The 115,343-nt window shown below is 46.0% G+C and carries 98 protein-coding genes (2 of these 98 only partly in view); 64 read left to right on the top strand and 34 right to left on the bottom strand.

Annotated elements, in window-relative coordinates; all coding sequences use genetic code 11:
- A protein-coding gene (locus MHH46_RS30695) for an HAD family hydrolase (protein WP_076191666.1) crosses the window boundary here: on the top strand, positions 1–243 show its final stretch. Its footprint begins 471 nt before the window's first position; the window shows 243 of its 714 coding nt (coding positions 472–714); its start codon lies beyond the left edge, outside the window; it ends in the stop codon at positions 241–243.
- A gap of 93 nt (positions 244–336) precedes the next feature.
- On the opposite strand, the gene gdhA is transcribed toward MHH46_RS30695, so the two are convergent.
- Positions 337–1,722, bottom strand: coding sequence for an NADP-specific glutamate dehydrogenase (gdhA, locus tag MHH46_RS30690; protein ID WP_036682144.1), 1,386 nt, complete (start codon positions 1,720–1,722; stop codon positions 337–339).
- Positions 1,723–1,960: 238 nt separating this feature from the next.
- Here gdhA and MHH46_RS30685 point away from each other — a divergent pair, with 238 nt between their 5' ends.
- From MHH46_RS30685 to MHH46_RS30675, 3 genes are all read left to right on the top strand, one after another.
- Positions 1,961–2,239 (top strand): hypothetical protein, encoded by a 279-nt coding sequence (locus MHH46_RS30685; protein ID WP_038573758.1) that lies wholly within the window; start codon positions 1,961–1,963, stop codon positions 2,237–2,239.
- A gap of 259 nt (positions 2,240–2,498) precedes the next feature.
- A complete protein-coding gene (locus MHH46_RS30680) occupies positions 2,499–2,699 on the top strand; it encodes a cold-shock protein (RefSeq protein ID WP_019914790.1) in 201 nt (66 codons plus the stop codon).
- A 118-nt stretch (positions 2,700–2,817) separates the two neighbouring features.
- Entirely contained in the window at positions 2,818–3,048 is a 231-nt protein-coding gene (locus MHH46_RS30675) for a cold-shock protein (RefSeq protein ID WP_036682139.1), read from the top strand.
- Between the two features lie 69 nt (positions 3,049–3,117).
- On the opposite strand, the gene MHH46_RS30670 is transcribed toward MHH46_RS30675, so the two are convergent.
- The 5 genes from MHH46_RS30670 to MHH46_RS30650 all read right to left on the bottom strand — a co-directional run bounded on the left by MHH46_RS30670 (position 3,118) and on the right by MHH46_RS30650 (position 8,219).
- Positions 3,118–3,579 (bottom strand): VOC family protein, encoded by a 462-nt coding sequence (locus MHH46_RS30670; RefSeq protein ID WP_076191669.1) that lies wholly within the window; start codon positions 3,577–3,579, stop codon positions 3,118–3,120.
- Complete coding sequence (locus tag MHH46_RS30665; protein WP_076191671.1) at positions 3,576–4,139, bottom strand: NADPH-dependent FMN reductase; 564 nt, start codon at positions 4,137–4,139, stop codon at positions 3,576–3,578. Before MHH46_RS30665 ends, MHH46_RS30670 begins: the two co-directional genes overlap by 4 nt.
- A gap of 153 nt (positions 4,140–4,292) precedes the next feature.
- Positions 4,293–4,985: a response regulator transcription factor gene (locus MHH46_RS30660; protein ID WP_076191673.1), complete on the bottom strand. Its 693-nt coding sequence runs from the start codon at positions 4,983–4,985 to the stop codon at positions 4,293–4,295.
- A 16-nt stretch (positions 4,986–5,001) separates the two neighbouring features.
- A complete protein-coding gene (locus MHH46_RS30655) occupies positions 5,002–6,675 on the bottom strand; it encodes a GAF domain-containing sensor histidine kinase (protein ID WP_076191676.1) in 1,674 nt (557 codons plus the stop codon).
- A 152-nt stretch (positions 6,676–6,827) separates the two neighbouring features.
- On the bottom strand, positions 6,828–8,219 hold the full coding sequence (locus MHH46_RS30650) for an MATE family efflux transporter (protein WP_076124068.1): 1,392 nt from the start codon (positions 8,217–8,219) through the stop codon (positions 6,828–6,830).
- 263 nt (positions 8,220–8,482) lie between these two features.
- Between MHH46_RS30650 and hxlA the strand changes: the two genes are divergently transcribed.
- The 3 genes from hxlA to MHH46_RS30635 all read left to right on the top strand — a co-directional run bounded on the left by hxlA (position 8,483) and on the right by MHH46_RS30635 (position 10,133).
- Positions 8,483–9,115 (top strand): 3-hexulose-6-phosphate synthase, encoded by a 633-nt coding sequence (gene hxlA, locus MHH46_RS30645; protein ID WP_036682127.1) that lies wholly within the window; start codon positions 8,483–8,485, stop codon positions 9,113–9,115.
- Positions 9,116–9,122: 7 nt separating this feature from the next.
- Positions 9,123–9,671: a 6-phospho-3-hexuloisomerase gene (gene hxlB, locus MHH46_RS30640; RefSeq protein WP_076191679.1), complete on the top strand. Its 549-nt coding sequence runs from the start codon at positions 9,123–9,125 to the stop codon at positions 9,669–9,671.
- An 84-nt stretch (positions 9,672–9,755) separates the two neighbouring features.
- On the top strand, positions 9,756–10,133 hold the full coding sequence (locus MHH46_RS30635; RefSeq protein WP_036682121.1) for a helix-turn-helix domain-containing protein: 378 nt from the start codon (positions 9,756–9,758) through the stop codon (positions 10,131–10,133).
- 95 nt (positions 10,134–10,228) lie between these two features.
- On the opposite strand, the gene pepT is transcribed toward MHH46_RS30635, so the two are convergent.
- The 4 genes from pepT to MHH46_RS30615 form a co-directional block, all read right to left on the bottom strand.
- Positions 10,229–11,461, bottom strand: coding sequence for a peptidase T (gene pepT / locus MHH46_RS30630; RefSeq protein ID WP_076191681.1), 1,233 nt, complete (start codon positions 11,459–11,461; stop codon positions 10,229–10,231).
- 95 nt (positions 11,462–11,556) lie between these two features.
- Positions 11,557–12,210, bottom strand: a complete 654-nt coding sequence (locus MHH46_RS30625; RefSeq protein WP_076124065.1) for a sortase — start codon at positions 12,208–12,210, stop codon at positions 11,557–11,559.
- Positions 12,211–12,246: 36 nt separating this feature from the next.
- Positions 12,247–13,257, bottom strand: coding sequence for a hypothetical protein (locus MHH46_RS30620; protein WP_076191684.1), 1,011 nt, complete (start codon positions 13,255–13,257; stop codon positions 12,247–12,249).
- Positions 13,258–13,734: 477 nt separating this feature from the next.
- Positions 13,735–14,748, bottom strand: a complete 1,014-nt coding sequence (locus MHH46_RS30615) for an LLM class flavin-dependent oxidoreductase (RefSeq protein ID WP_081383185.1) — start codon at positions 14,746–14,748, stop codon at positions 13,735–13,737.
- Between the two features lie 258 nt (positions 14,749–15,006).
- Here MHH46_RS30615 and MHH46_RS30610 point away from each other — a divergent pair, with 258 nt between their 5' ends.
- From MHH46_RS30610 to pgmB, 5 genes are all read left to right on the top strand, one after another.
- Complete coding sequence (locus MHH46_RS30610) at positions 15,007–16,011, top strand: LacI family DNA-binding transcriptional regulator (RefSeq protein WP_036682112.1); 1,005 nt, start codon at positions 15,007–15,009, stop codon at positions 16,009–16,011.
- A 335-nt stretch (positions 16,012–16,346) separates the two neighbouring features.
- Positions 16,347–17,768: an ABC transporter substrate-binding protein gene (locus MHH46_RS30605; RefSeq protein ID WP_038574978.1), complete on the top strand. Its 1,422-nt coding sequence runs from the start codon at positions 16,347–16,349 to the stop codon at positions 17,766–17,768.
- Between the two features lie 143 nt (positions 17,769–17,911).
- Complete coding sequence (locus tag MHH46_RS30600) at positions 17,912–19,030, top strand: carbohydrate ABC transporter permease (protein WP_232061475.1); 1,119 nt, start codon at positions 17,912–17,914, stop codon at positions 19,028–19,030.
- Positions 19,030–20,121, top strand: a complete 1,092-nt coding sequence (locus tag MHH46_RS30595) for a carbohydrate ABC transporter permease (RefSeq protein ID WP_076191687.1) — start codon at positions 19,030–19,032, stop codon at positions 20,119–20,121. Before MHH46_RS30600 ends, MHH46_RS30595 begins: the two co-directional genes overlap by 1 nt.
- Positions 20,122–20,167: 46 nt before the next feature.
- A complete protein-coding gene (gene pgmB / locus MHH46_RS30590; protein WP_081387821.1) occupies positions 20,168–23,173 on the top strand; it encodes a beta-phosphoglucomutase in 3,006 nt (1,001 codons plus the stop codon).
- A gap of 51 nt (positions 23,174–23,224) precedes the next feature.
- Here the strand turns inward: pgmB and MHH46_RS30585 are convergent, their stop codons facing one another.
- The 3 genes from MHH46_RS30585 to MHH46_RS30575 are packed head-to-tail and all read right to left on the bottom strand — an operon-like array spanning position 23,225 to position 26,540.
- Entirely contained in the window at positions 23,225–24,616 is a 1,392-nt protein-coding gene (locus MHH46_RS30585) for an aldehyde dehydrogenase (protein ID WP_076191690.1), read from the bottom strand.
- A gap of 40 nt (positions 24,617–24,656) precedes the next feature.
- Positions 24,657–25,631, bottom strand: coding sequence for an aldo/keto reductase (locus tag MHH46_RS30580; RefSeq protein ID WP_076191692.1), 975 nt, complete (start codon positions 25,629–25,631; stop codon positions 24,657–24,659).
- A 36-nt stretch (positions 25,632–25,667) separates the two neighbouring features.
- Positions 25,668–26,540: a LysR family transcriptional regulator gene (locus MHH46_RS30575; RefSeq protein ID WP_076191772.1), complete on the bottom strand. Its 873-nt coding sequence runs from the start codon at positions 26,538–26,540 to the stop codon at positions 25,668–25,670.
- Between the two features lie 97 nt (positions 26,541–26,637).
- Between MHH46_RS30575 and MHH46_RS30570 the strand changes: the two genes are divergently transcribed.
- Positions 26,638–27,528, top strand: coding sequence for a DMT family transporter (locus tag MHH46_RS30570; protein WP_036682097.1), 891 nt, complete (start codon positions 26,638–26,640; stop codon positions 27,526–27,528).
- Positions 27,529–27,614: 86 nt separating this feature from the next.
- Here MHH46_RS30570 and MHH46_RS30565 read toward each other — a convergent pair whose 3' ends face one another.
- Positions 27,615–28,715, bottom strand: a complete 1,101-nt coding sequence (locus MHH46_RS30565) for an aromatic acid exporter family protein (protein ID WP_052097383.1) — start codon at positions 28,713–28,715, stop codon at positions 27,615–27,617.
- A gap of 309 nt (positions 28,716–29,024) precedes the next feature.
- On the opposite strand from MHH46_RS30565, the gene MHH46_RS30560 reads away from it, so the two are divergent.
- The 7 genes from MHH46_RS30560 to MHH46_RS30530 all read left to right on the top strand — a co-directional run bounded on the left by MHH46_RS30560 (position 29,025) and on the right by MHH46_RS30530 (position 36,241).
- The gene (locus MHH46_RS30560) at positions 29,025–30,134 is read left to right on the top strand and encodes an ABC transporter ATP-binding protein (protein WP_036682445.1); all 1,110 of its coding nucleotides are present in this window, start codon (positions 29,025–29,027) and stop codon (positions 30,132–30,134) included.
- Positions 30,124–30,936, top strand: a complete 813-nt coding sequence (locus tag MHH46_RS30555; protein WP_036682096.1) for an ABC transporter permease — start codon at positions 30,124–30,126, stop codon at positions 30,934–30,936. The genes MHH46_RS30560 and MHH46_RS30555 overlap by 11 nt, the downstream gene beginning before the upstream one ends.
- A complete protein-coding gene (locus MHH46_RS30550; protein WP_076191695.1) occupies positions 30,926–31,759 on the top strand; it encodes an ABC transporter permease in 834 nt (277 codons plus the stop codon). The genes MHH46_RS30555 and MHH46_RS30550 overlap by 11 nt, the downstream gene beginning before the upstream one ends.
- On the top strand, positions 31,756–32,829 hold the full coding sequence (locus MHH46_RS30545; RefSeq protein WP_038573734.1) for a PotD/PotF family extracellular solute-binding protein: 1,074 nt from the start codon (positions 31,756–31,758) through the stop codon (positions 32,827–32,829). The genes MHH46_RS30550 and MHH46_RS30545 overlap by 4 nt, the downstream gene beginning before the upstream one ends.
- 167 nt (positions 32,830–32,996) lie before the next feature.
- Positions 32,997–33,671 carry a response regulator transcription factor gene (locus MHH46_RS30540; protein WP_076191697.1) on the top strand — a complete coding sequence of 225 codons (675 nt, stop codon included), beginning with the start codon at positions 32,997–32,999 and terminating at the stop codon, positions 33,669–33,671.
- Positions 33,668–35,035: a cell wall metabolism sensor histidine kinase WalK gene (locus MHH46_RS30535; protein WP_076191700.1), complete on the top strand. Its 1,368-nt coding sequence runs from the start codon at positions 33,668–33,670 to the stop codon at positions 35,033–35,035. The genes MHH46_RS30540 and MHH46_RS30535 overlap by 4 nt, the downstream gene beginning before the upstream one ends.
- Positions 35,036–35,260: 225 nt before the next feature.
- Complete coding sequence (locus MHH46_RS30530; protein WP_076191702.1) at positions 35,261–36,241, top strand: alpha/beta fold hydrolase; 981 nt, start codon at positions 35,261–35,263, stop codon at positions 36,239–36,241.
- A gap of 66 nt (positions 36,242–36,307) precedes the next feature.
- Here the strand turns inward: MHH46_RS30530 and MHH46_RS30525 are convergent, their stop codons facing one another.
- From MHH46_RS30525 to MHH46_RS30515, 3 genes are all read right to left on the bottom strand, one after another.
- Positions 36,308–37,129, bottom strand: a complete 822-nt coding sequence (locus MHH46_RS30525) for a class I SAM-dependent methyltransferase (RefSeq protein WP_076124053.1) — start codon at positions 37,127–37,129, stop codon at positions 36,308–36,310.
- Positions 37,130–37,286: 157 nt separating this feature from the next.
- Positions 37,287–38,138 carry a 1,4-dihydroxy-6-naphthoate synthase gene (locus tag MHH46_RS30520; RefSeq protein WP_076191704.1) on the bottom strand — a complete coding sequence of 284 codons (852 nt, stop codon included), beginning with the start codon at positions 38,136–38,138 and terminating at the stop codon, positions 37,287–37,289.
- Positions 38,138–38,833 carry a futalosine hydrolase gene (locus MHH46_RS30515; RefSeq protein WP_081383981.1) on the bottom strand — a complete coding sequence of 232 codons (696 nt, stop codon included), beginning with the start codon at positions 38,831–38,833 and terminating at the stop codon, positions 38,138–38,140. The genes MHH46_RS30520 and MHH46_RS30515 overlap by 1 nt, the downstream gene beginning before the upstream one ends.
- Positions 38,834–39,114: 281 nt before the next feature.
- On the opposite strand from MHH46_RS30515, the gene MHH46_RS30510 reads away from it, so the two are divergent.
- The 8 genes from MHH46_RS30510 to mprF all read left to right on the top strand — a co-directional run bounded on the left by MHH46_RS30510 (position 39,115) and on the right by mprF (position 47,620).
- The gene (locus MHH46_RS30510; RefSeq protein ID WP_036682080.1) at positions 39,115–39,585 is read left to right on the top strand and encodes a MarR family winged helix-turn-helix transcriptional regulator; all 471 of its coding nucleotides are present in this window, start codon (positions 39,115–39,117) and stop codon (positions 39,583–39,585) included.
- Between the two features lie 196 nt (positions 39,586–39,781).
- Positions 39,782–40,630: a neutral zinc metallopeptidase gene (locus MHH46_RS30505; RefSeq protein ID WP_076191707.1), complete on the top strand. Its 849-nt coding sequence runs from the start codon at positions 39,782–39,784 to the stop codon at positions 40,628–40,630.
- Between the two features lie 115 nt (positions 40,631–40,745).
- On the top strand, positions 40,746–41,147 hold the full coding sequence (locus tag MHH46_RS30500; RefSeq protein ID WP_036682076.1) for a DoxX family protein: 402 nt from the start codon (positions 40,746–40,748) through the stop codon (positions 41,145–41,147).
- A gap of 17 nt (positions 41,148–41,164) precedes the next feature.
- Positions 41,165–42,115, top strand: coding sequence for a ring-cleaving dioxygenase (locus MHH46_RS30495; protein WP_076179229.1), 951 nt, complete (start codon positions 41,165–41,167; stop codon positions 42,113–42,115).
- Positions 42,112–42,732 (top strand): alpha/beta hydrolase, encoded by a 621-nt coding sequence (locus MHH46_RS30490; RefSeq protein WP_076124044.1) that lies wholly within the window; start codon positions 42,112–42,114, stop codon positions 42,730–42,732. The genes MHH46_RS30495 and MHH46_RS30490 overlap by 4 nt, the downstream gene beginning before the upstream one ends.
- A 164-nt stretch (positions 42,733–42,896) precedes the next feature.
- Complete coding sequence (locus MHH46_RS30485) at positions 42,897–44,120, top strand: multidrug effflux MFS transporter (RefSeq protein ID WP_076191774.1); 1,224 nt, start codon at positions 42,897–42,899, stop codon at positions 44,118–44,120.
- 115 nt (positions 44,121–44,235) lie between these two features.
- On the top strand, positions 44,236–44,586 hold the full coding sequence (locus MHH46_RS30480; RefSeq protein WP_076099710.1) for a FlxA-like family protein: 351 nt from the start codon (positions 44,236–44,238) through the stop codon (positions 44,584–44,586).
- Between the two features lie 367 nt (positions 44,587–44,953).
- Positions 44,954–47,620 (top strand): bifunctional lysylphosphatidylglycerol flippase/synthetase MprF, encoded by a 2,667-nt coding sequence (gene mprF / locus MHH46_RS30475; protein WP_076191710.1) that lies wholly within the window; start codon positions 44,954–44,956, stop codon positions 47,618–47,620.
- 48 nt (positions 47,621–47,668) lie between these two features.
- Here the strand turns inward: mprF and MHH46_RS30470 are convergent, their stop codons facing one another.
- Together MHH46_RS30470 and MHH46_RS30465 are read right to left on the bottom strand one after the other, a co-directional pair.
- Positions 47,669–49,141: an alpha-amylase gene (locus MHH46_RS30470; RefSeq protein WP_076191713.1), complete on the bottom strand. Its 1,473-nt coding sequence runs from the start codon at positions 49,139–49,141 to the stop codon at positions 47,669–47,671.
- 141 nt (positions 49,142–49,282) lie between these two features.
- Positions 49,283–50,875 carry a histidine kinase N-terminal 7TM domain-containing protein gene (locus tag MHH46_RS30465; RefSeq protein ID WP_076191716.1) on the bottom strand — a complete coding sequence of 531 codons (1,593 nt, stop codon included), beginning with the start codon at positions 50,873–50,875 and terminating at the stop codon, positions 49,283–49,285.
- Between the two features lie 281 nt (positions 50,876–51,156).
- Between MHH46_RS30465 and MHH46_RS30460 the strand changes: the two genes are divergently transcribed.
- From MHH46_RS30460 to MHH46_RS30435, 6 genes are all read left to right on the top strand, one after another.
- On the top strand, positions 51,157–51,939 hold the full coding sequence (locus MHH46_RS30460; RefSeq protein ID WP_076179226.1) for an ABC transporter ATP-binding protein: 783 nt from the start codon (positions 51,157–51,159) through the stop codon (positions 51,937–51,939).
- A 2-nt stretch (positions 51,940–51,941) separates the two neighbouring features.
- Positions 51,942–52,754 carry an ABC transporter permease gene (locus MHH46_RS30455; RefSeq protein WP_076191718.1) on the top strand — a complete coding sequence of 271 codons (813 nt, stop codon included), beginning with the start codon at positions 51,942–51,944 and terminating at the stop codon, positions 52,752–52,754.
- Positions 52,754–53,671 carry an ABC transporter permease gene (locus MHH46_RS30450; protein WP_081387822.1) on the top strand — a complete coding sequence of 306 codons (918 nt, stop codon included), beginning with the start codon at positions 52,754–52,756 and terminating at the stop codon, positions 53,669–53,671. Before MHH46_RS30455 ends, MHH46_RS30450 begins: the two co-directional genes overlap by 1 nt.
- Positions 53,672–53,807: 136 nt before the next feature.
- Positions 53,808–54,908 (top strand): ABC transporter substrate-binding protein, encoded by a 1,101-nt coding sequence (locus MHH46_RS30445; protein WP_076191721.1) that lies wholly within the window; start codon positions 53,808–53,810, stop codon positions 54,906–54,908.
- A 104-nt stretch (positions 54,909–55,012) separates the two neighbouring features.
- Entirely contained in the window at positions 55,013–56,476 is a 1,464-nt protein-coding gene (locus MHH46_RS30440; protein WP_076191724.1) for a CoA-acylating methylmalonate-semialdehyde dehydrogenase, read from the top strand.
- Between the two features lie 31 nt (positions 56,477–56,507).
- Positions 56,508–57,866, top strand: a complete 1,359-nt coding sequence (locus MHH46_RS30435; RefSeq protein ID WP_076191726.1) for an aspartate aminotransferase family protein — start codon at positions 56,508–56,510, stop codon at positions 57,864–57,866.
- Here MHH46_RS30435 and MHH46_RS30430 read toward each other — a convergent pair.
- Positions 57,841–59,529: a PucR family transcriptional regulator gene (locus MHH46_RS30430; protein ID WP_076181983.1), complete on the bottom strand. Its 1,689-nt coding sequence runs from the start codon at positions 59,527–59,529 to the stop codon at positions 57,841–57,843. The genes MHH46_RS30435 and MHH46_RS30430 overlap by 26 nt on opposite strands.
- A gap of 318 nt (positions 59,530–59,847) precedes the next feature.
- Between MHH46_RS30430 and MHH46_RS30425 the strand changes: the two genes are divergently transcribed.
- From MHH46_RS30425 to MHH46_RS30410, 4 genes are read left to right on the top strand one after another with little or no spacing between them, the layout of a single operon-like run.
- A complete protein-coding gene (locus MHH46_RS30425) occupies positions 59,848–61,239 on the top strand; it encodes an NAD(P)-dependent oxidoreductase (protein ID WP_076191729.1) in 1,392 nt (463 codons plus the stop codon).
- 44 nt (positions 61,240–61,283) lie between these two features.
- Entirely contained in the window at positions 61,284–62,573 is a 1,290-nt protein-coding gene (gene preA / locus MHH46_RS30420) for an NAD-dependent dihydropyrimidine dehydrogenase subunit PreA (RefSeq protein ID WP_076099706.1), read from the top strand.
- A 2-nt stretch (positions 62,574–62,575) separates the two neighbouring features.
- Positions 62,576–64,003, top strand: coding sequence for a dihydropyrimidinase (hydA, locus tag MHH46_RS30415; protein WP_076179219.1), 1,428 nt, complete (start codon positions 62,576–62,578; stop codon positions 64,001–64,003).
- On the top strand, positions 64,003–64,254 hold the full coding sequence (locus MHH46_RS30410) for a hypothetical protein (RefSeq protein ID WP_076191732.1): 252 nt from the start codon (positions 64,003–64,005) through the stop codon (positions 64,252–64,254). The genes hydA and MHH46_RS30410 overlap by 1 nt, the downstream gene beginning before the upstream one ends.
- A gap of 269 nt (positions 64,255–64,523) precedes the next feature.
- On the opposite strand, the gene MHH46_RS30405 is transcribed toward MHH46_RS30410, so the two are convergent.
- A complete protein-coding gene (locus tag MHH46_RS30405; protein ID WP_076124023.1) occupies positions 64,524–65,042 on the bottom strand; it encodes a GNAT family N-acetyltransferase in 519 nt (172 codons plus the stop codon).
- Between the two features lie 181 nt (positions 65,043–65,223).
- On the opposite strand from MHH46_RS30405, the gene MHH46_RS30400 reads away from it, so the two are divergent.
- Entirely contained in the window at positions 65,224–65,841 is a 618-nt protein-coding gene (locus tag MHH46_RS30400) for a TVP38/TMEM64 family protein (protein WP_036682051.1), read from the top strand.
- A 59-nt stretch (positions 65,842–65,900) separates the two neighbouring features.
- The gene (locus MHH46_RS30395; RefSeq protein ID WP_076179216.1) at positions 65,901–66,812 is read left to right on the top strand and encodes an aldo/keto reductase; all 912 of its coding nucleotides are present in this window, start codon (positions 65,901–65,903) and stop codon (positions 66,810–66,812) included.
- 12 nt (positions 66,813–66,824) lie between these two features.
- On the opposite strand, the gene MHH46_RS30390 is transcribed toward MHH46_RS30395, so the two are convergent.
- The 4 genes from MHH46_RS30390 to MHH46_RS30375 all read right to left on the bottom strand — a co-directional run bounded on the left by MHH46_RS30390 (position 66,825) and on the right by MHH46_RS30375 (position 70,055).
- Positions 66,825–68,336: an aminotransferase class V-fold PLP-dependent enzyme gene (locus MHH46_RS30390; protein ID WP_076124020.1), complete on the bottom strand. Its 1,512-nt coding sequence runs from the start codon at positions 68,334–68,336 to the stop codon at positions 66,825–66,827.
- Between the two features lie 125 nt (positions 68,337–68,461).
- Positions 68,462–68,938 carry a DsrE/DsrF/DrsH-like family protein gene (locus tag MHH46_RS30385; RefSeq protein WP_036682046.1) on the bottom strand — a complete coding sequence of 159 codons (477 nt, stop codon included), beginning with the start codon at positions 68,936–68,938 and terminating at the stop codon, positions 68,462–68,464.
- Positions 68,939–69,059: 121 nt separating this feature from the next.
- Positions 69,060–69,377, bottom strand: a complete 318-nt coding sequence (locus MHH46_RS30380; RefSeq protein ID WP_076124017.1) for a hypothetical protein — start codon at positions 69,375–69,377, stop codon at positions 69,060–69,062.
- A 54-nt stretch (positions 69,378–69,431) separates the two neighbouring features.
- Positions 69,432–70,055: an acetate uptake transporter gene (locus MHH46_RS30375; protein ID WP_036682044.1), complete on the bottom strand. Its 624-nt coding sequence runs from the start codon at positions 70,053–70,055 to the stop codon at positions 69,432–69,434.
- Positions 70,056–70,390: 335 nt separating this feature from the next.
- Between MHH46_RS30375 and MHH46_RS30370 the strand changes: the two genes are divergently transcribed.
- The 4 genes from MHH46_RS30370 (at position 70,391) to MHH46_RS30355 (ending at position 74,271) form a co-directional block, all read left to right on the top strand.
- The gene (locus tag MHH46_RS30370) at positions 70,391–71,308 is read left to right on the top strand and encodes a prenyltransferase (protein WP_036682043.1); all 918 of its coding nucleotides are present in this window, start codon (positions 70,391–70,393) and stop codon (positions 71,306–71,308) included.
- A gap of 35 nt (positions 71,309–71,343) precedes the next feature.
- Positions 71,344–72,120, top strand: a complete 777-nt coding sequence (locus MHH46_RS30365) for a DUF6081 family protein (protein WP_256716001.1) — start codon at positions 71,344–71,346, stop codon at positions 72,118–72,120.
- A gap of 38 nt (positions 72,121–72,158) precedes the next feature.
- Entirely contained in the window at positions 72,159–73,112 is a 954-nt protein-coding gene (gene menA, locus MHH46_RS30360; RefSeq protein ID WP_076179215.1) for a 1,4-dihydroxy-2-naphthoate polyprenyltransferase, read from the top strand.
- A 163-nt stretch (positions 73,113–73,275) separates the two neighbouring features.
- Complete coding sequence (locus MHH46_RS30355; protein ID WP_076179214.1) at positions 73,276–74,271, top strand: Gfo/Idh/MocA family protein; 996 nt, start codon at positions 73,276–73,278, stop codon at positions 74,269–74,271.
- Between the two features lie 88 nt (positions 74,272–74,359).
- Here the strand turns inward: MHH46_RS30355 and MHH46_RS30350 are convergent, their stop codons facing one another.
- Positions 74,360–75,715 carry a dicarboxylate/amino acid:cation symporter gene (locus tag MHH46_RS30350; RefSeq protein WP_076179275.1) on the bottom strand — a complete coding sequence of 452 codons (1,356 nt, stop codon included), beginning with the start codon at positions 75,713–75,715 and terminating at the stop codon, positions 74,360–74,362.
- A gap of 356 nt (positions 75,716–76,071) precedes the next feature.
- On the opposite strand from MHH46_RS30350, the gene MHH46_RS30345 reads away from it, so the two are divergent.
- Complete coding sequence (locus MHH46_RS30345; protein WP_076179213.1) at positions 76,072–76,842, top strand: hypothetical protein; 771 nt, start codon at positions 76,072–76,074, stop codon at positions 76,840–76,842.
- Positions 76,843–76,915: 73 nt separating this feature from the next.
- Positions 76,916–80,644: an S-layer homology domain-containing protein gene (locus tag MHH46_RS30340; RefSeq protein ID WP_076191734.1), complete on the top strand. Its 3,729-nt coding sequence runs from the start codon at positions 76,916–76,918 to the stop codon at positions 80,642–80,644.
- Positions 80,645–80,711: 67 nt separating this feature from the next.
- On the opposite strand, the gene MHH46_RS30335 is transcribed toward MHH46_RS30340, so the two are convergent.
- On the bottom strand, positions 80,712–80,840 hold the full coding sequence (locus MHH46_RS30335) for a hypothetical protein (protein WP_256717192.1): 129 nt from the start codon (positions 80,838–80,840) through the stop codon (positions 80,712–80,714).
- Positions 80,841–81,323: 483 nt separating this feature from the next.
- On the opposite strand from MHH46_RS30335, the gene MHH46_RS30330 reads away from it, so the two are divergent.
- The 3 genes from MHH46_RS30330 to MHH46_RS30320 all read left to right on the top strand — a co-directional run bounded on the left by MHH46_RS30330 (position 81,324) and on the right by MHH46_RS30320 (position 86,030).
- The gene (locus tag MHH46_RS30330; RefSeq protein ID WP_036682032.1) at positions 81,324–82,130 is read left to right on the top strand and encodes an ABC transporter ATP-binding protein; all 807 of its coding nucleotides are present in this window, start codon (positions 81,324–81,326) and stop codon (positions 82,128–82,130) included.
- Positions 82,123–83,781, top strand: a complete 1,659-nt coding sequence (locus MHH46_RS30325) for a hypothetical protein (RefSeq protein WP_076124007.1) — start codon at positions 82,123–82,125, stop codon at positions 83,779–83,781. Before MHH46_RS30330 ends, MHH46_RS30325 begins: the two co-directional genes overlap by 8 nt.
- 233 nt (positions 83,782–84,014) lie before the next feature.
- Positions 84,015–86,030 carry an EAL domain-containing protein gene (locus MHH46_RS30320; protein WP_038573706.1) on the top strand — a complete coding sequence of 672 codons (2,016 nt, stop codon included), beginning with the start codon at positions 84,015–84,017 and terminating at the stop codon, positions 86,028–86,030.
- Positions 86,031–86,107: 77 nt separating this feature from the next.
- On the opposite strand, the gene MHH46_RS30315 is transcribed toward MHH46_RS30320, so the two are convergent.
- Positions 86,108–87,805, bottom strand: coding sequence for a methyl-accepting chemotaxis protein (locus MHH46_RS30315; protein ID WP_076124006.1), 1,698 nt, complete (start codon positions 87,803–87,805; stop codon positions 86,108–86,110).
- A 243-nt stretch (positions 87,806–88,048) separates the two neighbouring features.
- Between MHH46_RS30315 and MHH46_RS30310 the strand changes: the two genes are divergently transcribed.
- Entirely contained in the window at positions 88,049–88,480 is a 432-nt protein-coding gene (locus MHH46_RS30310) for a MarR family winged helix-turn-helix transcriptional regulator (protein ID WP_081383619.1), read from the top strand.
- 112 nt (positions 88,481–88,592) lie between these two features.
- Here the strand turns inward: MHH46_RS30310 and MHH46_RS30305 are convergent, their stop codons facing one another.
- Positions 88,593–90,458, bottom strand: a complete 1,866-nt coding sequence (locus tag MHH46_RS30305; RefSeq protein WP_076124004.1) for an LTA synthase family protein — start codon at positions 90,456–90,458, stop codon at positions 88,593–88,595.
- Between the two features lie 282 nt (positions 90,459–90,740).
- Between MHH46_RS30305 and MHH46_RS30300 the strand changes: the two genes are divergently transcribed.
- Together MHH46_RS30300 and MHH46_RS30295 are read left to right on the top strand one after the other, a co-directional pair.
- Positions 90,741–93,053, top strand: coding sequence for a helicase C-terminal domain-containing protein (locus tag MHH46_RS30300; RefSeq protein ID WP_076124003.1), 2,313 nt, complete (start codon positions 90,741–90,743; stop codon positions 93,051–93,053).
- A gap of 53 nt (positions 93,054–93,106) precedes the next feature.
- Positions 93,107–94,075: a Gfo/Idh/MocA family protein gene (locus MHH46_RS30295; RefSeq protein ID WP_076124001.1), complete on the top strand. Its 969-nt coding sequence runs from the start codon at positions 93,107–93,109 to the stop codon at positions 94,073–94,075.
- Between the two features lie 76 nt (positions 94,076–94,151).
- On the opposite strand, the gene MHH46_RS30290 is transcribed toward MHH46_RS30295, so the two are convergent.
- A complete protein-coding gene (locus tag MHH46_RS30290) occupies positions 94,152–94,835 on the bottom strand; it encodes a CidB/LrgB family autolysis modulator (protein WP_076123999.1) in 684 nt (227 codons plus the stop codon).
- Positions 94,829–95,203 carry a CidA/LrgA family protein gene (locus MHH46_RS30285; RefSeq protein WP_076123997.1) on the bottom strand — a complete coding sequence of 125 codons (375 nt, stop codon included), beginning with the start codon at positions 95,201–95,203 and terminating at the stop codon, positions 94,829–94,831. Before MHH46_RS30285 ends, MHH46_RS30290 begins: the two co-directional genes overlap by 7 nt.
- Positions 95,204–95,314: 111 nt before the next feature.
- Between MHH46_RS30285 and cidR the strand changes: the two genes are divergently transcribed.
- The 7 genes from cidR (at position 95,315) to MHH46_RS30250 (ending at position 105,076) form a co-directional block, all read left to right on the top strand.
- Positions 95,315–96,244, top strand: coding sequence for a cidABC operon transcriptional activator CidR (gene cidR, locus MHH46_RS30280; protein WP_076123996.1), 930 nt, complete (start codon positions 95,315–95,317; stop codon positions 96,242–96,244).
- A 75-nt stretch (positions 96,245–96,319) separates the two neighbouring features.
- Positions 96,320–96,628: an aspartyl-phosphate phosphatase Spo0E family protein gene (locus MHH46_RS30275; protein WP_081382514.1), complete on the top strand. Its 309-nt coding sequence runs from the start codon at positions 96,320–96,322 to the stop codon at positions 96,626–96,628.
- Between the two features lie 164 nt (positions 96,629–96,792).
- Entirely contained in the window at positions 96,793–98,193 is a 1,401-nt protein-coding gene (locus MHH46_RS30270; RefSeq protein ID WP_076123994.1) for a DNA-binding protein, read from the top strand.
- Positions 98,194–98,471: 278 nt separating this feature from the next.
- On the top strand, positions 98,472–98,993 hold the full coding sequence (locus MHH46_RS30265; protein ID WP_081383179.1) for a MarR family winged helix-turn-helix transcriptional regulator: 522 nt from the start codon (positions 98,472–98,474) through the stop codon (positions 98,991–98,993).
- The gene (locus tag MHH46_RS30260) at positions 98,986–100,746 is read left to right on the top strand and encodes an ABC transporter ATP-binding protein (protein WP_076123992.1); all 1,761 of its coding nucleotides are present in this window, start codon (positions 98,986–98,988) and stop codon (positions 100,744–100,746) included. The genes MHH46_RS30265 and MHH46_RS30260 overlap by 8 nt, the downstream gene beginning before the upstream one ends.
- The gene (locus tag MHH46_RS30255; protein WP_076123991.1) at positions 100,743–102,638 is read left to right on the top strand and encodes an ABC transporter ATP-binding protein; all 1,896 of its coding nucleotides are present in this window, start codon (positions 100,743–100,745) and stop codon (positions 102,636–102,638) included. Before MHH46_RS30260 ends, MHH46_RS30255 begins: the two co-directional genes overlap by 4 nt.
- Positions 102,639–102,850: 212 nt before the next feature.
- Positions 102,851–105,076, top strand: coding sequence for an MMPL family transporter (locus MHH46_RS30250; protein WP_076182011.1), 2,226 nt, complete (start codon positions 102,851–102,853; stop codon positions 105,074–105,076).
- Positions 105,077–105,518: 442 nt separating this feature from the next.
- On the opposite strand, the gene MHH46_RS30245 is transcribed toward MHH46_RS30250, so the two are convergent.
- The 3 genes from MHH46_RS30245 to MHH46_RS30235 all read right to left on the bottom strand — a co-directional run bounded on the left by MHH46_RS30245 (position 105,519) and on the right by MHH46_RS30235 (position 109,182).
- Positions 105,519–105,830 (bottom strand): antibiotic biosynthesis monooxygenase, encoded by a 312-nt coding sequence (locus MHH46_RS30245; protein WP_076179209.1) that lies wholly within the window; start codon positions 105,828–105,830, stop codon positions 105,519–105,521.
- A 936-nt stretch (positions 105,831–106,766) separates the two neighbouring features.
- Positions 106,767–107,486 (bottom strand): 3-ketoacyl-ACP reductase, encoded by a 720-nt coding sequence (locus tag MHH46_RS30240; RefSeq protein ID WP_036681981.1) that lies wholly within the window; start codon positions 107,484–107,486, stop codon positions 106,767–106,769.
- A gap of 148 nt (positions 107,487–107,634) precedes the next feature.
- Positions 107,635–109,182 carry an FAD-dependent oxidoreductase gene (locus tag MHH46_RS30235; RefSeq protein WP_076191737.1) on the bottom strand — a complete coding sequence of 516 codons (1,548 nt, stop codon included), beginning with the start codon at positions 109,180–109,182 and terminating at the stop codon, positions 107,635–107,637.
- A 159-nt stretch (positions 109,183–109,341) separates the two neighbouring features.
- Here MHH46_RS30235 and MHH46_RS30230 point away from each other — a divergent pair, with 159 nt between their 5' ends.
- From MHH46_RS30230 to MHH46_RS30210, 5 genes are all read left to right on the top strand, one after another.
- Positions 109,342–110,700 (top strand): spore germination protein, encoded by a 1,359-nt coding sequence (locus MHH46_RS30230; RefSeq protein WP_076123985.1) that lies wholly within the window; start codon positions 109,342–109,344, stop codon positions 110,698–110,700.
- Positions 110,700–111,800 carry a GerAB/ArcD/ProY family transporter gene (locus tag MHH46_RS30225; protein WP_076191739.1) on the top strand — a complete coding sequence of 367 codons (1,101 nt, stop codon included), beginning with the start codon at positions 110,700–110,702 and terminating at the stop codon, positions 111,798–111,800. Before MHH46_RS30230 ends, MHH46_RS30225 begins: the two co-directional genes overlap by 1 nt.
- Complete coding sequence (locus MHH46_RS30220; protein WP_076191747.1) at positions 111,797–112,894, top strand: Ger(x)C family spore germination protein; 1,098 nt, start codon at positions 111,797–111,799, stop codon at positions 112,892–112,894. The genes MHH46_RS30225 and MHH46_RS30220 overlap by 4 nt, the downstream gene beginning before the upstream one ends.
- A 91-nt stretch (positions 112,895–112,985) precedes the next feature.
- Positions 112,986–113,381: a Fur family transcriptional regulator gene (locus MHH46_RS30215; RefSeq protein ID WP_076123979.1), complete on the top strand. Its 396-nt coding sequence runs from the start codon at positions 112,986–112,988 to the stop codon at positions 113,379–113,381.
- Positions 113,382–113,601: 220 nt separating this feature from the next.
- A protein-coding gene (locus MHH46_RS30210) for a methyl-accepting chemotaxis protein (RefSeq protein ID WP_405132545.1) crosses the window boundary here: on the top strand, positions 113,602–115,343 show its 5' portion. The gene runs 271 nt beyond the window's last position; only the first 1,742 of its 2,013 coding nucleotides appear in the window; it begins with the start codon at positions 113,602–113,604; the stop codon falls past the right edge of the window.

Here is a 115,343-nt window from a genome sequence, read left to right as displayed (position 1 = left end):
GAAGCAGGAGTGAGTAAGCCGGATCCGCTATTTTATCGTTATTTAGTTGAACATTATGGAGCGAATTTGCGTTCGGCCATCATGATCGGGAATGATCCCCGTACCGATATTGCAGGGGCGCTAACGATAGGAATAGATTCCTGTTACATTCGTACGGCTTCTTCACCCCACGATACGACTGTGGAGAGTACTCAATCGATTTGGGACGGGGATTTGCGGAAGATCCCCGGATGGAACGCTTAGACACACAAAAAGTCCCCGTAACCGGATTCTTGCTGACCGGTTACGGGGACTTTTGTATGTCGGGCGTTCGTGACTAGAGCGCCGGTGATTTATTTAGATTACACCTTCAGCCAGCATAGCGTCGGCCACTTTTTTGAATCCAGCGATGTTCGCTCCTGCAACAAGGTTGCCGGACTGTCCATATTGCTCGGATGCATTTACAGATTGTTCGTAGATGGAAACCATGATTTCATGCAGCTTCGTATCTACTTCTTCAAAGCTCCAGGACAACCGCATGCTGTTTTGTGCCATTTCAAGTGCAGAGACAGCTACGCCGCCAGCATTAGCAGCTTTAGCAGGTGCGAATAGTACGCCAGCTTGTTGGAATTGATGAATAGCTTCAAGGGTGGACGGCATATTGGCACCTTCGCCTACTGCTTTTACACCATTCTCAATCAGTTTCAATGCCATGGCTTCATCAATCTCATTCTGAGTAGCACTCGGAAGGGCGATATCACAAGGAATGGTCCAAATTTGCGTGGAATCTTCAGTATACACAGCGTTAGGATGTTCATTCACATATTCACTAATCCGTTTTCTTTCGACTTCTTTCAGGCGGCGGACAGTTTCGAGGTTAATCCCATTTTCGTCATAGATATATCCGGCGGAATCACTACAAGCTACGACTTTAGCGCCTAGCTGTACAGCTTTTTCGATCGCATAGATCGCTACGTTACCAGAACCGGAAACAACAACGCGGCTTCCTTCAAAAGAAAGGCCTTTTGCTTTCAGCATCTCGTTTACGAAATAAACTGTACCGTAACCAGTAGCCTCTGTCCGAGCCTGACTTCCGCCGTAACCAATACCTTTACCAGTCAATACGCCAGCCGGATATCCTCCGCGGATCCGCTTGTATTGTCCGTACATGTAGCCGATCTCACGACCACCTACACCGATATCTCCTGCAGGAACGTCTTGGTCAGGACCGATGTAATTTTGCAATTCAGTCATGAAGCTTTGTGCAAAACGCATGATTTCGCCTTCGGATTTACCTTTAGGATCAAAGTCGGATCCGCCTTTACCTCCGCCGATGTGTTGGCCGGTAAGAGCATTTTTGAAGATTTGCTCGAAACCAAGGAATTTGATAATACTAGCATTAACGGATGGGTGAAAACGAAGTCCACCTTTGTAAGGTCCAATTGCACTGCTGAACTGTACACGATATCCACGGTTAACTCTGACCTTACCTTGATCGTCTGTCCAAGGAACACGGAACATAATCAAACGTTCTGGCTCAACCAATCTTTCCAGAATGGCATTTTCCTGATACTTAGGTTCAGCAGCGAGGATTGGAAGCAAAGATTCAAGGATTTCCTTTACGGCCTGATGAAATTCGGGCTCAAAAGGATTACGCGCAACAACCTGTGCGTATACGTCTTCGATATAACGATGTGCCTTGTTGCTGTTTGTGTCTAATTGCTGGGTAGATACAGAGCTCATGAATTCAACCGCCTTTTCTAGTATTCATTTGGTCCAACACTTTTTTTATATTTTGGCACAAGTCAATGTTCCTCACAACTGTTTTTATTAAATAACTTACTTCAAGTGGAACGTTATAGACGCTGGGATGATAAGAAAAGTGTGAATAAACCGCGGTATACTTCGCGTAATGACGCGTTAAAGCGCGAAATATGCTACAATGATTGTGTAATAATTGTAAGGAGATGAAATTTAAAAAATGAGTGACAAAGTAAATGAGCAGGAGCTAGTAAATGTATTATCTGCCAAAACCAAAGTGGATCCGCAAATCATCCGCTTAGTATTGAAGCATGAACAGACCTTTATCAATAAGGCCAAGGCGAACGCCAAGGGTGAGGTAGACATCGACAGCGATGATCTGGTCGACTATGTCACTGCCCAACGTGATGTGAAGCTGGATGAAATCACAGTAGAGACCATTCTTGATGCAGAAATGGATTACTTGATGGATAAAGGATTGGCAGGTTATATCGACTAACATGGGTGTTCGTCCGGCTCGGCTGCTGCTGTTTATAGGCAATAAGAGCCGGAGTGAAAATTAAATAGGCTTACGCATTGCTTTTAGTGATTTAGTGTGGTACAATGAAATCAATCATAAATTTAACCCTTAATTCACATATTGTAAAAGGTTATCATTTGTGCGTATGAGTCCTTTTCCAATGTGTGAATTTTTATTTGTTCGTACACTACGTAGGAATAAAAGGACATGTGTTAAATAAAATATTGGAGGTAATATCATGCAAACAGGTACAGTGAAATGGTTTAACGCAGACAAAGGATTCGGTTTTATCGAGGTTGAAGGTGGAAGCGACGTATTCGTACACTTCTCCGCAATCACAGGCGACGGATTTAAATCTTTGGACGAAGGCCAACGCGTTGAGTTCAACGTAACTCAAGGCGCTCGTGGACCACAAGCCGAAAACGTTGTAAAACTGTAGTTTAAAAATCAGGCTGCCCTTAACACAAGTTGAGGGCAGCTTTTTTTATTTTCATAGTATGAATCTGCCCCTAATAGGGTAGCGATATCGTCTCGATTCGATCCAAGGAGGGGTACTTATGTATTTTCGTAAAAAAGCACTGGAGGAACTTCCGCAAGAAGACACAGCTATTTGGTCCTGTACCAAGGAAGGTTGCACAGGTTGGATGCGCGATAATTTCGCCTTTCAATATGTACCTACCTGCTGGCAATGCAACTCTCCCATGACTAGAAGTATGAAGATACTGCCAACGCTTGTGAATACGAATGCAGACATGAAGGCCATGAAGAAGGGCATTTCGATTAAGTAATCGAAGAAGCTAATATACTCAAACAGCTGGACCCTTGGACGGGAGCAGCTGTTTTTTTGTTTGAGTATTTTATTTACTGTGCAGTAATTTCTCCCATTCCGTTAAGGTTATGTTCTCTGAAATAGGCTTCAGATGTTCAGGAACCTCTACGTGGCACATAAATTCCAAGCTGTTGCCGTCAGGGTCGTTGAAGTAGACAGAAGCATTTCCTTGATAAGCCCGGATAAAAGGCTCAACAGAAGTCCGGTTGCGGAACGGAACAGCCTCTACCCCAATCGATTCCAGCCATTGCAGTGAGTGCTTCAAGTCCTCGTAAGTGATACGGAAGGCAATATGCCGCAAGGACGGATGGTATGGGGTTTGAACCTCCTGGCCTTCCCAAAGACCAATCCAGCTCCGACCTTCCTCGATCCAGAAGAATACAGTTTCTTCATCCCGCCAAGCCATTTTCAGACCTAATTTCTCATAAAATTCGATGGATACTTCAAGATTGCTTACTGGTAAATGTGCTTCATATAGTCCTTTGATCATTGGATAGCACCTGCCGGTCTGCCGATTTTGCGGGCTAAGTTCAGGAATGCTTCTAATACTAGGTGGATGCGATCTTCGATTTCTTGCCCACCCTCGTATCCGTCGTACCCGACCTCGAACCGCTTGCGTTGCAGTCCACCGATGGAGATCCAGTCTGGTGTATTGATACCGTGCAGGTTGCGTACGATGGCTTGCAATTGAAGTAATGAGCTTATCCCTACCGCTCCCCCGGCTGAACTGGCGGATAACACAACTTTACCGTTGAAATGCGCCTGGCCTAGATGATCAATCGCATTTTTTAATACGCCACTTACCGAGCCGTGATATTCCGGAGTAACCAAGATTACTGCATCCGCTGCTAACATCTCTTGTTTAAGCTCGTTTAAATGTTCATGCTCTGTGTAAGCCTCGTCTGGTGAATAAAAGGGAATTGGGCGTTTGTAGAGATCAAACACGTTAACCTTTTCTCCTTGCTGACTAATGAAATGGGCGGCATGTTCTGCCAGCTTCGTGCTGGTTGCTTCTTTTCGATTACTGCCTGTCAGGATCATCACTTTCATCTGTATCCACTCCTATGTGAGGTCAGTTGCTATAAACCAATGATAGTTGAATCGGCCTCTGTTAACATCAGCACATGGAATGAACATACATAATAAAAACGCTCAGCCATTGTGCTGAGCGTCTAAGACTAAAGTTGTAGAGGAGTTTTGATTCTAGGCGTTATAGCCGCCTTTCAATGCGAAAATGGCAGCCTGAGTCCGATCCGCTAAGTTTAGCTTTCCGAGAACGTGGCTGACATGGGTCTTAACGGTTTTTTCGGTGATGACCAGCTTGCTGGCAATCTCTTTGTTACTCATACCGAGCGCAATCAGGTCTAATACTTCTTGCTCGCGTGGGGTAAGAAGCTCTAATCCGTTGATCGCAGCAGGTGTTGTGTTTGGGCCGTTCGGATCGGAAGTATTAAGTTCCAATTGCTCTAGTGTAGAAGTCGCCATTAGATTCATCAGTTGGCTGGCAGCCTCGGAATGTAGCTCCACTTGACCGTTATGTACCTTGCGGATCGCAACTACCAGCGCTTCTGGTTCTATATCTTTAAGCAAATAGCCTTTGATTCCTACGCGGATAGCCGGGAGTACATGATCCTGATCCGAAAAGGAGGTCAATACAATGACCTTGACCTGCGGGTAGGAGATCCTCAGCGCTTGAGCGGTCTCAATGCCGTCCATAATGGGCATATGCAAATCCATTAATATGACATCCGGGTTCAATTCAGCTGTTCTTTCCAGTGCCTCGCGGCCGTTGGAGGCCTCTCCAATAACCTTGATATCGGGTTGTGTGGAGAGAAATACTTGCAGCCCACGGCGTACCATTGCATGGTCGTCTACTAATAATAAGTTTATCGTCATTTATGATCACCCGACTTCATGTAGATTGGATGGGCAGAGGTATGGTTGCCTCAACCGTTGTGCCTTGATTTTCCACACTGTGGATATGAATACGACCGGTGAGAGCTTCTGCTCTTTCCTTCATAATATGCAGTCCAAGAGATTCATTAGTGTCTGTGTTAGAACGCCGTTTGGCCCCGCCTTTACCTTGGTCGGCAACGCTCAGTACCACCTCGGCTGCATTCAGATGCAGAGATACCTCCGCTTTAGAGGTTCCGGAATGCTTTCGTACATTATTGAGCGCTTCTTGGCCAATGCGCCACAGCCCTTCCTCCACGTTGCGGGGAAGTTCGTGAACACCACTCCGTTGCGTCTGTATCAGCAGCCCTAGCTGCTGGCCATGAGCCTGCAGCGCAGTCAATAAACCGGCTTCCAGTCCGGCAGGCCGAAGCTGCATAATTAATGCACGCATTTCTTTGAGTGCAGACTGGGATAAAGCTTGAATATCGCGGACAGCCTCAGTAGCAGGATGGGAGATATGCCCCTGCTTCAGCATACTTTCCACGCCTTTGGCGGTCATTGAGAGGGAGAAGAGGATCTGGTTCACGGAGTCGTGCAGGTCACGGGCCAGACGATTCCGCTCGTCAAGACGCGCAATTTCGCGGCGTTTCTCTCCAAGCTGAGCACTTTCCAATGTAGCGGAAATATGCTCAGCGACAGCCTCAAGTACCTCTCCATCCGCAGTTGCGGAGGCTAGTGCTTTGGGTGAGGTGATCAGTAGAATTCCTGCACCTTGTGCGGCAATCTGCCGAAAGGGCACAGCGAGCATCACAACATGCTCCGCGACAGGGTGTTCAGAACAGCAGGACTTCGTAATTTCCTGCTCTTCATCAGGGGTTAATGTCGCAAAGCGTTGTCCTTTCGCGATATCTCCTAGACGTATTTTAAAAGAATCCGAGAGCTCGAAGGGAGCTATTTCAGGCGTTATATTAGCCGCATAGGCAGCATGGACTTCGAATTGCCCTTCATATTGCCCGATAATCGCTGCAAAGGGCCAATCGAAATAGTCGCCAATCAGGGCGGCGCTTTTCTCGATCAGAATACTGGGCGAGATACATTGGTTGGCGGTTAGATTTAAAGCTGCGCTGAATTCGCCTAATTTGGCGTACAGATTCGCGCGGCGCTGCTCGGTGCTATATAACTGCATCCGTTCTATAGCACTGCCAATTTGCAAAGCCACGGATTGCAGCAAAGCCAGCTCGCTGTCGGCGTAATGTGCTTTGCCTGGTGCGGCCACATTCATAAGTCCCAAGTAACGCTCACCTGAATGCAGCGGGACGGTGGCGTGGTGGGTGATGCCCAGCGTGTCGCCCCAGTTATACTGCCTGGCGTTACTCAGCCGCTTGCAGCTTAGAATGTTAACGGCATGCTCGAGCCGACCGTCCCATAGGCGGCTTAGGCACCAGCAGCTTCCGCACTGCATTGGTTGTTTATTGTCGCGCTGTAGTGCAGGTGGCAGGCCTCGATCAGCGGCACACTCATATTCCATGTATTCTTCGCTCAGGAAGATCCAGCCTGCAGTGTTTCCGGTTAACTCAAGCAGCTTGCCCATGACTGTGTCGAGCATGGGTCTGAGCTCATTGGAACTGTTTAAAGTCTCCGCAATCGTTTTGAGCGTCAGTAACTCATGGATTCCGGTTTCCTCCGGCATGAAGTTCTCTCCTTTAGCTTTGTGAATTATGTTCTATCTATTGTAACGTAGAATGGTTCCTTCATTCTCAAATTTTATGTAATGTTGGCGTAAATAAATAGAAGGTTCCTTAAGATCTGATATGACCTTAAAGAACCCTCTGTATATACATATTAATTTACAGCTGCAGGAGTAGCGGAAGGTGTACAGTGTTCTGGAGCTTCGTGTTCGATAAGTCCATGTTTCTCCCAAGCTCGGCTCTTCCAGCGGAAATACATAATGACGGCTCTTACCCACTCATCGACCGCAGTAGCAATCCACACGCCGGCTAACCCGAGATCAAGTTGGAACACCAGGAAATAACCAAGAGGTAAGCTCATGCAGACCATGGAGATCAGTCCCATATATACAGGGAATTTGGCATCGCCCGAGGCGCGTAAAGAGTTAATGATAACCAGATTGGTTGTGCGCCCGGTTTCCAGGAAGAAGCTAAGCAATATGACCTGCGCCCCCATCCTAATGATGTTCTCATTGTCTGTGAAAAGCCCGAATAGCGGTACCCGGAAGAAAATCACCACAGCATCTATTATTACGGTAACCAGCAACGCCCACTTTACACTGGTGAATACACGCTTATAGGCTTCATCAGGTCGTCTAGCTCCCACGAGATGTCCTACAACGATGGAAGTTCCCATAGAGACAGCTACACTGAATAAATAAATATAATTGGAAATATTAAGCGCGTACTGGCGGGTAGCCATAGCTTCAGCGCCTAAATAAGTAATATACAGTGTGAATACAAGCTGGCACGACTGATAAGTGATGGATTCAAAAGCGGACGGGATGCCGATTTTGAGAATTTGCAGCACGTATTTTTTAGAAAGATGAATGTAATAGGTTACTTTCACCCGTACCTCCATCACTCTGTAGAGCAGCAGGAAGAATAGGATCAGGCAGATAAAGCGACTCATCACTGTTGAGATAGCCGCACCCTCCACACCTAACGCCGGAAGTCCGAAATGACCATAAATGAGCAGGTAGTTGCCCACCACGTGAATGATATTCATCAGCAAGGATACGACCATCGTCTGTTTGGTGAAACCGTGAGTACGGATAGTAGTCGCCAGAGCATTAATTAATGCTTGCAGAAAAATACCGCCCCCAACAATATTCATATAGGCTTTGGCGTAAATGAGGATATCCCCTTTTACATTCAGCGCAGTCAGTAGCGACCCTCCGAATATCAGCAAAAACGTACTTAGGAGAATGCCGACTAACAGGTTTAGGGTAATGGCATTGCCGGTCACTTGAGCGGCTTCCAGAGGTTTTTTGGAACCGAGATATTGGGAGACCACAATAGCTGCGCCGTTACCAATTACACTGAGGACTAAAATTGCTATCGCAATGATCTGATTCGCTGCGCCGACACCAGACACGGCATCGTCCGACACTGAACTGATCATAAAAGTATCCACACTGCCCATGAGCATAAAGAGGAATAGCTCGAGGAAAATCGGCCAGGTCAGTTTGACCAGGTTGAATTCCTGGTGATTATTTTGCTTCATTGTGCACCTTCTTATATTATGATGTACTTCCTAAAATTTCATAAACAAACTGTAATATTAGCACAGCTTTCATGGAAATGCAGTATTTTTACAGAAAAATGACAAAACGTTTTTAATTTAAGTCGAAAAGAGCCCTTTAACCGCACATTAGTATCCTCCAGGTAACTACATCACAATAAAGTGCCTACTTCCCTAAAGGGATGTAAGGAACTACAATTTGTACATGACTTACTAAAATATATTAATAAGGAGTGCAAATAAATATGAAATTACAATTAGCGTTGGATTTAGTGGACATTGCGGGAGCGAAAGAGGTTGTCTCAAAAGTTGCCGAATTTATAGATATCGTTGAAATTGGAACACCTATCGTTATAAATGAAGGGTTACATGCAGTGAAGGCAATCAAAGAGGCTTTTCCAGCTTTGACTGTGTTGGCGGATTTGAAAATCATGGACGCAGGTGGATATGAAGTGATGAAGGCTGTGGAAGCGGGCGCGGATATCGTTACTGTACTTGGTGTTTCTGATGATTCTACCATTAGAGGTGCAGTGGAGGAAGCGAAGAAAACCAATAAAGAGATTCTAGTTGATCTGATTAATGTGAAGGATATCCAAACAAGAGCGGCTGAAGTAGACGCACTTGGCGTAGACTATATCTGTGTACACTCTGGATATGACCATCAAGCGGAAGGTAAAAATTCTTTTGCAGATTTAAATGCGATTAAGAGTGTGGTTAAGCAGGCTAAAACAGCTATCGCTGGAGGGATCAAGCTAAGCACACTTCCAGAAGTGATCGCCGCGAACCCTGATCTTGTCATCGTTGGCGGAGGCATCACAGGTGAAGCGGATCAAAAGGCTGCCGCAGCAGAAATGAAACGTCTAGTTAGTCAGGCTTAAGATTACAATGAAATATGCGCAGCAAATTATAGAGGAGCTCCAGCGCTCCATATCTCAGCTTGATGAAGAAGAGACTGAGCGAATGGCTGAGCTGCTGCTTCAGTCCAACAAGATCTTCGTGGCTGGAGCGGGCAGATCTGGATTGATGGGACGGGCCTTTGCTATGCGGTTAATGCATGTTGGTAAAGAGGCTTACGTTGTAGGCGAAACGGTGACTCCGGGGATTGAACAGGGGGATGTGTTAGTCCTCGGTTCCGGTTCCGGTGAGACAAAAGGGTTGATCTCTATGGCTGAGAAAGCCAAAGGGGTAGGCGCAGAAGTTGTTGCCGTTACCATTGCGCCGGATTCGACGGTTGGACGTTTAGCGGGCTACACAGTGAAGCTGCCGGGATCTCCAAAAGATCCGGCCAGTGGAAGCTACAGCACGATCCAGCCGATGGCTTCTTTATTCGAACAGACGATGTTGGTCTTTTATGATGCTATTATTCTGCGAATGATGGAGAAGACGGGGCAGACGAATCAGCAAATGTTCGGCAAGCATGCTAATTTAGAGTGAACGTACAGAAACGAATGCCTTCCAATGAGGAGGTTATTCGTTTTTGTGTTAGTATGATAACAGGAGAGAGGAGGCGCTTTAGGTATGGCAACCGAGATTAAAGATCGCATAAACTTGAAGGAAATTAACTGTGAGAAGGAATTGACGCTTGCGGTGATCGGAGGGAAATGGAAGCTGATTATCCTCTGGCATCTAGGGCTTGAAGGGACAAAGCGATTCAGCGAGCTGAAGAAGCTAATTCCTCATATCACGCAAAAAATGTTGACCAATCAGCTTCGCGAGCTCGAAGAGGACCAGCTGGTTCTAAGAAAAGTGTACGCTGAGGTTCCGCCAAAAGTAGAGTATTCCCTGACATCATATGGCCAAAGTCTGCTTCCCGTCCTTCGATTGATGTATGATTGGGGTAAAAATTACGGAGAAAACGTGATCTGGAAGGACACGCCGCCGGAAGAAAGATGCTAATCGGATAGCCTATGAACATTAATAATCCCTGAGAGGTCTGGATCGGCCTCTACAGGGATTTTTTGGTGTTTTAAAGGAGTGATGCGGATAATGCTTTAGGCTTTCTGTTCGAATAGCTTAGCAATCTCCACGATAACATTTACCGCTTTTACCATATTGTCCGCAGACGCATATTCGAATTTGCCATGGAAATTCTCGCCTCCGGTGAAAATATTAGGTGTCGGCAAGCCCATGTAGGAAAGCTGCGAGCCATCTGTACCTCCGCGAATCGGGCGGATGATCGGTGTGATGTTAAGGTTCTCCATCGCCTCATGGGCAATATCGACGATATGACGCACTGGCTCGATTTTTTCACGCATATTGTAATATTGGTCCTTCATTTCAAGCACGATGTTCTCTTCACCATGGATGTTTTTGAATTCTTCTACGACAGCTGAGAGATATGCTTTACGTGCCTCGAATTTCTCACGGTCGAAGTCGCGGATGATATATTGCAGCTTGCTGAATTCAGGTGTGCCTTCTATAGAGCTTAGGTGATAAAAGCCTTCATAACCGTCTGTATATTCGGGCGCTTCCTCAGCAGGGAGTCTGAGATGAAGTGCCATGGCGATTTTGGCGGAATGAATCATCTTTCCTTTTGCAGTCCCAGGGTGAACATTAACGCCGTAGACTGAGATTTTGGCAGACGCAGCATTAAAGCTTTCATACTCTAATTCTCCGAGTGGACCTCCGTCTACAGTGTAAGCATAGGAAGCATTAAAAGCGGCTACGTCAAATTTATGAGGCCCGCGGCCGATTTCTTCGTCTGGTGTGAAGGCAACTCTAATCTTGCCGTGTTTGATTTCTGAATGTTGAATGAGGTAATGCATGGCGGTCATAATCTCAGCAATACCGGCTTTATTATCTGCGCCAAGCAGGGTCGTGCCGTCGGTTGTAATTAAGGTGTGGCCTTTGTATTCCGCCAGCTCCGGAAAGCTCGCTGTGGATAATACAACATTCAGCTCTTTATTCAAAAGAATATCTTGACCATCATAGTTCTCGATAATCTGTGGCTTCACATTCGTTCCGGTAAAATCAGTCGCTGTATCCAAATGGGCTAAAAAACCAATGGTCGGAACATCCTTGTCCGTATTCGCAGGGAGTGTCGCCATAACATAGCCATGCTCGTCCACCTGGACTTCCTCCATGCCGATTTCCTTAAGCTCTTCAACCAGCTTGTGGGCTAGAACCATCTGTCCCGGAGTGGATGGGCAAGTCTCATTATCTTCATTCGATTGGGTATCCATTTGTGCATACGAAATAAACCGTTCTACAACCTCTTTCTTCACCTTGGGTCATCTCCTCTTTACTATTGTATATATATAGTATCACTTTCCATATAAGGTCTCATCCCTGAGGAAGAAGATTGAGGTAATATTTAAGTTTAATGCGGCAATATTTCTTGTTTCACTAACTTCGCTGAAAGTAAATAACGGTCCGGTGCAGATCCCACATATGAAAAGGGATAACAGGTAATCAATGTGAGGATGGCCTTATCACTTGGCTTTATAGCACCACGTTCGTCCCCGTCAACAATTGTGCTGCCTGTTACTTCATAGGTAAAAGTCCCATCGGTACTTTCCAGCTCGATAAGATCTCCAGCGACGAGTTCTCCCAGATTACGGAACACTGTATCGCGGTGGCCTGCGAGCACACTGTTGCCGGTGGCACCGATAGCTGCGCTGCCTTTATAATGTCCGGCTCCCTTTTTTAGCTCGGGGCTTTCCGTGCCTTCTAGCACTGCGATCTTTTTGTTTAATTTGGGGAAACGAATCTCTCCTATGATTTCACCTTCTGAATAGGAATGAGCGGGGTGCGGCTGTTCCTTGGCTGAACTGATCATTCCCATGGGAAGAGGGATTTCTTCGGCAGAAAGGGGGCGGGCGACAGCTTCCTCCCTCTTTTTTGCCCAATCATTTAAAGCCTGTTTAGCTTCGAGCGGTGCTTTGACCACTTGTACAACCGAGTAAATCAACACAACTAAAGAGAGTATGAAGATTAGCTTCACGGCTAGCAAGACACCATTACGCTTCTTCATACTCTCTCACCTCCAGACTTATGCTGCAAAATGTGGTTATTTCTTCGATTTCAATCTGCGCATGATAATCACGCTGAGTACCGCAATGGCTAAGCTGGCAAGAATCAAGTTATACCAAGGCTCAGCGGTATTTGGAAGCTTGTTGCCAACCTCTGGTGCTCCCAGTGGAAGCTCATCATCAGGCAGGGCGATTTCATTGCTTGGCTGCGGTGTTGCACTGGTAGTTTGGCTGCCGGCACTTGGTGATGCTGTCGGCTCATTATCGCCTCCACCCAGTGGGATCGGCGCTTCAGTGACACTAATTTCATCTACTACTGGTGAAGCTGTAGGTATTGGCGATGGTGTTGGCGTCGTTGATTGCCCTGGTGTGGCAGCTGCTGTTGCCGTTGGCGAAGTAGCCGTCGTGGTTGGTGAAGCTGTTGCGGTCGGTGAAGCTTCAGGTGTAGCTGTAGCCGTGGCAGTAGGTGTCGTAGTTGGCACTACAGTAGGTGTAGCAGTCGCTGTAGGTGATGGCTCCGGTGTAGGCTGAGCTGTGGCCGTCGCTGTCGGTGAAGGACTAGGTTGAGCGGATGGCTCCGGTCCTCCAGAAGCGGAGAACTCAAAGGCTACAGTGGTGGTTTTCCCTTGATATTCGTTCCCTGCTTCCCACGGGAAAATTACATCCATTTGGATTACACTTTGTTCTCCCCCGGCAAGTGAACCGATGGCAACTCTTCCGGCAGCCTCACTCATCACCCCTGAATAGATGATTACTCCCTCTTTTTCGAGTGTCATTTGGAGAATATCGTATAATTCTGCGTCTCCAGAGATGAATTTGAAGTCCACATAGTAATTAAAACCCTCACTACCTGCGTTAATAATTGTGTATTCTGAGTTCGTTTCATCACCAGGCTGCATATTGTTCATGGTGGCTGTGCTTGTCGTATGCGAATTCACCGTAAGCTTAATGGTATCTTGCGCACTAACTCCGCCAGCATGCCAGATGACTCCTGCTAGAATAGTCAGGATATAAGCAGCTATGAAAGCCGAGCGATATTTCTTCTTCACTTTACTCGCTCCTTTCTCCTGAACCCCATATTAAATTTTGTAGACATCATTTGCGGGCTTCCGGCAAATTCTTCTCTTCTAATCGGATTTTCCATCAAACATTGTCGAAATAAGTAGTATCTCACAGAACCACTTTCTTGTGCGTATACAGGAATCTCCGTGAAAGTGGAAGGAGAGGGTAGAGATATACCGCCAATTCGTTCGTTATAGCGAATAACTAAAGTATAATCAAAATAATATCTAAACAAAAATGGGATATTACAAGGAAATCCATCATATTTGATCAAATATCAATTATATTAATGGTTTTACACCAGTTTTCTCTATTTAACTCTTTATTTTTATGTAATTCATTGTTTTTATTGTGTTTTATTGAGAACGATTATGAATGCAAAATAAAAAGGCAAGACATACATCTGGAATAGGGCTCAAACCCCGATACCAGACCTATCGTCTTGCCTTAATTATGATGATAAATTAGATTTCCTTCATAGCGTCGGCTACAATCTCATAAGAGCGTAGACGAGCGTTAGGATCATAAATTCCACCAGAAACAATCAATTCATCGGCCTGTGTCTCTTGCAGGATTTCTTGAAGCCGTTCTTTAATTGCTGCTTTATCACCAGCGAAAGAGTAACGCTGTTTCTCAAGCATGGCTGCTTTTTCTTGCATCGTCCATAGCCCCTCCATACTATCAACCGGTGGTTGTAACTTCCCCGTACGTCCGCGGATGATATTAAGGAATTGCTGCTGCTGCGAGGTAGCCAGTCGTCTTGCCTCATTCACGGTATCGGCTGCTGTAATGCCAACTCCGACCATCACATAAGGTTTGTCGAGTGCTGCTGAAGGACGGAAATTACTATGGTAGATGTGTAAAGCTTGTAGTAAATATTCTGGTGCGAAATGGCTGGCGAAAGCAAAAGGTAAACCTAGCTTCCCTGCCAGCTGAGCACTAAAACCGCTGGAGCCTAGCAGCCAGATGGGGATATTCAAGCCTTCACCAGGAACAGCACGAACCCCAGCCGGTCGTGATCCTGCACCTGCAGGATCGAAGTAGGCTCTGAGCTCACTTAACTGCTCGGGGAAGTCACTGCCGTCGCTTCCGAGACCACGGCGTAGCGCACGGGAAGCCGGTTGATCGGATCCTGGGGCTCTGCCCAGTCCTAAATCAATCCGTCCTGGATATAGGGATTCGAGGGTCCCGAATTGTTCCGCAATGACAAGTGGTGCGTGGTTGGACAACATGATGCCTCCAGAGCCTACGCGTATGCTTTTTGTGCCGCCAGCAATGTGGCCAATTAAGAGTGAGGTAGCAGAACTGGCAACACCAATCATGTTGTGATGCTCAGCAAACCAATACCGGTGATAGCCCCATGCCTCAGCATGTTGAGCTAAAGCTAAAGAGTTATGAAAAGAGTCTGCCGCTGTGCCACCCTCCACAATAGAGGCTAAGTCCAGTACGGAGAATCGAATATCGCGCTGTTGCTTCAATGTAATCCCTCCTATAATAAACGCTCAGATAGTCTAGAGCAGTATTTGTAGCTGCGAATAATGCTACTCGCCTAGTATACCATGTAATAAAACTATATACACACTTTAAGTAAGTTATACGCACTTTGTAATGATTAGATAAGGAATAAGTATGTCTTTAAAATAAAATGTAAGCGCTTTAAAAAATCTGTTGTTATTTCTTAACGGGCTTGCTATAATCACATCGAAAAGTTACCTGAAAAAAAGGAAGTTATCGTTATGAAGCCAACCATAAGAGATGTTGCCAGAATGGCGGAGGTGTCGATCAGCACCGTATCGCGGGTTATGAATGCACCGAATACGGTCGTAGAGAGCAAACGGAATCGAGTGATGGAGGCTGTAGAACGTTTGCAATATCAACCAAATGCGTTTGCACGCGGCCTGATCTACAAGAAGTCTTTTACACTGGGCCTGCTGATTCCGGATATTGAGAACCTGTATTTCGCAGGGGTTATTCGGGGAATGCAGGATGCATGCATCAAGCTCGGATACAGTTTAATGATCTGCAATACGGACCGCGACAAAGAACGGATGTTGTCTTACATCGATAACTTTCATGAGAAGCAGGTGGATGGGATCGTGTTCGCCAGTGATGTCCTTTATCCTGAGACACATGACAAATTAGTCGGTTGTAGAATTCCTTTTGTGTTGGTATCCTCGCATTCTGATGAGTACGACATTCCATCTGTGGAGGTGGATGATGAACAGGCGGCTTACGATGCGGTAAAGTTTCTGATTGATTTAGGGCATAAGGACATTGGCATGATTGGTTTTAACCATGATAACTCCGTATCTGGCCCGCCTCGTTATGAGGGTTTTGTAAGAGCATTAACAGAGTTTGGACTACAGCAGAATATTGTGAAGAGCAAATATGCCAATCACAGGTTCGAACACGCTTATCAAGCTGCGCATGAGTTGTTTACTGATTATCCCGAGCTGACCGCTGTTTTCTGTGTTGCTGATGAATTTGCAATGGGGACGATTTCTTATCTGAAGGATCGTAATATTCTAGTTCCGGGGCAGGTATCTGTGATTGGATTTGATAATTTGCGGATGTCGAGTATGTTCATTCCAAAGCTGACCACGATTGCACAGCCGATTTATGAGTTAGGGTATCGTGCGGCGGAGATGCTGCATGAATTGCTCACAACAGGTGGTGTACAGGTATTGAATGAAAAGATGGAGCATAAGCTGATTGTGCGGGAATCCACGCGGGAAAAATAAAGGCTCTTTATTTTTGTGACCTTCTTCTGAAAAGCTTTTCAGAGCCATGTATCGGTCTTAATTAAAATTTAAATGTTAGGATAGAAAATAGTATGAATTCTTATGAAAAACATCTCATTTTCCGATTGGAAACGGTTACTAATTATGATAATATAAAAAATGTAAGCGCTATTATTAAATTACATTTGTGATGGAGTTTGATTTTAGGATAATTACCTGTCTTCTGAAAAGCTTTGCAAGGAGGTGATCTGCTACAAGCTGCTAATACATGCCAGGGTGCCCGGATGATTGAATAAGATGTTATCTCTATAACCATTAAAGGGGATGTACAAAAGATGAAGAAGATCTCAGGACGTAAAAAGTCGTTGGCTTTAGTACTGTGTTTATCCTTCACAATGACGCTGAGCGCATGCGGTGGAGGCAACAATAATGCGGCGCCTACAGATCCACCGGCGGCAACAGTCAGCCCAACAGCAGATAACACCGAGAAAGCGACAAATGCACCTAGTGCTGAACCTTCGGGTTCCCCGTTAGATTTAGCGATGAAAGGTGAATATAAAGGGACTAAAGTAACCATGTTTGGACCCTTCGTAGATGCTGACCAAGTGAAATTTGAGAGCAGCATTAAAGAATTTGAAGAGAAGACAGGGATCGATATTCAATACGAGGGCTCCAAGGAGTTCGAAGCAACAATAAATATTCGGGTGGACGGCGGAAATGCTCCTGATATCGCTGACTTCCCGCAGCCGGGATTGCTGGCATCGATTGCAAAGACGGGCAAGGTTATCGATTTGACCAGTGTGCTGGATCAAGACAAATTGACGGCTAATTACAACAAGAGCTGGCTCGATATGTCTACGATGGACGGAAAAGACGGGAAGATCATGGCGGGGATTTGGAACCGCAGTAATGTAAAGAGCTTGGTATGGTATCCAAAGAAACAATTTGATGATGCAGGTTACAAGGTTCCTGAAACTTGGGATGAGCTGATGGCACTCACTGAACAAATTGCCAAGGATGGCGATCCTGCCTGGGCTATTGGCATTGAGAGTGGTGCTGCAACGGGTTGGCCAGCAACAGACTGGGTCGAAAATATAATGCTTCGTACGACTACGCCTGAGAACTACGATAAGTGGGTAAAAGGTGAACTGCCATTTACTTCACCAGAAGTAAAAAATGCTGTTGAAATCATGTCTAAAATTTGGCTTAACAAGGATTATGTTTACGGTGGTGCTAAGTCTATCGTGACGACATCCTTCGGGGATGCCCCAGCGCCAATGTTCACTGATCCGCCTAAAGCCTGGTTTAATATGCTCGGTAACTTTATTACAAGCTTCTTCCCTGAAACGGCAAAGGTTGATCAGGATTATGATTGGTTCTACTTGCCGCCAATTGATGCGCAATATGGTAAACCAGTGCTGGTTGCAGGTGATATTTACGCTATGTTCAACGATCGTCCAGAGGTTCGTGCAGTCATGGAATTCTTCACCACGGGAGAGTCGATTAAGAGCTGGGTACAATCTGGCGGCGTTATTGCTCCTATGAATGATGCTTCCCTTGATTGGTATACCTCTGAATCTGATCGCCGGATGGCGAAGTTGGTTCAAGATGCTTCCACACTGCGTTTTGATGGTTCTGATTTGATGCCAGGTAAAGTGGGCGCAGGCACCTTCTGGAAAGGGATGACCGACTATGTGAGCGGTACAGCGACACTGGATCAAGCCTTGGAACAAATCCAGTCCGGCTGGAACAACTAACCTAATATTTAAAGCGCACAGTAAAAAGAGGGGCAGTGAGAAAAGAGGATTGTCTGCCCCTCTTTTTGTTTTCTAACTAGTGAGTTCGATGCTTATGATAAGAGTTTTGCTCCGCAAAACTTATAGGAGGAGCTGGAGCTAATATGGGTGCACAATCACAGCCACAGCCACAAATGCCAACACAACCACAAGCTAGGCCAACCGTCAGCCTGAAGGCGGTAATGCTGTCCCTAGTTGTGTTATTAGCGAATATTGTTGTTAACGGCGCAATCTTTTTATTCTTCCGGGATTCCACATTAAATCCGCTGCTAACAGCGGTTCTGGCTGTCCTCTGGGGAGTTCTAGGTGTTTATCTGATTTACTATACGCTGACGTGGGCGGTTGAGCAGTACCCGGATCATATCCGGCGTAAGGTGCTGCCTTATATCTTTATTGGTCCGGCAGTGATTATTCTGGGCTGGTTACTGGTCCTGCCTGCACTGCGAACATTATATTTGAGCTTTTTTAATGCTTCTTCAGAAAAATTTGTGGGTCTGAGCAATTATGCAGCGATCTTTAGCGATCATCTGATGGCAACGGCATTGCGTAACAATTTACTTTGGGTATTCGTTGGCACGCTTGCTTGTGTAGCATTCGGGCTCTTAATTGCTATTCTTGCCGATCGCAGCAGCTATGAGAAAATCGCCAAATCGATCATCTTTATGCCGATGGCTATTTCCTTTGTAGCGGCAGGAGTCATTTGGAAATTCGTATATTACTATCAACCGGGTGACGAACAAATCGGGCTGTTGAACGCAATTGTTACTTATTTTGGGGGAGAACCCCAAGCCTGGACGAGTATGCTTCAGCCATGGAATAACTTTTTCCTCATTATTATTTTGATCTGGATGCAGACGGGATTTGCAATGGTGATTTTCTCGGCAGCAATCAAAGGGGTTCCTGACGACATTTTGGAAGCTGCACGAGTGGATGGAGCAAATGAGGTGAAGATTTTCTTTGGAATCATGATTCCATATATTTCATCAACCATTCTGACAGTGACAACGACCATTATCGTCTTTACGTTGAAAATATTTGACGTCGTCATGGTGATGACAGGAGGTCAATACGATACAGAGGTTGTTGCTACACAGTTCTACCGGCAATTCTTTATGTACCGTAATTTCGGCTACGGCTCCACGCTGGCTATTGTTCTACTGATCGCGGTGCTGCCTGTAATCATAATCAATCTACGTCAGTTCCGTAAGCAGGGGGGATTCTAATGGCTGGCAAAAAGAAGAGAAAAGGCAGCAAAACGGTTGTAAATATCGTGTTGGGTGTGATCTGTTTTATTTGGCTGCTTCCGACTCTTGGGCTATTTATTTCCTCCTTCCGTCCGGCTGCTGACATTCTGCAAACCGGATGGTGGAAAGCTTTTCCTCATCAGGAGTGGAAGGCTGGAGAGACGATTCAGCTATCCAAGGATGTGGATCTTCGGGAGCCAATTGAGGTGAACGGTAAAACTTATACAGATGATGAGCTGAAGGCTGGCGTGAAGGCAGATGGCAGCCGGCTTATGTGGGAGAATCGTAGAGCACGTACCGTAAATGAACAGATACAAGGTTGGAAGATGACACCGGATCTCACGCTGGATAACTATAATAATGTGCTTTCCGGTAAGGAATACAAGCTGAAACAGGCTGATGGTAGTGAAACGGTGCAAAAAGGCTCCGGATTGTCACAGGCCTTCTGGAATACGCTAACGATTGCTGTTCCAGCAACAGTTATTCCGGTGCTGATCGCTTCTTTTGCTGCATATGCTTTTGCCTGGCTGCGGTTTCCTGGGCGTAGAATTCTTTTTGTGATCATTATTGCAATGCTCGTCATTCCGATACAGGTTGCGCTTATTCCAGTGCTTAAGGATTATACCGCACTTGGGCTAAACGGAAGTTATCTGGGAATTTGGCTGGCGCATACGGCTTTTGGATTACCGCTGGTTACGTACTTTATGTACAACTTTATCAGTCAATTGCCGAAGGATTTGTTCGAATCGGCTTTCATGGATGGGGCAAGTCATTTCACTATATTCGGTAGGCTAATTCTGCCTCTATCAGTGCCAGCACTGGCTTCTATCGGGATCTTCCAATTCCTATGGGTGTGGAATGACTATTTAGTCTCATTGATTTTTATCGGCAATCAACCGTCTGTGCAAGTCATGTCGATGAAAATTGCCGATTTAGTAGGCTCACGAGGCAACGATTGGCATTTACTTACTTCGGCTGCATTTATCTCTATGCTGATGCCGCTCGCTATTTTTTTCCTGCTGCAAAAGTATTTCGTCAGAGGGCTTATGGGTGGGTCGGTGAAAGGTTAATGATTTAGAACCCGAATGAAACTGTGATCAGGGGGAGCTTAGAGAGATGAAGATGAAACCATACGTACATCCGACGGCGGTATATCCTTACCGGGAGTGGAGTCTTGATGAGGAAGCTTATAGTGAAGAGAACAATCAAAGAAGCGAGAGTATTTTTGCGCTTGGCAATGGATATATTGGCATGCGCGGTAATTTCGAAGAAGGTTACCACGGCAGCTCAGGCTCGTCTGTAACAGGCAATTATTTGAATGGTTTTTTTGATTCGGAGCCCATTGTATATCCAGAAGGAGCCTACGGATATCCATCCCGCAATCAAGCGATGCTGAACGTAACAGATGCCAAGATTATTGAACTGAGTATTGAAGGGCAGACCTTTCAGTTAAACAGTGGGCAAGTGCACCATTATGAACGAAAGCTGGATATGCGAAGCGGGGTTCTGCATCGGCAGGTAGATTGGGAATCTCCAGCTGGTCACCGGGTACAGCTTCATATCCGGCGGATGGTGACTTTGCAGCACAAACATCTGGCGGCGATAGATTATGAGGTTAAAGCGCTGAATTTCAGCGGAGTGCTTACCTTCACTTCGTCCATCGACGGCAAGATCCAAAAACCTAAGGTAACGGATGATCCCAGATTGGGCTCGGGAGGCAAGGAGCCCAGTCTGCTCCTGGAGGATACCGGTCATGAACCGGGACACTCCTTCTTATGGATGAAGCAGCGGACGCGGCATACCCGGTTTGCCCTATTAACAGGGGTAAGTCATAAGCTCGATTCAAGATCTGAGGGTAAAAGGACCGTGCAGCATGAGGGGCAGAAATTATCCGTGCAGTTTGTCGTCCCGGTGGAGCGTGGGGAAAGCGTCTCGCTAACCAAATATATCTCTTACCATACCTCTAAAGATTATCCAGAAGACGAACTACTTAGTAGAAGTACTGAAATATTACACTTAGCAGACCATAGCGGGTTTGAAGCGCTTGCCCAGGAACAGCAGGCTTATCTGGATCGATACTGGGCACATACGGATGTGGAGATTCATGGTGATCTTGCGCTTCAGCAGGGCATTCGCTTTAATGCTTTTCAACTGCTTCAATCCGTAGGCCGTGATGGGGTTACGAATATTGGAGCCAAGGGATTAACGGGTGAAGGATACGAAGGGCACTATTTCTGGGATACCGAGATGTATATGCTGCCCTTCTTTACGTTCACACAGCCGGAGATTAGCCGAAAGCTGCTCGAATTTCGTTATGCCACGTTAGACAAAGCACGGGAGCGTGCAGCGGTAATGTCGCAGAAGGGAGCCTTGTTCCCTTGGCGGACTATAGACGGGGCAGAGAACTCTGCGTATTTCCCGGCAGGCACGGCGCAAATGCATATTAATGCGGATATTGCGTATGCCATCAAGCAGTATGTACTGGCTACCGGAGATTATGATTTTTTGGTTACGAAGGGAGCGGAAATTTTATTCGAAACTTCCCGCTTTTGGTTGGACTTGGGGTACTTTAATCCGGCTAGGGGCGGTGTCTTTTGTATTGATGCAGTAACCGGTCCTGATGAATATACAGCTATCGTCAACAATAATGCATACACCAACTTTATGGTACAGGATCAGCTTTATTATGCACACGAGATGGCAGGGATATTATCTAAGCAGTATCCTGAGCATTTTGAACGCCTGAAGCAAAAAATCGGTCTGACTGAGCATGAGACATTAGTGTGGCTGGAAGCGGCGGACAAAATGTTTATCCCCTTTGATGAGGGACTTGGTATTTATGCTCAAGACGACACGTTTCTCTCCAAGAAAAAATGGGATTTCGAGCATACACCAGCTGACAAATATCCGCTGCTGCTCAACTACCATCCGCTGGTAATTTACCGTCATCAGGTGTTGAAACAGGCGGACTTGGTAATGGCGATGTTTCTACTGGGTGACCAATTCAGCTTGGCGGATAAGATCCGGAATTATAATTATTATGAGCCGCTGACGACGCATGATTCTTCATTGTCACCGTGTATTCACAGTATAATCTCTGCTGAGATTGGTGATTTGACGGGAGCCTATTCCTATTTTGACCGCACGGTACGGATGGACTTGGATGATATCAACCGCAACGTAAAGGATGGACTGCACACTGCTGCTATGGCAGGCTCCTGGCTGTCGATTGTGAATGGTTTTGGTGGCATGCGCTTATGCGGCGGGATGTTATCATTTAATCCTAGTGTGCCAGCGCAGTGGGAGAGCTATCGGTTTAAAATAACATGCGCTGGACAGCTATTGGATATTTTTGTGAGTGATACAGAAGTGATCTATACACTGCTGGAGGGCGAAGAGCTTGAGATTATGCATAAGGGAAACCTTATACAGTTGTCTGCACAGAAGCCGCTGAGGCTTTCGAATGTGAAGCAGCTTGAAGCTGTTATTTTCGAGCTGGACGGGATAATTACTGACACTGGAGAGTATCATTATGAGGCTTGGAAGGATCTGGCGGATGAGCTTGCGCTTTCTTTTGATCGAGAGAAGCATAAGAGTCTTAAGGGCCTAAGTCGAATGGAATCTTTAGAAGTCATTCTGGAGAGTAGTGGACTGAATTTGCCGCAACCGGTAAAGGGAATGCTCTGCAACAAAAAGAACGAGAAGTATAGACAGCTGGTTCAGCAAATGACGCCTGCTGAGCTGTATCCGGGTATCCACAGCGTGTTGTCCGATTTGCAGCAAAGAGGGATTGCTATCGGACTGGCTTCAGTGAATGAGAATGCGCTGCTGATTCTCGAACGCTTGCAGATCGGGCATTGGTTTCAGGCGGTGGCTGACCCTGGCAACTTGCGTAGAAGCAAGCCAGATCCAGAGATTCACTTGCAGGTTGCGGAGATGCTGGGCATATCCCCAGACTGCTGTGTGGCGATTGAGGATACCGAGGAAGGAATAGCCGCAATTAATGCTGCTGGTATGAGGTCAGTGGGAGCTGGAGTGGCGCTCGTAACCGGGACCGCGGATCTATGTCTGGCTTCCACCGCAGAGATAAGTGTTGAGAAATTGTTAGAGCTGTTTGCGTAGTTACCCTGATAAGCAGCAAACCTCCCGATCATGGGAGGTTTGCTGCGTTGTTTATTTCATTACTTTTCGAACCAGCTTCACTTTATTGCCATAAGGAGGATACACGATTCCGAGGTCGATCCGTGTGCCTCGCTTGACGATGCTTTTATGATGGGAGAAGACCTCAAAGCTATACTTCCCGTGATAACCCCCGATTCCAGAGTTTCCTACTCCACCAAACGGAAGATAAGTGCTCGCCACATGTGAGATCGTATCATTGATACACCCTCCCCCGAATGAGACCCGGGACAGCACCTCTTGTTCTACACTCTTATCCTCCGTAAATAGGTATAGTGCCAGTGGCTTTGGATGTTCATTAATACTCTGAATGGCCTCATCCAATTGATGATATTCCAATATTGGGAGAATCGGACCGAAGATCTCATCTTCCATAGCAGCATCCGTCCAAGTGGCAGGATAGATTAAAGTAGGCTCAATATAACGTTCTTCTGGCACGATGGTGCCGCCCATAATCACCTTGCTCTGATCTCGCGCAATGAGGTCAGCAAGTCTTTGCAGCTGGCGATCATTCACGATCCGGCCATAATCTGTATTAGGCTGTGCATCCTGACCGTAGAACTCAGTGACGTGATGTTTGAGTTTGGTAATCAATTCTTTGGCAATATCCTTGTGGACTAACAGATAATCCGGTGCAATACAGGTTTGACCCGCGTTTAGCAGCTTGCCCCAGACAATCCGTTTCGCTGCAACATCAAGATTAGCGGTCTTATCAACAATAACCGGGCTTTTCCCGCCAAGCTCCAAGGTTACAGGCACTAAATTTTTGGCTGCCGCTTCCATAACGATTTTGCCGACAGGCACACTGCCTGTAAAAAATATATAATCAAACTTGGCGTGGATCAGTAAATTAGTGGTCTCTTTTTCCCCTTGAATTACGCGGATATACTGCGGCTCGAAGGTCTCTTGAATAAGCTGTTCAACCACGGACGAGATGGCAGGTGTGCTCTCAGATGGCTTGAGGACAGCGCAGTTACCAGCGGCAATGGCGCCGATCAGGGGCTCAATCAGCAACTGAAATGGATAATTAAACGGGCCAATAATGAGCGTTGTGCCGTAAGGCTCACTTAAAATATAACTTTTTGCAGGAAATAAGTGCAGCGGCGATCGAACCTTTACAGGCTTCGCCCAACGCTTAAGATGTTTCATCATGTAGCCGATACTGTCCAGCGTAAAGCCGATTTCTGTGGCATAGGCTTCGAACTCACCTTTTCCTAAATCCTGTTGTAGTGCGGTGATGATACGTCCTTCGTATTGTTTAATAATATTCTTAAGCTTGAGCAGCTGCTGGAGACGAAAAGAAACCTCCTTAGTTACGCCGCTATTAAAAAAAATCTTATGCTCTTCAAGCATTCCTTGAATGCTGTCAGCTGTATAGGTTGTCATTAATCTTTCCTCCATCCTTGTAAGAAGTTAGAGCATACGACTATGGGAGCCGGTAAAAAGCGAACGGCTCGCGATAACGGAAGGAATCACTGGCTTCATCCAGCTTGGCCGAAGTTTCTTCATTAAGTACAAGTGAGGTACTAAGCAAATTTTGTTCCAGCTGTTCCACACGCGTAGCCCCGACAATAACCGTCGAGACGGCAGGCCGATTCATAAGCCAAGCTAAGGAGAGCGCGGTAGATGAGGTTTCCATTTCCTCAGCAATTTGACTCACTTGGCTTCCGAGCTTGATCCGGTCAGCATCAAGGAATCTTTTGAAATTAGGATCGGTATCTGCTCTGGACCCCGATGGCGCTGAGTCGCTTGTATTATATTTGCCTGTGAGAATCCCGCCAGCTAGTGGAAAGTATGGAATGATCCCTACACCTTGATCCAGGCAGAGCGAAAGGAGCTCATTCTCCGGTGTCCGGTCTGCTAAGGAGTAGCTGCACTGAATTGAAGTGTACTTGGTGAAGTTGCGTGCTTCACTAATCCCAATCGCCTTCATTAATTGCCATGCTGTATAGTTGGAGGCCCCGATATAACGGACTTTCCCCGAGGATACCATATCGTCCAAGGTTCGTAAGGTTTCTTCAAGCGGCGTATAGGGATCAAAGGTATGAATCTGGTATAGATCGATATAGTCCGTCTTAAGACGGCGAAGGCTATCTTCAAGCTCCTGCAGCAAATGGCGACGGGAGGAGCCGCTACCGTTAGGACCCTCATTTTTGACTAAACCTGCTTTAGTTGCTAGAACAGCCTCATGTCTCCTACCTTCCAAGGCCAGACCGATGATTCGCTCGGATTCTGAGCCAGCGTAAATATTAGCAGTGTCTATGAAATTAATTCCCTGATCAAGCGCAGCATGTACAATCTGAATGGAGGTCTCTTGATCCGCACGTTTGCCGAAAGCGTTCGTTCCCAGTCCTAATGCGGATACCTGTAATCCGCTATTTCCTAGTCTTTTAAAGTTCATCCTCAGCACTCCTTATCATCTATTAATTAATCCATTTTATTTTTGAGTGAAAAGATCCAGCGCTGTCTCAATGAAGAGCTTTACAGCAATTGAAGTGTCGGCAAGCGAGCTGACCGCAATTTGGATATCTCTATAAGCATCCGGCTGCAGCTCACGGGTAACCACATTTGGAGGCAGAGATAACAAGGACAGTTCAGACATCACGCCGATCGCCAGTCCCTCCTGAACCATATTAAGAGCTGTTGCAAAGTTATTAACCACATATTTTACATTCAGATGGCTATTACTTCTGCGGAATAGCTCTACAACAGGCGGTTCATATCCTGCTTTGCAAATCAACATGGGCTCGTTCGCTAATTCCTGCACACATACAATGGATCGCTTTTGCAGGGGATGGTCATCTCTAAAAACGGCAAACAATTTCTCTCTATATAATGGAATGGTTTCGAATTCTGCACTGGGAGCGAGCAATAAGCCAACATCAATTTCTTTTGAATCCAGCCATTCTCTGACTTCAGCGATAGAACCCTCCTGTAAGCTAATCGTAATATTTGGATATCTTTTAGTGATAGAGCTAATAATCTTCGGTAGAAAATGAGCCGATGCCACAGGGAAAGCTCCAATGCGGATACTTCCTTTTTCAAGACCTCTCTCCGCGTAAATCTCCTGATTGACCTTATCAAAGCCCATTAGAATTTCACGGAAAATAACAAGAATACGTTTGCCGATATCCGTAAGCATCAGGCCATTACGCCGGTCTCGAAGCAAGAGCTTCACGTCTAATTCGGCTTCGAGGGACGAGATCGCCCGGCTGACCGCAGGCTGTGTCATATTCAGTTCTACACCAGCTTTAGTAAAGCTGCCGCTTTCGGCGATTTTGACGAATAAACGAATTTGAGTATTGTTCATAACAAATATGATATGCCCCTTATGATTATTATTCATTTCATTTATGCTCTTGTTTATTGTATCATTTGTGATGAATCTACACCAAGGAAGTGAACAAATGAATCAGCAGAAGAAAAGTATGATCCTTCTTATTTTTTTGGTGATTGTATGGGGCATTAATTGGCCTATATCCAAAATCGCCTTAGACTATGCTCCACCTCTATTATTTGCAGGTATTCGAACCGTCGTAGGCGGTATTATTCTGATTCTAATTGCACTGCCCAAGGTGAAGGAGCTTCGCTTCAAGCAGCTCTGGCCGATCTATCTGATCTCGGCGGTACTTAGTATTGTGTTCTATTATGGATTTCAGACAATTGGCTTGCAGTATGTTCCGGCGGGATTGTTCTCATCGATTGTATTTTTGCAGCCTGTATTGTTAGGTATTTTTTCTTGGCTGTGGTTAGGTGAGAGCATGTACGGGCTTAAAATGGCTGGTTTGCTGCTTGGCTTTCTCGGGGTAGCCTCTCTTAGTATCGGCGGAATTAATGGGAGTATCTCCATATGGGGAATTGTGTTGGCTTTAGCCAGTGCCTTAAGCTGGGCATTAGGAACAATATATATGAAACGGAATGCTGTACGTGTGGATATGCTGTGGATGACGGCTATGCAAATCACGATCGGTGGCATCATTCTGCTACTTTCGGGATCAGCTACGGAGAAATGGTCGGATATCACCTGGAGTGGAACCTTTATTGTGGATACCTTGTTTATCGCAATCTTTGTTATTGCTCTGGGCTGGCTAATTTATTTCAAGCTGATTAACGAAGGAGAAGCAGGAAAAGTAGGTTCATTCACCTTCTTGATCCCCCTGATCTCGATAGCAACCAGCGTAGTTTTTTTGAAAGAGCAGATTACCATAAACCTTGTGATCGGATTATTGCTGATTGTCAGCAGTATTGTACTGGTAAATGTGAAGATAGGGCGTGCTGCCAAACAATCAGTCAGTTAAATTTGTTGGATGGTTGTAGTAACCAATCGTGCTAAAGGGCATTATGTCTAATAGGGATTGAACATAAAAAAAGGACACTCCCAAGCTTAGAGCTTCTGGGAGAGTCCTTTTTTAATTAAGCGTATAGCGCGTGTGATTTCAGCTGTTGAAGGCCGAGCTGCAACTACGTAAGTAGCAGAACTAGCGCGTTCCACTTCTTCGAGTACCCGGTTTAAGTGACTGAAGAGCGCTCCTAGATCACGAACTGATGACAGTGAGCACCGTCCTTGCAGTTCAGAGAAGCTGGCCGCCTGCAAGTCGCGGGCACGATGCAGACAATCTGTAAGTGAACGTTGGCATTCAGCCTTGGATAAGGTCTTGGTACCATAAACAGCTATACAATCGGCTGTTGCCTCCAGCACTTCCAGCATCCAGTCAGAATTGGCATGATGTGCTGGCAGCAAGCAAATATCGTCGGCAATTTCTTTAACATAGGAATGAATGGTCTTTAGATGTGCTGTGGCTTGTATAAGTCCCTTTAGATCACCACGACACTGATAGTGAGCAATGGTATAGAACATTTCCTTCTGTTGTTGATTGCTGGCAGACAGCAGTTTACCTGCTTGCTCCAGCATATTATTATCCTTTGATGAATCTCTTCTTATGCCTACGAGACCTTTTAAAGCATCCGAAAGTAGAAGGCTTCCATCGAGTGCCAATGCTTTTACCTTGACGAACCTGTTCGGTGGAACGATAATCATATTGATGATCAAGGCAATGAGCACACCAATAAAGGTTTCGGCGACTCTCCACAGCACGTAATCATTGTGATAAAAGGTAAGGGCCAGAACCGAGGTTACCCCCACCTGCGAAACCGCTTGGATATTCATCCGACAGGCTGTGGCAATTCCAATCCCGATGAGCAGAATTAGCAGAATGGAAAATGCACCTACATCGAAGAATTGGCCTACAATCAGGCTGACAATTCCGCCGATAATAATGCCGATCAGGCGGTAGATTCCTTTTTCAAGTGAAGCCTTCACACTGGCTTGAGTAATTAGAATGGCTGCAAGCGGTGCAAAGTATAAATATTGGTCACCATATAAACTGTGTACGGCTACCCAGGATAGTGATGCGGCAAGCGTAATTCGTATCATGTAAAGCGAGAATCCATATTTTTCAAGGCGGTCTAGTAACCCCTCGTTCATTATCATTCATCTTCTTTCGCAAAAATAAGAAAACCACACTGGCTTTTCAGTTCGTTTTCATTATAGCACCTCAAAAAGGGCAGGGAAGACTGGACTTTTTACAAACTTGTTAAGTTTATGCTTAGCATTTAACAATGTAAGCTATCGCATATAATGGTACAATCTAATATGCTATATCTATTGGAGCGTCGAAGGAGAGGGAAAATTGTCGCTTATTAGCGCTGAGCATACTCATTTCGATTGTTCTCCGCAAGATGCGGGTAAAATAGTATTGTATTACTAAGGTAAGGGAGGTTGTTAGCTATAGCTATTCAGGAAGGTACCATCATTTCATTTGAAGAAGTTACTAAGCAATATGACGACGAAGATCCGGTGTTAAAAGGAGTCAGCTTTGAGATAGAGCGCGGCAAATTCTATACACTACTTGGTCCATCTGGCTGTGGTAAAACGACTATTCTTCGATTGATCGCCGGGTTCGCTGAGCCAACGAGCGGTTCTATTTATTTAAATGGAAAAGTAATTAACCACATTCCCGCCAATGAGCGGCAGGTCAATACGGTATTTCAGGATTACGCATTGTTTCCACACCTGAACGTATTCGAGAATGTGGCTTTCGGACTGCGCATTAAGAAGCTTAAGAAGGATGTTATCACGAAGAAGGTGCAGGAAGCGCTAAGCTTCGTTAACCTTGTGGGTTATGAGCAGCGTGCGATTAACGAAATGTCCGGCGGTCAGCGCCAGCGGGTTGCCATTGCCCGGGCGATTGTGAATGAGCCACAGGTTCTACTGCTGGACGAGCCTCTATCGGCGCTAGATCTCAAGCTGCGCACTGAGATGCAGTACATACTGCGGGAAATGCAGCAGCGGTTAGGCATTACCTTTATTTTTGTAACGCATGACCAGGAAGAGGCACTCGCGATGTCCGACTGGATTTTTGTCATGAATAAGGGGAAAATCGAGCAAAGCGGCACCCCTAACGATATTTATGATGAGCCGATTAACCGTTTTGTGGCGGATTTTATTGGCGAATCGAACATTGTGCCGGGAGTTATGATCGAGGATTATCTGGTGGAGTTTAACGGCCGCCGCTTCGAATGTTTCGATGCCGGGCTTAAACCGAATGAATCCGTAGAGATTGTTATTCGTCCTGAGGATTTGGAAATTTCTACGCTGGAACAGGGTAAACTACGTGTGCGGGTTGATTCCCAGCTGTTCCGGGGCGTGCATTATGAAATCAGCTGTTATGATGAATCCGGGCATGAATGGCTTGTGCATTCTACACGTAAGGCGACTGTAGGCAGTGAAATTGGCCTTTATTTTGATCCGGAAGCGATTCATGTTATGCGTTTCGGTGAAACGGAGGAAGAATTCGACAGACGTCTGGAAGCTTATGGCGAGGTGGAGAGTCATGAAGAATAAGGGCAAATCGTACTATCTCATCCCTTATTACCTCTGGATCGCATTGTTTGTAATTGCACCGGTAGTGCTTGTCATCTATTATTCGTTATTTGATTTGGATGGTCATATTACTCTGGATAATTACGTCAGTTTCTTCACCCCTGTATATTTAAAAATGACGCTGACCTCGTTCTGGTACGCGTTTCTGATTACAGCATTCTCTTTGCTGGTTGCCTATCCGGCGGCTTATCTGTTGACGAGAACCAAACATAAGCAACTGTGGTTATTGCTGATTATTTTGCCGACATGGATTAATTTGCTGCTAAAAACCTACGCTTTTATAGGGATATTCGGGACATTTGGTCCGATCAATAATTTCTTTGATCTGCTTGGAATCGGAGAACAGCAAATTCTGTTTACGGGCTTCAGTTTTGTATTTGTATCTGTCTATATTTTTATTCCGTTTATGATCCTGCCGATATACAGCGCTTTGGAGGATTTGAATTTATCCTTGCTGGATGCGGCACGTGATTTGGGGGCTTCGGGCTGGACCACGTTTAGACGTGTTATTTTTCCGCTGACCATTTCGGGAGTACGCTCAGGCTGTATGGCAGTATTCATACCTGCGCTGTCCCTGTTTATGATCACCCGTCTGATTGCAGGCAACAGGGTCATTACGCTGGGCACCGCAATCGAGCAGCATTTCCTGGTCACTCAGGACTGGGGCATGGGTTCTACAGTTGCAGTGTTTCTGATTGCCATTATGGCGCTGTTTATGATTATCACAGGCGGATCGCGGAAAGGGGCGCGGAATGAGAAATAAAAATGGATTCTCTAACCTCTACCTAGTTCTGGTGTTCATTGTTCTGTATGCTCCTATCTTCTATTTAATGTATTATTCGTTCAACAGTGGGGGGACGATGCATAAGTTCGAGGGCTTCACGCTGGATTACTACCGTGAGGTGGTCCAAGATAAGCGCCTGATCATCATCGTAATCAATACGCTTGTGATCGCGCTGCTATCCTCGGCTATTGCGACCCTTATCGCTATTATTGGTGCGCTGGCCATTAAAAGTGTGCAGAATCGCCGCGCCAAGAACACCTTGCTGTCTCTGAATAACGTGCTGATCGTCAGTCCAGATGTCATTATTGGTGCTTCGTTCCTTATCCTGTTCACCATAGCTGGCATCAAGCTGGGTTTCGCGTCTGTTCTGTTCTCACACGTTGCATTCAGTGTGCCGATTGCCGTATTGATGATTTTGCCGCATCTACAGGAAATGAGCCCTACATTAACGGATGCAGCCCGTGATCTTGGGGCAAGCCGTAAGGATGTGCTGACTAAAGTAATTTTGCCGATTATTAAACCAGGGATATTCAGCGGATTTTTTATGGCGCTTACGTATTCACTGGATGACTTTGCGGTTACGTTCTTCGTAACAGGCAACGGTTATTCGACGTTATCGGTTGAGATATACTCTAGAGCCCGGCAAGGGGTGTCGCTATCGATTAATGCGCTGTCGACAATGATCTTCCTGTTCACCATTCTGCTTGTGGTTGGTTATTACTTCCTGACCCTTAAGAAAAATCGCCATAACACAGCAGAAGCTGTGGCGGAGCCTGTTGCAGAAGCGGGGGTGCCTAGATGAAACAGCTGATAAATGCTTTTCTGGCGATCCTTATCACGGCATTTGCGCTCATGTACTTGGGCTCTTGGATGAATTCGAGAGAGGGTTATTCAGGTGGGAACACACTGACTATCTATAACTGGGGCGACTATGTTGATCCCGATCTATTGAAGGAATTTGAAAAAGAGACCGGCTTAACAGTCATTTATCAAACCTTCGATTCCAATGAAGCTATGTTGACCAAGGTTGAGCAGGGCGGAACTACCTTTGATGTTGTAATCCCTTCGGATTATGCCATTGCTAAGATGAAAGAAGAAGATCTGCTCATCCCGCTGGATCATAGTAAGATTTCGAATCTAAAGAATATTGATTCACGCTTTATGGACCTTTCGTTTGATCCGGGTAACAAATATTCTGTGCCTTATTTCTGGGGGACCGTCGGGATTATTTTCAATCCGGAAATGACTAAAGGCATGGACTTCACCAGCTGGGATTCTCTCTGGGACAGCAGACTGCATAATAACATCTTCCTGGTGGACGGAGCCCGTGAAGTGATGGGCATGGCTTTGAACAGCCTGCATTATTCCGTTAATGACAAGGAAGAGGCACATCTGCAAGAAGCACTGACTAAGCTCAACAAGTTGTCTCCTAACGTGAAGGCGATTGTCGGTGATGAGATCAAGATGCTGCTGGCAAATGAAGAAGCTGCGGTTGGGATTGTCTGGTCCGGCGATGCTTCCGAGATCATGGACGAGAATGATAAGCTGGATTATGTAGTGCCGGAAGAAGGCTCGAACAAGTGGTTTGATAACATGGTCATCCCTCGGACAGCGAAAAATGTGGATGGAGCGCATCAGTTTATCAACTTCATGCTCCGCCCAGACGTTGCTGCTAAGAATGCAGAATATGTAGGTTATTCCACGCCTAACATTCCTGCGCTGGAGCTGCTTCCTGAGGAAACTTCTGAGGATACCCGGTTCTATCCACCTGCTGAAATTACGGACCGGCTTGAAGTATACGATAACCTTGGCAAACGGATGCTCGCTCATTATAATGAGCTGTTCCTAATGTTTAAGATGAATAAGAAGTAAGCTGACTAAAGCTAAAGCGAAACGACATTAAGAGCGTCTATACGGGTAACCGTGTTAGACGCTCTTTTTCGGTTTGATCATCGTGTAGTCTCAAGACAACAGACAGTTTAGCCGAAAGTATAATATAGTATAATAGTAAGAATGGACAACAGGAAAAGAGGAAACGAATGCCTACTATACTGGTTGCTGACGACGATGCGAACATTCGCGAACTTGTCTGTTTATTTCTCCGCAACGACGGATTCGAAACAGTTGAAGCTGTGGATGGCAAGGAAGCGCTCGCCGTATATGCTGGAACACATGTCGATCTTGTCGTGCTGGATATTATGATGCCAAATATGGATGGTTGGATGCTTTGTAAGGAGCTCCGCAGAGCTAATCCTGATCTTCCATTACTTATAGTGACTGCCAGAGGCGAAACCTGGGAGAAAGTGAAGGGCTTCGAATTAGGCACGGACGATTATTTAACTAAACCTTTCGATCCGTTAGAGCTGACGGTTCGTGTTAGGTCATTGCTGAAACGATATCGGATTGGCTCCACGCAGATGATCCAAATTGGCAATGTCATCCTTGATCGACAGACCTATAAGGTGATGAAAGGCACGGAGTCATTTGCCTTACCCCTTAAGGAGTTCGAGTTGCTGTACAAGCTTGCTGGAACCCCTGGACAAGTCTATACGCGCGAGCAGTTGATCGATCAAATTTGGGGAATTGATTATACTGGAGATGATCGGACGATTGACGTGCATATTAAACGCCTGCGTGAACGGTTTGCGACTACCCCTGATTTTCGTATTGAGACGGTGCGTGGACTTGGCTACAGGCTTGAGGTGTACGAATGATTAGATCCATATATACACGCGTTGTACTGACCTTCTTAGCCTCAGTAATCGGGGGCACAATCATTGCTTTGTTTGTTGCAACTTGGGTATTCGAAGATAAACTGAACGAGAACTCGCGAATTCCCTTATTGCATTTTGGGCAGGATATTGTCAGGGTTTACGAGACCTTCCCATTTCGTGAAGCCAACTCTTTCGTAAGTGGAATGAAGCAGCTTGATTCCTACCACATCCGAATTTTCGACGAAGCGGGTAAATTCCAATCTTACGGAACGCTTAATGGGCACAAGCCGGTCCCTGTAACTATGGAAGAAATAAAAAAAGTTCTCGCAGGAGAAGTATATCAACCTCATAACAGGAATATTTCTGCGCTTCTCCTAGGCTTACAACTGAGAACGGAAGACGGCACCAAAGCGATGTTTGTGGAGACGCTTAATCCCCCTTCCGTCACTGCCAGAAGGAACTTGGTATTAAATTTCTTGCTCTATTCATTGATAGCTGGAAGCCTCTTGATTCTGGTAGCTGCAATGTTCTTAGTCAGACCGATCAAGAAGCTAACCAAAGCGACCAGAAGAATAGCAGCTGGTGATTTTAACGTCGAGCTGAATATTAAGCAAACCGGTGAGCTAGGTACCTTGGCTCGCAGCTTTGAAGAAATGATGCACGATCTGCAGCAGCTTGAGCAGATGCGTAAGGAGTTTGTATCCAATGTGTCGCATGAGGTCCAGTCTCCGCTCACCTCAATATCTGGGTATGCGATTGCGCTCAAGCGAGTAGATCTTGCAGAACAAGAGCGAAATCGTTATCTGGATATTATTATCGCTGAAGCAGAACGGATGTCTAAAATGAGTGACAGCCTGCTGAAGCTGAGTTTATTAGAATCGCAGTCCCAACAGCTACGGCTAACTACATTCAATCTGGACGAACAGATAAGAAGAGTAATCGTAGCGATTCAGCCGCAATGGTCAGCTCGTAACATCAGCTTCGACCTTGATCTAAAGCCTATTATCCTACTGGCTGATTATGACCTGTTAAGTCAGGTATGGACCAATCTCCTTGGCAACAGCATCAAGTTTTCTAAGGATAACAGTGTAATTAACGTCAGCCTCAAACAAGATATCAACAACGTGACCGTTCGGGTAACAGACATTGGCATCGGGATTTCACTTGAGGATCAGCAACGTATATTTGAACGGTTCTTTAAGGCTGATCGATCCCACAGCCGTAAATATGGTGGCAGCGGGATGGGACTTGCCATTGTTAAACAGATCGTAACGCTTCATAAAGGGGATATCCGCGTGGAAAGCGAACCCGGCCAAGGAACGACCATCGTTGTCACCCTCCCAATTATAGCGCCGACAGAGTAATTAGCTTCCAGGCGGTGCCTTGCGAGGGCTTGAATGCATCCCGAATTTTTCATGCTACAGCAGTACAGGCAAGTTTTCTTGTCTTGTGCTGCCGTAGCATTTTTTTTACCTGTTCATTTTCAGTTCATATTGTCGTCATGAGGGGTACATCTTTGTTAGTTATGATCTCATTAGCGAAACGTTAAGGGAACTTAATAAACAGATTAAAGACAGGAGAAGATGAGGGTGACACAACAAGAGGACAAAAAAACGGGGAATGGACAGAAAAAACATAAACTGCGTAACCTGTTGCTCAAAATATTAGGAGCAATAGTGATCGTGGTCGTACTTTTTCTAGCCGTTGTCTATACAGTTAATGTGATCAGCAACAAAACAGATCAGAAAAAAATACAGCACTATGGTCAGTTAGTCCCTGTTGACGGGAAAAATATGAATGTTTTGATTCAAGGAGAAGGTAAACAGACGATCGTGCTCATACCAGGCTTTGGAACAGGAGCGCCAGCGCTTGATTTCAAGCCGTTGATTGATGAGTTATCACCATTCTACAAAGTGGTGGCGGTTGAACCGTTTGGGTATGGACTCAGTGATGAAACGAAAAAAGAACGAACTACAGAGAATATCGTTAGTGAAATTCATGAAGCCGTTCAGAATCTTAATATTGACCAATACATTCTAATGGGCCACTCGATTGGAGGTATTTACGGATTGGAATATGCGAAGAAATATCCAAACGAAGTGAGTGCTTTTGTGGGTATTGATAGTAGTGTTCCGGAACAAGGCGGTATGGATGTTAAATTTCCAATTAAAAAATTAAAGCTGCTTAAAGATTCAGGGATTATAAGATTGGGCTTGCAATTAAGCGGTGACCCTTATGATGGACTGCCATTTGATGATGAAACCAAAAAACAAATGAAATTGATTTCGCTTAAAAATATGAACAATTCCACTACCTTAAATGAAATGGAACATATTTATCCTAACTTTGTTGCCTCCAGAGGCTTAACATTCGACAAGAATCTTCCCATTATCTTCTTTATACAAGCGAATAATACTACCGTGAAAGACTGGATTCCTCTACATGAAGGGCAAGTCAAGGATTCTGTGCATGGAAAAGTAATGACATTTGAAGGCGGACATTACTTACATCATTCAAAATCCAAAGAAATCGTAGAGAACCTAAGGGTATTCATGGAGGAAGTTAAATAAAAAGAAGAAAACGCTCCGAACTCCTCATATGAGGGGGCGGGGCGTTTTTTTGGTTGTGATCGAAGATTATTTGATGCCGATTCTCATTCGGTAGCTGATCAGAACCTCTAATGTTCTGCCTTTAAAATGCTGTTCAACTGCGGCGGTGTAATCGGCGATGTCTTGCTCAAGCAAGGTAGCGTCTAGTTTCATTACGGTTTGCACTCCCCCTTGACTTAGGGTTAAACCAATATATCGCTGGGCATCGCAGGACTCTAGGTTGTGGAATACGATTTCTCTGGCAAAAGAGAAGGCTCCACTAGCTTTGATCCGTGACAAATGACCTTCTTTGTCCCATTTATGTGCTCTCTCCTCATTAGGTAAAAGCGAAGCCAGCAATTCTTCTGTTTTGGAGATCAGCTGGTTGTATCGTTCTTCTACATTTTGCTGAAGAGATAAAGGCCAATCGCAATCGTAGGCGGCAAAGACTCCGCCTTTTTTTAAGACCCGGGAGATTTCTTGCAGTGTACTTTCAGGATCCATCCAGTGGAATGATTGCGAGCAGGTAACTATGTCTACACTATCTGATGCAAGCGGAAGCTGGTTAGAGTAGCCTTGCACAAAAGTAATTGATTGGGGTGCTTCTAATCTGCTAAGTTTATCGATTGCTTTTCCCAACATATCTGGATTGGGTTCGATACCGATTACGCGTTCTGCGACATCGTTCCAGAGAAAAGTAGACAAACCCGTACCGCAGCCTATATCTGCGACGAGTGAAGGGGTGGTACCTAGGTAATCTGTTAGCAATTTGATAATCATCTCAGGGGCTTCGGGACGGTAGCGGTCATATTCATTTTGAAAGCCCAAAAAGCGGTCGATGTTTTGTTTGCTGTTTTTTTCAGGTATCATGTGATCCTCCCTCATAGATCATGTTTATAGGTCTATTGTATAATCACTGGTTCGATAAGCCAAATAATGTCTGGCTGGAAGGCTACGTAGAATAAATAAAATCCCCGGAGAACACCTTATAGGTGTGGCCGGGGATTGTTAAACTATCTGGTAAATGCTAACGAAGCAGTGCTGGATCGATTGCAGGCACAAGTCCTTCTGCCGCAGCACGATTAAGCAGGGCAGAGATTGCGGCATAGCCGTCCTCACCCAGATTCATCGAGAAGTCATTCACGTAGAGATCGATGTGGGATTTAGCCACTTCAGGAGCCAACTCTTGAGCATGGCTAAGCACATAGTCTCTGGAATCCGTTGGATGATCCCACGCATACTGAAGAGAGCTGCGAATCCAGCCGGTGATAGCATCGGCATCTAAATCACGGCGGGCAATGATAGCGCCGAGAGGAATGGGCAGTCCGGTATCGCTTTCCCACCAGCTGCCTAGATCAGTCAGCATATTAAGACCATAAGAGGCGTAAGTGAAGCGGGCTTCGTGAATTACCAGCCCTGCATCGATATGGCCATCCCGTACGGCAGGCATAATCTCATCGAAAGGCATTACGACTATTTCGCCGATGCCTCCAGTTACATTTTGTGCTGCCCATAATCGGAAAAGCAAATAAGCCGTAGAGCGTTCGCTAGGTACAGCAATCCGGCGTCCGACTAGCTTTTCTGGGCGTTTGACCGCATGGGGTCCACTTGCTGTAAGCAGCAGCGGGCCGCAGCCGCGTCCTAAAGCGCCGCCGCATGGCAGCAGTTTGTACCGCTCCAGAACCCAAGGCAGAGCAGCGTAGGAGATTTTGAGGACTTCTGGTCCTTCTCCGTCAGCAGCCAGCGTATTGGTAATATCAATGTCGGCATAGGTTACATTTAGCTTAGGTGCATTCGGGACAAGCCCGTGCGCCCAGGCATGAAATACAAAGGTATCGTTAGGGCAAGGGGAAAAAGCGATATTAAGCTCAGTTGTCATTACAGCACCTCCAGTAATATAGCGGCTGCCGCCGTTAATGCTTCCATTGCATCACCGATCTTCCAAGCGGCCCGGTCGCGGGGACCGACCGGGTTCGAGATGGCGCGGAGCTCCAGTACCGGGAGCCCCAGCGCCTGAGCGGCCACGGCAACTCCGTGGCCTTCCATCGCTTCCGCGACGGCATGGGGATGCCGCGCGAGATGGGCGGCGGCCGTCTCCGCGGTGCCGGTCGCCGTCGAGACCGTAAGCACGGTGCCCGTGCTTACGGGTAACCCGGCCGCAGCCAGCGCGGCCGAAACCGCTTGCACCGTGCCGCGGTCAGCCGGCACGGACACGCTGCCGAAGCCGAGCTCGGCAGCGCTGCGGAAGCCCTCCGGCGTCTCGGCCCCGAGGTCGGCGGCAATCATCTCGCTGGCTACAACCAGCGAGCCTAAAGGCGCCAGCCCCGGGAATCCGCCGCCGATCCCGACGCTCAATACGCAGCCGTAAGAACCGGCTGCGAGTGCCGCGGCGGTTCCCGCCGCCGCCGCTGCCGGCCCTGCGCCGGCAGCGATAACATGGAACCTGTCGCTGCCTTGCAGGCCGCGCAGGACCGCGTCACGCTCCGCGTCTACGGCTGTCACGATCAGCACGCGTCGTGCACCAGCCTGCCCCTCCATAGCTTCTTCGGTAGGGGTTGGATTGAACGAACTCATCAGGTCGCCTCCTTTAGGGTATTGAAATCGCTTACTAAAGAGTCATTCGTAAAGACAAGAATACGCCCTTTTATAGGTCAGGTCAAACTTGGGGTGATTTTTATCACTCCCTGTAAAGTGTCATAGGAAAACTTACCTGTCTCTAGACGGAAGTAACTTTTTTAGCGATGAGGTTGACAAGGAGGATGGGAAGTCGTATAGTTATCTTAACTTAAAGATATTTAATGTAAAGACAAATAAATGGATTGAATACAAGTTTGATTGAAGTGGAGGTGAAATTGATGAGTGATAAACAAGTAAATCTGCGTAATACAGAGAGTGCACCTGACGAAGAACAAGCCGCCTCACTGAAATTGTTTGTAGTCTTATCTAAGGCTTATAAGAGCCTAATGGATCATGCGGTGAAGGATATGAAGAGTTATGGCTTGGCTTCGGCTGAATTCATGGTGCTTGAAGTACTTTACCATAGAACGCGGATTCCGCTGCAACAGATCGGGGAGAAAATTCTCGTTACGAGCGGAAGCATTACCTATAATATCGACAAGTTGGAGAAAAAGGGACTGCTGAAACGTGTACCCTGTAGCGAGGATCGCCGCGTTACTTATGCGGAGATTACGGATGCAGGCCGTGAACTGTTTGATGAGATTTTCCCTCGTCATGTAGCCTCAATTCATGATTTGATGGGTGGATTAGATAAGGAAGAGAAAGTCCAGGCTATCGAATTAATGAAAAAGCTTGGCAAAGGTGTGTAGGCGCTGCGAAAATGACGAATAACTAGGCGCCTCTATAAGGTTGGAAGTAGTTCGGCTCCATCCTCATTCTCCCAACTCCAGTAAGTATAAGTGAAACCCTGCTTTTTTGGGTATATCACTAATAAGATATTTAACTTAACGAAGCCAGGTAGCCATTTACTTAAGATTACCTGATATTTCGACTGGGGGCTTGGCCATGAAATGGCAGGGAAGAAGAGGGAGTTCGAACGTGGAGGACCGCAGAGGCATGAGCGGTGGTGGCAAGATGATTGGTGGCGGAATCGGAGGAATTATCCTTGTCCTGGTCATCACGTTACTCAGTGGAGGCAATGCCGGGGATATCCTGGGAAGTTTGACTTCCACAGGCTCCAGTTCAACGGCCCCTTATGAACAGACCGCAGAGGAGCAAGAGCTTGCGGAGTTTGTATCGGTAGTTCTTGCCGACACAGAGGAGGTTTGGGGTGAGATTTTTCAGCAGCAGGGAATGACCTATACGGACCCCACCTTAGTTCTATACAGTGGGAGTGTAGACTCTGCTTGCGGAACAGCCACCTCGGCAGTTGGTCCCTTCTACTGTCCGGGCGACGCCAAACTATATATTGATCTGAGCTTTTATGATGAGTTGCAGCAACGCTTCCACGCGCCGGGCGACTTCGCCATGGCTTATGTCATTGCCCATGAGGTTGGACATCATGTACAGACATTACTAGGCACCTCGAAACAGCTCGATTCCCTTCGCCAGACGTTGAGTGAGAAGGAGTACAACAAATATCAGGTTCGTTTTGAGCTGCAGGCTGATTATTTGGCCGGTGTCTGGGCCAATCATGCTCAGGGAATGAATCTGCTGGAGGAAGGCGACTTAGAGGAAGCTCTGGCAGCTGCAAGCGCCGTCGGAGATGATACGATTCAGAAGCAGGCTCAGGGCTATGCAGTGCCGGATAGTTTCACTCACGGTACCTCAGAGCAGAGAAAGCGCTGGTTCTACAAAGGTTTTAACTCGGGTACGATTAAGGGCGGCGATACGTTTAACGCCTCCGAGTTGTAGATAGAAGAGGGAAGAGGAGAGCAGCCCATAGGTTATTCCGGTCCGCCGGGCGCTCTTTTTTACCCAATATCTTAACATTAAGATAATTAAATCAAAGGAATAGGGGAAGGTAAAAATGATAAGTGTAGGACTGTTATTAATGAGATTGGTGATTGGGCTTGCTTTTATAGGACATGGCGCACAAAAGCTATTTGGATGGTTCGGAGGTTACGGTCCGAAGGGTACGGGAGGCTGGATGGAGTCCATCGGAATCAAACCGGGTGTGACTATGGCGATTTTAGCAGGGATTATGGAGCTGGTGGGCGGATTTATGTTCGCGGCCGGACTGTTAACGCCTGTTGCAGCGGTGTTGATCGCTGCCACGATGCTGGGGGCAATCGTTAAGGTTCATGCTCCAAATGGTTTCTGGTCCACTTCGAACGGGATTGAGTTTCCGCTCACGGTTTTGGTATTTGCGGTAGGTGTGGCGCTTACGGGACCAGGTTCGATTTCTCTAGATGCATTATTTTTTAACTAAGAAGGGAGTTTATAATAATGACACTTCAAACTGCAGGAATACATCATATTACAGCTTTTGTCGGAGACGCTCAGCGCAATGTTGATTTCTACGCCGGGATTCTGGGCCTACGGCTCGTGAAAAAAACGATTAATTTTGATGCTCCAGAGGTCTATCATTTATACTTTGGGAATGAGCAGGGTGCGCCGGGAACGATTATTACATTTTTCCCTTCACCTGTAGGGCGTAGAGGCAGAATCGGCAGTGGTCAAGTTGGCGTAACGATCTACGCAGTGCCGGTCGGTGCTCTGCAATTCTGGGAACAACGCCTTGCTGAATACGGAATTTCGGTTACAAAAGGAAGTCGGATCTCTGAACCCTATTTATCTTTTGCTGATTACGACGGTCTGCGGATTGAACTGGTGGAACGTGAGGAAGGCCCGCTCAGTAAGTGGTCCTTTGGTGGGATTCCTACTAAATACGCGATCAAAGGTTTTGGCGGGGCTGTGCTATATAGCAGCAATCCGTTGCAAACAGCCGAGACACTTGTTCATACGCTGGGTATGGAACATATTGCTGACGGAGATGGATATACTCGCTATAGAACCAATGGGGAGCTAGGTAATATTATTGATTTGAAGACATCACCCGTTCCGCTCGGAGCGGGAGGTGCAGGGACAGTTCATCACATCGCGTGGCGGGCAAAGGATAATGCAGAGCAACTGGAATGGTCGCGCCATGTACAGAGTCATGGGCATAGACCTACACCCGTTCAAGACCGTCAGTATTTTAATGCGATCTATTTCCGTGAAAGAGGAGGAATCCTGTTCGAAATCGCTACAGATCCTCCAGGTTTTGCCCGTGATGAAGCCCCGGATGCGTTGGGTGAAAAGTTGATGCTGCCGTCCTGGTTTGAGCCGCATCGCGCGGCCATCGAAGAAAACTTAACGCCTATTCAAGTAAGAGAAATTGAGGTGAAGCAGGGATGATTCATGTATTCCGTAAAGGTAAAGATATAACTAAACCTACATTAGTGTTGTTTCATGGCACAGGTGGTAATGAGCAGGATTTGCTGCCGCTGGCTGAGATGTTATCCCCAGATTCATCGGTGCTAGGTATACGGGGTAATGTGCTGGAGAATGGCATGCCACGATTCTTCCGTCGGCTGGCAGAAGGAGTGTTCGATGAAGCGGACTTAGTTTTCCGTACCCATGAGATTAAGCAGTTTCTGGATGAAGCGGCAGAGAAATACGGGTTTGATGCCAACAATCTGGTAGCGGTTGGTTACTCTAACGGTGCAAACATTGCTGGTAGCCTTCTGTTTCATTATAAGGACATTTTCCGCGCGGCAGTGCTGTTGCATCCGATGGTGCCATTACGCAATGTGGAGCTTCCTTCTCTTGAAGGGGTGTCTATCTTTATTGGGGCAGGTACGAATGATCCGCTGATAACATCTACGGAAACTCAGGAGCTAGAGGGGATTCTGCAGAAAGCAGGCGCTGAGGTTACAACCCATTGGGGCAACCAAGGTCACCGCTTGAGTATGGCGGAAGCCGAAGCCGCCAAAGATTGGCTACAGGGGTTTAGTACATCTCAAAATGCATAAAACAATTAGGATAACCGCCTTTTGGCGGTTATTTTTAAGTTATTAGCCCCGAATGAGGCCTTATAAAAGGATTGATCATTTGAGTTCCTTTACGTTAGTATGAAGAATACAAAAAAAGGCCCCCGGGTTGCTTTAGAAAGGTTGACGTAAGGATCATGATTGGAATGCAAAATGCTAATAAACTTGCTGCAGATGGACCCTCAAGGAAGCAGAGATTGCAACTTGCTGTTATTCTGGGCTCCATTACAACCATTGGGCCGTTATCGATTGATATGTATTTGCCGGCGCTGCCTACACTTGTCGACGATTTCGGTACGACGGCTGCTTTGGTGCAGCTAAGTCTCACCTTCTTTTTATTGGGACTGGCCTCAGGTCAGTTAGTAGCTGGACCACTGAGTGATGTATATGGACGTCGCCGTCCACTGCTTATAGGGATGTTCATCTATGCGGTTTCCTCAGTGCTATGTGCTTTTAGTCCTTCGATTGGACTTTTAATTGTTTTGCGGTTTATTCAAGGTCTTGCTGGTTCAGTGGGTGTAGTTGTCTCTAGGGCGGCTGTGCGTGATCTGTACAGTGGCTCTGAACTAACGAAATTTTTCTCTTTATTGATGATTGTTAATGGTCTGGGTCCGATTTTGGCTCCAGTCATTGGAGGCCAGCTCTTAAGAGTGACTACATGGCAGGGGATATTCCTCGTATTATTTGCTGCCGGAATTATCTTCTGCTTGACGATTCTCCTGCGCTTGCCTGAGACATTGCCGAAGGAGCGGCGCTCCAAGAGTGGGTTGAAGGGTACTCTGCTTACCTTTAAGGTGTTACTTGGCAACCGCAAGTTTATGGGTTATGCCTTGTCCCAAGGTTTTGTTACAGCGTCTATGTTCGCTTATATCTCAGGGTCATCTTTTGTTTTGCAAAATATTTTTGCAGTTACTCCGCAGGTATACAGTTTGATCTTTGCTGTGAACGGGATTGGGATTATTATTACAGGTCAAATCGCCGGCAGACTAGCTGGTAAGGTGAGTGAGACGAAGTTACTGCTTAGCGGGTTGCTGCTCTGTACAACGGGGGGCGTCTTGCTGCTGCTTACGATCCTGGTAGGGGGAGGGCTGATCCCTATTCTAATCTGTCTGTTCGCCGTTGTCTCCAGTGTGGGGATTGTCGGAGCGACCAGCTTCTCACTTGCGATGCAGGACCAAGGAGAGGCCGCAGGCAGCGCTTCGGCTTTGATAGGGCTGATCCCGTTGCTGCTTGGTAGCTGTGTAGCACCGCTTGTGGGTCTTGGAGGCGTAGATTCAGCCCTTCCAATGGCGATTGTGATTGCCTGTACGGGTGTTCTCTCTATTCTGTCTTATCTTCTGTTGGTCAAACGGGGGAATTCCAATTCCTAACAGTTTATCCTTATAACCTTGAAAGAGAGCAATACTTTCAGCAAACTTTCAGCGGGTTTTAACGTTCCTTATCTGCAAAAGGATTATATTGGAGGTAAGGAAGGGAGGGATGATTATGAGTATATCCGCAGTCTCAGGTTCTACATCGTATACTACCTCGACGTCTAGTACTACAGATACCAGCGCGCTCGAGAAACAAAAAGCGAAGCTGGAAGCCGAATTGGACAAGATTGATGCCAGCTCGGATGACGCGAAGACCAAAGAAACGAAAACGAAACAAATTGAGCAGCAGATCAAGCAAATCGAGGCACAAATTTCCCAGAAGTCGCAGAGCAGTGCTTCCGCTGCAAGCAGTAGTGCAGAAGCACCTGCCAAACCTGCAAACAACGCGCTTGCTGCGGCAAGCCCGCAAGAAATCGCTACCGCAACAACGAATAGCCAAGGCAGATTTGATATTCGTGTATAAACCATACTAAGTCGTGTTACATAACAAAAAGGGCATCCTTTGCCGTGAGGGATGTCCTTTTTGTTATGTATTTTTAAGTTTAGACTACAATTTAAATGTTCTTTTATCACATTGTTGGCCAATACTAGAAAGATACCCCTAAAATAAAGTTCCGTCATATTGATCTGTCCAGCTTCGTAATATATTAACTATGCTTATCCTCATTTCCCAAAAAATCTTTAACTGTTGCAGGGGTTAGGGATTTGCTGGCAGTCTAATAGAGTAGGTGTTGATTATCACGGGTCTTCTATTCCAAGAATTGCTATAATGGACTAGTTGTAAAAATTGTCTAGCACAACGTGTGTCAGCGGTAAAGGCAGGTGGGCTCATGCATTCAAAGCAACAGACATTAGAAAGATTCAAAATTGTAAGACTGATCTTATCTATCTATCGGATCCGGGCGGTCAGAGCTCTTTTTCCAGTGGCTATCATAGCGTTCGTATACTGGGAGGGGCAACATGAGCTGAAGCAGGTTCATTTAGGACTTATAATGCGTGAACTAAGGCGAGTACCTACGTCTGCTATTTTGCAAATGATTGGTTTTGCACTTCTTTCCGTAGCTGTGATGAGTGCTTATGATTATTTGATTCGGGCCCATTTTCGTTTAAAAGTAGGGCTGTGGAGTACCTTTCGGTATGCATGGATTGCTAATACATTTAATAACTTGATTGGGTTTGCAGGTCTGGCTGGAGTTGGTTTAAGGACGCTGCTGTATAAAAAAAGCGGAGTGCCGACCTCCGTGCTAACGCCCGCCATTGTATTTCTTTCGCCGCTTATGATTACCGGGTTATCACTACTTTCATGGGCGAATATCTTTGGTTTACTCCCGGCAACGGCTTTGCTGGAAGAACATCGCTGGCTGGTATTTGCAGTATGGGGTATGGCGCTTTATTTGCCGGTTTTTGTGTTTGTGCAGCGCTCATCGCTTTATGCGAAATGGATTAACCGGGGAAAAGGCAGAACATCATGGCTTACAGTCGTTAACTCCGTCGGTGCTTCCTTTCTGGAATGGAGCTTTGCTGGCGTGACGTTTTGGACCATCAGCAGCCATCTCTTGGATGAGGTCCATTTTATAGCTATCTTTGGTATATTTACGATTGCTGCTATTGCCGGAATCTTGAGTATGGCACCCGGCGGTATCGGTGCATTTGACCTTATCGCCTTGCTCGGGCTGACACAGCTTGGCTACCAGACCGATAAGGCGATGGCGGTGCTTGTCATCTTTCGATTGTTTTATTATGTCATTCCTTGGTTGATTGGATTGGTGCTGGCTGCACTGGAAATTGGTCTGCAAGGAAAAAAGGATCAAGATCGTTCAGTTCCAGGGTTCGAACCCTCTCTTAACAAATGGCAGAAGATCTGGGGCTGGCCGGGTCAGTATACCTTTCTGAGCGATCTTGGGATGTGGGCTCTTGGTAAGCTGGTACTAGCTAGCGGGCTTATTCTCTTACTATCTGCAGCAGTACCCGGATTGCTGTATAGGTTGAAGATTACGGAGGAAATATTGCCGTTTCCGGTAATGCAGCTTTCTCATCATCTGTCTGTACTTATTGGTTTTATGCTGATTTTATTGTCGCGGGGCATTACATTGCGGGTCCATAGTGCATATGTATGGACTAGCATACTTCTGTTTATTGGATCATTGTTTGCAGTCACTAAGGGTTTTGATTATGAAGAGGCGCTTTTGCTACTTATAGTAGCGCTTATTCTTTGGATATCCAGATCGCGGTTTTATCGGATTAGTGCGCCAATCAGCAGACAGAGCGCGATCCGGTGGTTTGCCCTCACTTCAGTAATTGCACTAAGCTACTATCTGATGGGCTGTTATGTACATCGTGGATTTCTGAAGCATCTGCCTCCGGGAGTACAGCCTGAATGGTTGCAGCGATATAGTCATGTTGCATTTACGGCAGTGGGAGGATTGGTCTTGTCTTGGGTACTGCTCATAATGTGGGTAAACCTCAGGCCCCATCATAAGGAGAACGAGCTGTTCGGGACCTTGGATGTAGCTAAGCTGAAACATTTTCTAGATGGAGTTCGAGGCAATACCTTAACTCATACGTTGTTTTTGGGTGATAAGGGCTTCTTCTGGGCTCAGAACGATAAAGTGCTGCTCGCTTTCGCCAGAGTTAGGGATAAACTCGTTGTGCTGGGTGATCCGCTGGGAGAGAGCAGCTTAATAAGTGAAGCCATCAGTGAATTTAGACAAGCTGCAGATCAGTATGGTCTGGTTGTAGTTTTCTATCAAGCTTCACCTGCTTTTTTATCGGTCTATCAGGAGCAGGGCTATCGCTTTTTTAAGCTGGGTGAAGAGGCAGTGATAAGCCTTGATAACTTTGCACTCAGTGATCTGAAGAATGGTGATCTGCAAAGGGTAAGTGATCGTTTTGAACGGGAAGGCATGATTGTTCAAATTACAGAAGCGCCGCATGCTGATAGTTTGCTGAGAGAACTGCGAACGATTTCGGACGAGTGGTTGAATGGCCGAGCGGAAAAGGGTTATTCGTTAGGGTGGTTTAAGGTCGAGTATCTGCAACGGGCTCCCATTGTGGTGCTGCGGAACACCAAAGGTACAATACTGGCATTTGCTTCTATTGCCCCAGGGTATGATCAAGGATTGACCCTGTCCGTAGATTTGTTGCGTCAGCGGAAGAATGTGCCAAACGGGACGGTAGATTATTTATTGGTTTGTATGCTGGAATGGGCGAAGTCCAAGGGGTATCGGCGATTTAATCTAGGCAACACTCCTCTATCATCCAGTGGGGGTCAGGACCCCGGAGCTCTGAAGGAGGAGAAGCTGGCTCATCAAGTGTTTAATAGAGGTGGGCATGGGCATGGTTACGGTTTTGCCAGATTGCGTCGTTACAAGGAAAAGTTCAATCCAGAGTGGGAGCCGCGTTACTTAGCTTATCCAGCGTCCCTAACATTACCCGTCTTAACGCTGGATCTGGTGAGGCTTGTATCCCGCCATCCGGAGCATAAAACGAATAACTAAAAAAAGGTGCCCAACGCCAAACGGCGTTGGGCACCTTTTTAATCAGGTTTACTTCTTGTCAGCTTCTGCATCTGGCAAAGCCCAGACGGAGACGCTGCCGCCATTGACCGGGAAGGTCGCCCAACCATCTTTTTCAATGGTTATGGTGGCTTTATGGTTATGGGTGAAATCCACCCATGCTTCACCGGCGCGATGTTCTCCTACGAACATTCTCTTCTGGCCATTCTCACCATTACTGATCACAACCGCACAACCGGAGTGTTCAATATCCTCCACGCCGAGCCGTGTCCAGCCAATCGTGTTAGGATGATCGAAATAATCCTTCTGTTCACCATAAGCTTTGTGATAGCGGGTATACAGCAGAGGGTCAATCGCATCTTTTTTACCTGCTACAGGTGTTGGTCCTTCGATCCCATAATAATCCCCGTAAAAGACCACAGGATATCCATCCCGTCGCAGCAGGATAAGCGCGTAAGCACTTTGCTTGAACCAATCATCTACCCAGGATTCCAGGGCTTCGTGAGGCTGAGAATCATGATTGTCAACGAAGGTTACAGCATTGGTGGGATGGGTCTGCACCAGTGTGTCATCAAGAATTTTGGTCAGATCATAGTTTCTGCCCTCCAAAGAAGCTGAATGCAGCTTGTAGTGAAGGGATACATCGAAGAGGTCAATTTTATAATCGACGGTATTCAGAAATTGTCGACAGGACTCTAAGTCGGAATTCCAGAATTCACCGACGATATAGAAATCCTTCTCGCATTTATTAAACATCTCTACCGCGAATTCTTTAACAAACTCATGGTTGATATGTTTGATGGCGTCCAAGCGGAAGCCGCTGCAGTGGAGGGTATCCACCAGCCATTTTCCCCATTGGATCATTTCTTTTTTGACTTCCGGATGGCTGTAATCAATATTAGCGAACATTAGATAATCATAGTTTCCGAACTCGTCGTCAACATTCTGATTCCACGCTTTATTCTCGCCTACTATACGGAATACGCCGGTTCGCTCTTCTTTGGCGTCAAAGTCAGTGCCGTTAAAATGATTGTGATTCCACTTAAAGGCAGAGTGTTCATTCCCGCGGCCAGGGAAGGTGAATTTTGTCCAGCCCTCAATCTCGAAAGGTTTCGAAATTTCTTTCATCCGATCATTGGGGTCGACCTCGATGACTTGGAATACTTCCTTTTCATCCGCGCCAGCCTTATGATTCATCACCAAATCAACGTAAACGGCGATGCCATTCTTTTGACATTCCGAAATTGCGTTGATCAGTGCTTGTTTGGTGCCATATTTGGTGCGTACCGTACCTTTTTGGTCATATTCGCCCAGATCGTATAGATCATACACGCCATAGCCTGTATCGTCAGCGGAGACGGCCTTTGTCACAGGAGGTACCCAAACAGAATCAATGCCTACGGCTTTTAGCGCGGGTGCAGTTTCTTTTAAGCGATCCCAGTGTTTCCCGTCCGCAGCAACATGCCATTCAAAAAACTGCATCATTGTATGGTTCCTCATTATTTCTTACGCCTCCATATCCCATCAAGCAAATTTTACTCTCAACACTCTGATTAGTTTTTCAGATAACTCTTATTAAACTTAAAAACAGACTATGAAAAATAAGGCCAGTTGTTGAATGCGCAGGAAGGGACATGATTGTCATTAAACAGGCTTGAAAAGAATGATTTCTGACCTTTGGGAGAGATGCACAGCGTTGCGTCCATTCCGTTTGGAGCTATACAGAGCATGGTCGGCTTCAGATAGCAGTTCTTCTAGAGTGGCCTCTGGATTTAGGGCCTCCACAACTCCAAAGCTTGCGGTCACATTAATGGGCCCGATGACGGTATATAAGGTGCTTTGTTCAATATCCGCGCGGATATTTTCGCAGAGCAATGCTGCTTGCTTCAGTGACGTCTCTGGCAGACAGATCACAAATTCCTCACCACCATAACGGCCAAAGAGATCTCCCTCCCGCAGATGTCTGCTGCACACCTGGACAATATGCTGTAGAGCTTGATCTCCATATTGATGCCCATAGCGGTCATTAATGCTCTTGAAGAAGTCCACATCCAGCAAAATCATAGATAATGAGCTTCGCAGGCTGGCAGCCCGGGCAAGCAATGCTTGACTCAGCTCCAAAAAATAGGAGCGGTTATAGATACCCGTTAGGCTGTCCATCGTAGCCAATTGACGCAGCTTCTCCTGAAGCAGTATTCGTTCAGTCACGTCAATCAGCATGATCATCTGTCCTGCTATGTGCCCTTCTTGTTTCTGTACCGGAGAGGAGCGGATTTGATAATAGCAGATCTCCTCTGCTTTGTTCCAAGCCACTTCCCGTTCTTCGCGCAACAGTGGCTCGGCATCCATCACATAGGACAAGGCATCTTTGCCTGCGTTAAGAAACAATTGTGCTAGCGGTTTGCCAATCGATGAGGAGTTGAGCCCCTCTATCATATCCGCGGCTGCACGATTGTAATCGACGAGCATGTCCGAGCGGTCGGTGACAAGCACTCCCTCCCGCATGCTCTCGAACAGATTCTCACGAGCAATAGGTGCAGCCGTTAACATGCCCCGGGATAAAATAGCCCAAATATATAGGGAGGAGGTTAGGCTCATAATGATCGGGACGGGATCCATTCCGTAAGGAGTCAAGCCTATCAGATACAAAAAAGCGCCGAGGGTTGGAAGGCTTAACCCGATTATTATTGTGATGATCTGCCTGCGGTATACCCTTTTCATCCGGTTCCACTGCCATATCATGAGGCAAATGGCTGCCAGCAGACAGCCGAAAGTAAAGCTGCCGTGAACGATATACCAAGGTCCCATCACAACATCAACGAGTGGGGTGGGCGTATTTTCCCGTAAATAAATGGATTTATAGAAGAGATGATGGTAATCATTGGTCCAGACCAGCAGCGTTGTAATGAATGGAATGATAAATAACGCCGCCCGTATGCCTTTTTTAAACAGCGTCTCCAGCCCAACGAAATGGATCACCATGATTAGACTAGCCGGCGCAATAAAGGGCATCCCCAGATATTCTAACTTAATCCAGAAGCTGAGTTCCTCCAGAGTTTTCCCCGATAATTCTAATGCGAAACCGAAGGTGTAAATAGCAGAGGTAAAGGAGCTTATAACAAAAGCCCTGATTCCTAAGAAATCAGTTTTTTTATAATAGGCGAAAAGGGCTAGTAAGACACTCAGCACACCTGATATAGCAACAATTACAATATAATTCGAGATTATAGATCCCATGGGTCTATTGTCACCTACCGAGGAAAGATATGGATAAATATTACCACATATCTGCGGATATAAAAAAAATACTTCGGGTTTGTGGTCAAAAAAATGTCTCCTAGACAAAATGACGCAATTTAGCAGGAGCTATTTTACTAATTGTCTAGTGAGAGTCCAGTGAGCAGCGTGTAACATGTTAGTTAATACTACATGCAATAGAAGTTTTCTTTATTTTATCTAAATAGCGTCAGTTTATATAACATTATAAACATGGCTTATTTTGAAAAGGGGGGCTGAGGATGTCATCACTAGCGTCAAATATTCCTGAGATTCAGCTGGAGAATGTTGAAATGCGTTATCGGACAGAAGCTGCGGAAGTGCTTGCCCTGCATCAGGTGAGTCTTGATATTGCAAAAGGGGAGTTCGTCTCCCTGCTCGGACCTTCCGGATGTGGCAAAACGACGCTGCTTAGACTGATGGCCGATCTCATAGCACCAACAGGCGGGAACATTGTGGTAGCTGGGAAAAGTGCCAGAGAAGCCAGGCTGGCGCAAAAATATGGCATTGTTTTTCAAAGTCCAGTGTTATACGACTGGCGAAAAGTGAAGCATAACATCACATTGCCACTGGAGCTGATGGGGGTAAAGAAGTCAATCCGTGAGGAAAAGGCGATGGAGCTTCTTGATCTGGTGGGGCTGCAGAGCTTTGCGGATAAATATCCGTGGCAGCTCAGCGGCGGGATGCAGCAGCGTGTAGCGATTGCCAGAGCACTATCGATGGAGCCGGAAATTCTGCTCATGGATGAGCCGTTCTCTGCGCTGGATGAATTTACGCGTGAGCGATTGAATGAAGAGTTATTGTCTGTCTGGAGTAAAGTGCAGAACACAATTGTCTTTGTAACTCATAGTATTCCTGAATCTATATTCCTCTCTGACCGGGTGTTTGTCCTTTCCCCGCATCCAGGTCGCTTGTCCGCTGTGGTCGAAATTCCTCTGCCACGTCCGCGAACGGCGGAAATGAGAAATAGCCCAGAGTTTTTCGAACTGATCGCACGTATTCGCGACAGCTTCGAAGGGGTGTAGTGATGAAAGGGGGCAGTATCTTTGTGCGAGGTCGTCTGCTGCCGTTGTTCGTCTGGATTTTTGGCCTGCTGCTAGTCTGGGAAGGGACTTCCTGGATGCTGCTCCATGTGGTGGAGACGCCGTTAGCACAGTCCAAGCTGCCATATGTTCATGAGGTGTTAGCTACCTTATGGCAGTATGGAGACACGCTCTTGAAGGAGGGGGCTGCGACCTTCGGTAATGCTGGTGTTGGCTTCCTGATTGGAGCGGTAGCTGGTGCCTCATTGGCGGTGTTGATGAGCTTGTCGAAGACAATAGAGCAATTAACTTTTCCTTATGCTATTGCCTCGCAGATGATTCCGATTCTGGGGTTGGCACCCATCATCTACGGGATTGTGCGCGATGAGCAGACCTCGCGGATTATTATTTCGGGATATATCACCTTTTTCCCGGTGGCTCTGAACATGCTGCGCGGCTTGCGGAGTGTAGATCCATCAGCGCTCGAATTGATGCATTCTTACGCGGCGAAACCTTGGGCGGTCTATTGGAAACTCAGATTCCCGGCGGCTTTGCCGGGTTTGTTCGGTGGGCTTAAGATAGCTGCCCCACTTGCTGTGACTGGAGCTATTCTGGTGGAGCTTATGGGTGCCCAGCATGGCATTGGTGTAATTATGCTGCGCAATCTCTATTATGGAAGCTCTCACACCTATATGTTCTGGTCTACGGTGATTGTGGGTGCCCTGCTGGGAATCGTAAGCTACTGGTTAATCAGTCTGATAGAACGCCTGGTAACGCCTTGGCAGCCTGAATATCGTCCGAAAGGAGGCAGCCGCTAATGGAAACTAACTCCGTTCGGGAGACCACGTTTATAGGCTCTACTGGTAAAGAAATGGCTCAGCCGGCGCTAACGGCTACAACAAAGAATGCTGTAGCCGTTCCGAAACCTGCGGAAGCTACGGCGAGTCGCGGCGGCTCACGAATGCTGAAGAGGATATTTAGCGCAGGGGTACTGCTGCCTGTACTGGCAGGTCTGTTATTTCTTGCACTATGGGAATTTCAATTTTTTCATAAGATCTTTGATCTGAAAAAATATCAACTCCCGCTGCCTACAGCCATCGCCGAAACCATGCGAGATAATTTCAGCTTGTTGCTGTCCTATACCGGATACACTCTTGCTGAAGCTGTGCTGGGAATGTTGGTTGGTTCTGCTATCGGCTTCCTGATCGCTTTAGTCGCGACAGCTTGGCCGCGCTGGGGGAGTGGAAGCTTGACGCTGGTTGCCGCCCTAAATGCTGTGCCTATCGTCGCCCTCGCGCCCATCATGAATCTGTGGTTTGGAGATGGGATAGGCTCACGAATTGCCATAGTAACAGCAACTACAATGGCAGCGATGGCGATCAACGCCTATAAAGGTATGGCGGCGATTGATCCATTGGCGCTGGATCTGATGCATTCCTATGCGGCAGGTAAACCGGCAGTGTTCCGTTATCTGCGGATTCAGAGCAGTCTGCCCTATGTATTTACAGCACTCAAGATTAATGCTACTGCCAGTATGATTGGCGCCATTGTTGGGGAATTCTTTTTCTCCTCAAAAGGGCTTGGATATCTGCTCTCCAATTCCATTAAAGTTGCCAAAATGCCACTGGGTTGGTCCTGTATTGTGTTGGCTGCAATTGCAGGCGTGCTCTTCTATTTAGTGGTTGAGCGGCTGGAGAAAGTATTCATTAAGTGGCATCCTTCGCAGCGTACTTAATCTTCCCCTCATTACATCCGGCCATAGTGGGAATGGAACAGAGAAACCGCCTACGGCTGTATGCATAAACGCACCACGATGATTGTCCATACTGTGCTTGTTACAAACTTAAATTACGATAGGGGGAGTTCGATTGATGAACGGGAAAAAACGCAAATTTCGTGGTGGTTTGTTGGCAATCGTGATGATGTTGAGTGTTTCTTTAATGGCGGGTTGCGGTGGCAACAATAATAACTCGGCAGCTGAAGCTACGACTGCCCCTGAAGCTTCAGCAGCTCCTGACGCAAGTGCTGCTACTGAACCGGCTGCTGATCCAGTTACAGTGAAGCTACAGCTGAAATGGGTGCCGCAGGCACAATTCGCTGGGTATTTTGTGGCGCAGGATAAAGGATATTACAAGGAAGAAGGCTTGGATGTAGAAATTCTGCCGGGTGGGCCTGATATCGTTCCGGAACAGCAAGTGGCAGGTGGCTCCGCAGATATCGGTGTGGGTTGGGTAGCCAGCTTGCTGCCGAGTCTTGAAGAGGGAATGCCGCTGGTGCAGATCGCGCAAATCTATCAAAAGAGCGGGTTGGTCCTGGTCTCCAAAAAAACTGCTGGCATTAACTCAGCCGCTGATCTTAAGGGTAAAAAAGTCGGCAACTGGATGGGTGGCAACGAATTTGAACTATTAGCGTTATTCGATAAATATAAGTTCGATCCGAATAAGGACCTAAGCTTTACGAAGCAAGGGTTCACGATGGATCAGTTCTTGGGCGATCAGATCGATGCGGCCTCAGCAATGACTTACAACGAGTACCAAGTAGTGCTGGAGTCAGGCATTAAGGCTGAGGATCTGAATGTCATCGACATGAATACAGAAGGCGTTGCGATGCTTGAGGATAACTTGTTCGCGAATAAGGAATGGCTTGCGGAGAATAAAGAGACTGCAGCAAAGTTTGTGCGTGCCTCCCTGAAGGGCTGGAAAGATGCAATTACTGATCCTGCGGCCGCCGTGGACAGTGTGATGAAGCAAGCGGAAGACGGCAGTACGACGAAGGAACATCAGCTGACAATGATGACTGAGGTTGCCAAGCTGATTCTGCCTGAAGGCTTTGACAGTGCCAAGATGGGATATACCGATGCGGCGGCGTTCCAGCAAACCGCTGATATTTCGCTTAAATTTGGTGTCATTAAAGAACCGGTTAAGGTAGATGAGGCTTATACGAACGAAATCGTAGAAATGGCGGCAAAATAACTAACTGAGCTTAATGTTATAGTGGATGGCCGCCTGATCTGGCGGTCATCTATTATAATCAGCAGTCCATCAGTGCATCTGAAACAGAGAAAGAGGTGCGAGCTATGTCTCTCCTAGTAACGCAGGCTGAAAGAGTTAAGAATTATGTGAATGGAGCTTGGGTAGAATCGTCGTCCGGGCGAGATGAAGAGGTTTATAATCCGGCGACAGGTGAAGTGATTGCTTATGTGCCCATTTCTAGTAAGGAAGAGCTGGGTGCGGCGGTAGAAGCGGCTGCGGCGGCATTTCAAGCGTGGAAAAGGGTCGCTGTGCCGCGTCGTGCCCGCTATTTTTTTCAATATCAACAGCTGCTGGTAAAGCATTGGCATGAGCTGGCCGAGCTGATTACGCTGGAGAATGGCAAAAGTCTGGAAGAGGCGCAAGGTGAGGTGCAGCGTGGAATTGAATGTGTGGAATTTGCCGCAGGCATCCCCACGTTGATGATGGGCAGTCAGCTTCCGGACATTGCTACCGGTATTGAATCCGGGATGTACCGTTATCCATTGGGGGTGATCGGGGGAATTGCCCCGTTTAATTTTCCAATGATGGTTCCTTGTTGGATGTTTCCGCTTGCCATCGCTTGTGGAAATACCTTTGTGCTGAAGCCTTCTGAGCGTACGCCGCTGCTGGTTAATCGACTGGCAGAGTTATTTGCCGAAGCGGGCTTTCCTCCAGGTGTACTGAATGTGATACATGGGGCGCACGAGGTTGTGAATGGGCTGCTGGAGCATGATGAAGTGAAGGCGATTTCGTTCGTGGGTTCGCAGCCGGTTGCGGAATATGTATATAAGACAGGGACAGCGCAGGGAAAACGGGTGCAGGCGCTAGCTGGAGCCAAGAATCACTCGATTGTGCTGCCTGATGCGGAGCTGGACAATACGGTCAAAAATATCATTGCGGCTTCCTTTGGTTCGGCAGGTGAGCGTTGTATGGCGTGCTCGGTTGTGGTGGTTCATGAGGATATCGCTGACGAGCTAGTGGGTCGTCTGGCTGCGGCTGCGGATGAGCTTAAGATTGGTAATGGCGCGGATGACGGGGTGTTTTTGGGTCCGGTAATTCGCCAGTCGAATAAGGAGCGGACGCTTTATTACATTGAGACTGGTGAAGCTGAGGCAGCCAAGCTTGTGAGAGATGGGCGGAAGGATGCGGCTACGGGGGGTGCCGGTTATTTTATCGGGCCGACGATATTTGATCATGTACAGCCGGGAATGACCCTCTGGAAGGATGAAATTTTTGCGCCGGTATTGTCTGTGATTCGTGTGAAAAGTCTGAGTGAAGCGATTGCGGTAACGAATCAGTCCCCATTCGCGAATGGGGCGTGCATTTATACAGATAGCGCAAAGGCGATCCGTGAATTTCGGGAAGAAATTGATGCAGGGATGTTGGGTGTGAATCTGGGTGTGCCTGCCCCCATGGCATTTTTCCCCTTCTCGGGTTATAAGAAATCGTTCTACGGAGACCTGCATGCCAATGGGCGTGATGGGGTGGAGTTCTATACGCGTAAAAAGATGATCACTGCCCGTTATTAGAGAAAATGAGCTGCTGAGAGGAGAAAATGTTATGCAGAGTCTGGGGAACGATAGTGAGCTTGCGGTGAAGAAGGATCAGAAATATTTATGGCACAACATTACGCCTTATAGTGAAAAGAACCCGCCTATGATTGCCGCCTCGGCAAGTGGGTCGTGGATTACGGATATACAGGGCAATCGATTTTTGGACGGGATGTCTGGCTTGTGGTGTGTAAATGTGGGATACGGGCGCAAGGAGCTGGCGGAAGCTGCTTACAATCAATTGCTGACCCTGCCATATTTTCCTCTGACACAAAGTCATCTCCCGGCGATTGCGCTGGCGGAGAAGCTGAATGAGTGGCTCGGAGACGATTATGTGATCTTTTTTTCCAATAGTGGATCGGAAGCCAATGAGGCTGCTTTCAAAATGGCCCGCCAGTACCAGCAGCAAATATGCCAGCATTATCGCCATAAATTCATTGCCCGTTATCGTGGGTACCATGGCAGTTCACTTGGGGCATTATCTGCAACGGGCCAGGCCCAGCGCAAATATAAATATGAACCGTTGGCGGGTGGTTTTCTGCATGTAGCTCCCCCGGACAGCTATCGCCGCCCGGCTGGGATGACTGTGGAAGAATTCAATCTCCAGTGTGCACAGTCCATAGAGGATGTGATCATCTGGGAAGGCGTGGAGACGGTAGCTGCGGTGATTATGGAGCCTGTAATTACGGGTGGTGGCGTCATTGTACCGCATCAGGTTTATTTGGATCGGGTGCAGGAAATCTGCCGTAAGCACGGTGTGTTGCTCATTATGGATGAGGTGATTTGTGGATTCGGACGTTCTGGACGTAAGTTTGGTCATCACAACTTTAATGTGAAGCCTGACATCGTAACGATGGCTAAAGGACTGACTAGCGCTTATCTTCCTCTATCTGCCACTGCTGTTCGTAAGGATATCTATGAGGTATTTAAGGACAATAGCGATGACTATGGGCATTTTCGCCATGTGAATACTTTTGGTGGTAACCCTGCTTCCTGTGCGCTGGCGCTGCGTAATCTGGAAATTATCGAGCAGGAGAAGCTGGTGGAACGTGCGGATCTTTTAGGTAAAAGAATAAATACAGAATTTACTGAGCTGCTTGATCACAAGCTTGTAGGTGATGTCCGCAGCTTTGGTTTGGTGACAGGGATTGAGCTGGTTGAAGACAAGGTCAGTAAGAAACCGGTTGATCTGAATATTGTGAAGGGGATTATTGCCGAATGTAAGTCCAAGGGGCTTATCATCGGTAAAAATGGCGATACCGTAGCTGGGTTCAACAACGTGCTTACCTTCGCCCCGCCGTTATCCTCCACGGATGAAGATATAGAATTTATTATCGATACCTTTAAATCTGTGCTGAACGGGGGCTAGGTAAAGTGATTTTGTCTGGATATAGAAATTGGTAAGCGCGCAGGGCGACTTGAATGGAGATCCGATTCTCTGGCTGCATGAAGTCTTCACCCAGTAGCTCTGTTATTTTGTCCAGGCGATAATAAAGGGACTGTCTGACAATGAATAGGTTTCGAGCGGCAATTTGTTTGGAACCATCATGATCCAGATAAACACGAAGGGTAAGCAGCAGCTCGCTGCCTTTGGTTTGGTCGTGGTCGATTAGCGGGCCGAGATAACTGCGAATGAAGTTCTGCAACGTTTTTCCGTCATTTAAGCTCAACAGCAACTGGAATACACCCAGCTCTTCATAGAAGAGTAGTGACTTCTGGTAACAGGAGTATAACGACAATGCCTGTAGGGCTTCCTGATAACCGGAATAGGCTCGTTTTAGGCGCTTATGCGATTTGCTGACTCCAATGACGAGCTGCAAATCCTTGAGCTTCTCATCGGAGCGGATGTTCTGCAGGGCTTCAAGTGCTTGTTGAAGTCGCATTTTTCCAGGCATTTTCGATTGGATATCGAGGGCGATGACGGTGAGGCGATTGTTCTTAAGGGTGATCAGCGGACGTAAAGAATATTTCTCAAAGATGGAACGCAGGATGAGCGAAAGGTGGAAGGTAATGGACTCCCATTCGTTCTCCGAGCTGTTCCATTTTACATCTCTGGGGTTCTTGATCTCTATAAGGCATACACGGTAAGGGAGCTCGTTGACCACGTTGAAATTGGAGCCGATCAGGCCCTTTAAGCGGTTATCATCTTCGATGCGGCCATTGATCAGCTCGTCGACCCATAGATTTTCTGAAAAAAGCTTACGCTCCTCCATATACCGCGTCCGCAGCAGCTCTTGTGCAATGGACAAAGAGGCGGAATCCAGCAGCAGACAGTCGAACTCCTGTGGTTTGTGATTGCATACCATCAGAATGTAAGCCCAGGTCTGATCCAGCGCACCTACAGGCTTGAGCGCGATGGTCTTCTGTCCATATTCCCGGATATAGGGGGCAACGTCAGGTTGAATTCCTTCCAGCTCGTCGCCGAAGGCGGTGAAAAAATTCAGCAATGGAGCCTGCTCTTCCGGCGGAAGTGCCGGGAAAAATAAGGGTTTGCCTTGCAGCTGCATATAGACTATTTGTGTGCGGGTACTTTTGCACAATAATTGCAGCACTTTCAGCGTTCCTTGTGAAGTTAAGGTCAGGCGGTGGAATTCACGTGAGATTTTTTCAAGTTCTTGGAGCATCCGGTGATGCCGGTTAATGATAATCGAGTGAAGATCCAACGTGATATCTACGAAACGAACCGTGCGGGTGAAGATGATTAGCGGAAAGTCATGCCTGTCGGCTAAGTCGATCATCTCTTGCGGGATGGTGCTGAAATACGTACCTAACTCAATACATAGGCAAGCTGCATTTTTGTCGATCAGGTTCTGCATAAACTCCAAGGAGGAAGGGAGATCGACACTTGCACCAATCCCCGTAGTCAAAATCATTTCTTCGCCATGAATCAGAGTCTCGAAGTTGGCACTTTCCAGTACATGCACCCAGCGAATGGCACGGCTTAGGCCGCTTTTCCCGCCGATCACCTCGGCTTCTGCGAATAGTGGTCTTTTTAAAGCGTCACGAATGGTTAATACAAGCTCCCAGTCCATAGTTACTCCCCCTCGATCTTCTGCGCTCTGGCCTTCGGCTAACGCCCTGTTATTCTCAGCCTATTCTCACACGTAAAAAATACAGTTTTGAAATTAGACAAAGTGTCTAATGCAACGAAAATTCGAAATGACTATAGTTTGATTAACGGATGTCAGTATATATAACCTAATCAGGAAGAACGTTGAGAGATAATTTCTGTTAATGCTTATATTACTACAATAAATTAAAGATGTAAGCAAAATATTCAGACAAAACTTGAAATAATGTTATATTATATAACACTAATATGAAAAATTACCCATAAGGAGGGACTAGTGATGGAGCATTCATCTCCGTTAACAGCATTTACACCTGATATGTTCATGCGCAATTTCGCCGAGGCTGAGCCGCCTCTGACCCATAAAGGTGCCCTGGATGAGTCCAATCGCTGTCTATATTGCTACGATGCCCCATGTATAAAAGCATGTCCGACCAGCATTAATATTCCCTCCTTTATCAAACGGATCGCTACTGACAATTTGAAAGGCTCGGCACAGACGATTATGGATTCCAATCCTGTGGGTGCCAGTTGTGCTCGTGTTTGTCCTACAGATGAGCTGTGTGAAGGAGCCTGTGTGTTAAATGATGCCTCGGCGCCGATCCAAATCGGACTGCTGCAGCGTTATGCGACAGATTGGGCGATGAACAGCGGAGTTCAATTATTTAAGGCTGGCACCCCTAATGGGAAAAAGGTAGCCGTAATTGGTGGTGGTCCTGCGGGATTGTCTGCGGCTAGGGAGCTCGCCCGTGAAGGTTTTGCTGTTGTGATCTACGAAGCAAAGGCGTTAGCGGGTGGGCTGGATACACATGGGATTGTATCGTTTCGGCTCCCGCAGTCTGTATCTCTTTGGGAAGTAGAGCAGGTAGAGAAGCTGGGTGTGGAAATACGTACAGGTGTAAAAGTCGGAGTGGATGTTTCTGTAGATGAGCTGAAGTCGAATTATGATGCTATCGTTTTGGCAGCGGGTATGGGATATGTGCCTCCAATAGGGATTGAAGGTGAAAAAATGGCTGGAGTTTATGACGCTATTGCGCTTGTAGAATCTACTAAGACGGGCATTCCTCTGCTAGAGCTGATGGGTCAGCGGGTCGCTGTCATTGGGGCAGGGAATACGGCTATTGATGCAGCGACTTGCTCAGTGCGGCTGGGAGCCACCAATGTGAAAATGGTCTACCGCCGGACCCGCGAAGAGATGACGGCATATGACTTTGAATATGAATTCGCGAAGCAGGAAGGTGTGGAGTTCAGCTGGCTTACCTTGCCGAAACGTATCGTGGGTGATGAGCTTGGGAATGTAACCGCACTGGAATGTGTGCAGATGAAGCTGACGGAGGAGCTGGGCAAAGATGGGCGTCCAATACCTATGCTGATCGAGGGTTCTGAGTTCTTGATTCCTGTAGATGCGGTTGTAATAGCTATTGGTCAAAAGCGTCGTCTGGATCTAATAGATTCCTTAGGTCTTATGCATGACCGTGGGGTTGTTAAGGTGGATGAGGTCACCTGCCAAACCTCCGATCCACAGATTTATGCCGCTGGGGACATTATTTTTGGTTCAGGTAAGGGTGAGGCCATGGTTGTGTCAGCGGCACAGCAGGGAAAAGATGCAGCCCATGCGATTGTTAAACAATTCTCAGGCCAGCAGGAGGTCGTTGTTAGATCAGCGGGCTGAGCGTAGAAATCAAATTGGATTTTACATGACAGGGAGGGAACATCATGGCAGATTTAAGTATTAATCTCGCAGGAATCAAATCACCGAATCCGTTCTGGCTGGCCTCCGCGCCGCCTACGAATACAGGTTATCAAGTGCAGCGGGCCTTTGAAGCAGGTTGGGGCGGGGCGGTGTGGAAGACGCTCGGCGATCCGATCATTAATACCTCATCGCGTTTTGCGGCAGTAAATTTCAATGGGCAACGGGTTGCGGGCTTTAACAATATTGAACTGATCACCGACCGTCCGCTTGAAGTTAATCTGAAGGAAATCTATGAAACGAAAAAAAGATTCCCGAATCATGCGATTATAGCCTCCCTGATGGTAGAACCAACGCAGCATAAATGGCATGAGATTGTTAAGCGGGTAGAGGATGTGGGTGTAGACGGCCTGGAGCTTAACTTTGGTTGTCCGCACGGGATGGCTGAGCGTGGAATGGGCGCTGCTTCGGGGCAGCAGCCTGATCTGGTGCAGGCACAGACCACCTGGGTAAAAGAAGTTGCAACGACCCCGGTGATTGTGAAGCTGACGCCTAATATTACGGATATCACCGTCGTTGCCCGCCATGCGGTTAAGGGTGGAGCAGACGCGATTAGTATGATCAACACGATCAACAGTCTTGCTGGTGTAGATATTCATAGCTGGAACACCATTCCGAATGTTGGGGGTCAGGGTGCGCATGGCGGTTACTGCGGGCCGGCCGTGAAACCAATTGCGCTTAGTATGGTGGCTGAGTGTGCCCGTGACCGGGGAGTAGGCATTCCTATCTCCGGTATTGGAGGGATTTCCACCTGGCAGGATGTTGTTGAATTCATGCTGATGGGTGCTACGGGCATTCAAGTATGTACAGCGGTCATGCATCATGGCTTCCGGATTGTGGAGGAAATGATCGATGGCCTGAACAACTATTTGGATGACAAAGGCTTGGCTTCTGTAACAGAGTTAATCGGTAAATCGGTATCCCGGTACTCCAACTGGGGTGATCTGGATCTCAACTATAAGGTTGTTGCCCGTATTAATGAGAACAACTGCATCAACTGTAATAAATGCCATATTGCCTGCGAAGATGCTTCACATCAGTGTATTGATATGTTAACTAATGCAGATGGGAAAGCTATTCTACAGGTCCGCGAGGAAGATTGTGTAGGTTGTAATCTTTGTTCAATTGTCTGTCCAGCAGACGGCGCGATTGATATGGTTCCAGTGGATACCGGGGCAGCTCCACTGACCTGGAACCAGCGGCAGAAAGTGATCGGAAGTTTGAATGGCACCTATTCGGAAGTGGAGGTGGTGTAAGGATGAAAAAGATTATTAAAAATGGCATCATCGTTACCGCAGCAGATACTTATACAGGCGATGTGGCGATTGAAAACGGGGTTATTACGGAGATTGGCCTTCATTTGGATGTCCCTGGTGCGGAAATTATAGATGCCTCGGGGTGTTATGTTTTTCCTGGAGGCATTGATCCTCATACCCATCTGGATATGCCTTTTGGCGGCACGGTTACAGCTGATGATTTTGAGACGGGAACTATTGCGGCTGCATATGGCGGAACGACCACAGTCATTGATTTTTGCTTAACCACCAAAGGACAACCGCTACAGCAAGCCGTAGATACATGGCATCATAAGTCGCAGGATAAAGCGGTGATTGATTACAGCTTCCACCTTATGGTCTCAGAATTAAACGATAAAGTACTGGGTGAGCTTCCGGAGATAATTGAGAATGAAGGCATTACCTCGCTCAAAGTATTTATGGCTTATAAGAATACTTTTCAGGCGGATGACGGCACACTTTTTAAGACTCTTCAAGCTGCGAAAAAAGAAGGTGCACTCGTTATGGTGCATGCGGAAAATGGAGATGTCATTGAATATCTTGTTGAGCAGGCCTTGGCCGCAGGCAACACTGATCCGATCTTTCATGCGCTGACCCGCCCGCCGGAGCTGGAGGGTGAAGCTACGGGACGCGCAGCTTATCTAACCGAACTGACAGATTCTCAGCTTTATGTTGTACACGTGACCTGTGCGGAAGCCGCTTGGAAGATTGCTGAAGCGCGTAAAAAGGGACTGCGCGTTTACGGCGAGACTTGTCCACAGTATTTAGTACTGGATCAGACGGCGCTGGAAAAGCCTAATTTCGAAGGTGCTAAATACGTGTGGTCTCCGCCCCTGCGTGAGCAGTGGAATCAGGATGTTTTGTGGGATGCGTTATGGAGCGGCAGCTTGCAGACGATTGGCTCTGACCAGTGCTCGTTTGATTTCAAAGGACAAAAGGATCTGGGGCTGGGCGATTTCTCCAAAATCCCGAACGGTGGGCCGACTATTGAGGACCGGTTTACGATTCTATATTCGGAAGGTGTGCAGAAAGGCCGGATCTCATTGAACAAATTCGTAGACATTATTGCTACCTCTAGCGCCAAGCTGTTTGGCTTGTATCCGCAAAAAGGCACGGTCGCAGTAGGTAGTGACGCTGACCTGGTCATTTTTGATCCTTCTGTAGAAAGAACCCTTTCTGCGGACACGCACCATATGAACGTAGATTATAATGCGTTTGAGGGCTTTGAAGTGAAGGGAGAGCCTATTTCTGTTCTCAGTCGAGGCGAATTTGTTATTCGCGACAAACAATTTGTCGGCAAAGCAGGTTCGGGAAAATATTTGAAACGCAAACGTTTTGCAGCGGAGGCTCCTCTTCCTTCTAAGGCAGAAATCAGCGGAGGTGTTGTCTAGTGTCTGCTTTTGCGGAATATGCCAAAGAACAGCAGGAGATTGATGGGCTGCTTTTTAAAGGATATACGATTGCCAGCATCCAAGAGGATTTGGACGGTGCCCGAATAAAGTTTGTCAGAGGGGAGCCGGCTAAAAGCTCGGTAGAGCTGTTACTGCTGACAGCGGATGCCCGTAAGTACGTGACAACCCATGTGGTAGCGGGGCTGAGGGCGGAAGGTGAGCAGGCGGGTTGTTACAGTGGAGAGGTTTGAGGGAAATGGAATTGAAAGCTGAGTAGTGAGCCTGCGCAGGATAGGGGGCCTACTGCTCGGCTTTTTATTGTGCTCCTGAAAGGGGGCGAGGAAATAAATTCTCTGAAAATAGCCGATTATCATCGCGGCATACACTTTTGGGGAAAACCTCCCTAAAAATTACTGAAATACGCCGATTTTGCTCAAATTCGCTGAATATTAGGGAAGTTTTCCCTGATTTGCAGTTATAGGCACCTGAAAGACCAAAGATCAGGGAGGATTTCCCTAATCTATTTCTGTCGCTGCTGCTCACGCTCTATATACTCATACCGTAATATGGACATGATATGCAGAGATTCAAAATGTCCCTCAACCTTCATACAATCACGTAGAGTCCCTTCCAGTGTAAAGCCACAGCTTTCATAGACATGGCGAGCCCTGTGGTTGTGATCTCTAACATCCAACCATAGCCGATGCGTCTCGGTGTGCTGGAAGATCCAGTCGCTCACGAGACGAAGCGACAGTTTGCCATACCCAAAGCCCTTGGAATGGATGACGATTCGTTTAATACAAACGGTAAGATGAATATCTTGAAGTCCTGTTACGATGATATAGCCGACTCTTTTCCCGGACCTCTCCCAAATTGTAAGATGCAGGATATCTGGATCATGGATAGCCGTAATGTGCTCCTCTTTACTCCACTGTCCGATATAGGCACGATTAAGCTCACTTTGTTCAATGGCTAGAACGAACGCTAAATCCTGCTCAGTGGTAGTTTGCAGATCCAACGTTTCTGAATGAATGATCATAACCTTATACCCCCCGTCTAATATGTATTTTTGTCTATAGTAACGAAGAATTTTCTCCCTGTCATTTAATTAGTCCCTGTTGCTCACTCTATATTGGCGGCACTGTAGGAATGAACGTAACTTCGTGTATAATTGAGACCAAGTGTTAAGAATTCCAATCGGATGAGGAGATCAGCTGGTTATGTATTTTCTTGATATTATGTCTTGGCTGACAGAGGATAATCTGCGGCATCTGCTTGAACAATATCGTTCGTTTGGGCCCTTTCCGGGCATTGCGTTAACGTTTATGAAATCATTTATACCACCACTGCCAACTATTGCGATCGTAGGGTTAAATGGGGCCGTATATGGTTTATGGTTAGGTTTTTTGTATTCTTGGATCGGTCTGGTTGCAGGCTGTGTGACTACCTTTTGGATTATCCGCAAAGTAGCCTCCCATCGTTATTTACGAAAGTGGGCAGCGCGGCCCAAAGTAGCCAAAAGCATGACGTGGGTGCGGCAAAGCGGATTTAGCTATGTTTTTCTGCTTAGTATATTTCCGGTAGGACCTTTTGTTGTGATTAATATGGCAGCGGGGCTTGCCGGGATGAGGTTCCGTTCGTATCTTCTTGCGCTCACGGTAGGCAAAGCGATTATGGTATTCGCAGTTTCATACATTGGCAACGATCTGGAACGTTTCATTCGCCAGCCGTGGGAGATTATCTATGTTCTGTTGTTTATCGGGCTGTCGTTATGGGGAGTCAAAGCCATCGAAGCGCGTTTTGCTAGAACAGCACAGGATGGGAACAAGATAGCTTAGCATAGAGTCAGAATTAACTTGAATCCCTAAATTTAAATAGAATAAAGGAGGAAATGATGATGAAATATCGTAAGCTTGGCAGTACAGGAATGAATGTCTCGGTGATTGGCCTAGGGACTTGGCAGTTTGGCGGAGAGTGGGGCAAGGATTTCACTCAGGTTGAAGTAGATGCCATGCTGGATAAGGCTGGAGAGCTGGGTATTAATCTGATTGATACGGCAGAATGTTACGGAGATCACTTGTCGGAGAAGTTCATCGGGGATTATCTGGCGCGCCGCAAACGCGAGGACTGGGTTGTAGCTACGAAATTTGGCCATCATTTTCAGGGGCATTTGCAGCGGGAACAGCTATGGCGTGCTGAGGATGTGCTTAAGCAGCTGGACGACTCCCTCCGCGCACTCCAAACAGAGTATATTGACCTCTATCAATTCCATTCCGGAACGGATGAGCAATTCGATAATGATAAGCTGTGGAGTATGCTCGACAGACAGAAGCAAGCCGGCAAAATCCGTCATTTGGGCGTGTCGATCAGTGCATCGGGCTCGGGGGTGCACCAGACCTCTGCGGCAGCGGATGTGCAAGCAGAGGCCATACAAGTAGTATATAATCGGCTGGATCGTCAACCTGAAGAAGAGATTCTTCCGCTGTGCATCGAGCATCAATTAGGTGTGTTAGCTCGCGTTCCGTTAGCCAGTGGTTATTTGAGCGGCAAGTATAAGCCAGATGCGGTTTTTGCTCAGGGTGATGTGCGAGCTAACCATAAAGAGGATGTAAGACAAAAGCAGCTGCGTGCAGTAGCAGAAATTGCTGCTAATGAAGTGCCGTCAGGTCTGGATATGGCGCAGTGGGCTTTGGCTTGGTGTCTCCAGCATTCCGCAGTAACCAGTGTAATTCCGGGCTGCAAAAATGTAGAACAAGTCATCTCCAATGCCAGTGCTGCCGATTTGGACATGGTGAAGGGCAACGTGTGATAAGTTAGATTGTTACATGGTGAAGAGTTCTTGGAGCTTCATCTCGGGTGAATGCTGCGCGTAGATATGATTCCAGCTGTTCGTGGAAGTATCGTAAAGGTAGTCCTGCTTCCATTGCTGGACATGGGTCGCAATACTCCTTACAGCGGATACAATTCTCTCTACTTCCTGATTAGTCATAATGGGATGTAGGGAGATGCGAATCCACCCTGGTCTGAAGGATTGGTCGCCGCTCATGATCGCTCCGGCAATCTGAGCGGATTGCGTCCACCCTAATCCAAGCAGGTAATGTCCGTATGGACCTGCACAAGAGCAGCCGCCTCGAGCTTGTATGCCGAAACGGTCATTCAACAGCTGAACAGCGAGGTTGTAATGGATATCACGAAGTGTAAAAGAGACGATTCCATGACGTTCTGTATGATCTCCGGCCAGCAGCGCGCATTCCGGGATGCTGCGGAGCCCTGCCATTAATTCCTGACACAGCTCGTGTTCTCTAATCACCATATATTGACCGTTTCCATTCATCTGCTCCTTCAGCTTCACGCAAAGTGCCGTGCGAAAAGCCTGTAAAAACCCCGGTGTTCCCCCGTCTTCCCGCATCTCAATCGCATTAGTGTAGCGGCGTCCTCCCCAAGGGTTGACCCAGGCTACTGTACCTCCACCCGGTTCGTCAGGAATACGTCCATTGCTCAGCGCTTCATCAAAGATTAGAACGCCATTTGTGCCCGGCCCACCCAGAAATTTATGCGGAGAAAAAAAGATCGCATCAAGCTTCTCCAGTGGGGAAGGTGGGTGCATATTGATAGGCTCGTAGGGAGCACTGGCGGCAAAATCCACAAAGCATACGCCCCCATGACGATGCATAGTAGCCGCTAGCTTTGCGTAAGGCGTCTGAATTCCAGTCACATTAGAACAAGCTGTAAATGAACCAATCTTGAAACGACGATTGGGGTACAGTCGCAGCTGGTCTTCAAGCTGTTGAGGGTCAATATTTCCGTCCTTTCCGGCGGGAATGGTAACGACGTCACCAAGTCCCTCCTGCCAAGGAAGAATATTGGAATGATGCTCCATATGGCTGGTGAAGATAACGGGGCGGTCTTCCAGTGCACGGTTATTATGTTCCTGTAGCCATTCCGGGAGCCTTAATCCCATGATACGCTGCAGCTTGTTCACGGCTCCTGTTGTTCCATTGCCGCAGAAGAGCAGTACATCCTGAGGGCCAGCATTTACATGGTTCTTGATGATTTGGCGAGCTTCATTATAAGCCTGCGTCATGATTAGTCCGGTGGTGTTGGAATCTGTATGTGGATTGCTGACGTAGGGACCGAAGGCTTCCTGCAACTTGCGTTCGATCGGTTCATATAAGCGCCCGCTTGCGGTCCAATCGGCATACAGAAGCGGCTGTCTGCCATAAGGGGTGTTGATTTGATGCCGAATGCCGATGGTGTGACCACGAAAAGTATCAAAATGGTCTTGTAATGAAGCGGGCGTCTCTGCAGAAGAGGCGTGGATGATGTTTAGCACGGATATTCCCTCCAGCCCGTACGCCGTCAGTGTTAAGTTAATGGGGTGTATTTTCGGCGTGCCAGTAGTTTCTATGGCAACAGTATATGCCTGCATGGGGGATTGGGTTAAAGCCTAGTCAGACTTTAAATAAATAACTGTACATCACTTTCTAAAGCATCTTTTAAATATGCCGCAGCATCGATGATTTCGACCTCTGGCAGCAGTTCCTCGGGCTTAAAGCCCATGATCTCCACAGAGAGCTTGCAGGCATAGAATTTGATGTTTTTTTTACGAGCCCCTTTCAGAAAATGAATCAGCTTCGGTGCGCCTTGTTCCTCCATCATTTCCTCGAGCATCATTCGTCCCAGCCCGCTAAAGTTCAGATGAGAGAGCGGCAGCTGCCCAGGGCCCTTCGGTGTAATAACATCCATCAGCTTCTCGTAGATACTCTTGTCCTCAAGAGTCATCTTCTCCGGATCACGCACCAAAAATAGACCCCAGAATGAAAAAAACATAGTAACCTCGACATCGATATCTCTTGCAGCATTTGCTAGGATCAGTCCAGCCATCGCTTTGTCGTATTCCCCACTGAACATTAGCAGATTGATTTTTTTGCTCACCCTGATAATCCTCCCGTTACTTTTATTAGAATGTCATTAGTATGGTTGTGGTGGGGAGAACTATGCGAAGAAGCTTTCTGAAATTATAAAAAAAAGCCCCCTTTCGGGAGCTTGAGATTTACTAATGTACTTCAGGATCTTTAGATTCTGGACCTGCATTGCGACTGATGTCGTAATAACGGGCGGACAGCCAAATAGCTCCGGTAAATAACACGATGAGTCCAAGGACGATAGAAAAGCGCCAATCGCCTGCTTTAAAATTCAACTGAAGCACCGTTAGTACTAGTGAAACTTGGGTCCAAACCAGTGTTCTTTTGCGAAAAGCCGCAATATCGCCAACCATCTTCGGGATATTCCGAATGATCAGGTAGGCAATAACTGCGAGAATAAGGGCGAAAATAGCAGTTACCGCTAATTCAGAAGAGGACAGGACATGCATAGTCTCAGCATCCTTTCGGCTTGCAAAAGTATTAGTTTCAGATCAGAACAATTTCTATTTTTTGAAGATGCCCAGCGGAGCTCCAATCGGTAAGAAGCTGCGGCCGAAATGAGCGTTTAGCACGGATGCTCCACATCCGTAAAGGGACACGATACCAATACCAAGCTCAGCACAAGCAGCTAGCTTATGGAAGAATTCTGGAGCGATCCCAAAGGAATCAAAGGTTAGTCCGATAAAGAGAAAATCTATCAATACAAAAATGATAAGCAGAACTCTATTTGCCTCAACGGCACCAATCGTCATAAAGAGTGTGAAGATCAAGTAACCCAGAAATACAAATCCGAGCTGCTTAGGATCTACAGCCTCCGCAAGCGTTGGACCAAATACGCCAAGCTTGATTAGCCAGCTGCTAGCCATGCCGAACCAAAAGAAAGCGTAGGCGCCAAAGGCGGTCATACCAAAGGTATTGTTGTGCTTAGCATCCTGAATGGCGGCGAATAGCTGCGCGAATGCTCCCAGGAAGATAGCCCAAGGAATAACGTAGCTAAGTCCTGTTGTAAATTCAAGCTTCTGTGAAGAAGCGACCAATGTGACAATAGCCAGTCCGAATAGCCCGATGGCGCTAGGGTCGGCAGTGACGATTTTGACAGATTGGGTGTTAGGGGATTGCGCTGACATGACAGTAAAAGCCTCCATTATTATATATAGTTTTACGCTCTTAAAAACAGCCCGTAAGGGGCGCTGTTCATAGGCTTGCCTATCATATCATATCGGTATGTGCTTGCCTATAAAACAACACTCATTTTTTGTCGTAAAATAGGGGTCCTGCGTGAAATAAGGAATTGTTTACATTTTTATCTTCCATTATCAAGATACTTAACCAAACAAACGGAAGTATTATGTCAAGAATAGACATTATATGCAGTGATAATCTTCACAATCTATTGAAAATTGATGTATAATAGTCAGTGATAATTATTATCAAATTATATGAAAAAGGCGGTAAGCTTGAAGTGAACAAATGGACATTATTTACCAAGGCGACCCGGTTTTGGAGTTTTTCTGTTATGCTCATCCCGATTGTTTTGGGGACCGTTGGGGCATATGTATGGGAAGGGACATTCCATCCGGTTTTATTTATTCTTACCTTAATAGGGGCGATTTCGGCGCATTTGTTCTCCAATATGGTGAATGATCTGTGGGACTTCCGCAACGGAACCGATACAGAAGCAAAGAATTCCGCTGGTGAAATCAGCACAAACTCCGGGCTACTGACAGGTGGAATCCTCTCGGAGTCTTTTTATGCAAGGATGACCTGGAGTATGCTGGCGATTGCCCTTATCTGTGGTGGGATTCTTAGTATATATAGCGGTTGGAATATCCTCTGGTTTGTACTTGTTGGTGCTTTAATCGCTTATTTCTATGTGGCTCCGCCACTGCGTTATGGCTATCGCGGCAAAGGTTATAGTGAGATGGCCATTTTTATTGCTTTTGGGATTATGCCTGTATTAGGCTCCTATTTCGTACAAACCGGTCAGTTCAGCATGAAGCCTGTAATTCTCTCGCTGCCTGTCGGATTTTTAACTACATTATTGTTGTTTAATCACCATTTCCTACATTGGAAAGCGGATGAGCAGGCGGGTAAGCTTACGCTTGTTGTAGTATGGGGAGAACAAAAGGCACTTGTATTCTCACGTGTACTTCTTTTCACTGGCTACGCTTCGGTGATAGTGTGTGTGCTGTTGGGTGTACTTCCTGTTTACGCACTGCTGGCGCTGGTTACAGCTTTCTGGCCGCTGCGCATTTACAGTAGTCTGAAGCAACATAATGCTTCGCCGGCTTATATCCCGCTGATGGGTGCTTCACAAAAAGCCTCCGTACGCTGCGGAGTAGTAATGGCAATAACTTTATTAATTCAAGGCTTGATCTGATACTAATAGATGGACTACAGAAGGAGTGAGCTTTCATGGAAAAGAAGGACAAGGAATTGATGGCAGAAGAACAACAAGTTAAAGGCAATCGCATGGTTCTTGGGGATTTCCACTCCATTTTAGAAGAAGGAAAGGTCTGGAAGACGGGTGGATTTACACTGCCTGACGGATCATTTTGGGCTTACCGTGAGCCGGAAGCTGTAGTTATCGTTCGTAATGATACCTTGTATGTACGTGCGAAGTTATCTCGTGAGAACCATCAAGTGCAAATTCTGGACAATGCCAAGCACATGTATTATTCAGCCAAGCCAGTGGAGATTCCGGAAGCTGGAGAGATTAGCATTGAGCTGCAAATTCGTTGCCGTACACAAGGAACTGCACCTGGAGATCTGTATGATGGATATGTATCGCTGAACCTGCTGGATTTCACGACAGGCGCTGCGCTCGATTTCTTCGCGGGAAATGACAAATATGCTAGTGTATATGGTATTTTGCCGTTCCCGGGTGTACAAGTGCCAGAAAGCACTGGAACGAAATATTTCTGCATCTTTAAAGAAGATACGGATTTCAAACCACGGGAATTCAATACGTACCGTATTACCTATCACCGTGGCAATGATGAGGCTGTATTCTATTTGAACGGCACGGAAGTACGCCGCGAGAAAAATATACCGCTTAAATTCAATAACTTCACTGTAGCGCTCGGAATTATGACAGAGAAGGATCTGAGTCCTGAAGGCAGTGTGTCTGTACATGGACAAACAGTTATTGCAGAATGGTCCCCAGTGACGGTTACAACAACTGAACAGTAATGCCTTGCAGGCTCATTTGACAGATAAGGGTGTATGGTGTGAATATTAAAAGCTTTCTAAGATTTGTGGAGCTGCCGACGAAGGTAGCCAGTATTATTCCGTTTCTAATGGGAACGTTGTATGCCCTGTACCGGTTTGAGGATTTTTACGTACTGCGTTTTGGATTGATGTTCGTGTCTTTGCTTAGCTTCGATATGGCGACGACGGCGATTAACAACTATTACGATTTCAAAAAAGCCTCCAAAACCCACGGCTACGGCTACGAAACGCATAATCCAATTGTTCATTTTAAGCTAAAAGAGCGCACCGTCGTGGCGACGATTGTTATTTTGCTGGCGCTGGCAGCAGGGGGCGGGATTGCGCTTGTCACTCAGACGGGTTTGCTGGTCTTTTTGCTGGGTGGACTGTCGTTCTTGATCGGTATACTTTATTCGTTCGGGCCGATTCCCATCTCGCGAATGCCGTTAGGTGAGCTGTTTTCGGGTTTGTTTATGGGCTTTGTTATTATTTTTATCTCTGCCTATATCCATACGGATGAGCATGTGGTTTCACTGCTGCTTCAGAACGGCTGGGTCAGCTTGAATATCAACATCGTGGAAGTGCTGTACCTTTTCTGGTTTTCCGTGCCCGCTATTTTGGGGATCGCAGGGATTATGCTCGCTAATAATATTTGTGATATTGATGAGGATGTGGAGAATCGCAGGTACACGCTTCCGGTGTACATTGGCCGCCGCAAAGCGCTTGTGCTTTTTAAATATCTCTACTATGTCTCTTATCTGGATCTTGTAGTGCTGCTGATCTTAGGGATTAACCCTATTCTGGTTCTGTTGATTCTACTTACGCTGATCCCGCTTCGCCGAAATATTGCCTTGTTCACAGAGAAACAGGAGAAGGCGAGTACCTTTATTCTTGCCGTCAAAAACTTCGTATTGATGAACCTTGCGCGTATAGTTGTGCTGGGTGCGGCTTTGCTGTTAAATGCACTAATATAAACATTCATATTTTATAAAAAAGCAGTGTCTATCGGGGTTGGAGCTCCTTTTGGCACTGTTTTTTTGCAATTTGCAGGCTTCTTTCTGTTAGAGAAACGTTTCATTCTATGATAAGGTGGCTTTAAGTATAGTAAGTAATCTATAAGGAAGAAGGTTAGCAACGATGGTGCAAAAACTTCGCTGGGGAATCATGGGCTGTGCGCAGATTGCGACAGGTTCAGTGATGCCGGCTATAATGGATTCGGAGACGGGAATGATTACAGCGGTAGCCAGTCGCGGTTTAGAAAAAAGCAGCGCTGTAGCCGCAGAGTTCGGAATAGATAAAGCTTACGGCAGCTATGAGGAATTACTGGCGGATAAGGATATTGATGCGGTGTATATTCCACTGCCAAATCACCTCCATCGGGAATGGGTAATCCGTGCGGCGGAAGCTGGCAAACATATCTTATGTGAGAAACCGATCGCGCTGAACAGTGAAGAAGCGGCTGAGATGGTAAAAGCTTGTAATGATGCTGGAGTCCATTTGGCAGAAGCTTATATGTATCGGCATCATCCTCGGATTGCGGAATTGCAAGAGATTATCGCTAGCGGTGAAATTGGCGAATTACGCTCCATTCGAGGCACTTTTACTTATAATGACGCTACAGACACCTCTAATATTCGCTTTAAATCCGCTTGGGGCGGCGGCTCGCTTTATGATATCGGCTGTTATCCGCTAAGTGCAGCACGACTGCTGTTCGGAGCTGAGCCAGAAGCCGTAACAGTTCATGCTATGTTCTCTCCGGAGCATGACAATGTAGATATGATGGCTTCAGGGCTGGTAGAGTTTCCGAAGGGGCTAAGCCTGATTTTTGATTGCGGGATGTGGGCATATAACCGCCAGCTGTTAGAGATTCTGGGGACCGATGGAATGATTGAAGTGCCTATGCCTTTTAATGCTAGAGACGAGGATGCTGAATTTTTTGTGCATACGGGAGAAGGGGTAAGACGGGTTGATGCCACCGGGGCGAATCCCTATACACGGGAGGTCGATGATTTTGCCGCCGCAGTATTTACAGGAAAAAAATTATTTGCACCTGAGGATGCAGTGCTGGGCATGCAATTGATCGAGACTTGTCTAGCTTCTGCTAAAAAGCGGGAAAGAATTAGTATGCTATAAGAAGATGAATCCAATAGGAATCTATGCAAAAAAAACCTCCGGGCGCTCTGCTTTACGCAGATTCCGGAGGTTTTTACAGTTTCAGCTTTTAAACGGTGCTCAAGAGAATATCATCGTCATCATTGCTATTAAACGCTTCGCGGTCAAATTCACCTTCGGAATTAGCTACTAACAGAGCTGTTACAGCTGTTCCAGTTGCGTTTACAGCGGTACGGCCCATATCGATGAGCGCTTCAACACCTGCAACGATAGCGATTCCTTCAAGCGGCAGGCCGAGAGCAGTTAAGACTACTGTGGTGGAGATTACGGCTGGTCCAGGTACGCCAGCTACACCAATGGAAGAAATAATACTTACTAATACCAGTGTAATATAGTCGGTCCAGTTCAGATCAATACCGAATACTTGGGCGGTAAATACAGCCACAATAGCTGGCCAAATCCCACCGCACGCATTAAAGTTCACAGATGCCCCTAACGGTGCGATAAAGCTCGCGATCCGCGGGGAGACATGAAGCCGCTTCGTAATCACTTCTAGATTGACCGGTAGGGTTGCGTAGCTGCTTCTGGTTGTGAAGGCAACGGTAATGGTTGGATACACTTTGCGGAAGAAACGAATTGGATTCACCTTCGCTACTAATAGAACCAATCCGCCAAAGATAAGTACAAAATGTATAATCATTGCTACGTACGAGGTTATAATTACGCTGCCTAGCTCCTGCAACGTCTCCCAGCCATAACGTGCGGTGATTCCGGCAATCAGTGCGAATACGCCATAAGGCGTCAGGCGAATAATGAATTTCACAACCTGATGCAGTATCAGTGTCAGGGATTCAATAAGATCACGTACAGGCTTGACGGCTTCCGGTTTCTTGGAGCCAATCTTGATTATAGCCACTGCTAGGAAGATCGCGAAAATGAGTAGAGGCACAACCTTACCCGTAGCTGCTTCATTAACAGGGTTAGATGGAACAAGATCGAGGATAACCTGGGAGAAGGTCGGGATTTCACGGGCTGCAAAATCTGCGGGTACATCTTGTTGTATACCTTGGCCGGGATTGAACAGCAGCGCAACGGATAGGCCGATAATAGAAGCGATGCCCGTTGTTCCGAGGAACCAGGCGAAGGTTTTGATCCCGATTTTGCGTAGATACTCCAGATTGGTTAAGGAAGAAATGCTGTTTAATACGAGTACGAATACTAAAGGAATGACGAGCATGCGGATCAAGCTGATATAAATGCTGCCGAATGTGCTAATAGCTTTGGTCTCTAAATCGAAGTACTGAAAGAATATACCGGCAATAAGTCCGATGCCAAGTCCGATGAGTACCCGGGTACCAAATCCAATTCGTTTACGTGCCAGTAGAAACAAAATTGCAAACACAAATATGGAGGCGACAAATCCATACCAGTTCGTTTCGATGGCGGATAATAAGTTGTTATCTATGTTCACTACCAATACCCCCTTAAACCTAGTTTTTTAATGGGATTAATCCTATTGAGATCAATCTATATAGAATTTATAGTAAAGTCAATGTAATTATATGTTAAAAATAATTAATTCCGATAAAAACCATGTGAAAAATAAAAATTGATTGACAAGGCACTATGGCATGAATAATATGGAACTTAATCACAAGCCAATTGGAATCGACTGGACAGCCGGAGATTCAACGAAAGACGCGTAAATTGCGTCCCGTTGAGTCTCTTTTTTTTTACTTTAGAGAAGGGAGAGTTACGGATTTAAGGTACAAGAATGTAGTGAAGGGGTTTCTTATTTTATTTGAAAAGGATGGTACACATATGAAAAAGCTTTCGATCTCTTTGGTTGCCGCCGCTATCGTCTTCTCCGCATTGACGTATGCCGCAGTATCCGCTAACAAAAAAACAGCAGAGGCAGCACCCATTCAAGAGAGTAGTAATACAGCAGTAACCGCAGCAGCTTTACCAGCAGCTACTTCTGCGGCAGCAGTTGTTGTTCAGGCAGAAGCTACTGCAGCTCCTGTAACAGAAGCTGTCCAGCCGGAAGCTTCGGCTCCAGCAGCTGAGACAGTCACGGCAAAAGCGACTACGGCCCCAGCCGCAGCTGTTGATTCTGCGGCGAAGGTTGTGGCTTCAGCAGCTCCAGAAGCGGGTGCAGCTCAGCCTAAAGCAGCTGCCTCCCCGGCTGCGGACACCGCTAAGACGGCAACAGCTGCAACAACGGTATCTGCATCTGTTAAACCGCAAACCAGCGCGGCAACGCCTGTGCCAACTGCTGCGCCTACGACTGCTCCAAAAGCAAACGTAACCGCTAAAGCCGTTCAGCCGACCACCGCTCCTGTTGTATCTGAACAGCCTAAGGAAACCGCAGCTCCCGTAGCAAAAGCAACGGAGACACCTTCCAAAAAGGCTATAACCTTCTCTACCACAGAGGTAGTTAAGGCGACCCCGGCTCCGGTAGTTGAGTCTTCTCAACCGAAAACATCGTCTTCTGCACCTGCATCCACGGTCAGCGCACCAGCTCCTGCTCCAGCGGAAACGGTTCAGGCACCCGCACCGGCACCAGCCGCTGAGGAAGAGGTTTGTCCTTGATGAGCAGCAGGCTCATTCAGGATTCCTTTCAGCCCATTCTTCCCATAAACCTATTTAAGGCGAGGTGCACATAATGATACGACCATTAACCTTCAAAAAAATTGTAACGCTGCTGCTGGCAGCCTCCCTGCTAATCCTGCCTACTCAGGCAGGAAGAGCTTATGCTAATCCGGATACCGCAGAGGCGATAACCTCTTCCCAAGGCGGCGTTAACCAGTTTGACTATTTCAGTCATGTCTATGACCGTCTAAATGATGCTAACCATGTATTTAAAACAGCGACGTATGAAGATATCGTTCATCTTTTTGAGAGTGAAGGCACATACGCTGTTCTGGTTGGCGGTGCTTGGAGCGAGAATACACAGGCTGATATCGGCTTTATCAACGAGGCAGCTAAGGAATATGGCATCTCTACGATTTATAACTTTGATACTAAGCTGGACGGGGACACCCTTCAGATTGCAGACAGCAATAATAAATTCGCCTATAAATATGTTGATCTGGTCAACAAGTATTTGAAGAATTTAAATCTGTCTTCCAAAGATGATCCAGAACGCAATGTCAGCTATACCAATAAAAACGGGGAAGTTGTGACTGCTAACAAGCTCGAGTCTCCATTCTTATTTGTATACAACAAGGATCACAAGGATGCACAGGGAAATAGTGCTCCTGTCGTATCCTACCTGGATAAGAGCTATTCGTGGAATGAGTTCCTGACGAACGGAACACTTGATGCGGCGAAGGTTAATGCGTATAAAACATCAGTAAGTGAGGTGCTGGGTGCCGCTACCCAATATGACACTATCGACGAGTCGGCTTATATCAAGGCAGCATTTAATAAGAACTATGAAGGGGAAAATGAGGGCAAACCTACGATCTTTAATGAAGCGGATGGCACGCTTGTTTATGAACATGTGACCTATCATCAGCTGAAGCAAATTTTAGCGAGTGAGGGAAACTATGCGATTTTGTTAGGCGGCTCGTGGTGCCCTAACACGCAAGCGGTGATTAAATATATCAACGAATATGCCAAAAAACATAATATCCATAAGATCTACTTCTTCGACACTAAGCTGGATGCTGGTGTGACCGTTGCTGAGCCTAATAACAACAGCGGCACTAAGGGCAGTGCGAATCCGCATAATAATAATGAGCTTCAGATTAGAACCACCAATCATCCGTATGCGCAGCTTTATGTTGATCTGGTTCGTACTTATCTGACCAATATCAAGACCGAAAACAATACAGCTGCTAAACCAACTGTAATTAGTTATGTAGACGGACTTGGAAACACTGTGAGCGGAGACAGACTTCAGGTTCCGTATCTGTTCACTTATAACAAGGACAACAAGGATGCAGGAGGCAAAAACACACCGATTCTAGGGCATGTTGAACTTATGTACAGCTGGACGAATATCCAACCGGATTACGTGCAGGCTAATTACCCAATCGGAGCCAGATACAATAACACTACAACAGCGCTGGATAAAATATTCTCCAGACTCGAAGCTGTGCCGGCAGGACTTACGGGTGTAGCACCAACTGCGGCCGACAATAAGGATGGGCAAATTGTAGGCACCAGTTCAGCATTGGAATTTAAGCTTGCTGGAGACGAGGCTTACACCCCAGTTTCGGGATCAGCCATCACAGGGCTTGCACCTGGTGTTTACAAGGTAAGATATGCCGCAACATCGGGCTATCAAGGGCCAACCTCCGCAGCTGGACCTACAATCATTCCTTATAATGCTGGCGAAGACGTAAGTGTGGAAGTTCCTGCTTACACCCATCAACAAGCAGCTCCGATAGGACTGGTAGGCGTAGCCCCTACTTCTGAAGCTAATGATGATGGGCAAATTACGGGTTCAGCGGAAGGACAGGAGTATAAAGGCGTTGGAGAAGCTGATTATAAGCCTGTAACAGGTGCGGCTATCACTGGTCTTACTCCGGGCTTCTATAATGTGCGATATGCGGCAAAAGAGGGATACAGCGTTGGTAAAGACGCTACAGTTGAAGTCCCGGCATATGGTGAGCAAGCGGCACCTACAGGATTAGTAGGTGTAGCACCAACCAGTGCAGCTAATGACGACGGTAAAATTATAGGAACTACGAAAGCGCTGGAATATAAGCTGTCTACCGTTACCGATTATGTCTACGCATCAGATGTAGAGATCGTTGGATTGGTGCCGGGTATCTATCAGGTAAGATACGCAGCTAAAGAGGGATTTAACGCGGGTAGAGCAGCAGATGTAATCGTTCCAGCATTCACTGCGGAACAAGCAGCTCCAACTGGGTTGCAGGGAGTTGCTCCTACCTCAGCAGCGAACAACGATGGAAGAATTACGGGAACCACGACAGCCTTAGAATATAAGCTGTCGAGTGTAACTAATTATGTGTATGCACCAGATAAAGAAATCACAGGATTAATACCGGGCACGTATCAAGTGAGATACGCAGCCAAAGAAGGTTATAAGGCAAGTCCAGCGACTGACATTGTGGTTCCGGCCTATGTGCCTATTTCAGATCCTGGAACAGGTGGAACAAGTGGATCGGGTGGCAATTCTACACCGAGCACGACTACACCAACACCATCAGCAAGCCCGCAACTGGTTGCTACGGCAACAGCAGGGAGTACCGTGAACCTATCAGCAACAGCAGCAACTAAAACGGATAAAACCACAGGAGTTACTACTGCAACGATCACAAAAGAAACGGCTGCTGAATTTGTGAGTCTCGCTAAGAAGGCAGAAGCTGATGGGAAGAAGGCTATTCTTGAAATTAAAGTTGCAGCTACTTCGGATACTCAAACAGCTGATCTTATACTTCCAAGAAGCATAATTAATGAGTTAGCCGCCGGAACGAAGGCGGAGATTACCATTGATTATGAGAATGTGGGTACGATTACGTTTGATGCCAAATCATTGGCGAGCATTAGTGCAGCTTCAGATGCCGGAGACATCATTGTTAGAATCGCGAAGGTGTCATTAACGGCAGAAGGCAAGGCTGTTCTCGGAGACAGACCGGTTTATGACTTGTCGGTTATAGCGGGTGAAAGTACGATTTCCACCTTCGGTGGGGGCAGTGTTCGTGTCAGCGTACCGTACGTGCTGCAAGCGGGAGAACGGTCAGATGCAGTTATTGTGTATCACATTAACAGCACTGGAAGCTTGGACAATGTACGTGGAAATTACAATGCCGCCAAGGGAACTGTAGATTTCGTAACCACACATTTCTCCCAATATATTATTGGATATAATCAGGTGAGCTTTGCAGATGTTCCAGAGGCATCATGGTATAGCCATGCAGTAGGTTTCTTAGCAGCACGCAGTATCACATCTGGTACGGATGCTGAACATTACAGTCCGAATGCTGCAATCACTAGAGGGCAGTTCATCGTCTTGTTGCTCAAGGCTTATGACATCACACCGGATGCCATTGCTGCTGATAATTTTGCAGATGCAGGCAATACGTATTATACGAATTATCTTGCTACAGCTAAGCGTCTTGGGGTAGCAACCGGTTCGGGAGATAATCAATTCCAGCCAGATATTCAGATCACTAGGCAGGAGCTATTTACACTCTTGTACCGCTCGCTTGTAGCGCTAGGTGAACTGCCATCTGAGAAGACAGCGGCCACGCTTGCCGGCTTTAGTGATGCTGGACAGATCGCTGGTTATGCACAAGAAGCCCTTCAAGCGCTGGTAGAGAGAGGCGTAGTGACCGGAGCGAACGGTAAACTCAATCCGAAAGAAGTCACTACAAGAGCAGAAGCAGCACAGGTTATTTACAATTTGCTATCCAAATAATCAGCCACTAAGACATAGCGGACGTCACATAAGTAGCGTCAACTATGAATGCGGCGACTTGGTTTGACTAAGGCAGCAGAGCAGCGGTTCCTCCTTTATTGGAGTATCGCTGCTCTGCTTTTTTGTTTGTTAGCTGGCTGGTTGCACTTGCCCTGTCCGCTTGCCTCATGCCCGCTTGATTCAGCAGTTCATTCATTATCGGCGCGGCTTTCGGACCCAGATGACGTTATTTTCCGCTTTCCAGCCTTTGGGGCATAGTTTCGGACTCCAGCGACGCTATCGCTTTGAAAAAGGTGCGTTTATGGTGTTTTTCATGCTGATAGCGACTATGGGGTCCTTTAGCACTCCAAATGTGGTAAAAAGCCGCGTATAAGGTCAGCTGTGTCCGATAGCGTGCTCGCTCTCTTATTTATAAATGCTACCCGACCAAACGTACGCTGATCTTAGGCCGGTTTGCTCAAATAAAGGGGGTGCCAACAGCCATTTCGTGGCATCGGTGGCGCTGCCTTTCGCTATAAATCTCTAGTGGGTGGCCTAATGGCCACTCTTTTTTTAACTAGACATAAGATTAGCAGACTAAATCATGGAAGAGGATTCTACTAAATGATACAATTATTGTAATTACATAAAGTAGTAATATTTCACATTATTGATTAGTTACTAGAAAGGGGACTGAGATATGGGTTTAGCTGACGATCCGGTCATAGCGATTTCAGGTTTATGGATGAACTATACAGACCGAATGGTGCTAAAGGGAATTGATCTTAAGGTATATAGAGGACAAATTATTGGTTATATCGGCCCTAACGGGGCAGGCAAGAGTACAACGGTGAAGATTATGCTCGGTCTGGTAGAAGGATATAACGGTAAAGTGGAGATTTTCGGTAAGGATATTGCCGATGGAGATGTTTCTTACAAGAAACGTATAGGTTATGTGCCGGAGGTAGCCGAATTATATGATAGCCTCACTGCAAGAGAGTATCTAACCTTTGTTGGCGAGCTGTATGGGCTAGGTCGTGCCGAGGCGGACTACAAGGCCAAAAAATTAACTACACTGCTAGGTTTGGAGAAGTCTTACGATATGCGGATTTCTTCGTTCTCAAAAGGGATGAAGCAAAAGGTGCTGCTTATCTCCAGCATGCTGCATGACCCTGATATTTTATTCCTGGATGAACCGCTGAGTGGTTTGGATGCTAATAGCGTGATGATAGTGAAGGAGATTTTTGCATCGCTGGCGGCACGGGGGAAGACCATTTTTTACTCCTCACATATCATGGATGTGGTTGAGAAAATCAGCAGCCGAATCATTTTGATTGATGGCGGGGATATTGTGGCGGACGGAAGTTTTGCAGAGCTGAAGGAGAAAGGCCGTGAAGGGACGCTTGAAGATATTTTCAATCAATTAACCGGATTTGATAAATACCGTGATATCGCTGGTGAATTTGTTGCGGTCATGCAGGAGCAAGAGGTATCCTCTTATGACTGATTTCTTCGTGCTGAGGCTGTTGGATAAGCTGCGGGGTGCCTTTATAAGATTTGGAGTCGATTACGACACCATGCGGAGTATTTTACAGATCAAACTGACCATGGACGGAAGAAGAACGCCTACAGCGCTTGCAGGTATGCAGAAAAAGGAGAATGCTAAAGAAGGTTCACCCTTGCGATTACAGTGGATTTATTTACTATTTGGTTTAATATTAATTCCGCTAACGCTATCCAACGATCACTATATGCTGCAAATGAGCTTAACCTTTGGGATCATTATGTTTTTTGTCTCCACAACCCTGATCTCTGACTTTTCTTCAGTAATGCTTGATTTACGTGATAAAAATATTCTTTTTTCCAAACCCGTCAACCGTACCACCTTAAATATGGCCAAAACCATCCACGTTCTCCTCTACTTAGGGACAGTTACATTGTCAATCACTGGTCCATCTTTGGTATTTAGCCTATTTAAGCAGGGGATCGCTTTTTTTCTGATGTATGCGGTGACAATTGTCTTGTTAGACTGTTTTATCCTCGTAATAACTGCACTGCTCTACCTGATGATCATGCGGTTTTTTGATGGGGAGAAGCTCAAGGATATTATAAATTATACGCAAATCCTTTTGACGATCGGAATAATGGTGGGCTATCAATTCATCTCCCGGTTGTTCAACCTCACTGAGCTTGGCGCTGCTTATCATCCTGCTTGGTGGCAGTACTTTATTTTTCCGGTTTGGTTCGCGGCTCCGTTTGAACTGTTGCTTGGTGGAGCGAGAGAACCCTATTACTTCATTCTTTCAATGCTGGCTTTGATAACCCCACTTGTACTGATCGCAGCCTATATTAAGCTGATGCCACAGTTTGAACGGAATTTGCAAAAGCTGGCGGAGCAAGGCTCCGGTGGAAAAGACAAGGGCCAGATCGCAGAGTGGCTCTCCCGCAGAGTATGCAAGGAACCGGCAGAGGGGATTTTCTTTCGGTTTACTTGGTCCATGATGAAGAATGAGCGCGATTTTAAGCTGAAGGTCTATCCTGCACTTGGCTTTTCTATCGCATTCCCGTTTATTTTTATATTTGGTATATTGCAGAATAGTTATGATGGTTCCCTTAAAGGTTCAAAAGTGTACTTGTTAATCTATTTCTGCACGATGTTAATGCAGACTGTAATACAGATGTTACGCTACTCTACAAGTTATAAAGGAGCTTGGATTTATAGGCTGATTCCTTTACCCGATAGCACGCCTATTTACCGTGGGATGCTTAAGGCGGCACTGCTACGGCTAGTCTTGCCTTTATTTGCTGTAGATGCGGTATTGTTCATTCTGTTGTTCGGTGTGCACATTGTACCTGATTTAGTAGTGGTATTATTCGCCATGCTGATTTTCTCAGTCATCTGCTTTCGTGTTTATCCCCGGAGCTTACCTTTTTCAGAGCGTTATGAGGCAGCCAAACAAAAGGATTATACTGGAGTCGCCTTCATGCTTATGTTTTTGCTGATGGGGATGGCGGGTATTCATTATGTCTTCACTTTATTTACCGGAGGAATTTACATCTATCTGTTAGTTCTGGTAGTTTTGAATCAATGGTTATGGCGAAAGACCTTCCCCAAAACCCCATCAACCACAGGTCACATATCCAACTTTTCGGGGTGAGTGAATACGTCAAATATGGACATTTTTTGCCGACATAAAAAAAGGGTATAAATTCCAGTATTTTCTTAGACAATCGGCTGAATACAAGGTAGAATACATCTAAAGTTGCTTTTCAGGGATAACCTATAATCTTTACGCACTCTTCCATTTATCTGATATTCGTGTACTGATTTTTTACTTGAGAAATACGCTGCAGCGATTACGGTATTCAAAACCGGTGAAGAGGTTAACTAATGGATAAAATGGGAATCCACTATAACGTTTGGATTGTTTTACTATCATTTGCGCTAGCGGCGACTGCAGCTTATTCCGCGCTGAATCTGATCTCGCAAGTCCCTCGTTCGTTTGGGAAAGTTCGTCGCTTATGGTTAATATCGGGGGCATGTGTACTCGGCAGTGGCATATGGTCGATACATTATGTAGGGATTATGGCGAGCCGTTTTCCTTTTAGCGTGAATTATTATCCAGGCAGGGCTGTATTATCGTTATTGGTTGGTGTGTTGTGCTGCTATTCGGCATTCCGGATTACGTTTGTGCCACGTTTAAGAAAAAGTTGTTTAATAGTTAGTGGTGTTCTTCTAGGCAGCGGAATTTCGGCTATGCATTATATCGGAATGTCTTCCATGAAGATCGCAGCGGAGATTCATTATGAGATATGGACTCAGACATGTGCTGTAATCCTCGTTATGCTCTCGTCTTTTATCGGATTATTTCTATTTCACAAGTTTAAAGACTATGTGGGTTTTAACCGCTGGAAGTTATACTCTGCTCTCTTTATCGGATTTTCGGTGACTGGATTGCATTATACGAGTGTAAGGGCGACTCATTTTGAATATAACGGTCTACTAGGCAATACAACTTTTTTTATGGAGACTGATGTTATTCTTTTAATGGGAGTGTCCTTGGTAACGCTATTTATGCTTGCGATTTCTGGTGGTGCTGTATTTCTGGACCGGCATGTGCTGGAACGGATGGCTTATTATGATCCACTAACTGATCTTCCGAACAGGCATGGCCTGGTACGTTATTTTAAAGATGAATTTTTCGGGAGTAGATCTGGCGCCGTATTTTTTGTGGATCTGGATCGGTTTAAGTCGATTAATGATACGCTTGGACATGATATAGGGGACTTGTTACTGCGAGAGGTCGCTATAAGATTAAGACGCTCTGTAGGAAGTAAGGGCAAGGTCTTTCGTTTGGGCGGAGATGAATTCCTGATCGCTCTTCCAGATTGTACTGTGGAGGATGCGCAAGAGGAAGCAGAGCACATTTTATATGAGCTTAAGAAATATTACAGTATTCAAGGTAATGAGCTATATGTTACTGCAAGCGTGGGGATCAGTATGACCCCTATGCATGGAACTGACCGCTCAGCGTTAATGAAGGCAGCCGATACAGCTCTTTATACCTCTAAGGATTCGGGTAAGAATAAATTCAGTGTGTTCGATCAGGAGATGAACCGCCATCAGCTGCGACGGATGTCGCTGGAGAAGGATCTTCGTAAAGCGCTGGCACGCTCCGAGTTTATGGTTGTGTACCAGCCAAAATGGGATTCGTATATGAACGTTACCGTGGGTCTTGAAGCACTGCTGCGTTGGCGGCACCCTGAACATGGGATAATCTCCCCGGCTGAATTCATTCCCATTGCAGAGGAAACGGGACTGATTGTCCCGATTACCTATTGGATGCTGCATGATGTATGCAGCCAGAACATGCTTTGGCATAAGGAAGAGATAGCAAATGTCGCAGTCTCTATTAATATGTCAGCACGGATGTTTGAGGGCGGGGGCTTATACGATGTTGTAGAAGAAGCACTCACACGTTCAGGTCTAGAGCCGCATTTCCTTGAACTGGAGATTACAGAGTCCATTGCGATGAATAACATGGAAGAGACGGTTGCGCAGCTCTCCAGACTTCGGGCACTTGGGGTAAGGGTATCACTGGATGACTTTGGGACAGGCTTTTCATCCCTTGGTAATTTAGATGAGATTCCAGTGAACACACTCAAGATTGATCAAGTGTTTATTCGTAAGAGCAAGATGCATTCCAAGAAAGCCATTATCAGTAATATCATTGCGATTGCCACCAATCTTAATATGGAGGTCGTGGCGGAAGGTGTGGAGACGCCAGAGCAGATTGAGCTGCTGCAATCCTTAGGCTGCAGAGTGATGCAGGGTTATTATTATGGGCGGCCAATGCCGGTGCATGAGCTGGGCCAGTGGTTTATAGCGAATACAGCAGTATCGTAGCAGATGATCTCAATACATAGAATAAGGGGCTAGCGTCTAAGCAGAATATCTCTGCTTGGATGCTAGCCCCTTTGCTATTAAGAAACCTTAAATCGTTCAATCAGAATTTGCAGCTTCTCAGCTAGGGAGGACAGGAAAGCTGCTGCAGACTCAACTTCCTCCATTGCGGCAAGCTGTTCTTCTGAGGAAGCGGATAATGTCTCTGCACTGCTGGCCGTCTGATTAGCGACATTTACGATATTCTGAAGGGTTGTAACGAGACGGTCGGAGATCAGCGAAAGCTGGCGAACCGTTCCTGAGATCTGCTGGCTTTGTGAGGCCATTCCCGAGACAGACATTTCAATCTCCGAGAAGGACTGGCCTGCCGTGGCAATCATTTCTCTGCCGTGCTCCATCTCTTCTGTAGAGCGTTTCATAGTTTCTCCTGCCTGATCCATCTGGTTTACGATGATGTTGACCAGTTGGCCAATTTGCGCAGCGGAATGGGCTGAGCGCTCAGCAAGCTTACGTACGGAATGGGCAACGACCGCAAACCCTCTTCCCTCTTCTCCAGCTCTTGCGGCTTCAATCGCTGCATTCAGGGACAGGAGATTGGTTTCTTCTGCGATGCTGGCAATAGTACCCACGATATTTTCAATTTCTTTGGAATAACCACCCAAGGTTTCAATAATGAGTGCTAGGTCGGTAATACTGTCACTTACGACTCTCATCTGCTGTGTGGTGGAATCCATTGCCTCACGGCCTGTACGTGCTTTATTAGCGTTGCTGACCGCATTATTCATTGCGTTATCTGCATTGCCTGCAATCTCTGTGATGAAACGAGACAGGTCTTGTACAGACTTATATTCACCCTCCATATTCTGCAGCTGTGAATTCGCGGTATCGGCAAGTTCAATCGTAACATTGACGCTATATTCACCGGCCCGGTTGGTTTCCTGCGCACTGGCGGAGAGCTCTTCGGAAGAGGAGGCTACCTGCATGGAGGTCTCATTGACCTCGGTAATAAGTAAGCGCAGGCTTTGGGTCATGTCATTGAAATCACGGGCTAATGTACCAATCTCATCCTTGCTGTTGAATAAAATAGGATTATGAGTAAGGTCGCCCTGTGCAACAAGATTGACCCCTTTGGACAGCTTCGTTAACGGACTAATCATTCGGCGGATTAACAGATAAGCTGCCACAATAGCTATAACCAGAATGGAAGCACCGATAATAAAAGGCTGAACAATGATATCTTGAGTTCTTTCTTGAATTATGGAGCCATCGAAATTAATAGCCATCAGCGCAACTATAGGTTTAGATGGATCGTGATCCTGATAGATGGGGCCGTAACCTGTCTTAAGTGAGGTACCTTCGTATGTATAAACCTTGGAGTAGGAGGAATGCTTATGCTCAGTAATCATTTGCTTATCTTCATCTGAAAAATAAAAAGTATCGCCTGCTTTATAACCTCTAGCCTGGAAGCTTGAATCTGCGGCAAGTACTTTTCCGTCTAAGGATAAGATGAATGCCTCTTTAAAAATAGCCTTATGTGCTACAATCCAACCGATTCGATCCTCTACAGCCTCCAGTTTACTTTGATCGCCTGCCAACAATGCGGAAATGTCTGCGGGGTCAATCAGGCCGGTTGTAATATTAGCGCATCCTACCAATTCGATACCTGCGGCTTCGTCTACTTGCTTATAAGCTGTACGGTATCCGAAAAACCCGATGGATGATCCTACAAGAAGTAAGACGACGAACATCATCCAAGTTAATTTAGTTGCTAATTTCATTCTTCGCACCAACCTTGACAAATTATGTTCTCAGTGATAATAGCTCTCACCTCTACGATTATATCGTATTGATATGCTTATAACCTTACATGGAATATAGTATTTCTGTGTCGGAAATTGGAGAATGGTGGAAGTTTGCGCTTTCCATCATGCTTTCAATGGTTTAGTAGACAAAACCATTGAATCATAACCAGTTCTAATGGTACGCTTGAGTTATTAAAAACGGATTGGGGTTGAACAAATATGCCACATCAAATAGATCCGTTAATAGATCGTCTAGGACTATCCATGTGGAGAGTACAGCGTAAGATTATGTCTCAAATGTCTTTGCACAAAGAACTCGGACTTACGGTGCCACAGATGGGTCTGTTAAATATGATAGCGAAAGAAAAGAAGTCGCGGGTGGTACAGCTGGCAGAATGTATGGAGGTCAAATCCAGTGCGGTGACGGTGATGCTGGACCGTTTGGAGGTGCTGGGTTATATCAAACGTGAGCCGGATGGGAAGGATCGGAGAGCGGTTGTAGTGACGATCACCGAAAAAGGTCAGCAGGTGCTCGAAGAAGGACATTTCCGGTCCAAAGAACTGCTGGCGGAGCATTTATCCATACTGAAGCCCGAAGAACTACGCAACTTTGCAGAGTATTACCGTATGATCGAGGACCAGGAGCGTTAGTCAGCTAAGCTTCGGAATGGATATCTTTATAAAAACAGCAGAGCAGCGGTTCTCCTTATTGGAGAATCGCTGCTCTGCTGTTTTTGTTCGTTGGCTGCCTACGCCCTGTAATTTATTGTTTAGGTTGTTTGTCAGGCAACTGAGTGATATAGCTGTGGGAAAGCTGTAAAAGCCTCAAGGCACGGTTATATTCGTCTTCAGTGGCACTCGGCGTTGTTCCATTGTTATAAATAGAGTACTGAGTGTTGTCTTCAAAGCTGTTACCAGGAATAAGCAATCCTGAGCTGGCAATGAATGAACCAGAAGGTAAATAATATCGTTCTGGCAGCAAATTATAAGTCTGACTGAGTAGATCTTGACCAAAATATACGTTATTCTCTAATGAAATCCCAAGCAGACTGGCTGCGGTTGGCATGATATCTACTTCCCCGCCTACTTCGTCAATGGTCTGCGATGCTACGCCAGCACCTGCATGAATAAGCAGAGGGATGTTCATCATATCCGCATAACTGTATTCATGACCATAGATTTCAGTCATCAATTCTTTATCATCATGATCGAGGGAATAAATCGGCAATCCCATATGATCTCCATAAATCATGATTACACTATTGTCCCAGACACCATTTGCTTTTAGCTCTTCTACAAAATGTCCAAAAGCATCATCTGCATAGTTCTGGGAACGGATATAGTCACCAACAAAAGTACCTTCATAACGCTCTGGCAGCTTCATGCGGTATTTTTCTTCCGGAATAGTAAAAGGGTGATGCGCTGACATTGAAATGACTTGAGCGTAAAAAGGCTGCTCCTGTTGGTCCATTTCTTTTAGTTTATCGGCTGTCTTACTGTAGAGCGTATCATCAGAAGCTCCAAAGAAGAAGACATCATCTTCACCAAAAAATTTGCGGTCATAATAATGATCGAAGCCGAGGGAGTCATACAGCTCGCCGCGGTTCCAGAATTCTACGACATTGGTGTGGAAGGTTGCTGTCTGATATCCATTTTCTTTAAGCACGCGTGGCAGACTTGGAAGTACCTTATCCACATAAGACATCGTTGCCGCTCCACGTGGAGGGATGTAGAAGGAAGTGTTAACTACGAACTCTGCATCCGACGTATTCCCTTGGCCAACCATTTGATAGAAATTAGGGAAGTAAAGACTGTCCTTCATTACCTTGTTCAGGTTCGGTGTAATTTCTTGACCGTCTAATTTAAGTCCCAGCAAGAAATTCTGGAAAGATTCCATTTGAAGAATAATAAGGTTCTTGCCTTTAGCGATGCCTTGAAGTGGAGAACTAGCCGCAGTATTAATCCCCTTCAATTTGTTGATGGCATCCTGTGTAATGTCACTTGAATCGACTAGCTCAGGCTCTTCTTTAGCGAAGATCGTATAAGCTTCATAATTAAGAATTCCCATTTCTTGAGCTTTCTTAATTTCGTTCATACTGGCCTTATTAGGCAAGATGTTGAACAAACATAAAGCAAGTGAGACTGCAAACAGAACACTATACTTAAGTTTTCCGCCACGGCGGTGGTTGATATTCTCTTTCTTATAGACCCGGCCTTTTTTATTAAAGAAGAAGTAGACGCCAAGAATAATGATGTCTGTAAAAATCAGCAGGTAGTATGGATCCATTAGTGAGAATACGCTGTTGCTGACGGCGGTGACTTGATTCACCTGCTCCGCTGCATGGTAAGTCACAATAACACCGTAATATTTAAAATACATAATGGCTGCGAAGAAAATGGCTGTCACTAATAAATTTACGGTCATGTAATATCCGAGCTTGCGCTTGGAACCAAAACGTTCAATGATACAGAAGAGCGCCCAAGCAAAGGGGATTTCAGTTAATAATGATTTCCAGGGCAATATATCGTCAAAGATTACGCCCCATGCCAAGAAAGCTTTTAGAATAAAAATTATTGTGAAAAACACAAAAGGTTTAACGATCCACTGTTTAAAGTTAAAGGATGACACAGCTTCGCCTTCTTTCTACATGATAAAACGCCATTTCCCGGCTAGGAAGAAACAGCGCCCAGACAAAATAATTCCATAGTAATTAAATTTATTATGCAGGGCTGGCTATAGAATGTCAAAAATCGAGAACCTAAGTATAAGCTTAGTGGAGCGCGTAAAGTTGAACACAAAGGGTTGAAGCTGACGCTCCTGCTCTCATGCAGGGTTATACAACGAATTCAGGACTAAAATGGCAATTGGGAACAAAAAGGATATATGGATAATAAAAGGAGGTGATGCTGGATGAGCTCTACAGTAGCTTTATCAGTTAGAACTCTCGTTGAATATGTTTTTCGCAGCGGAAGCATTGAACCTGGCTTTCATGGAACGGGCGCTATGGTCGAAGGCACAAGAATTCATCAGAAGATCCAAAAGCAATATAAGGAAGGTGACCGCAAGGAGGTTTATTTGAAAACGGAGATTCCTTATGGAAACCTGCTTTATGTTGTAGATGGGCGTTGTGATGGATTGCTTGTCTCGGAGGATGGGAGCTTTACGGTCGAAGAAATCAAATCAACCTCCGGACTGCTGGATTTACTGGATGAAGGACATGAGGTTCATTGGGCACAGGCGCTGATGTACGCATATATGGTGGCTCTGGAGCAAGAGCTTTCTTCTATTCAGGTTAAGCTTACCTATGTCCACCGGGCCACTGATGAGCAAAAAAGCTTGTACCGAACGTTGTCTTTTGAAGAACTGATTTCATTTGTGAATGACACAGTGGCTAGATATGCTCCATACGCTGAGATGATGGTTCGTCATGATGCTAAGAAGGAGCAGAGTCTTCGGGAGTTGAGCTTTCCGTTCTCCTCTTATCGAAAGGGACAACGTCATTTTGCAGGAGCTGTATACAAGTCCGTCGTGGAAAAGGTCAGTCTGTTCGCTCAAGCCCCCACAGGTATCGGGAAAACAATGTCGACGTTGTTCCCTGTCCTTAAAGCGATGGGCGAAGGACAAGCTAAAGGATTGTTCTATTTAACGGCAAAGACGGTTACCCGTTTTGCCGCGCAGGAAGCCATCTCGCTGTTGCTAACGCAGGGTCTTCAGCTGCATGTCATCACACTTACCGCTAAAGAGAAGGCCTGTTTTCGCGAAGAGGGGATATGTGGTAAGGATTCCTGTCCTTATACGGATGGTTATTATGACCGGATCAACGAGGCATTAATGGATCTGTTAGAGCATGAGACGCTGATGAGCAGAGACACCCTTGCACTGTATGCTCACAAACACAAAGTGTGCCCATTTGAGTTCTCGTTGGATGCAGCCTATGCCTGTGATGCTGTGATCTGCGATTACAATTATATATATGATCCTCGCATCAGTCTGAAACGGCTAACAGAGGAAAGAAAGAGAGAAACGGTACTTCTAGTAGATGAAGCACATAATCTGGTAGACCGGGGACGGGAGATGTTCTCCGCCTCTTTGCTGAAAGCCCCTTTCCTGGAAATCCAGCGCCAATATAAAGAAATGAACCGGAATTTGAGTACAGCCGCTAAATCGGTGAATGCTTTTTTCATCTCCCTTCGCAAAATTTGCAATGAAGAGGGGCAAGGGCAGTGGGACTCGTTCCCGGATGAGCTGCCGGCTTTGCTTGAGATATTTTCTTTGGAGGCGGAACAGGAGCTTATTCACCCGAGCTCCAGTATTGTCTCACTGAATGGGGAAGGAGAAGGGGGAAATGTCCTCTTGGATACCTATTTTGCAGTTCAGGGCATGCTCCGCACCTTTAAGACCTATGATGAACACTACATTACCTATGCGGAGGTTCGTAGAGGGGATGTCTATCTCAAGCTATTCAATTTGGATCCCTCGCATCTGCTACGGCAGATGTCCAAGAGCTTTCGCAGTCAGATCCTGTTCTCAGCTACACTTTCTCCATTATCTTACTACCGGGATATGATTGGTGCAGCGGAGGAAGATTACAGTTTAACCGTGTCTTCCCCTTTTCAGAAAGAGCAGTGGGAAGTAACCGTCTTACCTGTCTCCACACGTTATCATGACCGGGAAGCCTCCCTAGTTCCGTTGACTAAAGCACTGAGCCAAATGGTCTCTAAAAAGGGCAACTATCTGGTGTTTTTTCCTTCGTACCTCTATTTGCAAAACGTATATCAGGCCTTTACGGAGTATTACCCTGAAATCCGGACATTGATGCAGGATACTGGCATGAGCGAGCAAGCTAGAGAAAGTTTTTTAGCCGCATTTAGTCCAGATAATGACGAGACGTTATTGGGATTTGCTGTACTTGGAGGGATTTTTTCAGAAGGTGTGGATCTGCCAGGGGATCGCCTCAATGGGGTTATGGTTGTTGGCGTTGGCCTGCCACAGCTTGGTCTTGAACGCAATCTGCTGCGTCAATATTTTAATGCCAGAGGAAAAAATGGCTTTGATTATGCCTATGTCTATCCGGGAATGTGTAAGGTACTCCAAGCCGGAGGCAGGTTGATTCGCAGCGAGACGGATACGGGCATTATCGTGTTGGCGGATGACCGTTTTTTGCAGAGTCCATATATGCATTTGCTTCCCGAAGAATGGAGAGATTATCTTATACGCTCATAAGAGGTTATAATCTACGAAAGGGTATTCATAATCAATCGGCAGGAGGAAATAATATGACATTAAAAGTGGGTATTGTGGGTACAGGTTGGTTCTCTAAGGTACATGCTGATTTGCTGGCAGGGATGGCTGATGTCCAGTTGCAGGCAGTCTGTGGAAGCAGTAAAGCCAAAGGCGAAGATATGGCACGTCCATATGGAGCTGCTGGATATGGTGATATTACAGAGATGTTGGATGCGGAGAAGCTTGATGCTGTTTATATCTGTGTGCCTCCACAATCTCATGGTGCGATTGAACGTTCATTAATCAAGAGGGATATTCCCTTTTTTATAGAAAAGCCGCTTAGTATGACTACTGAAATTCCTGCCAGCTTGCTGCAAGATATTAAAGAACATAATTTATTGACCTCGGTAGGCTACCATTTCCGCTATCAAGAGAATGTTAAAAGGCTCAAGGAAACATTACGTGGTGACAAGATCGGTATGGTCATGGGCCAGTGGATGGGCGGCATGCCGGGCGTAGCTTGGTGGCGTGATCAGGAGCAATCTGGAGGACAGTTCACCGAGCAAACCACTCATATCGTCGATTTGGTGCGTTATCTTGCAGGAGAGGTAAAAGAAGTATACGGCATGTTCGGAAATCGAATTATGCATGAGCAGCATGAAGGTGTGAGTGTAGCCGATGTAGGTACCGTATCTCTGAAGCTTGAGAATGGAATCATAGCTAATATTTCAAATACATGTGTCCTGCCTGATCCGGTAGGAAGTGTAGGTCTTAGTTTCTATAATGATCGGGGATTGCTGGACTGGAACCCGGATCGTCTCTTGGAAGTGCGAAGTGGCAATAGCACCGAATTTGAAAACACAGGAAATCCATATTTAGTGGAAAGTGAAGCTTTTCTGTATGCTGTACGGACAGGAGATCGTTCGCGTATTCTCAGTGACTATGAGGATGGATTCAAGACGCTTAAAGTAACTTGTGCGGCTTACGAGTCCGCACAAAGTGGACTTCCGGTTAAATTCTAAGTTTGGATTCTTAAAAAAAGGACATGCCGCCTTAGATGTGCTAAAGAGACATGTCCTTGGCTCAAGCTGGGTTAGCCTAGTGGAGGAATATTGCGAGTAAAGCTGGCGCCACACCTATGGATAACAGCGCGGACAGAATCATCGCAATACTGGAGATGGTTCCGGTCAGTGAACTAAGCTCGAAGGCCTTGGATGTTCCTGTACCATGCGCAGCGGTTCCCAGCGATACACCACGCGCGATTTCATTGTCAATGCGGAAGATGCGGAGTACTGTAGGGCCCATCATTGTACCGAGTATCCCGGTAATGATGACGAAGACTGCAGTAATACTCGGTACACCGCCGATACTTTGCGAGATGCTCATAGCGATCGGTGTAGTCACCGAACGTGGAACCAGACTGGCTGCCAGATCGCCGCTGACATGCAGCCATTTGGCGAGCAGAATGGAAGAGATCACCGCTGTTATCGTCCCTGACAGCACGCCTGCCGCAATTTCGGCGGCGTGCTTTTTGAGCACCTTGAAGTTTTTATGCAAAGGGATTGCAAAGGCCATAGTTGCCGGTTGCAGCAAATCCGTCAGCCATTTGCCTCCCGCATTGTAAGAATCATAAGTAATGCCTGTGATGAGTAAGAAGATAATCATAAGCACTGGTGTAATGATCAATGGAGAGGTGTACACTTTGCCACTAGAAGCATAAATGCGTTTCGCCAGTAAATATACAGCAACCGTAAGACCGAAGAATAATAGAGCGTTTAACATGATCCTTTCCGCTCCTTTGCTTTGTAAATTCTACTGGTAAGTAATCCGGAACTGGCCATTACAACAATCGTACCCAAAATGACCACCGCGAGGATTCGTAAACCATCAGTTTCCAGAATATTGGCGTATTTCATTACGCCGATAGCAGATGGAATAAAGAACAGCAAGAGCTCAGCCAGTAGCCAAGAAGCACCAACTTCAACCCAATTCAGATGAATGACACCAAACTCAAGCAGAAGAAACAATATAATCATTCCGAGTATGCTTCCGGGAATAGGGATATGCAAAAATGGGGTTACAGCATTGATTAGTAATGAGAATAGGGTGAGTCCCGCTACCTGCAGCAAGCCTATAACAATCTTTTTCATAAGGCTTCGCTCCTTTCATGATAATGAAAGTTTACATCAATTGTTTTCATAGGTAAAATGAATAGATTGAATAAATGACATTCCTTTTGTCTATGGATCGGAGGTTGGAAAATGGATATCCGACAATTAGAATATTTCGTCCAAGCAGCACGAATGAAAAGCTTTACTCGGGCTGCCGAATCCTTATATATTTCACAACCTACGATCAGTAAAATGATCCGGAATATGGAGATCGAGCTGGAGGCTGATTTGTTTTACCGTGAAGGGAAAAGTGTCCGGCTTACAGATGCAGGGGAAATTCTGTTCACCAAAGCGCAAAATATCGTGGAGTCGTTCGCCAGCTTGTCTTCTGAGCTGGATAGCTTACGAAATTTGGAGCAGGGCCACATCCGCATCGGTCTGCCTCCAATGGTAGGAGCGAGCTTTTTTCCTTCGGTGATTGGTCAATTTCATAAACGTTATCCGCAGGTTACTATTCGTCTGCATGAGGATGGCGCGAAAAAAGTGGAGGAAGATGTAGAAACGGGCTTGTTGGATATCGGAATGGTTGTGCTGCCTGTAAATACAGCCAAACTTCATTGCTTCACCTTTGTTGAAGAGAAGCTGAATCTTATTTTACCTGTTGGACATAGATTGGCCGAGGCAGACCTTGTTCCGTTAAGTGAACTAGCCGAAGAGGAGTTTGTGCTGTTCCGGGAGGATTTTACGCTGCATGATCGGATTATTACGGAATGTGTGAAGGCGGGATTTCAGCCTAAGGTTATCTATGAGAGCTCCCAATGGGACTTAATTAGCCGTATGGTGGCTGCCGGAATGGGAATCGCATTGCTGCCAGAAACCATTTGCCGGGATATGGATCGTTCACGATTGGTCGTTGTGCCTTTGACGGATCCGGTAATTCCGTGGCAGCTTGCTATGGCGTGGCGTAGAGACCGTTATTTATCTTTTGCGGCACGCGAATGGATTGCTTTTGCAAAGGGACTTTTGCGAGAACAGTATCCAAATGAGCTCTCTGACGAACTTGCGGAGGACTCTGAATAAGTAGTAATTCCGTTTTTGTTAGAAGCTCTACAATTTTTCTTTTTTTTGAAAATATGTTTTTTGGTATCATGACTTATGATAGGAGAAGATGTTGATAGAGAGAAGGAGAGAGATGTGACACAAAATCCAAATTCCTCCAAGAATAATCATAGAAAAGATTATAAAGAAGATGAGCTACTTGTAACTATAGAGAGTCTTAGATGTGAATTGCTGGAGGTTGCAGAGCAACGGAGTCTTAGTGACCGTGCTGTTCTAGAGCTCAGTGAGCGATTAGACAGCTATATTTTGCTGGCACAAAATAAGATGATGGAAAATTTGCGCAACCGGAAAGCCGGCATTACATCCTATAGTAGAAGTTCCAAAACCGCCATCACTGTTAGCTAAACTACCAACAACATAGAATTATAATACTATGAAGATGTTACTGATCTAGAGGAGCGTATTAGGCTCCTCTATTTGTCGTACAATCTATTTGTTGTACAATCCATAACTTTCACCTATAATGTCAATTAATAGAATCTTTTCAAGTCAAACTTTGGGGGTGCCGAGTGGAGGGAAAGTTAACAACTATACGCTCAGAAATTGAGAAAAATTTGTCCCGCTCCGGCCATAATCTCGCCTCATTTTCAAAAATTTGTGGCCTGAATCGAGGCAGCCTCAGTGCAATTCTGCATGGAAATCCGCCGAAGCCTATGTCCTTGGGACAAGTAGATGCAATTATAAAAGCCTTTGGTTTTCCAGAAGGTTGGTTATATCCTCTATATGTTGATGAATGCTTCAATGATGAGAAGGTCTCACGCCGTAGAGTGGAGCCTTTTTTGATTCGTTGTGCTGAATTGGGCAAACAGCCTTGTATTGAGGACACTTTAAGCAGATTACTGGAATATCCGAAGTCTCTGGATATCGTTTATTCGGTAGCTGATAAATTGTTTAAAAAAGGTAAAATAGATGAATCGATATTTTTTTATAAAGTTGTAGCTGAGAATGAGTCCGACAGTTACTCGGAGCGGCTCGCAATAAGTCATTATCGTATTTTTAGAGCAATTTTATCCATCGTCGATTCAGACGAGAAGTTACATGCAGTTATTACTTTTGAACCTTTCAGGAATCGTCTACCAGAAAATATGCAATTGGATGGTCTCTTAACTTTGACACAGTTATGTTTCGATCTTCGTCGATGGAATAAAATGGAGTCGTTCGCTGATGAGCTAAGAACGCTGGCTAATGCTGTTTACCGCGAGCAACTGCGAAGTAATGTGGATAAACGTAAGGAAGTTCTTCATACGGAACGTCCATTAGTGGTTTATTACGGTCATGGGTATTTGCTTAAAGCGATTTCGCTGACCAAGCAAGGTAAATATGAAGAAGCCAAAAAGTATACTGCAGGCTACGCAGATCTTGGCTGGTTTGAAATGATGAACGAAGAAGGTCGTCAGGCGGTAGAACAATTTCGGTTATTCGCAATGGGCAATGGTTTCACAATTGAGTTGTTGATGGGTAATGTGGATGTTCTATCTTCCTACGCGGCCTTTTTAGCAGATCACCCAGGTGAAATCTTAGCTGGACTTATAACTATTATGGATGCTGCTAATCGTTACGGGTTCTCTGCTGACAGTGTACTTACACGATTCTCACGAGAAATGTTGAGGTTTGAAGGGTTCCAGGAGCCTAATAATGTAGATCGCGTATTTCGTTTGTACTATCAAGTAGCAATCTATGAAATAAATAAGCAATGTTATAGCACAGGTGTAGATTATCTTCTGAAATCTTTGGAGTTATCTATAAAGCAAAACAACGGAAAAGATTTCATTAATTGTATAACCTTATTTGAGACGAGCAGGGATTACGCTACTGCTTCTCAACAGGATAAATATAGAGAACTAGTAAAGGGGGTGAGAAAAAATGAAAAAATCACTGTTGATGATGGTAAGCGTGTTAGCATTGTTTAGCTTCATTATCATTGGACCTGTGGGCTCTGGAAGTAATGGAGGCATTACAACCTATGAGCACGGAGCTTGGTTCTAAGGGATGAAAACATCTATTCAATCCTTAAAATACAGAGCAATACATAAACGATAACTACTCCCTTGCATTCGTGCTGGGGAGTTTTCTTTTTCGTAATAATTGATAGCGTATTCATAATTTGACAAAGTAATCTGGCGAAAATATAATTAGGTAGCCTAAATAATATAGTGTTTAATAATTAGTTGACCTAACTAAAACAGAGGTGAAGGAAATTGGGATAAACGGAGGAAATACAGAAAATACTGAAAATTCAGTCGCACACGGGCTTTTTGCGGCGATGAAACGCCTGCACAAAGCTCAATGGCAAAAGGGCGTTGAGGGCCACAAGCCAAGTGAGATGACTTTAATGATATGCATTGAAAAATGGAATCATTCTGATGAAGAGGGTCTCAAGGTGTCTGAAATCAGCCGACTACTTGGATTCACTCCTCCTACCATCACGCAGCTGATTAACAGTCTTGAAGCGAAACAGATGGTGGAAAGACGCGCGGATCCTTCAGATCGAAGAGTTGTACGCGTGAAATTAACGGAAAGTGGAAAAGAACTCACACGAAAAGCAGAACATTATCGTGATGTGATGCTTGATAAGCTTGTGCAACACTTAGGCGAAAAAGACACTAAACAGCTCACAGAGCTATTGCTTAAGGTACATGAATACGTTGAGGATAATCCACCACCTGATTGGGATAGGCTACAAATGAACGGAGATGAGAAGCTTGATTAAATTATTTAAACAACTGAAGCCTTTTAGGGTAGCTATTGGTGCTGTATTAATCCTTGTATTTTTGCAGTCCATGGGCGATTTATACCTTCCTACACTGATGTCCGACATCGTCGACAAAGGGATTGTTCAAGGAGATCGCGCTTATATTTGGAAAATAGGTAGTTTCATGCTCCTGGTTGCAGGTGGCGGTGCTTTATGTTCGGTAATTGCCAGTTACTTATCGGCAAAAGTGGCAGCCGGGTTTGGTAAACTCACCCGTGCACGAGTATTTAACCATGTAGAAAATTTTACGCTGCATGAATTCGATAAGCTGGGTACAGCTTCCTTGATTACACGTACAACAAATGATATTACACAAGTTCAAACGGTACTTACTATGATGTTGCGCATGATGATCGGAGCACCGATGATGATGATTGGTGGTATCATCATGGCAGTATCTGAAGATGCTAAATTATCATTGATTTTTGTAGTCGTTATTCCTGTACTTGTAGGGGCGATCTTCTTTATTGGGATGAAGGGTCTGCCACTGTTTAAAGCCATTCAGATTAAGCTTGATAAATTAAACCTGGTGCTGCGTGAGCATCTGACAGGTATTCGTGTTATTCGTTCTTTTAACCGGATTGATCATGAGAATAGACGTTTCACCGAAGCTAACCGTGATCTTACGGATACAGCTATCAAGGTCAACAAAATCATGGCCGGCCTGATGCCGCTGATGATGATTGTAATGAACTTTTCTATGATTGCTATTCTTTATTTTGGTGGAATACGAATTGGTGATGGCGACTTGCAAGTTGGGTCCCTGATGGCATTTATCCAATATGCAATGCAAATTATGTTCTCTCTGATTATGGTATCGATGATGTTCGTGTTAATTCCGCGTGCTTCAGCTTCAGCCGTGCGTATCAATGAGGTGCTGGATATGCAGCCTGAATTTACAGATCCTACTGAGAGTGAACTGCATACAACAGCTCAAGCTACTAAAAAAGATGGACGCGATTCTTTGCGTGGTTTTGTTGAGTTTGAGAATGTATCTTTTTCCTATCCAGGGGCAGAACAGCCTGCACTTTCGAAAATTAGCTTTAGTGCTCGTCCGGGTGAAGTTACCGCAATTATCGGGGGTACCGGATCGGGTAAATCTACACTGCTTAGCCTGATTCCAAGATTCTATGATGTTAATGAAGGTGCTGTACGCGTAGACGGAGTGGATGTGCGTGAGATGACACAGGAAGAGCTGCGGAGCAAAATCGGTTACATCCCACAAAAAGCAGTATTGTTCTCGGGTACGATTAATGAGAACATCCGCTACGGTAAAGAGGATGCTACGGATGAAGAAATCATTCATGCATCTAAGGTGGCTCAAGCCTACGATTTCGTATCCGCGATGAAGGATGGGTTTGACTCAGAAATTGCTCAGGGCGGGAATAACGTCTCAGGTGGTCAGAAACAGCGGTTGTCCATTGCTCGGGCGCTTGTGAGAAAACCTGAGGTTTATCTGTTTGACGATAGCTTCTCAGCTCTTGATTTCAAGACAGATGCCAAACTTCGCGCGGCTCTCAAATCTGAAACTACGGAATCCACCGTATTGATCGTAGCTCAACGGGTTAGCACCGTTATGGATGCGGACCGGATTATTGTAATTGATGAGGGTGAAATTGCTGGAATGGGCACTCACCGTGAACTGCTCGAGAGCAGTGATGTGTACCGCGAGATCGTATCCTCGCAGCTGTCAGAGGAGGAAATAGCATGAGTGAACAAAACAGAGAACATAAACCTGCAGCTCCCCGCGGCCATAAAGGCCCGGGTGGACCGGGTGGTCCTGGAATGAGGATGCCGGCAGAAAAAGCTAAAGATTTTAAAGGTACACTTCGTCGCCTAATCAAATACTTGCGCCCACGTATGGTTCAATTGATTATTGTACTAATTATGGCGATTGCCAGTACGGTGTTCAGTATCTTCAGTCCAAAAGTTATGGGTAAAGCTACAACCAAACTGTTCGAAGGTGCTTACGGTAAACTGATGGGTGTAGAAGGTGCCTCCATTGATTTTGGATATATTAATGATATTCTGATCCTGCTCGCGGGATTGTATCTGCTTAGTGCTTTGTTTAGTTACATTCAGCAATATGTAATGGCGGGTGTAGCGCAGAAGGTAGTTTATGACATGCGTGAGCAGATCAACAGCAAGCTGGAGCGTTTACCTTTAAAATATTTTGACTCCCGTACACACGGGGAAATTCTTAGCCGTGCTACGAATGACGTGGATAACATCAGTACCACGTTGCAGCAAAGTTTAACGCAGCTAATTACTTCAATCGTCACTATTATTGGTGTTATTGTGATGATGCTTACCATCAGCCCATGGCTGACTTTAATCACGATTACTACGTTGCCACTCAGCTTTATTGTGATTATGGCGATCTCTAAACGTTCGCAGACTTATTTTGTGAGACAGCAGAAATCGCTTGGCCAGTTGAATGGTCATGTAGAGGAAATGTATACGGGGCACCGGATTATTAAAGCTTTCGGCCGCGAACCGCAGTCGCTTAAAGATTTTGATGAAATAAATGATAAGCTTTATGATTCTGGCTGGCGGTCTCAATTTATGTCAGGTATGATTATGCCGCTTATGATGTTTATCGGTAACTTGGGTTATGTGCTTATCTGTGTTGTGGGTGGTATTTTTGTTACTAAAAAAATGATTGATGTCGGGGATATCCAAGCCTTCATTCAATATTCACGTCAGTTCACCCAGCCGATTGCACAAACGGCTAATATTGCTAACATTATTCAATCCACCATTGCTTCCGCAGAACGTGTATTTGAACTTCTGGATGAAGAAGAGGAAGTTAAGGAAGTTAATACTACACTGGTGAAGCTTGATGAAGGTGCTCCGGAAGGTTCCGTTGAGTTCCGTCATGTGAAATTCGGCTATAAAGAGGATGCTATTCTGATTGAGGACATGAATATTGAGGTTAGTCCAGGTCAGACTATAGCGATTGTCGGTCCTACTGGTGCTGGTAAAACCACTTTGATTAACCTGTTGATGCGCTTCTACGAGCTTAACGATGGGGAAATTATCATTGATGGCGTCAACATTACCGATATGAAACGGAGTGACCTACGCAGTAAATTTGGTATGGTGCTTCAGGATACCTGGCTCTTCAACGGTACGATTCGTGACAACATTGCTTACGGTCGTGAAGGTGCATCTGAAGCTGATGTGGTGCGGGCTGCCAAAGCTGCGCATGCCGATCACTTTATCCGCACACTTCCGCTTGGCTACAATACGGTGTTAAATGAAGAAGCTTCTAATATTTCACAAGGACAGAAGCAGTTGATTACTATTGCTCGCGCTATTCTGGCCGATCCATCGATCCTTATTCTTGATGAAGCAACGAGCAGTGTCGATACACGGACTGAATTGCTGATTCAAAAAGCGATGAATGCGCTGATGCAAAACAGAACCAGCTTCGTTATTGCCCATCGTCTCTCGACGATTCGTGATGCGGATCTCATCCTTGTCATGAATCAAGGTAGTGTAATCGAGAAAGGCAACCACGAAGAACTGCTGGCCCAAGGCGGATTCTATGCGGATCTCTATAACAGTCAGTTCTCTGAAGGAGATTTGGACGTAGGCTAAATTGAAGTGAAGAAAAAAGTATAGATAACCCATAAACCCCTCTTTTCACATGTTGCTGATTTTTTATGTGAAGAGAGGGGTATTTTATATGTGATGATGTGTTTTAATTTTTCTGAGAAATAAAAAAAGTTTGATTAAAAATTAAAGCATATATATGATAGAATAAAAAATGACCCGCGGCTCATTTTTAAGGCTGCAAGGTAAAGGAGAGGATGAAGGGAATGTCAGGCTACGGAAAATGGGTGGCAGGAAAAAAGACGAAGTGGATTACTCTTCTCGTATGGATAGTGCTTGTAGGTGCACTTACCCTGTTATGGCCTGCAGTGAATTCTCAGGTTGCTAATAATGCGCCTAACCTCCCAGATGATTCACAATCGGTACAGGCAGCAGCTATTGCAGAGCAAGAATTCCCTAGTGGAAGTGGAGTGCCTGCGCTGCTCGTATGGCATAGAGAAGGTGGGCTTTCACAAGATGATTTAGTACATATCACTGCTGTGTACAAGAAGTTGGAGCAGCAACCATTGCCCCATCAGAATTTTGTTCCCCCATTAGGACAACTGCCGCCACAGGCATTACAAGCCTCGTTATCTGAGGATCTTAGTACGCTGGTAACCCCGGTGCTTTTTGATAAAACAGCAGATAGTGATCAGCTTGGCGAAGCTGTGACAGAAATGAAGAAGATCATAAACACAGAGACGGGTGGAGACCCCTCCGCGGCTAAGGTGGATGGAAAAGACCTGAGTTTACGTGTTACGGGTCCAGTGGGCATCTCCATAGATGCTTCAGGCCTGTTTCAGAACGCAGACGTTTCCTTGTTAATTGCTACGGTTATGCTTGTGCTGGTGTTCTTATTGGTGATTTATCGTTCACCGATCTTGGCTTTTATTCCACTTATTGCGGTTGGATTCGCTTATGGTGTAACTAGTCCGATTCTTGGAAAAATGGCGCAAGAAGGCTGGATCACAGTGGATTCACAGGCTGTCTCGATTATGACTGTTTTGCTATTCGGAGCTGGTACGGACTATTGCCTGTTCCTGATCTCACGGTTCCGGCAGTTGTTGAAGGTAGAAGAGAGTAAGAGTCGTGCGCTTCTTCGCTCCATTACCGAATCTTCAGGCGCCATTGCTATGAGTGGCTTCACCGTCGTGCTCGCGCTGTTTGCGTTATTGCTGGCTAAGTATGGAGCTTATCATCGTTTTGCCATTCCATTTAGCGTATCTATCTTCATCATGGGAATTGCCAGTCTAACCCTCGTACCAGCACTGCTGGCAATCTTCGGACGGACCTCGTTCTTCCCATTCATTCCGCGCACACCGCAAATGGAGGTAGAACGGGCTAAGGCTAAAGGCAAACCTATTCCGGAACCCAAAGTTTCCCGTAAAAAAGGAATTGGTGGTTTGGTAGTAACCCGGCCTTGGGCTATCGTAGGTGTGACCGTTATCGGACTGGGGATTTTGGCTTCATTCTCCAGTGGCATCAAATTTACGTATGATATCCTATCCTCTTTTCCTAAAAATATGGAGTCCCGCGAAGGTTTCGACCTTATTGGCAAACAGTTCTCTCCCGGAGAATTAGCTCCAGCGAAGCTGATTATTGATACCCAAGGAAAAGCGAGCGGAGAGGATTTAAAGGTCATTCTTGGCGGACTCACCTATGTGGACACGGTTTCCGATCCGCAGCAGGGGGCAGTAAACAAAGATATTGTTGGTTTTGATATTGAATTTAAAAGCAATCCATATTCACTAGAAGCGATGGGTCATATTCCTACCCTTCTTGCTACCGCAGAGCAGGCATTAATCGATGTAGACGTTGCGAACCCTGCGGATCACGTGTGGGTAAGCGGGCAGACGGCGACACAGCATGACACTAAAGAGATTGGAGATCGGGACACCGATCTGATTATCCCCGTGGTGATCGGAATGATCACCGTACTGTTGTTGATATATCTGCGTTCAATAGTGGCCACCATCTATCTGGTCGGCACCGTTATTCTCTCCTTTTTCTCAGCGCTTGGCTTAGGTTGGATTATCATTCACTATGTGATGGGAGCAGATGCCATTCAGGGAGCGATCCCACTGTATTCCTTTGTTTTCTTGGTGGCACTTGGAGAAGACTACAACATCTTCATGATCTCGAATATCTGGAAAAAGCGTAAAACCATGCCGCTTAAGCAGGCTATCGCGGAAGGTGTGAATGAGACCAGCTCGGTAATTACCTCTGCCGGCCTCATTCTGGCAGGTACATTTGCTGTATTGGCAAGCTTGCCGATTCAGGTGCTTGTGCAGTTCGGTATCATCACCGCTCTTGGTGTTCTGCTGGATACCTTCGTGGTTCGGCCGTTCCTTGTACCAGCTATTACAACGCTCTTTGGCCGTTGGTCGTTCTGGCCGGGTAAACATCAAGAGGTGGAGACCCCTCAGCCAGATGTAAGTAAATAATGAGTTTATAAACAAACAGGGATGTCTCAGAGCCATATTGGCTCCGGACATCCCTGTTTGTTTTAGGCTTGGGCACAGGACATCGCTGGATAATAGCGCTGCTTGTACCAACTAACTTAATTGTATCTATTAGGCTAATCAATCAGTCTACTGGACGATAATTACTCTAAGTTTTTACTGTAGCAATTAGCATTTAGAAGCGATAACTGTGTTAATTAGCGGCTGATTGTCTTAGCCAAGAGGTAGAAGACAATTAGCGTGCTGCATTGGCTAGCCCAGTGGTAAAAGACAATTAGGTGGCTGCATCAATAATAGTCAATTAGCTCGTAGCACCGGTTACCTAGCAGTAATAGTCAATTAGTTAACTGTACTTATCGGGCTACCATTCCGTACACACTGCTGGTTCAATCTAGCTACTGCTCTGTTTGGGTGGTCCAAATTCTTAGTTACTGGGCGTGCGGCTGATCATTAGTTCATATTTATCGATGGAAGCACCCAGGATTGCGTCATTACCACCAGCACCACGGTGCGACTGACGGAAGGACTCGCTGGAGGTCCAGCCTTTGAATGCATCCTCATTCTCCCATACGGTGCAGATTTTTAATTCCTCGACACCTTCTTTGGCATTTCCACGCCAAACCTCCATACGTACAAACCCTGGCATATCCTGCACACCATTATTTCCTCCGAAACGTTGAGCAATAGCTTCGCCATGGCCTTCTTTTACTTTAATAGTATTAGTTACTACCAGCATGATAGATAAACCTCCGATCAGAAAGTTAGTATATTTTTCAGGACATTGTGAATCGAAATAATATGACATGGGAACCTCGAAAATTAGCCAATATCTCAAGGTAACATCGTGATTTTCAACTTACAAAATAAAAGACCATCCCACAAGACACAAGAGTGCGGGTGTTTAATTGCACTTTGTACACTTAAATTATCCGTCACACCAGAACCGATCGAATAAGTGTATTCTCTGCAACTAATTTGTGCGAATCTGGTGAATCGACGAGAATAGCCTTCTTTTAACTGTATAGAGTGCAACTAAAGTATGATTTCTCCTCTAATTGCGCTGGATAGATGTACAAAGTGCAACTATTATCTATTTAAACGTTAAGTATTGTGCAAACTCAGGTACCTGCGAAAAATCAAAGTGTCTACTGCAAGTAAAGTGGCTATAGCAAGTTGAAGTAACTGCTGCACGTTAAAGTGTCTACTGCAAGTAAAGTGCCACCTCAACCGTAATGTTACTCTAAGCCAAAGTGCCAACCCAACTCCAAAGTTTTTACTCAAAACCACCATTACAGCTAGCACCTAATTCCAGTCCCAGTTCCCTAATAAAGCCCCCAAATGAAGTTGCATTGCAGAATGTGCAACAGAATAGCCTGAATGTTATCTGAATAAGGCAGTCTGTTGCATTCTGTACAATAGAATCAAGCCCAAATCGCCTAAAAAGGAGGGGAGCCACTAAACTGATTGCACAACGTGCAATCACCCAAGGTTTCGCCCTCAACTAGAGGGATTCAATTGCACAAAGTGCAATGAGAAAACGGAGCAGAGCAATCCTGAAGCGTTATCCCGCACAAAGTGCAATCACCCAAGGCTTCACCCTCGTCTAGAGCGATTCTATTGCACAAAGTGCAATCACCCCAGATCACCCGGCTCCCCCGCGTCCAGCGCGATTTTATTGCGGATTGGTGGTCCATAGTCCTGCTGTTTTTAGGAAGACGCGATCCGGCAGCTTCAAAGCTGTCAGTGCCAATTCAGCAACATCTTCAGGTTGCATCATGCGGTCTTCGTCACCGATTTTAAGTCCAGCATTGGAAGCTAGGCCAGTGTTGACGGTGCTTGGAGTCAAGGCTACGACGCGAATATTGTGTTTGCGCACTTCTTGTGCGAGGGCTTCGGTCATGCCCATGAGAGCGAACTTGGACGCGCAATAAGCAGAGCCTGTCGCGAAGCCGCGTTCTCCGGCTGTGGATGAAATATTGATGATATTTCCGCCATTTTTCTCAATCATCGCAGGCAGTGCAGCACGAGTTACGTAATAAGTACCGTAAAGATTAACTTGGATGTGGCGCTCCCAGTCTGCAGGATCCATTTCTACTAAAGTGCCGAATTTTGCGATCCCGGCATTGTTGATTAATGCATCAAATGCTCCAAGCTCATTTTGCAGGGAAGCAACAGCACGTTCAGCTTCTTCGCGTACGGCGATATCGGCCACGGCAATGCTGACTTTAACGTCATATACTTCCGTTAAGGCTGATTTTAACGCTTCGAGATCACCTGAAGTTCTGGAGATCAGGCCTAAATTAGCACCTTCCTTAGCCAGTGCCATAGCCAAGGCTTTTCCGATCCCTTTGCCTGCACCAGTAATTACAACACTCTTTCCTCTCAAATCCATCTCTATCGTCACTCTCCTTCAAACTTTTTTGAAGCAGCTGCTTCATTCAAGTCTTATTATACCTGAATGCTGTAGGGCAATTACAATCGCCCCTTAGAAAATGGTCTGCAAATTTTCATGAAGCCGAACTGCCTTTTCATGAAAGGTATTATTCATGGAGTTTCGTCAGCGGTACCGAAGCTGGGCCCTCTAAAACCTCGCCATCGTAGGAGAAGCGGGAACCATGGCAAGGGCAATCCCAAGAACGATCCCCGTTGTTCCATTCGCATTCACAGCCCATATGGGTACAGGTTCTATCCACCAGATGAAGTTTACCTTCTGTATCCTTATAAGCTCCCACACGTTTGCCATCATGGAACACAACGGCTCCTTCGTCAGCTTCCAAATCAGTTGTCTTTTTATGGACGATTTCCACTTTGCCCGCCACGAGCTCTTTTGCCACATTGGCATTTTGCACGATGAAGTTTTTTAGACTGGTGCCAGCTTTGAAGCGGGACGGATCGTACAATTCGGTATACGGATTATCTTTGCGCTGAATCTGATCCGAGATAATCTGTGCGGCCAGCGTACCGCTTGTCATGCCCCATTTTCCAAAACCTGTGGCGATATAAATCTCTTCGTTGTCCGAAATCTTGCCGATGTAGGGCACTCTGTCTAGGGTGATTAAATCCTGTGCTGCCCAGCGGTAAGGGATTGTTTTGATGCCGAGCAGATTTCCTGCGAATAGCTCCAAATTCTCATAATGTCCTATCGTACAGATGCCCTGGCCTGTCTTATGGTTGTCTCCCCCGACAATGACCAGATTCCTGCCTTCCCACTCTACTGCACGAAGAGAACGGGTGGGTTCGCTTGCACTTAGATACATTCCACCCTCAAAATCCGTTTCAGGCTGGATCGCCAGACAGTAGGAACGTTCAGCATGCAGCCGCGAGAAATATAGTGCTCCTCCATCGTAGAATGGGAAATGAGAAGCTGAAACGGCGTAGCGGCAGGTGATCCGATGCTCGTCCTTTTCAGTAAAAAGCGTAAGCTTATCGTTCTTCTCCACCTTATCCGCCATCATCGTATGCTCATAGATTACGCCACCTTTATCCTGAATGACCTTCAGTAGCCCCTTCAGATATTGCAGCGGGTGAAAGCGGGCTTGTCCTGGTAATTTAATGGCACCACTGGCCATCAGAGGGATAGAGACGTTATCTAGCCATTCTCCGGGCAGACCCAATTGTTCATAGGCTTTATACTCTTCCTCCAGTTGTTTAAGCGTTTTATGATCTTCAGCATCCGCGTACAGAAAAGCCGCCTCATGTTTCATGCCGCAGGATACTTCAAGTTCCTCAGCCGTATTCTGGATCCAATTCATAGCCTCGCTGTTCGAGCGATAATAGAGCCGGGCTTGCTCCTGCCCAAAATGCTTTATCAAATGATGATAGATTAACCCGTGCTGTGCTGAGATTTTTGCACTGGTAAAACCCGTAGTGCCACTCAGAATTTCTCCGGCTTCTAAGAGCGTGACTTTGTAGCCTGCGTTGCTGAGGAGATAGGCTGTTGTAATGCCTGTAATTCCACCGCCTACCACTGCCACATCTGTAGAAATATCTTCAGCCAGCTTTGGAAAAGCCGGTAAATCCGTGGTATCTCTCCATAATGATTCCGGAAATTGTGGAAGACTTTGCGTTATTTTACGGTTTGGGTCCATCTATTATCCCTCCATCTTTACAATCTTCATCTCATTTATTACCACAGTCCTGTGAAAAGAAACTTCCCATTCCATCGTGCTGTGCATGAATTCAGAGAAACAGTGCCAAAATAAGGTGGAAACTGGGACGTAAAGGATAAATAGGAGGGATGATGTTCCATGTCAGTTCAACAGGATAAGGACAATATTTCTCTGGAATGGATCAAAGATCAGCTGAACGGGTTCGCGGATTTAATCGATAAAACAAGCGTTGCCCCTTTTGGGCAAATCAACCTGCTCTATATCAAAAGTGTTACAGATGCGCAGACACTCAGCCGCCACGTGATTGCGCCGTTTTATGAAATGGAGAGTATTAGCGCTTATCAGGATTACATTATGACTTATCCGGGCACTGAAGAGGCGACTACGAGAGAGAAGGCGATCGACCTTTTGCTCAGTGGTTATGTGCTTCTGGGTATAAAAGATGTGATATATTTCTTCGATGCTATGAGTACGGAGAGCAGCGGTGTTAGTGAAACGTCTGCCGAAAGTATTTCACAGGGGCCGTCAGATGCACTGACAGAGGATATAGCGATTAATTTGAACATGATTCGGCGGCGTTATCAATCCACTAATCTCAAAATGGAGACCATGGTCATCGGCGATGTCTCTAAAACAAAGATAGCTATTTTATACGATGACAGTCGTGTTGACCATAACGTTTTAAAAGAATTAAGGGAGAAGATGGGAACGCTAAAGGTTGATATTTTGCAGGCTACAGGAGAGCTTGAGAAGTTTATAAGCAGTGACAAATTAAGAATACTCCCTAAGTCCATCATCACCGAAAGACCGGATAGAGTGGTGTTTAATTTGTCTGAAGGAAAAGTAGCGATAGTGCTGGATACAACCGGTTATGCGATAGTGCTGCCTTCTATTTTTAATGATTTCTTTACATCCATGGATGATAAAATACAATTTCCTATCGTGGGGCGATTCCTAAAGCTGCTTCGGATTATCGGTGTGTGCATGACGTTGTGGCTGCCTGCGCTCTATGTAACACTCACCTCGTATAACCCAGAGATTATTCGTGTGCAGATTGCCTTGCTTATTGCGGGCAGTCGTGCGACTGTGCCTTATCCATCTTTTGTGGAAGTGCTTTTAATGCTCATGATGATGGAGTTTCTGACTGAGGCGAGCTTACGGCTCCCCAAGGCAATTGGTCCAACGGCCACGACGGTAGGGGGGCTTATCTTGGGGCAGGCAGCGACGGCAGCAGGACTTGTAGGAAATATCATGATCATATTGGTTTCTGCTGTTGCGATATCTAATTTTCTAATTCCGCTGAATATGATGAGCTTGTCCATACGAGTGCTGAAGTATATTTTTTTAATTGCCGCAGCTTTTTTAGGATTGGTTGGGGTAGTAGTCTGTGTCGTGGGATTCGCAATGTATTTATGCAAACAGCGTACCTTCGGACAACCTTATTTCAGATTGTTTTTTCTCGATAATCTCGGCAAGAAGAAGGGTGGAGAGCATTGATGGCCAAAAGCCGTTATTTCTACTGTCTTTTTCTGATGAACAGCCTGATCAACATCATTAATTTTGTTCCAAGGGAACTAATAGACAGACGTTTTGGTGGCGCTTTGATGTCCATACTAATCGGAACGATTTTGGGCACTTTGTTTGTCTATATATTTACTGTACTGATTGCTAAATTCCCCGGCAAGGGGTTACCGGAAATATTTAACTCTTTGCTTCCTAAGAAGTTATCCAGAATCTTACTGGTCCTTTTTGCTGGCTTATGGTGTGTGGCCGGGGGAGTTACATTGCTTTCTTTTGTAGATATTACGCTGCGGTTTATCAGTCCGGATTCGAGTCCTTATACGGTTGTGATCAGTTTTTTAGTCTTGGTCTGCATCTGCTGTCGCTTCGATTCTCTATCACTCTTGTATGGGCTTGAAATCATTCTCAGCGTATCCTTACCTTTAATTATTTATGGCCTCGTAAAAGCATTGACCAATCCGGACTTTAATTGGGATTCTGTTCTGCAGGTCACTACATACTTCTGGCATAAGCCGGACCTAATGAGCCTTGCGGCGGCTACCTTTTCGTTTAGCGGTTACTTAAACCTGGCCATATTTAATCGGGTATTTCATGGGCTGAAGCTGAAGCATGTCTGGATTTTAGGTGTGGAGGGTCTTTTCGTATTACTCTTGACTTTTTTAGTTCCCATCGGCTATTTCGGAACCGTTGCTATTGATAGACATGTGTATACATGGTTCTCGACGGCCGACAGTATTCGGATGGAATCCTTTATTATTGAACGGATGCTGTTTATTTTTTATTTTGCCTATTTAAGTTTATCTCTGGTGAGTGTAATCGTTCATTGGCATGGAGGTTTAGAGCTTTTTAAAGGTGCTCTTTCATCTGCAAAAAAACAGTCCCCAAAAGCAGAGCGCTGGAAAGAGTGGGGGATCCTAGGCTTGTTTAGCGCGATGGTTCTGTCCTTAATGGGGCAGGATCAGTATCAACTTAATATGTTTGGTGCCTGGTTTCTGCAAATTCGCTGGTTTGGTGAGATGTTCATCATCGCTCTGTTGTTTTATTGTTATCGCAAAGCTAAGAGGGGGAAGCTATGAGAAGAGTACTTGCTGGAATTGGAATTACCTTGCTCCTTCTTCTTCCCGGTTGTGACTTCAAGGAGATTGATTTGCGGATTTTCGTGTTAGCGATCGGCGTTGACCAAGGTACAGAAGCAGGGAATTTTAAGATTAGTTTGAAGCTTGCCATCCCTCAGGGGGATGTTACTAAGATTGATGAGAAGATGCAAATCTTGACTGAGGAGTCTCCAAGCATTTCGGAAGCCCTTCGTAGAATGAAATCCAGAGTGGAAAAGGAGCTTGATTACTCCCATTGTAAATCAATTGTTTTGGGGGAAGGGGTTGCCCGTGAAGATATTCTCCATGTTATGGATTGGGCTGTGCGACGTAGAGATATCCAGCTTATTGTCAATTTTGCAATAGGGCGTCCGGAAGCACTTCAAGTGCTGAAGGTAAGACCCGAATCGGAGCGGATCCCATCGAATTCTCTTATTCTGGCTATGAGTGGACAAGGCACAGAGTCTCCATTTATTTCTAGTGTGTATTCCTTTCAGCTGATGAGAAATATCTTTGAGGAGGGGATTGATCCAATCCTGCCGATTATTGAGGCCAAAGGGGATAAGGAGTTTTTAATTGATAAAATTGCTCTGCTGAATAATGAGAAAATCAAAATGGTTCTTACGCCAAATGAGACCCGGCTATATAATCTGCTGTCACGCCCGAATCTGCGGACTAACTTACCCGCCCATTCCGAGGGAATTATGTTTCAATATTACACAGAGAGGTCATCCTCGCACTATAAAATCGTAACACCAGAGCATGGGAAAGCTACTATTCGTTATCATATTAAGATAAAAGGTATTCTCGAAGAGAGTAGTAGCCCAGATCTGGTGACACATCACATGTTGAAGAAGATCCAGGAAGCCGGGGAAAAGGAATTGGAAGCGGATATCTTAGCATTGCTGACCAAAATACAAGCCAGTGGCCTAGATCCCTTGGGTTGGGGGCTGCATTATGGAGCAAGGCATTTTAATAACGATACGGAAATGAAAGTGTGGAAGGAGCTCTATTCTAAACTTGATTTCCAAGTGAAGGCTGATGTAAACATTAAATATTCAGGAATGATTAGGTAGCTTGTAAAGTAACATGTGGATAAAAATGGGATTGACGTTCCCATTCACAAGATTTATACTTGATCTAAAAATAAGTTAGAGGATGATAGGAATGAAAAGTCTAAATTTGACCTCCCAACGTCAAGCCGTTTACGATATCGTCCTTAATTCACATGACCATCCTACTGCTGCGGAAGTAATGAATCGGCTAGTAGAGCAGGGACATAGCTTAGCATACGGTACGGTATATAACTCTCTGCGTTATCTTTCAGATAAACAAATGATTCGTGAGCTTAAGCTTGGTGAAGCTGCCAGCAGATATGACGCACGTATGGATGATCACCAGCATATCATTTGTGAAGTTTGTGGAGCAGTGGATGAGGTTATGAATCAAGTTCCGCGTGAATGGATGAATACAGTGGCCAAGGATACCGGTTATACCATTGGTCATGCTCATGTAGTATTCGGGGGCGTCTGCCCAAACTGTAAGAACAAAAAGAATAATTAGGATAGAGGTGCCGGAGCCTGTGCTGCGGTAATAATATGTATATCCGGAGAGACCGCTTTCATTGAGGCGGCCTTTTTTGTTGCATTTATATGACAATTCTCAAAAAAAATGAGAAAAACAAAGAAAGATAGGAGGAAAATCGGTTCCTAAAACAGATTTTAAATTATATATTAAGTCTGGTAAATGTATCCTTGCCTAAGACTCAGATGAGAGAGAGATGATGACGTCTATGAAAAAAAATGCGGGTATGACTATCCGTACCAAGTTAATTCTTACATACCTAATAATACTGCTGCTGCCCAGTATTATAATAGGCTGGCGAACCTATCAAGCTGCCAGCCAGGAAGTGGAAGATCAACTGGTGAACAATGCTACCGAAAGTGTGTTGGCCGTAAATGAAATCATTAACTCTAATATTCAATCCAAAATAGATGCGATTTCTTATTTTGCCGCGGAGTTTTCATCTGAGGGGATCAACAGTGAGGGATCTGGGGGGACTTCCTCTGCTGTAAAAGCCAGACTGAAGGAATATGTGGCGCTGCATCCGGATGTACTGGACATTTATGTGGGTACAAGCAACGGCAAGGCTATTCATGCTTTAGATGCTAAGCTGCCAGAGGGTTATGATCCAAGGCAGGAAAGCGCCTATATTAATTCTCTGAAGCAAGGAAAAGGGGCAGTGATTTCTCCGGCTTTTCAAACCGTAAATAAGGAAACCGCGATTGCGATATCAACGGTTCTTAAGGGCGGTGATGGGGTGATCACAATGAATCTTAACCTGTCTACTTTAGGGGAGCTGACCTCAATTAAGGTAGGCAAGGAAGGTTATATCCTCATCGTTGATAACAGCAAGAAGTTTCTAGTTCATCCTACAGAAGCTATCGGGCAGGAATCGTCTGATGATTTTGTTAAGAAAATGTTCGAGAAAGAACAAGGGGTCTTCGATTATGTCTTCAAGGATACGTCCAAAAAGATGACCTTTATGGTCAATGAACTGACGGGTTGGAGAATCGGAGGTACGATCAGCATTGACGAGGTTAACTCAGCAACTAGTGGAATCCGCGATACAGCTCTGCTTGTTATTGTAGTTTCCGTTCTGCTTGCGCTGGTTGTGATTTATTTTAATATTCAATCGATTTTGAGACCGCTTTTCCGGCTGCGGAAAGCAACTGCGGTGATAGCCAAAGGTGATCTGTCGGAAGACATGGGTGTTTTCCGTAAAGATGAAATAGGGCTGCTGGCAGAGAATTTTCAATTAATGGTGATCAGCTTGCGCGAGATGATCATTGGCGTGCAGGAGATGACAAGCAATGTCTCCTCCTCAGCGGAAGAACTGACGGCTAGTGCGGATCAGACTGCCCAAACGATTGAGCAGGTGACCATAGCGATTCAGGACGTAGCGGCAGGGACGGAGCGGCAGGTGGTTAGTGTACGAAAAGGAATGGAGAGCACTGCCGCTACAGCTAGCGAGGTCGAGCAGATTTCCACATATATGGAGCAAGTATCCACAATGATGGACAAGACTTCACTCTCAGCATCAGAAGGCAATGATTCGGTTATCAGCGTGGTGGACAAAATTAATGGTATCCATGAAACGGTCGGAGAACTGGGCAGTGTAATTGACAAGCTGAATGAAAGAACCAGTCAAATCGAGGGCATTGTTGGTGTCATCACCGGGATTGCCCGCCAGACCAACCTGCTGGCCCTCAATGCTTCCATTGAGGCAGCCAGAGCCGGGGAACAAGGGCGTGGATTTGCGGTGGTTGCTGCCGAGGTGCGTAAGCTGGCAGAGGAATCAGAGAGATCCGCACATTTGATTGCCGAACAGATTACCGCTATTAATAGTGAAATGCTGCTGGTAACTCATACGATGGAAGACACCAGACAGCGCGTATCCGAAGGCATTGAGGCTGTGGATACTTCCGGACGTTCTTTCTCCCGTATCCGAAGAGCAGTAAAGAG

Source organism: Paenibacillus sp. FSL H8-0175, from assembly GCF_045040615.1.
In the GTDB taxonomy this organism is placed as follows: Bacteria; Bacillota; Bacilli; order Paenibacillales; family Paenibacillaceae; genus Paenibacillus_AQ; species Paenibacillus_AQ odorifer.
This window is presented reverse-complemented; position numbering and strand designations above follow the sequence as displayed.

Bases quoted from the DNA above. Each gene is read 5' to 3' on its own strand.
- MHH46_RS30520 (WP_076191704.1), bottom strand. From the start codon at position 38,138: ATGACAACTGAGCTTAATATCGCTTTTTCCCCTTGCCCTAACGATACC.
- MHH46_RS30355 (WP_076179214.1), top strand. From the start codon at position 73,276: ATGGTGCAAAAACTTCGCTGGGGAATCATGGGCTGTGCGCAGATTGCG.
- MHH46_RS30375 (WP_036682044.1), bottom strand. From the start codon at position 70,055: ATGTCAGCGCAATCCCCTAACACCCAATCTGTCAAAATCGTCACTGCC.
- MHH46_RS30225 (WP_076191739.1), top strand. From the start codon at position 110,700: ATGGCCAAAAGCCGTTATTTCTACTGTCTTTTTCTGATGAACAGCCTG.
- MHH46_RS30340 (WP_076191734.1), top strand. From the start codon at position 76,916: ATGATACGACCATTAACCTTCAAAAAAATTGTAACGCTGCTGCTGGCA.
- MHH46_RS30440 (WP_076191724.1), top strand. From the start codon at position 55,013: ATGTCTCTCCTAGTAACGCAGGCTGAAAGAGTTAAGAATTATGTGAAT.
- hydA (WP_076179219.1), top strand. From the start codon at position 62,576: ATGAAAAAGATTATTAAAAATGGCATCATCGTTACCGCAGCAGATACT.
- MHH46_RS30540 (WP_076191697.1), top strand. From the start codon at position 32,997: ATGCCTACTATACTGGTTGCTGACGACGATGCGAACATTCGCGAACTT.
- MHH46_RS30235 (WP_076191737.1), bottom strand. From the start codon at position 109,182: ATGGACCCAAACCGTAAAATAACGCAAAGTCTTCCACAATTTCCGGAA.
- MHH46_RS30575 (WP_076191772.1), bottom strand. From the start codon at position 26,540: ATGAACAATACTCAAATTCGTTTATTCGTCAAAATCGCCGAAAGCGGC.
- MHH46_RS30515 (WP_081383981.1), bottom strand. From the start codon at position 38,833: ATGAGTTCGTTCAATCCAACCCCTACCGAAGAAGCTATGGAGGGGCAG.
- MHH46_RS30445 (WP_076191721.1), top strand. From the start codon at position 53,808: ATGAACGGGAAAAAACGCAAATTTCGTGGTGGTTTGTTGGCAATCGTG.
- MHH46_RS30290 (WP_076123999.1), bottom strand. From the start codon at position 94,835: ATGTTAAACGCTCTATTATTCTTCGGTCTTACGGTTGCTGTATATTTA.
- MHH46_RS30505 (WP_076191707.1), top strand. From the start codon at position 39,782: ATGAAATGGCAGGGAAGAAGAGGGAGTTCGAACGTGGAGGACCGCAGA.
- MHH46_RS30600 (WP_232061475.1), top strand. From the start codon at position 17,912: ATGGGTGCACAATCACAGCCACAGCCACAAATGCCAACACAACCACAA.
- MHH46_RS30525 (WP_076124053.1), bottom strand. From the start codon at position 37,129: ATGATACCTGAAAAAAACAGCAAACAAAACATCGACCGCTTTTTGGGC.
- MHH46_RS30655 (WP_076191676.1), bottom strand. From the start codon at position 6,675: ATGCCGGAGGAAACCGGAATCCATGAGTTACTGACGCTCAAAACGATT.
- MHH46_RS30535 (WP_076191700.1), top strand. From the start codon at position 33,668: ATGATTAGATCCATATATACACGCGTTGTACTGACCTTCTTAGCCTCA.
- MHH46_RS30465 (WP_076191716.1), bottom strand. From the start codon at position 50,875: ATGGGATCTATAATCTCGAATTATATTGTAATTGTTGCTATATCAGGT.
- mprF (WP_076191710.1), top strand. From the start codon at position 44,954: ATGCATTCAAAGCAACAGACATTAGAAAGATTCAAAATTGTAAGACTG.
- MHH46_RS30255 (WP_076123991.1), top strand. From the start codon at position 100,743: ATGAGTGAACAAAACAGAGAACATAAACCTGCAGCTCCCCGCGGCCAT.
- MHH46_RS30500 (WP_036682076.1), top strand. From the start codon at position 40,746: ATGATAAGTGTAGGACTGTTATTAATGAGATTGGTGATTGGGCTTGCT.
- MHH46_RS30670 (WP_076191669.1), bottom strand. From the start codon at position 3,579: ATGATCAAAGGACTATATGAAGCACATTTACCAGTAAGCAATCTTGAA.
- MHH46_RS30295 (WP_076124001.1), top strand. From the start codon at position 93,107: ATGACATTAAAAGTGGGTATTGTGGGTACAGGTTGGTTCTCTAAGGTA.
- MHH46_RS30650 (WP_076124068.1), bottom strand. From the start codon at position 8,219: ATGAAGCAAAATAATCACCAGGAATTCAACCTGGTCAAACTGACCTGG.
- MHH46_RS30395 (WP_076179216.1), top strand. From the start codon at position 65,901: ATGAAATATCGTAAGCTTGGCAGTACAGGAATGAATGTCTCGGTGATT.
- MHH46_RS30490 (WP_076124044.1), top strand. From the start codon at position 42,112: ATGATTCATGTATTCCGTAAAGGTAAAGATATAACTAAACCTACATTA.
- MHH46_RS30570 (WP_036682097.1), top strand. From the start codon at position 26,638: ATGAATCAGCAGAAGAAAAGTATGATCCTTCTTATTTTTTTGGTGATT.
- MHH46_RS30550 (WP_076191695.1), top strand. From the start codon at position 30,926: ATGAGAAATAAAAATGGATTCTCTAACCTCTACCTAGTTCTGGTGTTC.
- gdhA (WP_036682144.1), bottom strand. From the start codon at position 1,722: ATGAGCTCTGTATCTACCCAGCAATTAGACACAAACAGCAACAAGGCA.
- MHH46_RS30365 (WP_256716001.1), top strand. From the start codon at position 71,344: ATGGAAAAGAAGGACAAGGAATTGATGGCAGAAGAACAACAAGTTAAA.
- MHH46_RS30450 (WP_081387822.1), top strand. From the start codon at position 52,754: ATGGAAACTAACTCCGTTCGGGAGACCACGTTTATAGGCTCTACTGGT.
- MHH46_RS30325 (WP_076124007.1), top strand. From the start codon at position 82,123: ATGACTGATTTCTTCGTGCTGAGGCTGTTGGATAAGCTGCGGGGTGCC.
- MHH46_RS30405 (WP_076124023.1), bottom strand. From the start codon at position 65,042: ATGATCATTCATTCAGAAACGTTGGATCTGCAAACTACCACTGAGCAG.
- pgmB (WP_081387821.1), top strand. From the start codon at position 20,168: ATGAAGATGAAACCATACGTACATCCGACGGCGGTATATCCTTACCGG.
- preA (WP_076099706.1), top strand. From the start codon at position 61,284: ATGGCAGATTTAAGTATTAATCTCGCAGGAATCAAATCACCGAATCCG.
- MHH46_RS30345 (WP_076179213.1), top strand. From the start codon at position 76,072: ATGAAAAAGCTTTCGATCTCTTTGGTTGCCGCCGCTATCGTCTTCTCC.
- MHH46_RS30485 (WP_076191774.1), top strand. From the start codon at position 42,897: ATGCAAAATGCTAATAAACTTGCTGCAGATGGACCCTCAAGGAAGCAG.
- MHH46_RS30240 (WP_036681981.1), bottom strand. From the start codon at position 107,486: ATGGATTTGAGAGGAAAGAGTGTTGTAATTACTGGTGCAGGCAAAGGG.
- MHH46_RS30460 (WP_076179226.1), top strand. From the start codon at position 51,157: ATGTCATCACTAGCGTCAAATATTCCTGAGATTCAGCTGGAGAATGTT.
- MHH46_RS30580 (WP_076191692.1), bottom strand. From the start codon at position 25,631: ATGAACTTTAAAAGACTAGGAAATAGCGGATTACAGGTATCCGCATTA.
- MHH46_RS30250 (WP_076182011.1), top strand. From the start codon at position 102,851: ATGAAGGGAATGTCAGGCTACGGAAAATGGGTGGCAGGAAAAAAGACG.
- MHH46_RS30545 (WP_038573734.1), top strand. From the start codon at position 31,756: ATGAAACAGCTGATAAATGCTTTTCTGGCGATCCTTATCACGGCATTT.
- MHH46_RS30310 (WP_081383619.1), top strand. From the start codon at position 88,049: ATGCCACATCAAATAGATCCGTTAATAGATCGTCTAGGACTATCCATG.
- hxlB (WP_076191679.1), top strand. From the start codon at position 9,123: ATGAAATATGCGCAGCAAATTATAGAGGAGCTCCAGCGCTCCATATCT.
- MHH46_RS30610 (WP_036682112.1), top strand. From the start codon at position 15,007: ATGAAGCCAACCATAAGAGATGTTGCCAGAATGGCGGAGGTGTCGATC.
- cidR (WP_076123996.1), top strand. From the start codon at position 95,315: ATGGATATCCGACAATTAGAATATTTCGTCCAAGCAGCACGAATGAAA.
- MHH46_RS30565 (WP_052097383.1), bottom strand. From the start codon at position 28,715: ATGAACGAGGGGTTACTAGACCGCCTTGAAAAATATGGATTCTCGCTT.
- MHH46_RS30430 (WP_076181983.1), bottom strand. From the start codon at position 59,529: ATGGACTGGGAGCTTGTATTAACCATTCGTGACGCTTTAAAAAGACCA.
- MHH46_RS30275 (WP_081382514.1), top strand. From the start codon at position 96,320: ATGATAGGAGAAGATGTTGATAGAGAGAAGGAGAGAGATGTGACACAA.
- MHH46_RS30215 (WP_076123979.1), top strand. From the start codon at position 112,986: ATGAAAAGTCTAAATTTGACCTCCCAACGTCAAGCCGTTTACGATATC.
- MHH46_RS30330 (WP_036682032.1), top strand. From the start codon at position 81,324: ATGGGTTTAGCTGACGATCCGGTCATAGCGATTTCAGGTTTATGGATG.
- MHH46_RS30315 (WP_076124006.1), bottom strand. From the start codon at position 87,805: ATGAAATTAGCAACTAAATTAACTTGGATGATGTTCGTCGTCTTACTT.
- MHH46_RS30435 (WP_076191726.1), top strand. From the start codon at position 56,508: ATGCAGAGTCTGGGGAACGATAGTGAGCTTGCGGTGAAGAAGGATCAG.
- MHH46_RS30230 (WP_076123985.1), top strand. From the start codon at position 109,342: ATGTCAGTTCAACAGGATAAGGACAATATTTCTCTGGAATGGATCAAA.
- MHH46_RS30285 (WP_076123997.1), bottom strand. From the start codon at position 95,203: ATGAAAAAGATTGTTATAGGCTTGCTGCAGGTAGCGGGACTCACCCTA.
- MHH46_RS30680 (WP_019914790.1), top strand. From the start codon at position 2,499: ATGCAAACAGGTACAGTGAAATGGTTTAACGCAGACAAAGGATTCGGT.
- MHH46_RS30660 (WP_076191673.1), bottom strand. From the start codon at position 4,985: ATGACGATAAACTTATTATTAGTAGACGACCATGCAATGGTACGCCGT.
- MHH46_RS30665 (WP_076191671.1), bottom strand. From the start codon at position 4,139: ATGAAAGTGATGATCCTGACAGGCAGTAATCGAAAAGAAGCAACCAGC.
- MHH46_RS30335 (WP_256717192.1), bottom strand. From the start codon at position 80,840: ATGAATGAACTGCTGAATCAAGCGGGCATGAGGCAAGCGGACAGGGCA.
- MHH46_RS30220 (WP_076191747.1), top strand. From the start codon at position 111,797: ATGAGAAGAGTACTTGCTGGAATTGGAATTACCTTGCTCCTTCTTCTT.
- MHH46_RS30495 (WP_076179229.1), top strand. From the start codon at position 41,165: ATGACACTTCAAACTGCAGGAATACATCATATTACAGCTTTTGTCGGA.
- MHH46_RS30595 (WP_076191687.1), top strand. From the start codon at position 19,030: ATGGCTGGCAAAAAGAAGAGAAAAGGCAGCAAAACGGTTGTAAATATC.
- MHH46_RS30455 (WP_076191718.1), top strand. From the start codon at position 51,942: ATGAAAGGGGGCAGTATCTTTGTGCGAGGTCGTCTGCTGCCGTTGTTC.
- MHH46_RS30380 (WP_076124017.1), bottom strand. From the start codon at position 69,377: ATGCATGTCCTGTCCTCTTCTGAATTAGCGGTAACTGCTATTTTCGCC.
- MHH46_RS30685 (WP_038573758.1), top strand. From the start codon at position 1,961: ATGAGTGACAAAGTAAATGAGCAGGAGCTAGTAAATGTATTATCTGCC.
- hxlA (WP_036682127.1), top strand. From the start codon at position 8,483: ATGAAATTACAATTAGCGTTGGATTTAGTGGACATTGCGGGAGCGAAA.
- MHH46_RS30605 (WP_038574978.1), top strand. From the start codon at position 16,347: ATGAAGAAGATCTCAGGACGTAAAAAGTCGTTGGCTTTAGTACTGTGT.
- MHH46_RS30555 (WP_036682096.1), top strand. From the start codon at position 30,124: ATGAAGAATAAGGGCAAATCGTACTATCTCATCCCTTATTACCTCTGG.
- MHH46_RS30300 (WP_076124003.1), top strand. From the start codon at position 90,741: ATGAGCTCTACAGTAGCTTTATCAGTTAGAACTCTCGTTGAATATGTT.
- MHH46_RS30245 (WP_076179209.1), bottom strand. From the start codon at position 105,830: ATGCTGGTAGTAACTAATACTATTAAAGTAAAAGAAGGCCATGGCGAA.
- MHH46_RS30675 (WP_036682139.1), top strand. From the start codon at position 2,818: ATGTATTTTCGTAAAAAAGCACTGGAGGAACTTCCGCAAGAAGACACA.
- MHH46_RS30635 (WP_036682121.1), top strand. From the start codon at position 9,756: ATGGCAACCGAGATTAAAGATCGCATAAACTTGAAGGAAATTAACTGT.
- MHH46_RS30480 (WP_076099710.1), top strand. From the start codon at position 44,236: ATGAGTATATCCGCAGTCTCAGGTTCTACATCGTATACTACCTCGACG.
- MHH46_RS30320 (WP_038573706.1), top strand. From the start codon at position 84,015: ATGGATAAAATGGGAATCCACTATAACGTTTGGATTGTTTTACTATCA.
- MHH46_RS30425 (WP_076191729.1), top strand. From the start codon at position 59,848: ATGGAGCATTCATCTCCGTTAACAGCATTTACACCTGATATGTTCATG.
- MHH46_RS30625 (WP_076124065.1), bottom strand. From the start codon at position 12,210: ATGAAGAAGCGTAATGGTGTCTTGCTAGCCGTGAAGCTAATCTTCATA.
- MHH46_RS30400 (WP_036682051.1), top strand. From the start codon at position 65,224: ATGTATTTTCTTGATATTATGTCTTGGCTGACAGAGGATAATCTGCGG.
- MHH46_RS30510 (WP_036682080.1), top strand. From the start codon at position 39,115: ATGAGTGATAAACAAGTAAATCTGCGTAATACAGAGAGTGCACCTGAC.
- MHH46_RS30585 (WP_076191690.1), bottom strand. From the start codon at position 24,616: ATGACAACCTATACAGCTGACAGCATTCAAGGAATGCTTGAAGAGCAT.